At 32.4% G+C, this 115,343-nt stretch carries 89 protein-coding genes, 2 tRNA genes, 2 rRNA genes and 2 pseudogenes (2 of these 95 only partly in view); 66 read left to right on the forward strand and 29 right to left on the reverse strand.

The genetic code is table 11. The annotated features are described in order from the left end of the window. From RHP49_10060 to RHP49_10080, 5 genes are all read left to right on the forward strand, one after another. A 23S ribosomal RNA gene (locus tag RHP49_10060) occupies nucleotides 1-2,157 on the forward strand; it begins 665 nt to the left of the window's first position. A 137-nt stretch (nucleotides 2,158-2,294) separates the two neighbouring features. Next, nucleotides 2,295-2,402: ribosomal RNA gene (rrf, locus tag RHP49_10065) — 5S ribosomal RNA — on the forward strand. A gap of 271 nt (nucleotides 2,403-2,673) precedes the next feature. Beyond that, nucleotides 2,674-2,874, forward strand: a complete 201-nt coding sequence (locus RHP49_10070; GenBank protein WNH11258.1) for a hypothetical protein — start codon at nucleotides 2,674-2,676, stop codon at nucleotides 2,872-2,874. Nucleotides 2,875-3,234: 360 nt separating this feature from the next. Further along, nucleotides 3,235-3,534 (forward strand): hypothetical protein, encoded by a 300-nt coding sequence (locus RHP49_10075; protein ID WNH11259.1) that lies wholly within the window; start codon nucleotides 3,235-3,237, stop codon nucleotides 3,532-3,534. A 251-nt stretch (nucleotides 3,535-3,785) separates the two neighbouring features. Further along, complete coding sequence (locus tag RHP49_10080) at nucleotides 3,786-4,985, forward strand: hypothetical protein (protein ID WNH11260.1); 1,200 nt, start codon at nucleotides 3,786-3,788, stop codon at nucleotides 4,983-4,985. Between the two features lie 709 nt (nucleotides 4,986-5,694). On the opposite strand, the gene RHP49_10085 is transcribed toward RHP49_10080, so the two are convergent. Next, a tRNA-Phe gene (locus RHP49_10085) sits at nucleotides 5,695-5,767 on the reverse strand. A gap of 181 nt (nucleotides 5,768-5,948) precedes the next feature. Here RHP49_10085 and RHP49_10090 point away from each other — a divergent pair. The 10 genes from RHP49_10090 (at nucleotide 5,949) to RHP49_10135 (ending at nucleotide 18,474) form a co-directional block, all read left to right on the forward strand. Next, nucleotides 5,949-6,680, forward strand: a complete 732-nt coding sequence (locus RHP49_10090) for a type III pantothenate kinase (protein WNH11261.1) — start codon at nucleotides 5,949-5,951, stop codon at nucleotides 6,678-6,680. Beyond that, nucleotides 6,677-7,993 carry a hypothetical protein gene (locus tag RHP49_10095; protein WNH11262.1) on the forward strand — a complete coding sequence of 439 codons (1,317 nt, stop codon included), beginning with the start codon at nucleotides 6,677-6,679 and terminating at the stop codon, nucleotides 7,991-7,993. Before RHP49_10090 ends, RHP49_10095 begins: the two co-directional genes overlap by 4 nt. Before the next feature lie 18 nt (nucleotides 7,994-8,011). Further along, nucleotides 8,012-9,385: a hypothetical protein gene (locus RHP49_10100; GenBank protein ID WNH11263.1), complete on the forward strand. Its 1,374-nt coding sequence runs from the start codon at nucleotides 8,012-8,014 to the stop codon at nucleotides 9,383-9,385. A 6-nt stretch (nucleotides 9,386-9,391) separates the two neighbouring features. Continuing rightward, nucleotides 9,392-9,946 (forward strand): LPS export ABC transporter periplasmic protein LptC, encoded by a 555-nt coding sequence (lptC, locus tag RHP49_10105; GenBank protein WNH11264.1) that lies wholly within the window; start codon nucleotides 9,392-9,394, stop codon nucleotides 9,944-9,946. A 218-nt stretch (nucleotides 9,947-10,164) separates the two neighbouring features. Next, nucleotides 10,165-10,359 (forward strand): hypothetical protein, encoded by a 195-nt coding sequence (locus RHP49_10110; protein WNH11265.1) that lies wholly within the window; start codon nucleotides 10,165-10,167, stop codon nucleotides 10,357-10,359. Continuing rightward, nucleotides 10,360-11,649 carry a hemolysin family protein gene (locus RHP49_10115; protein WNH11266.1) on the forward strand — a complete coding sequence of 430 codons (1,290 nt, stop codon included), beginning with the start codon at nucleotides 10,360-10,362 and terminating at the stop codon, nucleotides 11,647-11,649. A gap of 157 nt (nucleotides 11,650-11,806) precedes the next feature. Further along, complete coding sequence (locus RHP49_10120; GenBank protein ID WNH11267.1) at nucleotides 11,807-13,936, forward strand: SurA N-terminal domain-containing protein; 2,130 nt, start codon at nucleotides 11,807-11,809, stop codon at nucleotides 13,934-13,936. A 230-nt stretch (nucleotides 13,937-14,166) separates the two neighbouring features. Next, on the forward strand, nucleotides 14,167-15,081 hold the full coding sequence (locus RHP49_10125; GenBank protein ID WNH11268.1) for a dihydrodipicolinate synthase family protein: 915 nt from the start codon (nucleotides 14,167-14,169) through the stop codon (nucleotides 15,079-15,081). Between the two features lie 103 nt (nucleotides 15,082-15,184). After that, nucleotides 15,185-16,663 carry a sodium:solute symporter gene (locus RHP49_10130; protein ID WNH11269.1) on the forward strand — a complete coding sequence of 493 codons (1,479 nt, stop codon included), beginning with the start codon at nucleotides 15,185-15,187 and terminating at the stop codon, nucleotides 16,661-16,663. Between the two features lie 29 nt (nucleotides 16,664-16,692). Beyond that, nucleotides 16,693-18,474: an L-fucose isomerase gene (locus RHP49_10135; protein ID WNH11270.1), complete on the forward strand. Its 1,782-nt coding sequence runs from the start codon at nucleotides 16,693-16,695 to the stop codon at nucleotides 18,472-18,474. A gap of 249 nt (nucleotides 18,475-18,723) precedes the next feature. Here the strand turns inward: RHP49_10135 and RHP49_10140 are convergent, their stop codons facing one another. Both RHP49_10140 and RHP49_10145 read right to left on the reverse strand, forming a co-directional pair. Next, nucleotides 18,724-19,638, reverse strand: a complete 915-nt coding sequence (locus tag RHP49_10140; protein WNH11271.1) for a GYDIA family GHMP kinase — start codon at nucleotides 19,636-19,638, stop codon at nucleotides 18,724-18,726. Between the two features lie 3 nt (nucleotides 19,639-19,641). After that, nucleotides 19,642-20,970, reverse strand: coding sequence for a hydroxymethylglutaryl-CoA reductase, degradative (locus RHP49_10145; protein WNH11272.1), 1,329 nt, complete (start codon nucleotides 20,968-20,970; stop codon nucleotides 19,642-19,644). Nucleotides 20,971-21,123: 153 nt separating this feature from the next. Between RHP49_10145 and RHP49_10150 the strand changes: the two genes are divergently transcribed. From RHP49_10150 to RHP49_10170, 5 genes are all read left to right on the forward strand, one after another. Then, nucleotides 21,124-23,346 (forward strand): S9 family peptidase, encoded by a 2,223-nt coding sequence (locus RHP49_10150; protein ID WNH11273.1) that lies wholly within the window; start codon nucleotides 21,124-21,126, stop codon nucleotides 23,344-23,346. A 38-nt stretch (nucleotides 23,347-23,384) separates the two neighbouring features. Next, complete coding sequence (locus RHP49_10155) at nucleotides 23,385-24,944, forward strand: peptide MFS transporter (protein WNH11274.1); 1,560 nt, start codon at nucleotides 23,385-23,387, stop codon at nucleotides 24,942-24,944. A 68-nt stretch (nucleotides 24,945-25,012) separates the two neighbouring features. Next, nucleotides 25,013-26,797 carry a peptide MFS transporter gene (locus RHP49_10160; GenBank protein WNH11275.1) on the forward strand — a complete coding sequence of 595 codons (1,785 nt, stop codon included), beginning with the start codon at nucleotides 25,013-25,015 and terminating at the stop codon, nucleotides 26,795-26,797. 169 nt (nucleotides 26,798-26,966) lie between these two features. Then, nucleotides 26,967-27,434, forward strand: coding sequence for a thioredoxin family protein (locus RHP49_10165; GenBank protein WNH11276.1), 468 nt, complete (start codon nucleotides 26,967-26,969; stop codon nucleotides 27,432-27,434). Between the two features lie 173 nt (nucleotides 27,435-27,607). Next, nucleotides 27,608-28,156 carry a thioredoxin fold domain-containing protein gene (locus RHP49_10170; protein ID WNH11277.1) on the forward strand — a complete coding sequence of 183 codons (549 nt, stop codon included), beginning with the start codon at nucleotides 27,608-27,610 and terminating at the stop codon, nucleotides 28,154-28,156. Between the two features lie 5 nt (nucleotides 28,157-28,161). Here the strand turns inward: RHP49_10170 and RHP49_10175 are convergent, their stop codons facing one another. Genes RHP49_10175 through surE form a run of 5 tightly spaced genes read right to left on the reverse strand, consistent with a single transcriptional unit; the run spans nucleotide 28,162 to nucleotide 33,008 of the window. Further along, nucleotides 28,162-30,201, reverse strand: coding sequence for a ComEC/Rec2 family competence protein (locus RHP49_10175; GenBank protein ID WNH11278.1), 2,040 nt, complete (start codon nucleotides 30,199-30,201; stop codon nucleotides 28,162-28,164). 23 nt (nucleotides 30,202-30,224) lie between these two features. Next, the gene (locus RHP49_10180) at nucleotides 30,225-30,782 is read right to left on the reverse strand and encodes a C40 family peptidase (protein ID WNH11279.1); all 558 of its coding nucleotides are present in this window, start codon (nucleotides 30,780-30,782) and stop codon (nucleotides 30,225-30,227) included. An 8-nt stretch (nucleotides 30,783-30,790) separates the two neighbouring features. After that, nucleotides 30,791-31,903 carry a lipid-A-disaccharide synthase gene (gene lpxB, locus RHP49_10185; protein WNH11280.1) on the reverse strand — a complete coding sequence of 371 codons (1,113 nt, stop codon included), beginning with the start codon at nucleotides 31,901-31,903 and terminating at the stop codon, nucleotides 30,791-30,793. Nucleotides 31,904-31,928: 25 nt separating this feature from the next. After that, a complete protein-coding gene (locus RHP49_10190; GenBank protein ID WNH11281.1) occupies nucleotides 31,929-32,210 on the reverse strand; it encodes a hypothetical protein in 282 nt (93 codons plus the stop codon). Nucleotides 32,211-32,231: 21 nt separating this feature from the next. Further along, entirely contained in the window at nucleotides 32,232-33,008 is a 777-nt protein-coding gene (gene surE / locus RHP49_10195; GenBank protein ID WNH11282.1) for a 5'/3'-nucleotidase SurE, read from the reverse strand. A gap of 168 nt (nucleotides 33,009-33,176) precedes the next feature. Here surE and RHP49_10200 point away from each other — a divergent pair, with 168 nt between their 5' ends. Together RHP49_10200 and RHP49_10205 are read left to right on the forward strand one after the other, a co-directional pair. Then, entirely contained in the window at nucleotides 33,177-35,327 is a 2,151-nt protein-coding gene (locus tag RHP49_10200; protein ID WNH11283.1) for a carboxy terminal-processing peptidase, read from the forward strand. A gap of 8 nt (nucleotides 35,328-35,335) precedes the next feature. Then, nucleotides 35,336-36,430: an ABC transporter permease gene (locus RHP49_10205; GenBank protein WNH11284.1), complete on the forward strand. Its 1,095-nt coding sequence runs from the start codon at nucleotides 35,336-35,338 to the stop codon at nucleotides 36,428-36,430. A 151-nt stretch (nucleotides 36,431-36,581) separates the two neighbouring features. Here the strand turns inward: RHP49_10205 and RHP49_10210 are convergent, their stop codons facing one another. The 5 genes from RHP49_10210 to RHP49_10230 all read right to left on the reverse strand — a co-directional run bounded on the left by RHP49_10210 (nucleotide 36,582) and on the right by RHP49_10230 (nucleotide 41,364). Beyond that, nucleotides 36,582-37,592, reverse strand: coding sequence for a hypothetical protein (locus RHP49_10210; GenBank protein ID WNH11285.1), 1,011 nt, complete (start codon nucleotides 37,590-37,592; stop codon nucleotides 36,582-36,584). Between the two features lie 566 nt (nucleotides 37,593-38,158). Continuing rightward, nucleotides 38,159-39,288 (reverse strand): IS3 family transposase gene (locus tag RHP49_10215; protein ID WNH11286.1). Its coding sequence is split into 2 segments (ribosomal slippage): nucleotides 38,159-39,027 and nucleotides 39,027-39,288, totalling 1,131 coding nucleotides; the frame shifts between segments, so codons are not numbered across the junction. Between the two features lie 60 nt (nucleotides 39,289-39,348). Beyond that, a complete protein-coding gene (locus RHP49_10220; protein ID WNH11287.1) occupies nucleotides 39,349-39,711 on the reverse strand; it encodes a hypothetical protein in 363 nt (120 codons plus the stop codon). A gap of 228 nt (nucleotides 39,712-39,939) precedes the next feature. Next, nucleotides 39,940-40,545, reverse strand: coding sequence for a ribosome biogenesis GTP-binding protein YihA/YsxC (gene yihA, locus RHP49_10225; GenBank protein WNH11288.1), 606 nt, complete (start codon nucleotides 40,543-40,545; stop codon nucleotides 39,940-39,942). Nucleotides 40,546-40,599: 54 nt separating this feature from the next. After that, the gene (locus tag RHP49_10230; protein WNH11289.1) at nucleotides 40,600-41,364 is read right to left on the reverse strand and encodes an alpha/beta hydrolase; all 765 of its coding nucleotides are present in this window, start codon (nucleotides 41,362-41,364) and stop codon (nucleotides 40,600-40,602) included. Nucleotides 41,365-41,653: 289 nt separating this feature from the next. Between RHP49_10230 and mraZ the strand changes: the two genes are divergently transcribed. The 29 genes from mraZ to RHP49_10375 all read left to right on the forward strand — a co-directional run bounded on the left by mraZ (nucleotide 41,654) and on the right by RHP49_10375 (nucleotide 77,872). Next, nucleotides 41,654-42,124, forward strand: coding sequence for a division/cell wall cluster transcriptional repressor MraZ (gene mraZ / locus RHP49_10235; GenBank protein ID WNH11290.1), 471 nt, complete (start codon nucleotides 41,654-41,656; stop codon nucleotides 42,122-42,124). Then, nucleotides 42,111-43,007: a 16S rRNA (cytosine(1402)-N(4))-methyltransferase RsmH gene (gene rsmH / locus RHP49_10240; protein ID WNH11291.1), complete on the forward strand. Its 897-nt coding sequence runs from the start codon at nucleotides 42,111-42,113 to the stop codon at nucleotides 43,005-43,007. Before mraZ ends, rsmH begins: the two co-directional genes overlap by 14 nt. A gap of 50 nt (nucleotides 43,008-43,057) precedes the next feature. After that, nucleotides 43,058-43,375, forward strand: coding sequence for an FtsL-like putative cell division protein (locus tag RHP49_10245; protein WNH11292.1), 318 nt, complete (start codon nucleotides 43,058-43,060; stop codon nucleotides 43,373-43,375). 63 nt (nucleotides 43,376-43,438) lie between these two features. Then, a complete protein-coding gene (locus tag RHP49_10250) occupies nucleotides 43,439-45,400 on the forward strand; it encodes a penicillin-binding protein (GenBank protein ID WNH14409.1) in 1,962 nt (653 codons plus the stop codon). Then, a complete protein-coding gene (locus RHP49_10255) occupies nucleotides 45,397-46,860 on the forward strand; it encodes a UDP-N-acetylmuramoyl-L-alanyl-D-glutamate--2,6-diaminopimelate ligase (GenBank protein ID WNH11293.1) in 1,464 nt (487 codons plus the stop codon). The genes RHP49_10250 and RHP49_10255 overlap by 4 nt, the downstream gene beginning before the upstream one ends. A gap of 17 nt (nucleotides 46,861-46,877) precedes the next feature. After that, nucleotides 46,878-48,119: a phospho-N-acetylmuramoyl-pentapeptide-transferase gene (gene mraY / locus RHP49_10260; GenBank protein WNH11294.1), complete on the forward strand. Its 1,242-nt coding sequence runs from the start codon at nucleotides 46,878-46,880 to the stop codon at nucleotides 48,117-48,119. A gap of 49 nt (nucleotides 48,120-48,168) precedes the next feature. Continuing rightward, nucleotides 48,169-49,551, forward strand: a complete 1,383-nt coding sequence (gene murD / locus RHP49_10265) for a UDP-N-acetylmuramoyl-L-alanine--D-glutamate ligase (GenBank protein WNH11295.1) — start codon at nucleotides 48,169-48,171, stop codon at nucleotides 49,549-49,551. Nucleotides 49,552-49,681: 130 nt separating this feature from the next. Then, entirely contained in the window at nucleotides 49,682-50,875 is a 1,194-nt protein-coding gene (locus RHP49_10270) for an FtsW/RodA/SpoVE family cell cycle protein (protein WNH11296.1), read from the forward strand. Then, nucleotides 50,875-51,978, forward strand: coding sequence for an undecaprenyldiphospho-muramoylpentapeptide beta-N-acetylglucosaminyltransferase (gene murG, locus RHP49_10275; GenBank protein ID WNH11297.1), 1,104 nt, complete (start codon nucleotides 50,875-50,877; stop codon nucleotides 51,976-51,978). Before RHP49_10270 ends, murG begins: the two co-directional genes overlap by 1 nt. After that, entirely contained in the window at nucleotides 51,975-53,327 is a 1,353-nt protein-coding gene (murC, locus tag RHP49_10280; protein ID WNH11298.1) for a UDP-N-acetylmuramate--L-alanine ligase, read from the forward strand. The genes murG and murC overlap by 4 nt, the downstream gene beginning before the upstream one ends. 16 nt (nucleotides 53,328-53,343) lie before the next feature. Then, nucleotides 53,344-54,036: a hypothetical protein gene (locus tag RHP49_10285; GenBank protein WNH11299.1), complete on the forward strand. Its 693-nt coding sequence runs from the start codon at nucleotides 53,344-53,346 to the stop codon at nucleotides 54,034-54,036. Between the two features lie 3 nt (nucleotides 54,037-54,039). Beyond that, on the forward strand, nucleotides 54,040-55,356 hold the full coding sequence (ftsA, locus tag RHP49_10290; protein ID WNH11300.1) for a cell division protein FtsA: 1,317 nt from the start codon (nucleotides 54,040-54,042) through the stop codon (nucleotides 55,354-55,356). A gap of 116 nt (nucleotides 55,357-55,472) precedes the next feature. Further along, nucleotides 55,473-57,458 (forward strand): cell division protein FtsZ, encoded by a 1,986-nt coding sequence (gene ftsZ, locus RHP49_10295; protein WNH11301.1) that lies wholly within the window; start codon nucleotides 55,473-55,475, stop codon nucleotides 57,456-57,458. A 137-nt stretch (nucleotides 57,459-57,595) separates the two neighbouring features. Next, nucleotides 57,596-58,045: a GatB/YqeY domain-containing protein gene (locus RHP49_10300; GenBank protein ID WNH11302.1), complete on the forward strand. Its 450-nt coding sequence runs from the start codon at nucleotides 57,596-57,598 to the stop codon at nucleotides 58,043-58,045. 47 nt (nucleotides 58,046-58,092) lie between these two features. Then, nucleotides 58,093-58,166: transfer RNA gene (locus RHP49_10305), tRNA-Arg, on the forward strand. A 692-nt stretch (nucleotides 58,167-58,858) separates the two neighbouring features. Next, complete coding sequence (locus RHP49_10310) at nucleotides 58,859-59,413, forward strand: RNA polymerase sigma-70 factor (GenBank protein ID WNH11303.1); 555 nt, start codon at nucleotides 58,859-58,861, stop codon at nucleotides 59,411-59,413. Nucleotides 59,414-59,571: 158 nt separating this feature from the next. Then, nucleotides 59,572-60,735 carry a FecR family protein gene (locus tag RHP49_10315; GenBank protein WNH11304.1) on the forward strand — a complete coding sequence of 388 codons (1,164 nt, stop codon included), beginning with the start codon at nucleotides 59,572-59,574 and terminating at the stop codon, nucleotides 60,733-60,735. A gap of 93 nt (nucleotides 60,736-60,828) precedes the next feature. Continuing rightward, nucleotides 60,829-64,233: a TonB-dependent receptor gene (locus tag RHP49_10320; GenBank protein WNH11305.1), complete on the forward strand. Its 3,405-nt coding sequence runs from the start codon at nucleotides 60,829-60,831 to the stop codon at nucleotides 64,231-64,233. 16 nt (nucleotides 64,234-64,249) lie between these two features. After that, the gene (locus RHP49_10325) at nucleotides 64,250-65,818 is read left to right on the forward strand and encodes a RagB/SusD family nutrient uptake outer membrane protein (GenBank protein ID WNH11306.1); all 1,569 of its coding nucleotides are present in this window, start codon (nucleotides 64,250-64,252) and stop codon (nucleotides 65,816-65,818) included. Nucleotides 65,819-66,328: 510 nt separating this feature from the next. Beyond that, the gene (locus RHP49_10330) at nucleotides 66,329-67,888 is read left to right on the forward strand and encodes an alpha-L-arabinofuranosidase C-terminal domain-containing protein (protein ID WNH11307.1); all 1,560 of its coding nucleotides are present in this window, start codon (nucleotides 66,329-66,331) and stop codon (nucleotides 67,886-67,888) included. 13 nt (nucleotides 67,889-67,901) lie between these two features. Continuing rightward, entirely contained in the window at nucleotides 67,902-69,605 is a 1,704-nt protein-coding gene (locus tag RHP49_10335) for an arabinan endo-1,5-alpha-L-arabinosidase (protein ID WNH11308.1), read from the forward strand. A gap of 84 nt (nucleotides 69,606-69,689) precedes the next feature. Continuing rightward, a complete protein-coding gene (locus tag RHP49_10340; GenBank protein WNH14410.1) occupies nucleotides 69,690-70,619 on the forward strand; it encodes a glycoside hydrolase family 43 protein in 930 nt (309 codons plus the stop codon). Nucleotides 70,620-70,624: 5 nt separating this feature from the next. Then, the gene (locus tag RHP49_10345) at nucleotides 70,625-71,611 is read left to right on the forward strand and encodes an arabinan endo-1,5-alpha-L-arabinosidase (protein ID WNH11309.1); all 987 of its coding nucleotides are present in this window, start codon (nucleotides 70,625-70,627) and stop codon (nucleotides 71,609-71,611) included. A 2-nt stretch (nucleotides 71,612-71,613) separates the two neighbouring features. Continuing rightward, nucleotides 71,614-73,572: a glycoside hydrolase family 127 protein gene (locus tag RHP49_10350; GenBank protein WNH11310.1), complete on the forward strand. Its 1,959-nt coding sequence runs from the start codon at nucleotides 71,614-71,616 to the stop codon at nucleotides 73,570-73,572. 32 nt (nucleotides 73,573-73,604) lie between these two features. Next, complete coding sequence (locus RHP49_10355; protein ID WNH11311.1) at nucleotides 73,605-74,945, forward strand: MFS transporter; 1,341 nt, start codon at nucleotides 73,605-73,607, stop codon at nucleotides 74,943-74,945. Between the two features lie 2 nt (nucleotides 74,946-74,947). Continuing rightward, nucleotides 74,948-75,895: a family 43 glycosylhydrolase gene (locus RHP49_10360; GenBank protein ID WNH11312.1), complete on the forward strand. Its 948-nt coding sequence runs from the start codon at nucleotides 74,948-74,950 to the stop codon at nucleotides 75,893-75,895. Between the two features lie 110 nt (nucleotides 75,896-76,005). Further along, entirely contained in the window at nucleotides 76,006-76,845 is an 840-nt protein-coding gene (locus RHP49_10365; GenBank protein WNH11313.1) for a zinc-dependent peptidase, read from the forward strand. A gap of 80 nt (nucleotides 76,846-76,925) precedes the next feature. Then, the gene (locus tag RHP49_10370; protein WNH11314.1) at nucleotides 76,926-77,345 is read left to right on the forward strand and encodes a CBS domain-containing protein; all 420 of its coding nucleotides are present in this window, start codon (nucleotides 76,926-76,928) and stop codon (nucleotides 77,343-77,345) included. A gap of 113 nt (nucleotides 77,346-77,458) precedes the next feature. Then, nucleotides 77,459-77,872, forward strand: coding sequence for a CBS domain-containing protein (locus tag RHP49_10375; GenBank protein ID WNH11315.1), 414 nt, complete (start codon nucleotides 77,459-77,461; stop codon nucleotides 77,870-77,872). A gap of 2 nt (nucleotides 77,873-77,874) precedes the next feature. On the opposite strand, the gene rpe is transcribed toward RHP49_10375, so the two are convergent. The 4 genes from rpe to RHP49_10395 all read right to left on the reverse strand — a co-directional run bounded on the left by rpe (nucleotide 77,875) and on the right by RHP49_10395 (nucleotide 81,243). After that, the gene (gene rpe, locus RHP49_10380) at nucleotides 77,875-78,537 is read right to left on the reverse strand and encodes a ribulose-phosphate 3-epimerase (GenBank protein WNH11316.1); all 663 of its coding nucleotides are present in this window, start codon (nucleotides 78,535-78,537) and stop codon (nucleotides 77,875-77,877) included. 196 nt (nucleotides 78,538-78,733) lie between these two features. After that, entirely contained in the window at nucleotides 78,734-79,597 is an 864-nt protein-coding gene (locus tag RHP49_10385) for a sigma-70 family RNA polymerase sigma factor (protein WNH11317.1), read from the reverse strand. 199 nt (nucleotides 79,598-79,796) lie between these two features. Next, nucleotides 79,797-80,171, reverse strand: a complete 375-nt coding sequence (locus RHP49_10390) for a hypothetical protein (protein ID WNH11318.1) — start codon at nucleotides 80,169-80,171, stop codon at nucleotides 79,797-79,799. Nucleotides 80,172-80,241: 70 nt separating this feature from the next. After that, entirely contained in the window at nucleotides 80,242-81,243 is a 1,002-nt protein-coding gene (locus tag RHP49_10395; protein WNH11319.1) for a hypothetical protein, read from the reverse strand. Between the two features lie 139 nt (nucleotides 81,244-81,382). Here RHP49_10395 and RHP49_10400 point away from each other — a divergent pair, with 139 nt between their 5' ends. The 8 genes from RHP49_10400 (at nucleotide 81,383) to bglX (ending at nucleotide 89,874) form a co-directional block, all read left to right on the forward strand. Beyond that, nucleotides 81,383-82,156, forward strand: a complete 774-nt coding sequence (locus RHP49_10400) for a hypothetical protein (protein ID WNH11320.1) — start codon at nucleotides 81,383-81,385, stop codon at nucleotides 82,154-82,156. A gap of 29 nt (nucleotides 82,157-82,185) precedes the next feature. Then, nucleotides 82,186-82,701: a hypothetical protein gene (locus RHP49_10405; GenBank protein ID WNH11321.1), complete on the forward strand. Its 516-nt coding sequence runs from the start codon at nucleotides 82,186-82,188 to the stop codon at nucleotides 82,699-82,701. A 17-nt stretch (nucleotides 82,702-82,718) separates the two neighbouring features. Next, a complete protein-coding gene (locus RHP49_10410) occupies nucleotides 82,719-83,243 on the forward strand; it encodes a hypothetical protein (protein WNH11322.1) in 525 nt (174 codons plus the stop codon). A 115-nt stretch (nucleotides 83,244-83,358) separates the two neighbouring features. Next, complete coding sequence (locus RHP49_10415; protein WNH11323.1) at nucleotides 83,359-83,652, forward strand: hypothetical protein; 294 nt, start codon at nucleotides 83,359-83,361, stop codon at nucleotides 83,650-83,652. A 404-nt stretch (nucleotides 83,653-84,056) separates the two neighbouring features. Beyond that, entirely contained in the window at nucleotides 84,057-85,073 is a 1,017-nt protein-coding gene (locus tag RHP49_10420; protein ID WNH11324.1) for a glycoside hydrolase family 5 protein, read from the forward strand. A gap of 28 nt (nucleotides 85,074-85,101) precedes the next feature. Continuing rightward, the gene (locus RHP49_10425) at nucleotides 85,102-86,196 is read left to right on the forward strand and encodes a GDSL-type esterase/lipase family protein (protein ID WNH11325.1); all 1,095 of its coding nucleotides are present in this window, start codon (nucleotides 85,102-85,104) and stop codon (nucleotides 86,194-86,196) included. After that, the gene (locus RHP49_10430) at nucleotides 86,196-87,569 is read left to right on the forward strand and encodes a sialate O-acetylesterase (protein WNH11326.1); all 1,374 of its coding nucleotides are present in this window, start codon (nucleotides 86,196-86,198) and stop codon (nucleotides 87,567-87,569) included. The genes RHP49_10425 and RHP49_10430 overlap by 1 nt, the downstream gene beginning before the upstream one ends. 16 nt (nucleotides 87,570-87,585) lie before the next feature. Beyond that, nucleotides 87,586-89,874: a beta-glucosidase BglX gene (gene bglX, locus RHP49_10435; GenBank protein ID WNH11327.1), complete on the forward strand. Its 2,289-nt coding sequence runs from the start codon at nucleotides 87,586-87,588 to the stop codon at nucleotides 89,872-89,874. A gap of 87 nt (nucleotides 89,875-89,961) precedes the next feature. On the opposite strand, the gene RHP49_10440 is transcribed toward bglX, so the two are convergent. Genes RHP49_10440 through RHP49_10465 form a run of 6 tightly spaced genes read right to left on the reverse strand, consistent with a single transcriptional unit; the run spans nucleotide 89,962 to nucleotide 97,954 of the window. Beyond that, nucleotides 89,962-91,296, reverse strand: a complete 1,335-nt coding sequence (locus RHP49_10440) for a beta-mannanase (GenBank protein WNH11328.1) — start codon at nucleotides 91,294-91,296, stop codon at nucleotides 89,962-89,964. Between the two features lie 13 nt (nucleotides 91,297-91,309). After that, entirely contained in the window at nucleotides 91,310-92,566 is a 1,257-nt protein-coding gene (locus RHP49_10445; GenBank protein WNH11329.1) for a glycosyl hydrolase, read from the reverse strand. 29 nt (nucleotides 92,567-92,595) lie between these two features. Continuing rightward, a complete protein-coding gene (locus RHP49_10450) occupies nucleotides 92,596-93,774 on the reverse strand; it encodes an AGE family epimerase/isomerase (GenBank protein ID WNH11330.1) in 1,179 nt (392 codons plus the stop codon). Nucleotides 93,775-93,776: 2 nt separating this feature from the next. Further along, the gene (locus RHP49_10455) at nucleotides 93,777-94,952 is read right to left on the reverse strand and encodes a glycosidase (protein ID WNH11331.1); all 1,176 of its coding nucleotides are present in this window, start codon (nucleotides 94,950-94,952) and stop codon (nucleotides 93,777-93,779) included. 21 nt (nucleotides 94,953-94,973) lie between these two features. Continuing rightward, nucleotides 94,974-96,812 (reverse strand): sodium:solute symporter family protein, encoded by a 1,839-nt coding sequence (locus RHP49_10460; GenBank protein ID WNH11332.1) that lies wholly within the window; start codon nucleotides 96,810-96,812, stop codon nucleotides 94,974-94,976. 14 nt (nucleotides 96,813-96,826) lie between these two features. Beyond that, nucleotides 96,827-97,954, reverse strand: coding sequence for a glycosyl hydrolase (locus RHP49_10465; protein WNH11333.1), 1,128 nt, complete (start codon nucleotides 97,952-97,954; stop codon nucleotides 96,827-96,829). A 196-nt stretch (nucleotides 97,955-98,150) separates the two neighbouring features. Between RHP49_10465 and RHP49_10470 the strand changes: the two genes are divergently transcribed. From RHP49_10470 to RHP49_10500, 7 genes and pseudogenes are all read left to right on the forward strand, one after another. Then, entirely contained in the window at nucleotides 98,151-99,041 is an 891-nt protein-coding gene (locus RHP49_10470; protein ID WNH11334.1) for an AraC family transcriptional regulator, read from the forward strand. Nucleotides 99,042-99,315: 274 nt separating this feature from the next. Next, nucleotides 99,316-102,513 carry a TonB-dependent receptor gene (locus tag RHP49_10475; GenBank protein WNH11335.1) on the forward strand — a complete coding sequence of 1,066 codons (3,198 nt, stop codon included), beginning with the start codon at nucleotides 99,316-99,318 and terminating at the stop codon, nucleotides 102,511-102,513. Nucleotides 102,514-102,525: 12 nt separating this feature from the next. Then, nucleotides 102,526-104,112, forward strand: coding sequence for a RagB/SusD family nutrient uptake outer membrane protein (locus RHP49_10480; protein WNH11336.1), 1,587 nt, complete (start codon nucleotides 102,526-102,528; stop codon nucleotides 104,110-104,112). Nucleotides 104,113-104,128: 16 nt separating this feature from the next. Further along, nucleotides 104,129-105,163 (forward strand): hypothetical protein, encoded by a 1,035-nt coding sequence (locus RHP49_10485; protein ID WNH11337.1) that lies wholly within the window; start codon nucleotides 104,129-104,131, stop codon nucleotides 105,161-105,163. A 71-nt stretch (nucleotides 105,164-105,234) separates the two neighbouring features. Continuing rightward, nucleotides 105,235-106,437, forward strand: a complete 1,203-nt coding sequence (locus RHP49_10490; protein WNH11338.1) for a glycoside hydrolase family 27 protein — start codon at nucleotides 105,235-105,237, stop codon at nucleotides 106,435-106,437. A 956-nt stretch (nucleotides 106,438-107,393) separates the two neighbouring features. Further along, nucleotides 107,394-107,537, forward strand: coding sequence for a hypothetical protein (locus tag RHP49_10495; protein WNH14411.1), 144 nt, complete (start codon nucleotides 107,394-107,396; stop codon nucleotides 107,535-107,537). A gap of 188 nt (nucleotides 107,538-107,725) precedes the next feature. Next, nucleotides 107,726-107,989 (forward strand): annotated as a pseudogene (locus tag RHP49_10500) (DUF4982 domain-containing protein). A 259-nt stretch (nucleotides 107,990-108,248) separates the two neighbouring features. Here RHP49_10500 and RHP49_10505 read toward each other — a convergent pair. The 6 genes and pseudogenes from RHP49_10505 to RHP49_10530 all read right to left on the reverse strand — a co-directional run. Next, complete coding sequence (locus tag RHP49_10505; protein WNH11339.1) at nucleotides 108,249-110,498, reverse strand: polyribonucleotide nucleotidyltransferase; 2,250 nt, start codon at nucleotides 110,496-110,498, stop codon at nucleotides 108,249-108,251. Nucleotides 110,499-110,681: 183 nt separating this feature from the next. Then, nucleotides 110,682-110,951, reverse strand: a complete 270-nt coding sequence (gene rpsO / locus RHP49_10510) for a 30S ribosomal protein S15 (protein ID WNH14412.1) — start codon at nucleotides 110,949-110,951, stop codon at nucleotides 110,682-110,684. A 154-nt stretch (nucleotides 110,952-111,105) separates the two neighbouring features. Further along, nucleotides 111,106-111,636 (reverse strand): hypothetical protein, encoded by a 531-nt coding sequence (locus tag RHP49_10515; GenBank protein WNH11340.1) that lies wholly within the window; start codon nucleotides 111,634-111,636, stop codon nucleotides 111,106-111,108. A 51-nt stretch (nucleotides 111,637-111,687) separates the two neighbouring features. Further along, a pseudogene (gene accD, locus RHP49_10520) lies at nucleotides 111,688-112,544 on the reverse strand (acetyl-CoA carboxylase, carboxyltransferase subunit beta). 280 nt (nucleotides 112,545-112,824) lie between these two features. Further along, nucleotides 112,825-113,892, reverse strand: a complete 1,068-nt coding sequence (gene fbaA, locus RHP49_10525) for a class II fructose-bisphosphate aldolase (protein WNH11341.1) — start codon at nucleotides 113,890-113,892, stop codon at nucleotides 112,825-112,827. Between the two features lie 208 nt (nucleotides 113,893-114,100). Further along, nucleotides 114,101-115,343: the 3' portion of a BamA/TamA family outer membrane protein gene (locus RHP49_10530; protein ID WNH11342.1), read on the reverse strand. The gene runs 1,307 nt beyond the window's last position; 1,243 of the gene's 2,550 nt are visible here — the last part of the coding sequence; its start codon lies beyond the right edge, outside the window — the gene reads right to left on this strand; its stop codon occupies nucleotides 114,101-114,103.

Raw genomic sequence — 115,343 nt, forward strand, 5'->3', positions numbered from 1 at the left:
TGAATAGGGCGCTTTAGTTAGTAGTGGTAGACGCGAAACCGTGTGATCTACCCATGGGCAGGTTGAAGCTGTAGTAACATACAGTGGAGGACCGAACCGGTTGACGTTGAAAAGTCTTCGGATGACCTGTGGGTAGGGGTGAAAGGCCAATCAAACTCGGAAATAGCTCGTACTCCCCGAAATGCATTTAGGTGCAGCGTTGATTTATAGTTTTATAGAGGTAGAGCTACTGATTGGATGCGGGGGCTTCACCGCCTACCAATTCCTGACAAACTCCGAATGCTATAAAATGTTAATCAGCAGTGAGGGCATGGGTGCTAAGGTCCATGTCCGAGAGGGAAAGAACCCAGACCATCAGCTAAGGTCCCAAAATATATGTTAAGTTGAACTAACGAGGTTGAACTGCTTAGACAGCTAGGATGTTGGCTTGGAAGCAGCCATTCATTTAAAGAGTGCGTAACAGCTCACTAGTCGAGCGGTTCGGCATGGATAATAATCGGGCATAAACATATTACCGAAGCTATGGGATAGAAATATCGGTAGGGGAGCATTGTAGTGTCGTCGAAGGTGTGCTGTGAGGCATGCTGGAGAAGCTACAAAAGAAAATGTAGGCATAAGTAACGATAATGCGGGCGAGAAACCCGCACACCGAAAGACTAAGGTTTCCTCAGCTATGCTAATCAGCTGAGGGTTAGTCGGGACCTAACGCGAACCCGAAAGGGGTAGTGGATGGACAACAGGTTAATATTCCTGTACCTGCTCACATTAAAAGTGACGGAGGCGAAAAGTTAGTGCGTACTGACGGAATAGTACGTTGAAGCGAGTGGTAACACCGCGATAGTACACTGAGACTTCGGTCAAGGTGATAATCTAGCAAATCGACTTCCAAGAAAAGCAAGTGAAGCAGCCCGTACCCTAAACCGACACAGGTAGTTGGGATGAGAATTCTAAGGTGCTCGAGAGATTCATGGCTAAGGAATTAGGCAAAATAGACTCGTAACTTCGGGAGAAGAGTCGCCACCCTTCGGGGTGGCCGCAGTGAAAAGGTCCAGGCGACTGTTTATCAAAAACACAGGGCTATGCTAAATTGAAAGATGATGTATATGGCCTGACACCTGCCCGGTGCTGGAAGGTTAAGTGGAGGGTTTAGCTTCGGCGAAGATCTTAAATGAAGCCCCAGTAAACGGCGGCCGTAACTATAACGGTCCTAAGGTAGCGAAATTCCTTGTCGGGTAAGTTCCGACCTGCACGAATGGTGCAACGATCTGGACACTGTCTCAGCCATGAGCTCGGTGAAATTGTAGTATCGGTGAAGATGCCGATTACCCGCTGTGGGACGAAAAGACCCCGTGCACCTTTACTATAGCTTAGTATTGGTTTTGGATAAGTAATGTGTAGGATAGGTGGGAGACTTTGAAGTGGCGTCGCTAGGCGTTGTGGAGTCATTGTTGAAATACCACCCTTTGCTTATCTAGAGTCTAACCTTCGTAGAAGGGACAGTGCTTGGTGGGTAGTTTGACTGGGGTGGTCGCCTCCAAAAGAGTAACGGAGGCTTCTAAAGGTTCCCTCAGCACGCTTGGTAACCGTGCGTAGAGTGCAATGGCATAAGGGAGCTTGACTGAGAGACCTACAAGTCGATCAGGTTGGAAACAAGAGCATAGTGATCCGGTGGTTCCGCATGGAAGGGCCATCGCTCAAAGGATAAAAGGTACGCCGGGGATAACAGGCTGATCTCCCCCAAGAGCTCATATCGACGGGGGGGTTTGGCACCTCGATGTCGGCTCGTCACATCCTGGGGCTGGAGAAGGTCCCAAGGGTTGGGCTGTTCGCCCATTAAAGTGGCACGCGAGCTGGGTTCAGAACGTCGTGAGACAGTTCGGTCTCTATCTACAGTGGGCGTTAGAAATTTGAGTGGATCTGACTCTAGTACGAGAGGACCGAGTTGGACAAACCTCTGGTGTATCTGTTGTTCCGCCAGGAGCATTGCAGAGTAGCTACGTTTGGAAGGGATAAGCGCTGAAAGCATATAAGCGCGAAACCCACCACAAGATGAGATTTCTTTAAAGGGTCGTGGAAGATTACCACGTTGATAGGCTATAGGTGTAAAGGCAGTAATGTCATAGCCGAGTAGTACTAATAACCCATAGGCTTATTGTACGCCTGTTTTTTTATAAGTTCAATATACAATTATAACAATCATGTCTCTTATTTTCAATATGTTAAGATATTTGTTCCGATTTTAATCGGGACGCTGTATGCTAAAGGATAATATCCAATAGCGAGCAGCTATAACTTAAGGTGGTTATAGCGACGGGGCTCACCTCTTACCATTCCGAACAGAGAAGTTAAGCCCGTTAGCGCCGATGGTACTGCATTTGTGGGAGAGTAGGTCGTTGCCTTTTTTAAGTCCTCAACATTTATTTGTTGAGGACTTTTTTTTGATCTATACTCTAATTATTCTTTAGTTACACTCTTTTTTTGTCTTAAACTCAAAGTATCCAAATACTTTATAGGGATCAATCCCAATTGTTGTGTTTAAGCAAATATTCTGGTTAGTCTAAAAAGGAATAACTCTAAATTTTTAATATATTAGTTGATAGTAGGACAAACAAAACAGGACAAAACAATGTTATTGTCAAAGGAGAAGGCTCAGACCTAAACAAAGTAGAGGCTTTGAAGGGCAGAGCTAAACGAAAAACCATTACACAAATAATGATGTTAAAACTCATTGAAATAGCACAGGAAGAAGGAGAACCTGAATTAGAGAAATCGTATTGGAATACATATTATTGCCAACAAAATCTTTTACTGCTGATGGCAGACTTTATGTTAAGTATTGCAAAAATAGATTTTGTACGTTGTGTTGTAGTGTAAGAAAAGCCGAAATTATTAATAAATATTATCCGGTTATGAAACAATGGAAAGAGCCATATTTTTTAACCTTAACAGTTAAATCGTGCAATGGTTATAATTTACGACGATATATTAAGAAATTTATATTTGGTTTTCAAAGAATTACATAAAAGCATAGAAAACGCTATCAAAGAGGAAAAGGTAAAAAAAACTTATGGGTGTGCGTTCATTAGAATGTAATTTTAACCCAATTAAGAAAACTTATAACTCACATTCCATATAATAACAAAAGACAAAGAAACTGCTGAAATTTTGCTTTCTGAATGGCTTAAGTTATGGATACCAAAGTTTGCTAAAAAAACTGCTCAAAATTTACAAAAGGTGAAGGATTTAGAAACAGGTTTAATTGAGATTATAAAATATGGAAGTAAAATTTTTACTGAACCCGATTTAAAAAAGAGAAGTAAAGAAACTCAAACAGCCCAAATATATGTTATAACATTAAATACTATTCTCATGCCAATGAATAGTAAACGAATTTTTGACCGTTTTGGTTTCAATTTGCCTAAACAAAAACAAATCAAACAAATACCAGCTAAATTGCTATCTAATTATAATGAATGGGAGTATGATATAGTTTCATCTGATTGGGTTAATGTCTCTACAGGTGAAAAGCTTTGACGTTATGAATTGCCTTCTTATTTAAATGCTGTTTTAAATAAGAACATTAATGATAATTTAGTATAAACTAGAATATAGAATATGAGAATAAGTTAAAAAAAATAGAAAAGGAATAATAGACCAAAATTGTGATAAATGTTTAAAAATAAACCAGCTTAATAATTAAATTAAATAATTCTATTTGCATTTAATAAACCTATCAATTTGTACTACTTTAGATAAATAATCAAAATGAAATTAAGCTGTAATAAATGAATAAATTGATTTTACACGTTGGACCAGGTAAATGTGGGTCTTCAACAATACAGAGCTTTTTCATGAGCAACAATAACCCATGTGTTGAGGATACAAAATTTATCATCTTAGAGCCAAAAGAAATAACCAAAATCAATCGACCCAATCCAACAGAAGAATCAATTGGTTATTATACAAAACTATTGAATGATAATATCAATCCAAACAAAACACTTATTTTAAGCCATGAGTATCTTTTTGACTGCCAATACTCAATCAGGAACATTTGTAGTATTTCATCAAATAAAGTTGCAGAAATATTAATTATTGGGTATACTAGAAAACAATCTGGTTATTTAGTTTCTTCCTATTCACAATGGCTGTTCAGGTTATCGGATAGGGTTAAAGAGGTCAATGATGTTATATTAAATATTGGTATAGACCCAAATTATTTCACAGGAGTTGAAAGGCATTTAATAGCCTCGATTGTGAACGATTTTTATACTGCTAGAAATCTTTCTAATGTGTTGATAATAAATTGGAACCAATATTACGGAGAAATAGAAAATCTTGTTTCTTCTTACGGTGTTAAAATTAGATGTGGTTTACTTCCAGATAAAAAGTCTACAAAAAATCTTATTCAGGATTTCTGTGACAGAACTGGACTGACAATCAAAAATGAGTTGTTGCGATCTACCAATTCAAAAGCAAATCTATCATTTAACAGCGACCTTATTGAAGCCATAAACAATGCAAAAGAGTTTAGAATGCTAACACTTCTTCCCAATGATGATAATGATTTTTTCAATAATATTTCCAACATAATGATATCTAATACCTTATCAGATGATGAGTTTATGTTTGACCTAAATAGATATATCGATTCTTATTTTTACAGTCCAAACATGGAATTATGCAAAAAATTTGATTTGAACAAAGGTTATTATGAAATATCAAAAAAATGTTCAAAGGATGAAATATTGCACATAATCAAAAATGAACAGACCAAACGGATAAAAGATAACCGTATGCTTAAAAAATATAAGGAACTGAACGGAGCAATGGCAGAGTTATTTTTTAACTATTATAAATCCCAACAAAAGGAAAATATTGTCCAAGCTAATCCCAAGAATAGTGTCAAGTCGAGTGAAAAGAACTTTGGCAATTACTATCTTGTTAGTTGGTTGAAAAATGAATTAAAGCGCATTTTTAGATAATTGTAAGCAAAGATTTTCAATATGAAATCAACTAATAAGTAGAATGAGTCTTTGATTGAGAGAGTAAATTACATATTTAGATTAACTGAAGTCCGATTTAAACTGTGATTAAATAATAGGCGAATTTAATCATGAGGTCATTATTTTTTATAAAAATAGCAGAACTGTTAACGATAATGTCAATCAAAAAAAACAAAGACTTGTAAATCATATGATTACATGGGTTTTCGCGGAGAAAGAGGATTTTAAACTTAATACCTATCCTTTATATAGCGTGTATTTTTGAAAAGGAAAACCAAATATTTTAACCCACCCCCTTTTTGAATTTATAAAGAACTCTAAATATTTTTTCACTTTTTTAACCTAACTTTTTAGTAATAACAGGTCTTTTAAAGCTTTCTTTGATTATAAGTTGTTAAAAAGATACTCACATTTATTAAAAGAGAAAAACCACAATTTTTTACATCTTTAATGTTTTAATTGGAATGAATAAATTATTTAGAGAGAGTGTCGATTTGCCTTATAAGACCTATTTAACAGGTGTTTTTATCTATAAAGTATCTAATTTAAGACATATATTCTCTTAGTTATCGATGATTATATTGTAATAATCCGTAAAGCATCTTTAAAATCGCTACTAAATTTGGCACTTATATAAAACAAAAAACTCACAACTTTCTAATTAATAGATTGTTATGAGTTTTTAAAGTGGTACCTCCAGGAATCGAACCAGGGACACAAGGATTTTCAGTCCTTTGCTCTACCAACTGAGCTAAGGTACCTCGCCAAAGCGGTTGCAAATATATATTGATTTTTGTTATTCGACAAGATAAATTTATAAAAAATGCATCTTATTTGTGTTTTTTTATTTTAAAAGTATTTATATGTTTTGAAATCAGTATAATAAGTTAAATGTGAATAATTATTATTCTTCATTTTGTAAATTTATACCTTTTAAAATTTATGAATCTAATTATAGATGTAGGGAATTCTTTTGTTAAACTAGCTGTTTATAGTAAGAACAAGTTGATATTTAAAGAGATTGTAGAAATCGATAAGATTTTAGAGTATATTATTTCTATTAAAAACAAATATAATAAACTTACAAATGCGATTATTTCATCTGTAGGAAGATTGAGAAAGGACGATATTAAAGTTATTAATCAACTTTTTGATTTATTAGTTTTAGATTCTAGAACTAAATTACCGTTTAAAAATCTTTATAAAACGCCTAATACTTTGGGTGTAGATAGAATTGCTTTGGTTTGTGCATCTGTTAATCAATATCCAAAAAATAATGTGCTTGTAATTGATGCAGGTACTTGTATAACTTACGATTTTATTAATACCAAAAATGAATACTTGGGAGGTGCAATATCTCCCGGATTAAGAATGCGTTATAAAGGATTAAATAATTTAACAGCAACTTTACCATTGTTAGATACTAAAACTCCCAATAACATTATAGGAAATTCTACCGAAGAATCTATACATTCTGGAGTAGTAAATGGTGTTTTAAAGGAAATTGATGGGGTAATTAAAGAATATGAACAAAAATATTCAGATTTAACAGTTATTTTAACAGGTGGAGACGCTAATTTCTTGTCTAAACAATTAAAAAGTAGCATATTTGCCAACTCTAATTTTCTTTTAGAGGGACTGAACTTTATTTTAAAATTTAATTCTAATTCATGATAAAAAAACTTGTAATAGTTTTTATTGCTGTTTTCGCCATTCAAAGTTATGCCCAAGAAGGTACAGCTTCACCTTATTCATTTTATGGAATAGGAAGCCTTAAGTTTAGAGGAACTGTAGAAAACAGAAGTATGGGTGGTTTAAGTATTTATATGGATAGTATTCATATGAATTTACGTAATCCAGCATCATACGCAGGAAAGAATATTGACGCCTATCCGTTTAGTGGAGAAAGCAGACCTGTTAAATTTACAGTAGGAAGTACATATTCTAGTTTAGATTTAAAAAGTAACTCAGGAACTGCCAAAGCATCATCAACAACCTTTGATTATTTAGCTTTATCTGTTCCTATGGGGAAATTTGGTTTTGGTTTTGGATTATTGCCATTTACTTCTGTTGGTTATAAATTAGAGTCTCTAAATACTTCTGGAGATATTTCAAATAGGTTTAATGGAGAAGGGGGAGTTAATAAAGCTTTTTTAGGTTTAGGGTATCAAATTATAGAAGGTTTAAATATTGGAGTAGATGCACATTATAATTTTGGAAATATTCAAAACAGCACTATAGAGTTTTTGTATGATAATGATGGGAGTCTTACTCAATATCAATCTCGTGAAAATAACAGGTCAGATTTAAGTGGATTAAATTTTAATTTAGGCTTGTCTTATAAAACCATGTTAACAGAAAAGCTTGAGTTTGTTTCTGCTTTTACATTTACACCTGAAAGTACATTAGTGTCAAAAAATGAACGATCATTTTCTACAGTAACGACATCAACTACAAATCCAGGACAAGAGTTTGAAGTTGGTCGTATTGATGTTGATTTAGAATCTTTAGGTTTACTTGAAACAGATTTAGTACTACCTTCTAAGTATTCAATAGGAGCAGGAATAGGGAAACCAAGAAAATGGTTTGCTGGTGCAGAATACACATCTCAAAAAACAAGTAATTTTTCTAATGTTTTATACAGTAGCACTACTACACAGTATGAGGACGCTACAACCTTTTCTTTAGGAGGGTTTTATATTCCACAATATAATTCATTTTCAAGTTATTTAAAACGAACTACTTATAGGGCAGGTGTGCGCTATGAAAAAACAGGTTTAAATATAAATAATGAGTCAATAAATGAGTTTGGCATATCTTTTGGTCTAGGTTTACCAGTAGGAAACGGAATATCGAATGCAAACTTAGGTTTCGAGATTGGAAAAAGAGGTACAACCAACAGTAATTTAATACAAGAGAATTTTATAAATATTCAATTAAGTTTATCTTTGAACGATAGATGGTTTCAAAAAAGAAAATTTGACTAACAGATTAAAATTATTATCATGAAGGCGAAAATTACATTATTAATATTATTATTTTTAGGAATAAACATAGGTTTTGCGCAGCAAGATGAAGAGTGTATGACTAAACTTTCCATATTCCATGAGTATGTAAAGGCTAAAAATTACGATGCTGCTTACGAACCATGGATGGCAGTTAGAAATAAATGTCCAAAGTTTAATAATGCTATATATGTTGATGGCGATAAAATTTTAAATGATAAAATTGATAAATCTACAGGAGCCGAGAAAAAAGCTTTTATAGAAGATTTATTAAAACTTTGGGAGCAAAGAGCCGAGCATTTTGCTAGTAAAACTCCAAAAGGAGAATATGCAGCTAAAGCTTGTCAATTAATGTATGATAATAAAGATGTTTTAGGGAAAACAAATGAAGAATTATATGAGTGCTTTGATGCCGCTTATAAATTAGATAAAGCAACATTTACAAACCCTAAAAGTTTGTACACTTATTTTTCTTTAATGGTAGATTTATATGATGCTGGTAAAAAAACTGCGGCAGATTTATTTAATAAATACGATGATATTGCTGAAAAAGTTGAAGATGAAGTTGAAAATTATTCAGTAAAACTTAATAAACTTATTGAAAAAGAAGAAGCAGGAACTGCTTTAACAAGTAAAGAAGGTAAGTATAAAAGGTTTTACGAAAGTTATTTAAAAGCTTACGACCAAATATCTGGTAGTATTGATGGGAAATTAGGACCTAGAGCAAATTGTGAAAATTTAATTCCTTTGTATCAAAGAGATTTTGAAGAAAACATACATGATGCTGTTTGGTTGAAACGTGCGGTTAGTAGAATGTTTAATAAAGAATGTACTGATGACCCGTTATATATTAAATTAGTAAAAGCTTATGATGAAGAAGCGCCTTCTGCAGATACGAAGTACTTTGTTGCAGGGTTGTTATTAAAAGATAATAAAGAAACTGAGGCTATTAGTTATTTTAATCAATCATTCGATTTAGAAACTGATCCTTTTAAGAAATCTAAGTTAGCTTACAGAATTGGACTGATTCTTAAAAAGAAAGGTAGATATGGTCAAGCTAAAGGATACTTTAGAAATGCTCTTAAGTTAAATCCTTCAAACGGAAGACCTCACATGGCTATAGCAGCTATGTATGCTTCAAGTGCTAATGATTGTGGTGATACAACTTTTAATAAAAGAGCCGTATATTGGTTAGCGGCAGACGAAGCTAGAAGAGCAGCACGTGTAGACCCTACTTTAAAAAGTGCAGCGGCAAAATCTGTAGCTAATTATATGGCTAAAGCACCTTCAAAAGCAGATATTTTTACGGCTGCCAATTCTGGACAAACCATTAAAATAGGATGTTGGATTAATTCTTCTGTTACAGTACCTTAATTAAGAATGAGTTTAAAACAAATATATAATATTAAAAACATAGTCACAGTAATTACTGTGACTATGTTTTTTTCATGTAATAACAGTTTAAAAAAGGTTCAACAAATGGGCGTTTCTGAAAATGAACCTGCTAGTATTGCTGAAAATATTAATATGAAGTATACAGACTCAGGACGAGTTACAAGAAATCTTTTGAGTCCTAAAATGTTGGATTTCTCAAATCGAGATTTTCCTTATTATGAGTTTCCAGAGGGTGTTACATTATATTTATTTGATAAAAATAATGATAAGACCACCATAATTTCTGATTATGCTATAACCTATAATAAAACAAACCTCATTGATTTGCAAGGAAATGTAAATATCATCACTAAAACTAATGGTACTTTATTAGCTGAACAATTATTCTTTGACCAAGATAAATCATGGGTGTTTACTAATAAGCCTGTTACCTACAAAACGAATACTGATGAAATTAACGGTAATGGTTTTGATTCTAATACAGATTTTACAAATGCAGAAGTGTTGGAAGTTACAGGTGTTATTTCCATAGACGAATAGTTAACTTATTAAAATCATTCTTCCTTTTTTAATTATCTTTGTACAAATTAAGATATAGGATAGGGTTGCTTCTTTTTGTTCAGCGTAAAGCCATATCACAATCTTAAAAAATTATAAATGTAAAGAGGTGAAACATTCATTACTATAATTTAATCATACAGATAGATAATAATATGAATGTTAGAGCTGACAATTAAAAAACAAATAGAAATAAACAGATGAAATATTCTAAGATTTTTCAATACGCATATTTAGTTTTTGCCGCATTATTTATATATGATGGCTTCTCAAAATGGGGTGATGGGACCAATAGAGCTTATGTCGCTTTTGGATTAGCAGCATTAGCTGTGTTTATGTATTTCTTTAGACAAAAATTTAGAAGAAAATATGAAAACAAAGACAATTCAAAATAAATGAGTATTTATGTACTTATTATAATTGTATCCTTAATTCTTTCGGCTTTTTTTTCAGGAATGGAGATTGCATATATATCTTCAAATAAAATTCATATTGAAATTGAAAAAAAACAAGAAGGAATACTAGCTAAAGTTTTAGCTAAGTTAACAGCAAAACCTTCTAAATTTATTACAACGATGCTTATTGGCAACAATATAGCACTTGTAATTTATGGGTTTTTTATGGGAGATTTATTGGTAGATTGGTTTCAATCACTGTTACCAACATCCTATACTTTTACAGATGCTATGTTAACAGATTTTAGTTTGCTAACACAAACTATTATATCTACAATTGTTATATTAATAACAGCAGAGTTTTTACCTAAAGTCTTTTTTCAAATTTATGCCAATTCATTAATAAAAGCTTTGGCTATTCCTGCATATGTTTTTTATGTGTTATTTACATTTGTTTCAGATTTTGTTATTTGGATTTCAGACATTATTTTAAAAACCTTTTTTAAAACTGAAGGCGATCAAATTCAACTCGCATTTACAAAATTAGAGTTAGTTAATTATATAAGTGAGCAAATGGAGTCTGTTGAAGAACATGATGACGTTGATTCCGAAATACAGATTTTTCAAAATGCGTTAGAGTTTTCAGAAGTAAAAGCACGCGAAGTGATGGTGCCTCGTACCGAAATTATCGCTGTTGAAATTACAGATTCTGTAAAATCTTTAAATGCGCTTTTTACAGAAACAGGACGTACCAAAATATTAATATATAAAGATACTATTGATGATATTTTAGGGTACGTACACTCTTTTGAGTTGTTTAAAAAAACAAAGGACATCAAGTCTATGATTATGCCTGTAGAGTTTGTTCCTGAAACGGTGCTTGTTAAAGATGTGCTTAATGTGCTAACAAAAAAGCGAAAAAGCATAGCGGTTGTTTTAGATGAATATGGTGGTACATCTGGTATTATGACGGTAGAAGATATTGTTGAAGAATTATTTGGGGAAATTGAAGATGAGCATGATACCATAGATTTAATTGAAGAGAGAATAGATGAATCTACGTTTAAATTTTCAGCACGTTTAGAAGTTGATTATCTAAATGAAGCATACAAGTTAAATCTTCCAGAAAGTGAGAATTATGAAACTTTAGGTGGTTTAGTGGTTAATCATACAGAAGAAATACCAGAGCAGAATGAGATTGTGAAAATCGATAATTTTCAATTTGAAATATTAGAAGTGTCAAACACAAAAATCGATATGCTACAACTAAAACTTTTAGAAGAAGATTAAATCTATCCAGGTTAAAATAATTAATGCAACTTTCTGCTTTTATTATTAAATAGAAAATGGTATTTTCGCGCACGATATTTTCGTCAATTTTAATTAATTGATAATCAATTTAACAAGTTAAATCCAAAAAAAGGGTTTTATAAAATTCAACAAACCAATGGCAGTTTTAAATAAAATAAGACAACGTTCACTATTTTTAATCATTGTTATAGCCTTAGCGTTATTTTCTTTTGTATTAGCAGATTTATTTAAAAACGGTGATGCGCTTACAGCAAAATCACAAAATATAGTTGCTACTATAAATGGTAAAGATATTACACGTGAAGATTTTTTACAAAAAGTAGAAGCTGCACAAAGACAAGCAGGACCTAGTGCAACTAGTACTCAAGTTATGAATAGAGTTTGGGAGCAAGAGGTTAGACAAGCAGTTATGGAAACTCAATTTGAAGAGTTGGGTATTACTGTAGAGAAAGATCAAATGCGAGACTTGTTAAAAACGGCTTTAGCAACAAATCCTCAATTTTTAAATGAAGCTGGTTTATTTGATGAAAATAAATTAAATGAATACATAGCTAATTTAAAAGAAACATCACCTGTTGGTTTTGAAGGATGGGTTAATTACGAAAAATCTATAGCAGCTAATGGTTTACAACAAAACTACTTTAACATGGTTAAAGCAGGTTTAACAGGAACATTAGCCGAAGGTGAATTAGAACATAAACTAGAAGGGAATAAAGTTGATATTAAGTTTGTACAGGTAGCATATTCTACAATAGCAGATAGTCTTGTTAAAGTTTCAAAATCTGATGTTGAAAGTTATATAAATAAAAACAAAAAGAAATACGAAGTTGATGCTTCAAGAGATATTAAGTTTGTTGAGTTTAAAGAGGCGCCAAGTGTTGAAGATGAAAATGCTATAAAAGCTCAGTTAGAAGGATTGTTAAAAGACAAAGTTGAATACAACCAAGTTTCAAAAGCAAATGAAAATATTGTAGGCTTTTTAAATACAACTGATAACGAAGGGTTTATTAATTCGAATTCAGATATTAAATTTGATAATCGCTTTGTATTCAAATCAAGTTTGCCAACAGCTTTTGCCGATAGTATTTATAATTTAAATGTAGGTGAAGTTTTTGGACCGTATAAGGATAATGGGTATTTCAAAATATCAAAAGTTATTGCTGTTAAACAAATTCCAGATTCAGCAAAAGTAAGACACATATTATTACCATTTATTGGTTCTCAAAGTGCAGGACCAGATGTAACTCAATCTGAAGCACAAGCTAAAGCGACTGCCGATAGTCTTTTAACAGTTCTTAAATCTAATCGTTCTAAGTTTCCTGATTTTGTAAAAGAATTTTCTTCAGATCAAGGAAGCGTTGAAAAAGAAGGACGTTACGATTGGCATGCTTATAATACAATGGTTCCTGAATTTAACGATTTTGAATTTGAAGGTGAAGTAGGCGATTTAGGCGTAGTTAAAACTGTTTTCGGTTTTCATATTATGGAAATTGAAGGTCAAAAAAACAAAACTAAAGCAGTACAAGTAGGAACAATAGCTAGAAGAATTGAGCCATCAGAAACTACAGTAGATAAAGTTTTTAGAGATGCTTCAAATTTTGAAATTAAAGTAGCTGATAATGACTTTGAAGAAGTTGCTAAAGAAAATAAATTTACAGTAAAACCTGTAAATGGTATAAAAGTTTTAGATGAAAACATACCAGGTGTTGGTAGTCAAAGACCAATAGTGCGTTGGGCTTTCGAAGAAGATGCTAAAATTGGAGATGTAAAACGTTTTAATGTACCTAATGGCTATGTTATTGCACAATTGGTAGCTAAGCATAAAGAAGGCTTAATGTCTGTTGAAGATGCTACGGCAAGCGTGTTGCCAGCCATAAGAAAAGAAAAGAAAGCAGAAATGATTAGAGATAGAGTTTCAGCTACAACTTTAGAGGATTTAGCGGCAGCAGAAAACACAACTGTGAGATCTGCGTCTGCAATTAATATGAAAAACCCAACTATTTCTGGAGCAGGAAGAGAACCTTTAGTTGTTGGAGCTGCTTTCGGATTAAATGAAGGGGAAACATCAAGTTTAATTGATGGTAATAATGGTGTTTATTTGATTCAAGTAACTAAAGTTACACCAGCTGTAGAGTTAGATAATTATCAAGCTGCAGCTAATAGAGTAGAGCAACAAAAAACAAATGTAGTAACATCTAAATTGTACAACGCTTTAAAAGAAGCTTCAGATATTGAAGATAATAGAGCAAAAACACAAATTCAGTAATAGATACCTTTTTTGAAATTGTAAAAATTTCAATGAAAAAAAAGCCAAACTTTTAAGTTTGGCTTTTTTTTGTCCAATATTTTTAAATAATAAACCAAAGGTCTATTTCATAACAATACTAAAGCTTTATATAATATATTTGAAATAATAGTTAACCGTTATTTTTATTAAACAAAACTGTGAATAAGAATATGAGGTTATTTTAAATATAATTTAGAATATAAAAGCAAATGGTAAATGGTATTATATCACCTATGGTAACTCCTTTGTTGTCCGACAATCTCTCTTTGGACGTTAATGGTGTTAATAGGTTAATAGAACATATAATTACAGGAGGTGTTCATGGTTTATTTATTCTTGGAACCACTGGTGAAGCCACCAGTTTAAGTTATAAAACACGTGAACAACTTATTGTTGAGAGTTGTAAAATAGTTAATAAGAGACTTCCAGTTTTTGTTGGGATTTCAGATACTTCAATAGAGGAAAGTTTAAATTTAGCATCAATAGCTCATAAAGCTGGGGCATCGGCTGTTGTAACGGCTCCTCCATTTTATTACGGTTTAGGTCAGGAAGAGTTGTTTAAATATTATTGGAGTCTTGCAGATCAACTTCCTTTACCGCTTTTCCTATATAATATGCCTTCACATACTAAAGTTAATATAGATAGAGAAACCGTAGTTCGTTTAGCGGAACATAAAAATATTATTGGCTTAAAAGATAGTTCTGCTAATACTGTATATTTTCAATCACTTTGTTATTTGCTGAAATCTAAAGATGATTTTACGCTATTGGTTGGTCCAGAAGAAATCACATCAGAAACCGTTTTGATGGGAGGAAATGGAGGTGTGAACGGAGGTTCTAATCTTTTTCCAAAACTTTATGTAGAGCTTTATAAAGCAACAATCGCTAAAGATTTTGCTCGTATAAACATACTCCAAAATTTAGTGATGGAGATTGCTACTAAGGTGTATACATTAGGGTCTTATGGTTCTAGTTATCTTAAAGGAATGAAAGGTGCTCTTGCTGCATTAGGAATTATTGAAGCTAATATAGCACCACCATTTAATACTTTTGAAGAAAAGGAGATGACAGAAGTTGTTAAAAATATTAAACGCATTGAAATAGAGATAGCAAAAGTGTTGTAATTCAATTTACAATTTAACTCTAACCAAGTTAAAACGCTTAAACTATTAAAACTCATATTTATGTAAAGCTTGCCTACACAACTAACTAATAAAATTAACATTAATGAATACCATCGATATTGTAGTCTTTTTTGTTTACATAGGAGGAATAGCGCTTTTTGGAGGGTCATTCTTTAAAAAAAATAGAACATCTTCATCATATACTGTAGGTAATAAAGATATTCCTAGTTGGGTCGTAACGATGTCTATTTTTGCTACGTTTGTAAGTAGTATAAGTTATTTAGCTCTACCTGGAAATGCTTTTCAATCTAATTGGAGTGCATTGGTTTTTAGTTTGTCGCTTCCCATAGCGACGTTAATTGCAGTTAAATACTTTGTCCCTTTATATCGAAAAATTAACAGTCCGTCAGCATATACTTTTATGGAACAACGTTTTGGTCCTTGGGCTAGAATTTATGTTTCTATTTGTTATTTGCTTACCCAATTAATGCGTATTGGTACTATTTTGTACTTACTAGCCTTAACACTTAATGCTATAGCTGGTTGGGATATTGCGACTATTATTGTGTTTACGGGGTTAATTGTAGCTGTTTATTCTATGCTTGGAGGTATTACTGCGGTACTTTGGACAGATGCTATTCAAGGCATTATTTTAATTGTAGGTGCCATAGTGTGTATTGGTTATATGCTTTTTAGCATGCCCGAAGGTCCTTCTCAAATATTTACTATTGCAGCAGACCATGATAAGTTTAGCTTAGGTAGTTTTAATTTAGATTTATCTAAGCCAACATTTTGGGTTGTTTTAGTTTACGGTGTTTTTATTAACCTTCAAAATTTCGGAATCGATCAAAATTATGTACAGCGTTATATGGTTTTAAAATCAGATAAAGAAGCTCAAAAATCAGCCTTAATTGGTGGTTTAATATATTTACCAATTTCAGCGCTGTTTCTCTTTATAGGAACTGCGCTTTATGGATATTATAATTCTGCTGAAACATTGCCTTTAGCACTTCAAGATATCAGTAAAGGCGATCGCGTATTTCCTTATTTTATTGTGAATGCCCTTCCGTCAGGAGTAACAGGTTTAATGATAGCATCTATTTTTGCTGCAGGAATGAGTACGATTTCAACAAGTTTTAATAGCTCTGCTACTGTATTTTTAACCGATTATTATAACAAGTATTTCACAAAAGATGCATCTGACAAAAAGCGAATGCAAGTACTTTATATATCTTCAATAATTATTAGTATTCTAGGTATTGGTATTGCTATTGCCATGATAAACGTTAAGAGTGCATTAGATGCTTGGTGGAAATTGTCATCTATTTTTAGTGGTGGTATGTTAGGGTTATTTCTTTTGGGAATTTTTTCAAAAACAAAAAATACTAAAGGTGCAATTACAGGAATGATTGCTGGGATACTAGTGATTCTTTGGTTAACATTTTCTGAAACCATTTTTGGTAAAGATTCGGTTGGTGCATCATTTCATACCTATTTAACTATTGTGTTCGGAACAATAGCTATCTTCCTTGTTGGCTTTTTAGTGTCTATAATAATGAAACCTAAAAATCAGTCTGTTTAATTTTAAAGATTGAATAAAATAAATTAAAAATGAATTATAAAAGTTTAATTGGACAGCTACCAAAAATAGGCATCAGACCTGTAATTGATGGTAGACTAGATGGTGTTAGAGAGTCTCTTGAAACCTCAACGATGAATATGGCAAAAATTGCCGCCGATTTCTTGTCTAAAAATTTAAGACACGCAGATGGTAGCAAAGTAGAATGTGTTATTTCAGATACGTGTATTGGAGGAGTTGCTGAAGCAGCTGCTTCTGCCGATAAATTTTCAAGAGATGGTGTTGGTGTAAGTTTAACGGTAACACCATGTTGGTGTTATGGTAGTGAAACTATAGATATGGATGCGTCAAATCCAAAAGCTATTTGGGGGTTTAATGGTACGGAGCGTCCAGGTGCTGTTTATTTAGCAGCAGCTTTAGCAGGACATAACCAAAAAGGAATTCCTGCTTTTGGTATTTATGGAAGAGATGTTCAAGATAGTGACGATACCAGTATTCCAGAAGATGTTCAAGAAAAATTATTGCTTTTCGGAAAAGCAGGATTAGCAGTTGCAACCATGAAAGGAAAGTCATATTTGTCTATGGGCTCTGTTTCTATGGGAATTGCGGGCTCGATTCTAGATCCTAATTTCTTTGAAAGCTATTTAGGTATGCGTTGTGAAAATATCGATATGTCTGAATTTATTAGAAGAATAGAACAAGAAATCTATGATAAAGAAGAATTTACAAAAGCATTAGCTTGGGCAAAAGAAAACTGTAAAGAAGGTAAAGATTATAATCCAGAAGACAGACAGAAATCAAGAGCCGAATTAGATAAAGACTGGGAGTTTGTTGTAAAAATGGCATTAATTTGTCGCGATTTAATGATAGGGAATCCTAAGTTAAAAGATATAGGATATGCTGAAGAAGCTTTAGGTAGAAACGCTATTTCTGGAGGTTTTCAAGGACAACGTCAATGGACCGATCATTTTCCTAATGGTGACTTTATGGAAGCTATTTTAACTTCATCTTTCGATTGGAATGGCATCAGGCAACCTTTTATGTTCGCCACCGAAAATGATAGTTTAAACGGTATTTCCATGTTATTTGGACATTTAATAACTGGAGCAGCACAAATATTTAGCGACGTTCGTACCTATTGGAGTCCGGAAGCTGTAAAACGTGTTACAGGACACGCTTTAACAGGTGATGCATCAAACGGATTTATTCATCTTATAAACTCAGGAGCTTCTGCTTTGGATGGTACAGGGGAGCAATCCATTGATGGTAAACCAGCTATGAAACCTTGGTGGGACATCACTGAAAGTGAAGTGGAAAAATGTTTAGAAAACACCACTTGGGGACCTGGAATGTTAGAATATTTTAGAGGCGGAGGTTTTTCATCTACCTTTAAAACAAAAGGCGGTATGCCAGTTACTATGTGTCGAATTAATATAGTCAAAGGTATTGGTCCTGTGTTGCAAATTGCCGAAGGAAAAACCATAGAACTTCCGGAAGATGTACATAATACAATAAACGAGCGGACCAATCCTACATGGCCAACCACTTGGTTTGTACCAAATTTAACGGGTAAAGGCGCTTTTAAAGATGTCTATAGTGTTATGGCAAATTGGGGGGCTAATCACGGAGCGTTCACCTACGGGCATATTGGAGCCGATTTAATTACACTAGCTTCTATGTTAAGAATTCCTGTGAATATGCATAATGTGTCTGAAGATAAAATTTTCCGGCCAAGTGCTTGGGCGTCTTTTGGTATGGATCCAGAATCGTCAGATTATAGAGCATGTGCCACTTATAAAGCCTTGTACAGTTAAAAATATATTTTAGAGTGTTACCTTTTATCCTGAACTTAGTTCAGGAACAGGTCAGGCTTTCCACTATATCTTTTGTTTTTTGTCATTCCTGAGTAGGCAGGGATCCATTAATATTGTAAACGTAAATTTTAAAAGTTCAGGGGTAATTAAAGAAAAACAAAAGGATGCCGCGTCAATCCCTAAGGCAAAAAAAGAGACTTCGATATTTTAATCAAAGTCTCTTTTTTTTAGATTAGATGTGAAATATTTTTAAAATTTAAAAACCATATCATCATAATCAACAACTGTATTGAAACCTTTATTTTTAAAGTAATTTTTAGGGTTTTCTCTAGCCGTAACTAAAACAAAATCGCCACCCCAAGCACCAAGACTTTTTATTGAACCATTAAAGTCTTTAAACAATAACTCTTTTACAGTGTCTTGTTTTATAATTTTTGAAATGAAGCTTTCATGCTGCTTTATTAAAGAATCAAAAGTCTCTATAGTTTTGCAGCTAATAATCTTTGTAGTGATATCGTTTATTTCAGAAATAACAGATTCTAAATTGGATTTATTAGCGTTGTAAGTGACAATACCGTCGCGACTATTTTGTTTTTTATTTAAGTAAACAAAATATAAGTGTTCTTTAAATATGGGATTAAAATCAACTTGTTTTATTGCTATCCTTTCTTTTTGTAATTGATAGGTAATTGGGCCGTTGTTTTGTGCGCAAGCAATATCATAACCACTACCACCAAAAGTTAGATTAAGCAATTCAAAAGCATTTACGTTTGCCCATTGTGCCACATTATTTATTAAAGTTGAAGACGTTCCTAGTCCCCAGTTTTTTGGAAATGTTAGCGATGTGGTTATTTTAAATCCGGTATTAGTATTTAAAAAATCAGGATTTAGTGTTTTGGCAGCATTTAAAATTTGAATGACTCTTTCAGATATATCATTATCAAGATTTGAAAAACCGGAAGTAATCTGCTCAATTAAAAAGGTGTCTTCAAACCAAATAGTACCAAGTTCATCTAAACTTTTCCAAATAATTTTAGGTTCATCAATGTGTTCGATATGTAATGATTGCCCTTGTTTTGTAGGAACAGCGAGCGATAAAGCACCATCAAGAACCACATATTCTCCAGTAAGTAAAAGTTTTCCGTTGCTGTAATACTTTTGCATGCGTTAATTGTTATGCTTTAATCGTAAATTTTTAATAGCGTCAACAACAGCGCTATGAGATACCGTATTTTTTTTAAAATACGCGGTTAGCGTTTCTTTTTCAATAGGTGTCGCTTCAAACTGATTTAAAATATTCATCAAATGCATTTTCATATGCCCTTCTTGAATTCCTGTGGTCGTAAGCGAGCGTAAAGCAGCAAAATTTTGAGCTAAACCAGCAACAGCAACAATTTGCATTAATTCTTTAGCGCTTGGGTGGTGCAATAATTCTAATGATAATTTTACTAACGGATGTAAGCCTGTAAGTCCGCCAACAGTACCTAATGCCAAGGGTATTTCCATCCAAAAAGTAAATATGCCATTTTCAACTTTAGCGTGCGATAAACTACTGTATTTTCCGTTTCTAGAGGCGTAGGCATGAACCCCAGCTTCTACAGCTCTAAAGTCATTACCTGTAGCTAAAACAACAGCATCAATACCATTCATAATGCCTTTATTGTGGGTTACCGCTCTATAAGGTTCAACTTCAGCAATGTTTACGGCTTGAACAAATTTATTAGCAAACTCTTCAGAAGAGATGGTTTTGTCTTCATTTAAATCCTCAACCTTGCAACTCACTTCGGCACGAACTAAACAGTCTGGAACATAATTAGAAAGAATACTCATAACTATTTGAATGTTTTTTTCTTCAGCAGAAAAAGCATCAAATACTAAAGCTTCTTTTTTAAAAGTTTTTGCAAATTCCTCTAAACAGGAATTAATAAAATTGGCACCCATAGCATCCAATGTTTCAAAAGATGCATGTAGTTGGTAATAGCCTTTTATGTCTTGTGTTTTGTCTCGTAATTCAATATCTATAATGCCACCACCACGCTTTTCCATATTTTTGGTAATGGGTGTTGCATGCTCTATTAGTTTTGGTTTTATGTAATTAAAAAAGGTTTTTAATGTTTCAACATGACCATAATACATAAAATGTACTTGTCCAATTTTTGTTGTAGATATGACTTGTGTTTTAAATCCACCTCTATTCATCCAGAATTTAGCAGCTTTACTAGCTGCTGCAACTACCGAGCTTTCTTCAATAGCCATGGGGATGGTATATAATTTATCGTTTATTAAAAAATTAGGAGCTACACCAAGCGGTAAATAGTAATTGGAAATCGTGTTTTCAATAAACTCGTCGTGTAGTTGCTGTAATATTTCGTCATCATTCCAATATTGTTTTAAAATACGTTTGGCATTATCAGTATTAGAAAAATAAGTTTCAACGATCCAATCAATTTTTTCAGATTTTGATAATTTAGAAAAACCAGCAATAGATTTACTCATAAAAAGGTAATTTACAATGCAAAGATACCACTCTTAGTATGAAAATAGAAAACGTTGTTTAAAACTCGAAGATATTTAAGTGTTAATTTAAAAGGTTTTTTGCGTGAATTTTAGTAAACTTGTCATCGTTTTACGGAATAAACATCATTTTTAATGAAATACCTAAAATTCTACTTTTATATTTGTACTTTTTTCGTTACAATTTTATCTGCACAACCTAAAGAAATATCCCTTGAAGAAATTTGGACAGGAGCTTATAGAACCGAAAGCATGGAAGTTTTACATTCCATGGCTAATGGACAACAATATTCCGTTTTAAATTTTGATAGGAAAGCAGGTTTTACATCTATAGATATTTACAGCTATAAAACGCTTGAAAAGGTTAAAACCATAGTAGATTCTAGAAATATAAAAGCGCTAAGATATTTTTCAGATTATACGTTTAGTAAGGATGAAAGTAAAGTAATTTTAGCAACTAATCAGGAATCAATTTACAGGTATTCTAAACTTGGGAATTATTATGTGTTTAATATAAAGGATAATTCTATTACATCTATTTCTGAAGACAAAATTCAAGAACCTACCTTTTCGCCAGATGGCACTAAGGTCGCTTTTGCGAAAGCAAATAATTTATATATAAAAGATTTAATTTCTGGCAAAACAACTCAAATAACCTTTGATGGTAAAAAGAATGAAATAATTAATGGTATTACCGATTGGGTTTACGAAGAAGAATTTTCTGAAAGTCAATTAACTTATAAAGAAGTCTATTCTTTTGTTCGTGCTTTTGAATGGAATACAGATAGTGATAAAATAGCGTTTATTCGTTTTGATGAAACCAATGTTCCAGAGTTTTCTATGGATATTTATGGGGAAGACCTATACCAAACGCAGCAAGTTTTTAAATACCCAAAAGCTGGAGAAGCTAACTCTGAAGTGTCTTTACATATATATAATTTGCAAAATGAAAATACTAAAGAAGTTAAATTAGATAAGGCTTATAATGATTTTTATATTCCTAGAATAAAATGGACGAAAAACCCTGATTTACTTAGTGCTCAATATTTAAATAGACACCAAAATGAATTGGATTTATGGTTTGTTAATGCCAAAACAGAAACGTCTACTTTGGTATTAGAAGAAAAGGATGATGCTTTTGTTAATGTGACTAATAATTTAACCTTTTTAAAAGACGATAGTTTTATTTGGACAAGTGATAAGGATGGTTTTAACCATATTTATCATTACGATAAAAACGGAAAACTCATAAATCAAATAACCAAAGGAAATTGGGAGGTTACGAGTTATTATGGTTATGATGAAAAGACGAATAGCGTTTTTTATCAATCAACCGAAATGGGTTCGATAAATCGTGATGTATATTCAATAAAATTAAATGGTCGAGGTAAAATAAGATTGACTAAAAGAGAAGGGACTAATGCCGCATCATTTAGTGCCGATTTTTCATATTTTATAAATATGTTTTCAAGCGCAATTACACCTCCAGAATATACGTTGAACTCTGCTAAGTCTGGCGATCTTATTAAAAGAATTAAGGATAATGAGGTATTATCTCAAAAACTTTCAGATTATAAAACTTCAAAAAAAGAATTTAGTACTATTCATGTTAATGGAGAAGACCTAAACATGTGGATGATTAAGCCATTAAATTTTAACTCATCAAAAAAGTACCCATTACTTATGTATCAGTATTCAGGTCCTGGGTCTCAAGAAGTGGCAAATCAATGGAATAGTGCAAATGATTATTGGTTTTATTATTTAGCGTCAAAAGGTTGTGTTATTGTATGTGCAGATGGTCGTGGAACACCATTTAAAGGCGCCGAGTTTCAAAAATGCATTTATGGTCAATTAGGAAAATATGCAGTTGAGGATCAAATAGCTGTTGCAAAGAAATTAAGCGAAGAACCATTTATAGATGCAAGCAGAATTGGTATTTGGGGTTGGAGCTTTGGTGGTTTTACAAGTAGTAATTGTTTATTTAAAGGGAACGATATATTTAAGATGGCTATAGCAGTGGCTCCTGTTTCTAATTGGAGATTTTATGATTCTATTTATACAGAACGATTCTTAGGGACTCCTCAAGAAAATCCTAGTGGGTATGATGATAACTCACCTATAAGTCATGTAGATAAATTAGAAGGCGATTTTCTTTTAATTCACGGGTCTGCTGATGATAACGTACATTTACAAAACACGATGCGTTTAGCTGAAGCTTTAATTCAAGCAGATAAACAATTTGATTGGGCTATATATCCCGATAAAAATCATGGTATTTATGGAGGAAATACCAGATTACATCTTTATAAAAAAATGACTAATTTCATTAACGAAAAACTTGGAGATAAAAGAGAGTAAAATTAAATGAGAAACTAAAATTAACTAACTATAAATTTATGTCAGATACAATATTAAAGCCACACCAAAGAGAATTATTTGGGCAACCAATTGGGTTGTATATTTTATTTTTAACTGAAATGTGGGAACGTTTTTCGTATTATGGGATGAGAGCGTTATTAGTTTTATATATGACAACTTCTACTCTTGGAGATGACGCTAGAGGAGCGGGTTTAGGATGGACAAGTAAAGAAGCTTTGGCTCTTTATGGTTGGTATACTATGTTGGTGTATGTTATGTCTATCCCTGGAGGTATGATTGCAGATAAATTAATAGGACAAAAAAAAGCTGTTTTATTAGGAGCTGTTGTTTTGTGTATAGGTCATGGGGTTTTAGTGTTGACTGATATATGGGCATTTTATACAGGGCTTGGATTGGTTATTTTAGGTGTAGGATTATTAAAGCCAAATATTTCAACAATGGTTGGTGGTTTGTATAAAGAAGGAGATATTAGACGAGATAAAGGCTTTAGCATTTTCTATATAGGTATTAACTTAGGTTCATTACTAGCAACTATGATTGTAGGAGGTGTGGTTGCTAAATGGGGATGGCATGCAGGTTTTGGACTTGCAGGTATTGTTATGGTTTTAGGTTTAATAAATTATATAGGAGGTCAGAAATACTTAGAGCAAGTAGGGAATTTTGTATCAAGTACAGGAAATGAAAATGAGGTGTCTTATGGAAAACTGTATTCTAAATTATTCAGTTCTCCTAAACAACTTCTGATTGCTATTATTTTATTAGTAGCTTCTATTTTTGGATGGTATAAAATGGATTGGGGGTATGGTATGCTTTTTATCTTTTTAACAGCTATTGCTGCACTTCTAATGATGATTTATAAAGAATTAGAGACTCAAGTTTATAAAGATCGTTTTATGGTATTATTATTATCATTTATTATGGTAATAATTTTTTGGGGAGCTTTTGAACAGGCAGGAGGATTAATGAATTTATATACAGATACAAAAACAAATAGAAACTTTTTCGGATTGTTTGAAATCCCTACGGTAATGTACCAAAGTTTAAATGCTGGTTTTATTATATTATTCGCGACACTAGTAGCCAGTATTTGGGCAAAAAGAAAGTTGAAAGGAAGTGAAGCCTCATCATTATTTAAAATGGCATTAGGTATAATTATTATGGGGTTTGGATTCTTATTTATGGTATTTGCTGCAATACAATTTGAAAAGTCTGGTACATCTAGTATGATATGGTTGGTACTAGCCTATTTTTTTCATACTATTGGAGAGCTTTGTATTTCTCCAGTAGCATTGTCATTTATTACCAAACTAGCTCCAGTTAAGTATGCGTCTTTAATGATGGGGGTATATTTTGCAGCTACAGGTTTAGGAAATAAAGTAGCAGGTATAGTAGGGGAATCTGCTACAGATTATGGAGAATATACTATTTTTTTAGGAATTTTAATTTTTACTATGATTATTGGAGCATTGTTTATTTTAATTTTGAAACCTTTAAAGCGCTTAACCCATAAGGCTGAAGACAATGAACGTGAGATGCATTCAGATGAAGCAGAAGGTTTCGAATTAGCAGATAATTAAATATATAACCAACCTCATGAGTTTTTAAACTTGTGAGGTTTATTTTTTACATAAACCAAAATATTTTTATGAATACAGATGTCGAGAATCTATTTAAAGAGAAAGTAATTGGCCACCCAGCAGGCTTATTTGTTATATTTTTTACTGAAATGTGGGAACGGTTTTCATTTTACGGAATGAAAATATTATTAGTGCTATTTCTAACAGCACCTTTTTTAAGTAATAATCCAGGTTGGGAATGGTCTAGAGAAAATGCTTTGGCTTTAATTGGGACGTATTCTTCATTGTTATATTTAACTCCAATAGTAGGAGGATACATAGCAGATAAGATTACAGGTTATAAATGGGCTGTTATTATAGGTTGTTTTATTATGATGCTTGGTCATGCTGCTATGGTTTTTGAAACCACATGGTCTTTATATTTAGGCTTGGCTTTGTTGGTTATTGGTACTGGTTTTTTTAAACCTAATATGACTTCTATGATTTCTGAAATGTATAAAGGGAAAGAGTCTAAGAAAGATGGAGCTTATACCATTTATTATATGGGAGTTAATGCAGGTGCGTTTTTTGGAATGATGCTTTGTGGATACTTAGCCGAAAATATAGGATGGAGTTATGGTTTTGGCTTAGCAGGGATTTTTATGCTTGGTGGTTTGGTTCAGTTTTGGTTAGCAAAAGATTTATTTGGTCATATAGGAGAGAAACCATCAAAAGTGTATGAGGTTGAGTTGCCTCAAAATATTAATGAAGAAAGTCCAAAAGAACATGATACAGCTTCAGTTAAAGATAAATTGAATCCTTTTACAACATTAGATAAAATATTAATTGTTTTATCAGCATTAGGTGGTCTTTTGTATTTGTTTAATGATCCTTTGTCAAAAATTGGAAACCTTAATCTATTACCATTTAGCCTAGGTAGTTTAGATGGCTCAAATGCCACTGTTTTAATAGCATTAGTGTTGTTTTTATTTTTAATTATTTCTAGGATGTCAAGGTATAATCCTGTAGTACGAGATAAGATAATTGCAGTTTCTATTTTTGGAATATTTACAGTGTTTTTCTTTGGTGCTTTTGAACAGTCGCTTGGATCAATGACGCTTTTTGCAAGAGATTATACAGCAAGAGCTTTAAGTGGGAATTCGGCGTTAATATTTAAAGTAATTGACACAATTCTTACCATTGTGCCTTTAGCTATTATAACATGGGTTTTGTATTTGTTATTCAAAAAAACATATTCAAAAATTCCCTATTCTAATATAGTTTTAGGAGCAACATTTGTTTTTTTATGGTTTGTAGTTTTTTATAAAATTAATAATGAATTTAGTAAAGAAACAACAGAGGTTGGTGCTTCATGGTTTGGAATTTTAAATTCATTCTTTATAATAACATTAGCACCATTATTTTCAAAATGGTGGGAAAGTAAATATAATCCAAGTGTTGCTATGAAATATGGCATTGGTCTTATTCTTTTAGGGTTAGGTTTTGGTATTTTAGTGTTTGGAACTATGGCAATTCCACAAGGCGCTAAAACGGCTTCTGTAAGTATGATATTTTTAATCTTGGCTTATTTGTTTCATACTATGGGAGAACTATGTATTTCTCCAGTTGGATTATCTTATCTGAGTAAGTTGGTTCCTGGAAGGATGATTGGTTTTATGTTTGGAATTTGGTATTTAGCTATAGCAATAGGTAATAAAGCAGCAGGTTCTATGGGAGGCATGATTGATAAAGTAACTGAACAATATTCGTTAAGTACATTTTTCTTAATATTTACTTTAGTTCCTATGGGTATAGGCGTTATTTCTATGATATTAAATCCCATCCTTAAAAAACTAATGCATGGTGTACGTTAATCGATAAAAAAGTTAAAAAACATTCAAAAAGCTCCTAATTAGGAGCTTTTTTTGTAAGTTAGGAACAGCTTTTTAGAAAATTGAACTATATAACATCCCTAACGAAATATTGATGTCTAATGGGATGATTATTTGAATGAGACAAATGACCCCAAAAAAATATAGATACATGAAACGACTAATTATAGTATTACTATTAACCGTTACAATAGCGTTAAATAGTTTCGCTCAAAAAAAATTAACCTGGCATACAGATATGGATAAAGCCTATGAGATAGCTACAAAGGAGAATAAACCACTTTTATTGTTTTTTACTGGATCAGATTGGTGTGGTTGGTGCATTAAATTGCAGAATGAAGTTTTAAAAACAGCCGATTTTGAAAAATGGGCAAAAGACAATGTGATATTAGTGGAATTAGATTTTCCTAAAAGAAAAGCATTGGATAAAAAGCTTCAAATTCAGAATCGTCAAATGCAACAGATGTTTCAGGTAAGAGGATATCCGTCAATACATTTTGCTAAACCAGAAAAAACAGTAGAAGGAAAAAAGAGTTTAAGCAAACTTGGTGATACTGGATATGTTCGTGGTGGTGCTAAAAAATGGTTGGAAGTTGCAAATAATATTGTTAATAATTAGAACCTAATCATTGTTTAGTTCATAGAGTATTGGTGTTTTTATGATATTGAATCCGATTCTTGTAAACTAACTCGCAGAGTTCTTTAATTGAAAAATGTTAAAAAAGATGCAAAAAACTCTTAATTATAAGCTTTTTTTGTAAGTTCGGAACATGTTTTGTAACTAACATATCTATGAAAAAGACAATATATATAACGCTGATAACGATTCTAACAACTGTATACGCAAAGGCTCAAGAAATTAATTGGGTAACATTAGAACAGGCTGTTGAGCTTCAGAAAAATGAGCCTAAAAAAATTATGATGGATGTTTTTACCAGTTGGTGCGGACCTTGTAAAATGCTTGATAAAAACACCTTTCACAATAAAGATGTCGCTACATATGTTAATAAACATTATTATGCAGTGAAATTTAATGCTGAAGGTAATGATGAGGTTAATTTTAAAGGGAAAAAATTCTCAAATCCAAATTACAATCCTGCTTTAGCGAACAGACGTAATTCTGCACACGAATTATCTCGTTATTTTCAAGTTCAAGCTTATCCTACCATAGTGTTTTTGGATGAAAAAGGGGAGTTAATAGCGCCAATTAAAGGATATCAATCTCCTGCGCAATTGGAGTTGTATTTAAAAATGTTTAATAAAGATGATCATAAAAAAATTACGACTCAAGAAGAATTTAGCACGTATTACAAAGCCTTTAAGTCTGAATTTAAGAGTTGAAAGTTTTAATAACTAATTATAAAAGCTCCCTTTTTACTAGTTTGGTGAAAAGGGAGTTTTCTTTTTTTGCAAATTGATTCCCAGTTTTCAATATACGATTTGTAATTACTACCATCGGCAATAATCTGTTTTGGTTCTATTGAATCAATGAGTCTGTTTAAGTTTATCTTTGGTGATTGCCTTAGTAAAACATAATCGGGAGTAAATGACTTTACGTTGTAAGTTCCTGAGCTATCAATAACTAAAAGCTTTGTTTTGTTTAATAGATAAACAGATTGAATACTGTCTTTTTTTATAGTCTTTATATGGTTTCCTATAGTGTAATCTTTAATGATTTTATTTTTGAGTTGTGTTAAACTATCAAAATCCTGTGCGATAGTTATTTTATTTTTTGTGGCATTTCCTAATAAACTATATCTGCTTTTATGAAATACAATAAATTCATTTTTAGGTTTGATATAGTTGGTAAAAATAATTGCACATTGAAAAATAACAATGCTAATTAAAAACAATTTCAAATTATAAAACCGCCATTTTTTAATGAGTCTTATTGACGTAATTATTAATACATATGATACTAATACATACAATAAACTAAAAGGAATATCTTTAAATAAAAATGATTCTTGTTTAGAAATCCAACCTACAAAATCATTCATATAGCCAATAATACTTCCGTAAAGGTTTGCTATAGACTGAGGTAATACGTTTAATACGGCTAATAAAATAACAAGGATTCCAAAACCTAAAATAATACCTAAAACAGGAATAATAACTAGGTTTGATATAAAAAATAAACTAGGTAATTGATGAAAATAATATAAACTCACTGGGATGATTCCGAACTGTGCAGAAACCGTTATAGTAAATGTATACCAATAGATATCAATTATTTTATTCTTAGGTTTCCACAAATTGTATAGTAAAGGATCTATTGCAACAATAGCAAATACTGCTAAATAGCTTAATTGGAAACCAACATCAAATAAAAACATAGGTTTAAAAAGCAAAATAATGAACATTGATATTGCTAAAGTGTTATAAATGTTGGTTGGTCTTTTTAGATTTAATGCAATAGCAACAATGCTAAACATGGTAACGGCACGAGTAACCGAAGCCGATAATCCAGCTATTAAAGCAAAACTCCATAAAAAAGTAACCAGTAAAATAGTTTTAATGAGTTTTCCGTGTTTAAAATTTTCTATAGGTTTAAAAAGAAAACTAAGAATAAGTAAAATGATACCTACATGTAAGCCTGAAACTGCCAGAATATGTATGGCACCTGCATTAGTGTAACTGCTATACACTTCCTCGTTAATATCTTGTCGTTGTCCAAGTAAAAGCGCGTTAATTATAGCAAGCTCATTAGGTTCAAAATGGTAAAGTTTTAGTTTCGTATTAATATAATCTCTTATGTTATTAGCAATCCCAAATATAGTATGTGTATGAGAACTAACTTTTAAAAGAGAAGCGTTAGAAAGGAATAACTGGTGATAAATGTATTTTTTCTCTAAGTAGTTTTTATAATCGAATTGATGTGGGTTTAAGGGGTGTATTAAATCTTTAAAATTCGATTTACAAATAAAAATAGCATCAACTTTTAGGGGTAATTGTGTCGAGTCTTTTTGGATGTTTAAAAGTAATTTCCCAGATAATTTATGGTCATCTATATTTAAAATATTAATGACATATTTGTTGTAATAACGACCTGGTTTTAAAACTTCTCTAATTCTAAATGTAATGATTTTTGAAGTGTCAGTTCCTTTTGAAAGTTGATGTGTGTAGTGATTAGAAACGTTTTTTTGATTATGAAAATGAGTTGTTAAAATACCAATAAAAATCATTAAAATAAATGCTAAAACACCAAACCAAATAGTTTTTATAAATTGATTTTTGGCTATTGAAAAGACTATAAATAGGATACCAAGAAAAGTAAAAGTAGTGTATAATATCGTGTTTAAAGTGAGGTTGTATAAATACCCGATTAAAATGCCAATGATGAGGCAGAACGTTAATTTAATAATGGTGAAATTGAGCAGTTTCATACCTGTGTAAGATAAGAAATATCTTATAATACGTGGCGGGCTTCAAAAAAAGCTTTGAGCCAATAGTCTTCATTTAACCATGAAGTTATAACCCCATTGCTAGTTGTGGCATGTATAAATTGAATATTATTGTTTTTTATGGCAATAATTAATCCCACATGGTTAATCGTATTCCTTCTATTTCCTGTTTTAAAAAATAGTAAATCCCCTGTATTAACGGCTTTTAATGGGATTTTTTTACCACGTTTAGCCATGTCTCTTGATATTCTGGGTAATAAAATATCATAAGCTCTAAAAGATTCAAAGATTAATCCAGAACAATCCATTCCAGATTTTGTGGTGCCACCCCATTTGTAACGTACACCTTCAAATTGTTTAGCGTAGTTTATTATGTTTTCAGGTCGTGTTAAAATATTGGTTTCAGCAGAATGAATATTTTTAAATTCATCTTTTGTATTTACAACATCCAGTTGTTTTGTAATTATTCTTGAAGAAGTCGTCCTTTTACTTTTATCTTGTTTTGAAGATTTGCAGCTACTAAAGCATGTTATTATAATTAATATTAAAATAATTTGCTTCATCTTAATACTTATGCTTTAATGGCGTTATAAATTAAACGAGCCGTTTTTTTGCTGGCACCTTTTCCGCCTAAGGCTTTTTCTAAATCGTAATAATCAGTAAAAAGTTTTTTACGTGTTGCAGGATTTAAAATATTTTCAAGCTCTTTTTTAAGATTTTTTTTATTGAAATCATTTTGAATAAGTTCGGTAACAACTTCTTTATCCATAACCAAATTTACTAACGAGATAAATTTAAGGGTAATAATTTGCTTTGCAATATAATATGAAATAGCACTTCCTTTATAGCAAACTACTTGAGGGACTTTAAATAAAGCAGTTTCTAAAGTTGCTGTGCCTGAGGTTACTAAAGCAGCACTAGAAACACTTAGTAAATCGTAAGTTTTATTTGCTATAAAATGTACTTGAGACGATTTGATAAAAGTTTGATAGAAACTATAATCTTGACTTGGAGCTCCAGCAATTACAAATTGATAATCTGGAAAATCATTTACCAAACTTAGCATTACCGAAAGCATTTTTTTTATTTCTTGTTTTCTACTTCCAGGTAGTAAGGCTATAATGGGTTTTTTACTTAGTTTATGTATTTTTCTAAATTCAAATTCATCAACTTGCTTTCTGTTAGATATGGCATCAATTAGTGGATGTCCAACAAATTCAACCTTATAATCGTATGTTTTGTAAAAATCTTGAACAAAGGGAAGAATGACATACATGGCATCAATATCATGCTTGATAGCTTTTACTCTACTGGCTCTAGATGCCCATACCTGTGGCGAAATATAATAATGGGTTTTATAGTTTTCTTGTTTCGCCCATTTGGCTATACGTAAATTGAAACCCGAGTTGTCTATAAAAACTACAACATCAGGGTTAAATTTTTTAATATCTTCTTTGCAAAAAGAAATGAGTTTGAAAATTTTATTGAGGTTCATAATAACTTCAATAAATCCCATAAATGCGCGCTCTTTGTAATGTTTTACTAAAGTGCCTCCAGTGGCTTGCATAAGGTCGCCTCCCCAAAATCTAATATCGGCATTTACATCTTCGTTTAGTAATGCTTTCATTAGGTTTGATCCATGTAAATCGCCTGAAGCTTCCCCAGCAAGAATGTAATATTTCATGAAATACTATTATTATTTATATTGATCAGAAAAGTTTAAATACAAATGTAAAAAGTGCTATAAAAACGGTTATTAATAATACGCCACGAGCTCTATAATCTTGTTTTTTTCTTATAAAAACAAAAAAGGCAACTAAATTTAAAACAGCACCTAAGCTAATTAATTTGCCTAAAAAGCCTTCATTGGCCGCCGCTTTAATTACAGTTGTAAAATCATCGCCTTGCCCTAATAAATTAGCTGCTATAAAAAGCCCCATAGCATTTGCTATAAGTCCAACAAACATGCCTATAAAAATTTCTTTTTTCATTTATGTTGATTTTTTTTGATACTATTTTAAATCCCAGGTATTTAAGTTTTTAATGAAGTAATGCGCTGTTAAATCAAATTGAACAGGAACTACTGAAACATAACCATTTTCTAAAGCCCATTCATCGGTATCTTCGCCACCATCTAAATTAACAAATTTTCCGGTAAGCCAATAATAATCTTTTCCTTGTGGGGTTTTGCGTTTGTCAAACTCTTCAACCCAATTCGCTTTTGCTTGTCGGCAAATTTTGATTCCTTTTATATTGTTTTCTGGGACATTAGGAATATTCACGTTTAAAACAACACCGCTAGGTAAGCCTTCTTTTAAAACGTTTTCTGTAATGGTTTTTACGTATGCTTTTGAAGCTTCAAAATTCGCATTCCATTTGTAATCAAGTAATGAAAAACCTATGGCTGGAATCCCTTCAATACCAGCTTCAATAGCAGCACTCATAGTACCAGAATAAATTACATTTATTGATGAATTTGAGCCGTGGTTTATACCTGAAACACAAAGATCTGGCTTTCTTGGGGATAATACTCTAATGGCTAATTTAACACAATCGGCAGGAGTGCCAGAGCAGCTAAACTCTTTTTGCGATGTTTTATTATTTATATTTATTTCTTCGGCATGTAAGGTGGAGTCTAGAGTAATAGCATGTCCCATACCGCTTTGTGGACTATTAGGCGCAACCACAATAACGTCTCCTATAGATTTCATGATATCTATAAGTGTCCTAATACCTGGCGCATTTATACCGTCATCATTAGTAACTAAAATAAGGGGTCTTTCTGTCATTTGTAATCTTAATAGGTGTCGCTAAAATACGTAATTTCCTTAGGAAACTGCTTATTTCTTTAGTTTAACAAAAAATTAGTAGCAATTGCCTTTATTGGCATGGTTTTTTCTTTATTTTAGTGCAAATAATGTTGGGCTTTAATTTTGTGGGCCATGAAAAATTAATTTATGAAAAGAATTATGAAGAGAAATTATAAAATATTATCACTCTTATTGTTGTTAGCGTTTGCATCGTGTAGTTTCACGTCTAAAACGTTTAGCAATCCAGATAAAGATAAGTTGTTAATACAAGTTATTACGTTTGTTTTAGAGCAAGGGCATTTTGATCCGGTAGCTATTGATGATGATTTTTCAGCTGAGTTATTTGATGATTATGTGAAAGTCTTAGATCCAGTTAAACGTTATTTTTATGAATCGGATATTAAGGATTTTGAAAAATTCAAATTAAATATTGACGACCAAATAAAAGCTACAGATATTACATTTTTTAATGTAACTAACGAAAGATTGCTTAAACGTATTGAAGAGGCTAAAGAAATTTATAAAGAAGTATTATCTAAACCTTTTGATTATAATGTAGAGGAATCCTATGAAACCGATTATGATAAAATAGGTTATGTAAAAAACAAAAATGAAATGAAAGATCGTTGGAGAAAACTACTTAAGTTTTCGACACTTTCTAATTATGATGATCTCTATACAGAAGAAAAGCAGCTTAAAGAAAAAGAGGCATCATACGTAATGAAAACTGATGCAGAAATTGAAAAGGAAGCACGAGAATCAACTTTAAAATCACTGAATATATTATTTAATGATTACATAGATGATAAAGAGCGTGAAGATTATTTTGCAGAATATGTAAATACTATTGTTGAAGAATTCGATCCGCATACGTACTATTTAGCACCTAGAAACAAGGAGGATTTCGATCAGCGTATGTCTGGTAAGCTAGAAGGTATTGGAGCTCGACTTCAAAAAAGAATGGACTACATTAAAATTGTAGAACTAATATCTGGTGGGCCAGCATGGAGAAGTAATGAGCTTCAAGTTGAAGATATTATTTTAAAGGCGAAACAGGAAGATGAAGAATATCCAGTAGATCTTGTTGGAATGCGAATTAGTGATGCTATCAAATATATCAAGGGACCAAAAGGTACTAAGGTAACTTTAACCATAAAGAGAGTAGATGGTTCTATTGAAGATGTAACCATTACAAGAGATGTTGTTGAGTTAGTTGAAACTTATGCAAAAGCATCGGTAGTTACTAAAGGCAATAAAAAGTTTGGTGTTATTAATTTACCTGCATTTTATGTAGACTTTAAAGATTATAAAAATGTTAATGCTGCTAAAGATGTTAAAAAGGAAATAGAGCGATTAAAAGCTGATGGAATGGAAGGCTTGGTGCTAGATTTACGTAATAATGGTGGTGGTTCTTTACCGGCAGTTGTTGAAATGGCTGGGTTGTTTATAGAAGACGGACCTATAGTGCAAGTACGTTCTACTGGTGAAGCAAAAGATGTATTGAGAGATAGAGATAAATCGATTACTTGGGATGGACCATTAGTTATTTTAGTTAATGAGATATCAGCTTCTGCTTCAGAAATTATGTCTGCAGCCATGCAAGATTATAAAAGAGCCGTTATTATTGGTAGTAAACAAACTTATGGAAAAGGAACCGTTCAAAATGTGGTAAACCTTAATAATATGCTAAGAAATAATACAAGTGGAGACTTAGGGGCATTGGCAGTAACAACTCAAAAATATTATAGAATCAATGGTGGTTCTGTACAGTTAGAAGGTGTTAAGAGTGATGTTGAAGTACCTGGTAGATTTAGTTTTATTAATGTAGGTGAAAAAGATAAAGACAACCCATTACCTTGGGATGAAATTGATGCAGCCGATTATACGCCTTGGGAAAGTTATTTCGATTATAGTACCACTATTTCTAAAAGTAAGGAACGCATGAGTAGCAATGGGCAATTAAAGCTTATTGAAGAAAATGCTAAATGGGTAAAAAGTAAAATAGATGAAACGCTTTATTCTTTAAACTATAATGCATATAAAGCGCAGTTAGAACAAAATGATGAAGAGTCAAAACAATTTGATGGCATATCAGATTATAAAACGAATTTAACGTTTGATTCTACTACTTATGAAAAATCGCTTTTTGAAACGGATACTACCGATTTAAAAGAAAAGCGCGAACGTTGGCACAAGAATTTAAGTCAAGATGTATATGTAGAAGAAGCTTTAAATGTGTTAGAAGATTTAAAAACCTCTTTCCCTGTTAAAAATATGGCGTCTGCTGTAAAAAATTAAGCTGGTAGATGAGTCATAAATCAAACTCACTAAAACAATTAGCGCTCCAAAAGTTTAAAAAAAACTTCTGGGGCGTTTTTAGTTTCTATTTCATTGTGTTTGTCGGGTTGGTTTCTGTGTTTGCTTATGTGTTTGCTCCAGATAATTCGCAATACGCTAATCAGATGCATTTGGCTATTCATTCGCAAAGACCCGGTTTTACAGTTACCATGCTTACGTTACCATCACAATTAGAAATTGAGCAAAGTGCTTTTGATAAATTGTTCTTTGGAAAAAAAAATACAGATACCGAAATTCCTATTTCAGAATATGCAATTAATAATAACACATTAACTTATACTGAATATGCTGCTGATGGTTTAAAAGGGGTTGAGAAAACAGTAAAGCTAAATAGCTTTCCCAATAAAAATATAGCGCATTATATAAAAGAAAAAACCTTTCTTTTTGGTACAGACAAATACGGACGCGATTTATTAAGTCGCGTTTTAGTTGGTGCTAGAATATCTTTTTTTATAGGCTTTGTAGCTGTGTTTATTTCCTTAATTATAGGTGTTTTTATGGGAAGTGTCGCTGGCTATTTTGGTGGTAAAGTAGATGCTGTTATCATGTGGATTATTAATGTTACTTGGTCAATTCCAACCTTGTTATTGGTTATTGCAATAACGTTGGCTTTAGGTAAAGGGTTTTGGCAAGTGTTTATTGCGGTTGGACTTACTATGTGGGTTGAGGTGGCTAGAGTTGTTCGCGGACAAATAATTAGCACCAAAGAAATGCAATATGTTACTGCGGCTAGAGCATTGGGTTTTAACGATTTTAGAATTATTACAAAACACATATTACCTAATATTATGGCGCCTGTTATTGTTATATCGGCAGCCAATTTTGCAGCAGCTATTTTAATTGAAAGCGGACTTAGTTTTTTAGGTATTGGTGCGCAGCCACCTATGGCAAGTTGGGGTGCTATGATTAAAGATCATTACAATTATATTATTTTAGGAAAACCGTATTTAGCTATTATACCAGGACTTTGTATTATGAGTTTAGTTATGGCTTTTATGCTTATAGGTAATGCGCTGCGAGATGCTTTGGATGTGAAGAATTAGTAGATGTTAGTTTACAACTGTATTGTCTATGAATAGTGACGTGTTTTAAGCGCCTAATTTAGCAAATAAAACCGAATAGAAAATCCGCCGATGATTTTCGTGAGTAGGTGAGAACCAGCCATTAAGTATATACAGTTTAAGGCAATGTTTTTTATTCTCCAAAGTAGTAATTTCTCCCATTTTTAACCTCTATTAAAACAGCTCCTTTAGGTGCTAAAACCCTAGAACACCATCCTGAAACTTTTTGTCTATTACAGCCTACAGCATTTGCAATTTCAACAGCAGACATATTATCTTCAATTTTCAACATGGCAATTAGTCCCAAAATCTTCACTTCAACTTCGGCAAAATTACCATCAGTTATTTCAAATTCTTGATGAATAATCTCTTCTAACTTCTCATCATCATCAAAGCATCTTTTTACTTTAGCTTTTGAAACTTCATCTTCCTGATATATCCTATCACATGTTGGACATTTATAACTTCTTAGCTGTTCATTTGAAAAGTATCCATCAAAATCAGAGAGTATATCGTCGTAAATAAATCTAATTCCAGTATACTGGTCTTTCGATTCAGCATATTTTATATTTAAATCTGAGCAGATATCGTAATCAATTGAATAGAGGTTATAGTTCCCGCCATATTTAGAAGACCTGCCTTCTTCTAAAAGATGTACAAGGAAATTCTCTTTGAAAACATTCAAATAATGATTCCTTTTTGGGTCTATTAATAAATGACTAGCAGGCCTATCAGGATGCTTTTCTTTTTCTTTAATTGCTTTTCCAATTAGTGCACTCCAGATATCATTGTAAAAACCTGGTATTAGTTTTCTCCTTACTGCTCCTTCATATTGTTTGAAATATGTTTTTCTCGCAGCTCTAATGCCGTAATTTATTTCTGAAAGTCCTATTTGGTTATTTCCTAATTCAGCCTGTTTCCATGCGTTTTGTAAGATTAAACCAATAGTTCGTGTAACTCCAATAGATTCACGAGCAATTCTTGCAATAATTTCATCTTTATTTGCCTTTAAAATATTTTCGAATTTTAGACCAACATTATATGCTGAAAACCTTTTCTCTACTAGTTCGCTGATTAATTCTTCAAATTTATTAAGTGCAGGACTTAGGCCGCCTAGCCTTTCAACATGTTCATTTAAATCCAAAGGGATATGAAAAATATCTCTACCAACAATTATATTGTTGCCAAAATCATATCTGTCTGTAATTACTCCAATTTTTATAAATAAGTTTGTTTTAGAACCAAGAAGACTTTTTATTAATCCTGATAAGTGGTTTTGAGAATCTTTATTTAAATCAGAGTATTCATCAAGAAAAAGATAAACATAATCGATTTTGGCTTTTTTGATAATGTCTTTGATTTTATTTAAAAATTCTTGAATATTTAATCCTTTTGTTTGGTTGTAACTTCTTGTTTCTTCAATACTTTTTTGGTCTGAAATTTGACCAGATAAACCAATTTTTTCTGGTGAGACTTCAAATCCTAGACTATCATTTTGTTGATTAGTTTTCGTGTCTGTAGCAGAAACATTCTTTGATTTAGAAACTGTTACTCCTTCTATTAATAATTTTTCAATAGCATCTAAATCGTCTAATGCAGGGTTTTCTTTTTTAAATACTAATAAGAATTTTTCATCTAAAACTGCCTCAATTTGCCTTTTTAAAGAATCAATAAGTTGTCGTACTGTAGGCTTCCCCTATTTAGAACTGTTTAATTTTCCAAAACTTCTATAAAGTTATCCTTTTTAAGTTTAATATTATTAGCCTTGTTGGAATTAAGTTTTGCATATTTTATTGGTGATATTTTTCCTAAGCTATCATGTGGCCTGTGATGATTATAATCTTTCATCCATATTTGTGTTTGTTCTCTGACTTGGTCTATGTTCTCAAAGATATATTTATTAAGAACCCCTCTTCGATAAGATCCATTGAATCGTTCTATAAAAGCATTTTGAGTAGGCTTACCTGGTTGTATGTACTTAAATTCAATATTATGCATGGTACTCCATCCATATGTAATCTTAGCTATAAATTCAGGACCATTATCCATTCTTATTTTTTTTGGTTTGCCTTTTCGATTTATCAAATGATTGAGCACCCATACAATGCGGTTGCTCGTTAATGAAAAGTCTATTTCTATGCGCAATGCCTCCCTATTATAATCATCAATGATATTAAAGGCTCTAAATCGTCTTTTATTCTCCAACACGTCGGTTACAAAATCCATGCTCCATGTGTGATTTTGTTCTACAGGTATTTCTAAGGGTTCGAGTATTCTTGCTGGTAAGCGTTTCTTGACTTTTCGCCTTAAAGGAAGACCTAATGCTTTATAAACACGATAGACACGTTTATGATTCCACAATTCACCTTCTTCACGCAAACGACCATAAGCTTTCCAAAACCCCTCTTCAGGTCGTTGGACAGCCTTTTCTTGTAAAGCTTTTTCAATCTCAGAATCATCTTTGGCTAAAGGTTGGTAATAATAAACACTTTTACTCATATTCAAAACACGGCACGCCCTACTGATGCCGTAACGAGCAAGTTCTTTACTTATACTGCGTTTAAGGCAGGGCTTCAAAACTTTTTTTCAATGATCTCTTTGGCCATTTGATGGTCTAATGCTAAAGTGGCATACATCTGTTTTAGTTTACGGTTTTCGTCTTCCAGCTCCTTGATCCGTTTTAACTCTTTGCCATTCATGCCAGCATATCGTTCTCGCCATTTATAAAATGCAGAGGAACTAACGCCATGTTCTCGCGTAATCTGTTCAACACTCTTGCCTGTGTCAAACTCCTTTAAAATCTTTGCTATCTGTTGCGGACTAAATTTACTTTTTCTCATAATACTGTTTAAAATTAATAATTATTTTACACTTTTAAACAGTTCGGTTTTTGGGGGAGCTTACAGAACGAAGTGAATTTCCAAAAGCGAAAGATTGTTTTTCTCGAAAAGGTCATTGCAATTGCTTAGGTCAATATATAGTGGAAGAATTTTATTGCTATAAAAATATTCTGAATTTTTCCCTTTTTGTAGAGTCTTTAGACATTCAAAATAACCTTTCATTAAAGCAGTAGTTTTACCTGTTCCTCGTCTACCTGATATGAAATTATCTTGTTTTTGAAGTATACTTGATGTCGTATTAAAAGGGTCAACATAATAACCGCTCAATTGACTCAAATCTTTTATTCTGTCGATTGACAAATAATCAGCTCGTAAAATTGAATCAAAAGCGTCCTTTATTTTGATTTTAGTTCTATTTTCCATTGTTTTTTCTAATGTAGCCTAACGACTTCATGTGAAATCGTTTTAATACTTCGACATTGCTCAGTACAGGTTAATTATAATTAATGCGAAACGAAGTTAGCTAAAATTTCTGACAAAGTCAGGTTGGTGGATTAAGAAATTCTAAAAGAATTTTTAGAATATTTTGTGTAGCTGTTTTAGTTTTTTTTACTGATAAAGGTAATTGGTGTAAAGAAGAAATAAGAAAGCTTAACTTAAATTCATATTGTCATTCAACGAATCAATGTAGTTTAAAACGTCGTCTTTACCAATATCATTAGATGATGAGGTAATAAAGTAATTTGGCATGTCTTCCCAGGTTTCTAGAAGTACGTTTTTGTAGGCTTCAACATGGTTGTCTATAGCTTGTGGTCTCAGTTTATCGGCTTTAGTGAAAATAATAGAAAACGGTATGCCATTTTCGCCTAACCATTGCATGAATTCTAAATCTATGGGCTGTGGAGTGTGTCTAATATCAACTAAAACAAAAGCGGTTACAAGTTGTTCACGCAGACCAAAATATTGGGTGATGAATTTTTGAAATACTTTTTTTGAGCTTTTAGAAACACGAGCGTAGCCGTAGCCAGGTAAATCTACTAAGTGCCAGTTCTTATTAATTAAAAAATGATTTATAAGTTGCGTTTTTCCTGGTCTGCCCGATGTTTTTGCTAAACTTTTTCGGCTGGTTAGCATATTTATTAATGAGGATTTGCCAACGTTACTTCTGCCAATAAATGCATATTCTGGTAACATGCTTTTTGGGCATTTAGTAACATCAGAGTTACTCATAACAAATTCAGCCGACTTAATTTTCATGTGTATACATCTGTTATTTCCGAGAAATCGGGAATATTATTAATTGAACTCTATTTAAAGGTTGCGTTCCTGTAACCAAGTATCAAGTATTTTGTTAAACTGATCTGGGTGTTCCATCATAGCAGCGTGCCCACATTTATCAACCCAATACAAATCAGAATTTGGTAAAAGTTCATTAAACTCTATAGCAACTTCAGGAGGTGTTACATTGTCGTTTTTGCCCCAAATAATACAGGTTGGTGTGTGCATATTTGGTAAGTCTTTAGACATGTTATGTCGTATAGCGCTTTTTGCTATAGCCAAAGTTTTTATAAGCTTGTTTCTGTCATTTACAGTATCGTAAACTTCATCTACAATTTCTTTTGTAGCAATTTCCGGATTATAAAAAACATCTTGAGCTTTCTTTTTTATAACTTCATAGTCACTACGTTTGGTGTATCCACCACCCATAGCACTTTCGTAAAGTCCAGAGCTTCCGGTAATTATAAGAGCTTTTACTTTTTCGGGATATTGTTTTGTATGATATAAACCTATGTGTCCACCAAGTGAGTTTCCTAGTAAAATAACTTCGTCAAAACCTTTAAATTGAATAAAGTCATGGAGGTATTTTGCGAAACTTTTTACGTTGGTTTTTAGTAAAGACATGGTGTAAATAGGAAGCTCGGGTATTATAACTTTATATCCTTTTTTGCTAAAAAAATCAGAAACGCCATTAAAGTTACTCAACCCACCCATTAGTCCATGTAATACAATAATTGGAGTGCCTTCACCTGTTTCAATATAACTGAAATCTTTTTCTTTTTTTAAACGATGCGCCATTAATTAGTCATTGCGTTAAAAACAAATATAGGTAAATCATTCATATTTCAATGATTTAAATTGTTCTGCAAAAATAAAAGTTTTTATTCAAGATGTTAACAATACATCTGTTTTTTAATCTTTTTCTGTAATAGGTTGAATGTGAGTGGTAGTGGTGATTTTTTGATAAGAAATCTATAATAGAACACATTTAATCGAAAATTTATTAACAAAGTGGTGTAAAGTGGTAAAATGTGGTAAAATTTTCAATATATTTGAATCTTAAAGATTAAAACATTATTCAATCGCTTTGAGCTTATTAACAGGAACATATGAATGTAAAGTAGATGCCAAAGGCCGGCTAATGATGCCTGCTGCGATAAAAAAGCAGTTGGCTTCTGTATTGCAAGACGGTTTTGTGTTGCGTCGTTCGGTGTTTCAAAAATGCTTGGAGTTATATCCTATGAATGAATGGCAAATGTTGATGCAGAAGATGAATAAGTTGAATAAGTTTAATAAAAAAAACAACGATTTTATTCGTCGTTTTAATGCGGGGGCAAAAATGATTGAGGTTGATGTTAATGGGCGTTTATTGGTGCCTAAAGACTTAACAGTTTTTGCTAATATTTCAAAAAATATAGTAGTTGCCTCTGCTATAAATATTATTGAAATCTGGGATAAAGATTTGTATGAGCAAGCTATAGACGATGCGTCTTTAGATTTTGCAGATTTAGCTGAAGAAGTAATGGGACAAGATGATGATGACTATGGAATATCATAACCCTGTATTGTTAACGGAGACTGTTGATGGTTTAAATATCAAAGAAGATGGTGTTTATGTGGATGTTACTTTTGGTGGTGGCGGACATAGTAGGGAAATATTAAGAAGGCTTGGTGAGCACGGACGGTTATTTGCTTTCGATCAAGATTTAGATGCTCTTGAAAATGCAATTGATGATTCTCGATTTACATTAATAAATGAAAATTTTAGATATGTAAAACGGTTCTTAAGATTTCATGGTGTAAAACAAGTTGATGGTGTTTTAGCAGATTTTGGAGTGTCTTCGCATCAATTTGATGTTGCAGAGCGTGGGTTTTCTACACGTTTTGAAGCAGATTTAGATATGAGAATGAATCAGAAGAGCGCATTGTCTGCATTTCATGTGGTTAATGAGTATGAAGAAGAGCAGTTAAAAGATGTGTTTTTGCAATATGGTGAATTAAGAGCGGCACCAGCAATGGCAAAATTAATTGTGGAACACAGAAAAACAGAACCTATAATTACAAGTGAGCAGTTAAAGGCGGTGTTGAAAAAGTTTTTGCCACCACGACATGAGAACAAGGTGTTGGCTCAAATATATCAGGCTATTAGAATTGAGGTGAATCAGGAGATTGAAGTTTTAAAAGAGTTTTTAATGCAGGTTCCTGAGATTTTGGTTAAAGGAGGTCGCTTGAGTTTTATCTCTTATCATTCACTTGAAGATAGATTAGTAAAGCGTTTTATAAGAAACGGAATGTTTGAAGGGGAGCCAGAGCGTGATATGTATGGAAATTTTGAAGTGCCACTTAAAAAGGTGAATGGTTTAATTGTACCGAGTAAAGAAGAAATAAAAATAAATAGTAGAGCTAGAAGTGCAAAACTGAGAATAGCAGAAAAACTGTAAAATGATAAAACGCTTCCCTTTGGGAAGATGTCGCAAAACGACAGATGGGAATGAAAAAAAATATCTACAATATATTAAAAGGAACTTTTTTAATAAGTGATGATTCTTTTAAGAGTTGGCGATTCATTCTGTTTCTTTCTGGGTTAGCTATTGTTATGATTGCTAGTTCGCATAGTGCAGATAAAAAAGTATATGAAATTGTAAGACTGACAAATGAAGTTAAAGAAATGCGATCGGCATTTGTAGATGGTCGTTCTAAACTGATGAGGCTCAAAATGGAGTCGTCTGTTATCGCTAAAATGAAAGCTAAAGGATTGTCTCCCTCGGTAATTCCAGCAAAAAAAATAAAAGTTAAATCTCAAAAATAAAGCAGAACCTTGGCAGTAAACGAAAGAGGCATATTAAACCGGTTGTATTTTATCGCAGGATGTATGTTCATCTTTGGGATTGCTGTCTTGTTTAAATTGTTTAGTATTCAGTTTTTACAAGGAGATAAGTATAGAGATTTAGTAGAAAAGCGTGATGTTAAAAATGTAACTATTCCTGCTAATAGAGGTAATGTGTATGCAGATGATGGTAGCTTATTAGCAACTTCTATTCCTAAATATAATATTGCTATAGATGCAGTTGTACCTCCTACAAATAAGTTTGAAGAATTTATAAGGCCTTTATGTGATTCGTTGTCTAATTATTCAGGTAAATCTTCTAGGTATTATGAAAAGGCTATTAGAAAAGCACGCATCAATAAAAATCAATATTTATTATTAGCAAAGGATATTAATTATACAGATTATATGCGATTCAGGAATTTTCCGCTTTTAAAATTAGGGGCAATTCCAGGAGGGCTTATTGTAAATCAGAAAACGAAACGTGAGTTTCCAATGGGTGAGATTGCTCAGAGGTCTATTGGTTATGAACGATTTGATGATGATGGTAATGTAACAAGAGCAGGTATTGATGGTGCTTTTGGAGAAAAGTATTTAAGAGGCACTAATGGTAAGCGATTAAAACAAAAAATAGGAAAAAATAAATGGAAACCATTAACAGATTATAATCAAGTAGAGCCAAAAGATGGTTATGATGTGTATACAACGATTGATGTTAATATTCAGGATATAGCGCATCATTCATTACTTGGTCAGTTAGAGTATTATGAGGCAGAACATGGTTGTGTGGTGGTTATGGATGTGAAAACGGGCGAGATAAAAGCTATTTCTAATTTGGCGATAACGAAGGATGGTAGTTATTACGAAAAACGAAATTATGCAGTTTACGAGTCGCATGAACCTGGTTCTACGTTTAAAGTCATGGCGATGATGGCAGCTTTAGAGGATAAAGTTATAGATACGTCTACAGTTATAGATACTAAAAATGGGATTAAAAGATTTTATGGGCGAACCATTAGTGACTCGCATCATGGAGGTTATGGTAAGATTTCTGCTGCTAGAGCTTTAGAGGTGTCTTCTAATATTGGTTTGGCTAGTATTATAGATGATAATTATTCAAAGCAACCTAAAAAGTTTATAAACCATCTGAAACGCTGGAAGTTAAATGATTCTTTAGATATTCCAATAATGGGTGAGGGTATTCCAGATATTCCAGAGCCAGGAGCGTCAAATTGGAGTAAAAATGCATTACCATCAATGGCTTATGGGTATAATCTTAGAATTACGCCATTACAAACTTTGGCGTTTTATAATGCTATTGCTAATAATGGTGAATTAATAAAGCCACGATTTATAAAAGCGGTTAAGTCTTTTGATAAGAATATTAAGGTGTTTAATAAGGAAGTGTTAATTGATAAAATATGTTCAGATAAGACTTTATCTGAAATTCAAGATATACTTAAGAATATAATAATTAGAGGAACTGGTAAACGTATGTATTCGGAAACGTTTTCTATGGCAGGTAAGACTGGAACAGCTAGAACAGACTATGCGAATTTTGAAGAGTGGAAAAAAGATAAGAAATACATCTCATCTTTTGCAGGCTATTTCCCAGCTGATAATCCGAAGTACTCATGTATTGTGGTTATTCATAAGCCTAGTACGAAAAAAGGATATTATGGTGCAGATGTAACAGGGCCTGTGTTTAAAAGAATTGCTCAAAAAATATTTACCGATACACCTGTGGTTGACGAAGTTGAGTCTCTTGATGTTAAGATGGAGTTGGTTGAAAATGATTACGGTCAGTTTTATGAAACATCTAAAACGTATAAAACAATTATGCCGAATGTGGTAGGGATGCCAGCAATGGATGCTTTAGCGCTTCTAGAAAATATGGAAGTAAAAGTTAAGGTGAAACTTAATGGGAATGGTGTTATAAAAGAGCAGTCAGTTAGTAAAAGTGAGAAATTAAAAAATAATCAAACAGTTGTTTTAGAAGCTTCATGAAAGAGTTAAAAGACATATTATATAAAGTAACATTAAACACCGTAGTAGGTAATACTAGATTGGGTGTTGGTGCTATATGTTTTGATTCTAGAAGCGTTAAAAAAGGCGATGTTTTTGTGGCTATTAGCGGTAGTATTGTAGATGGTCATAAGTATATTAATTTGGCTATTAAAAATGGTGCTATTGCAGTTGTTTGTGAGGTTATGCCAGAAAAAATAGTGGATGGTATTACTTATGTTGAAGTAGATAATTCTAGTAAAGCACTAGCAATTATGGCTTCTAATTTTTACGGCGTGCCATCAGAAAATTTAAAGCTTGTAGGAGTAACAGGAACTAACGGAAAAACAACAGTTGCAAGTTTGTTGTTTCAGTTGTTTAAAAAAGCAGGTTTTAAAGTGGGGTTATTGTCTACCGTTAAAATAATGGTTGATAATAAAACATACAAAGCAACACATACAACACCAGATTCATTAACTATAAATAAGTATTTAAAGGAAATGAATGATGAGGGTGTTGAGTTTTGTTTTATGGAAGTAAGTTCGCATGGTATTCATCAAAATAGAACGGAAGGTTTGCATTTTGAAGGTGGCATATTTACCAATCTATCTCATGATCATTTAGATTATCATAAAACCTTTGCCGAGTATAGAGATGTAAAGAAGTTGTTTTTTGATTCCTTGCCTTCAAAGGCATTTGCATTAGTCAATGTTGATGATAAAAACGGTTTGGTCATGCTACAAAATACTAAAGCGAAAAAATACACTTATGCTTTAAAAAGTTATGCCGATTATAAAGCACAGATATTAGAAAATCAATTTGGAGGCTTATTGTTAAAGGTTAATGATAACGAAGTTTGGACACGATTGGTAGGTAATTTTAATGCTTATAATGTCTTAGCAATTTATGCTGCTGCAGAATTGTTAGGGCTTGAGAAGGTAGAAGTACTTCGGTTAATTAGTGATTTAGAAAGTGTTAGTGGGCGTTTTCAGTACATCGTTTCAAATGAAAAAATAACAGCTATAGTTGATTATGCACATACTCCTGATGCGCTTAAAAATGTATTAGAAACCATTAATAGTATTCGAACAAAAAACGAAGAACTTATAACGGTAGTAGGTTGCGGTGGCGATAGAGATAAAAAAAAGCGACCAAAAATGGCACATATAGCTTCGGCTTTAAGTTCTAAAGTCATTTTTACAAGTGATAATCCGCGAAGTGAAAAACCAGAAGCTATTTTAAGTGATATGGAACAAGGGGTAGAGCCTCAAAATTTCAAAAAAACACTAACTATAGTAGATAGAAAACAAGCTATAAAAGCAGCATGTCAAATGGCGCAACCAAATGATATTATTTTGATAGCAGGTAAAGGTCATGAAACCTATCAAGAAATTAATGGTGAACGATTTGATTTTGATGATTATAAAATAGTACAAGAACTTTTAAAACAATTACAGAAGTAATAATAAAATAATAAATAATGCTGTATTACCTATTTGATTATTTAGAAAAGCAATTTCAATTTCCAGGAGCATCACTTTTTGGTTTTATAACCTTTAGAGCTGCTTTTGCTATGATTTTATCATTGCTTATATCTACTATTTATGGTAAACGCATTATTCGTTTTCTTCAGAAAAAACAAATGGGTGAAACCATTAGAGATTTAGGTTTAGAAGGGCAAAAAGAAAAAGCAGGGACACCAACTATGGGTGGTCTCATAATTATTTTAGCAACGTTAATCCCTGTAATGCTATTTGCTAGGTTAGAAAATGTATACATCATTCTTCTTATAGTTACGACCCTTTGGATGGGAACTATAGGTTTTGTTGATGATTATTTAAAAAAGTTTAAAAATGATAAAGAAGGCTTAAAAGGGCGTTTTAAGGTTTTAGGGCAAGTGGGGTTAGGTATTATCGTAGGAGCGACCTTGTTTTTTCATCCAGACGTTACAATGAAAGAAAAGTTACCTCTTAATGAGCAACAAATTCTTTTAGCTGAAAACCCTAATATTTCACCTTCAAAATTATTTCAAGACGAAATTAAATCAACTAAAACAACGATTCCTTTTGTTAAGAATAACGAATTTGATTATGCAGATTTGATTACTTGGATTAATCCAGAATGGGCTAAGTATGCTTGGGTAGTTTTTATTTTGGCTTCTATTTTTATCATTACAGCAGTATCAAATGGGGCGAATCTCACGGATGGTATTGATGGACTTGCGGCGGGTACATCTGCTATAATTGTACTCACTTTAGGGATTTTTGCTTTTGTATCTGGACGTACCGATTTTTCAGATTACCTCAATATAATGTATGTTCCAAGTATTGGAGAAATTACAATATATATAGCTGCTTTTGTGGGAGCGCTTATTGGTTTTTTATGGTATAATACCTATCCAGCTCAAGTGTTTATGGGAGATACAGGTAGTTTAACTATTGGTGGTATTATAGCGGTTATTGCTATTGCAGTAAGGAAAGAGTGGTTAATTCCTGTATTGTGTGGTGTTTTTTTAGCAGAAAATTTATCAGTGGTTATGCAGGTAAGTTGGTTTAAGTATACCAAGAAAAAGTTTGGTGAGGGACGACGTATTTTTAAAATGTCGCCATTACATCACCATTATCAGAAATTAGGATATCACGAAAGTAAAATTGTTACACGTTTTTGGATTGTTGGCATATTGCTAGCAATTCTTTCAATAGTAACATTGAAAATAAGATAAAAGCCCATCTCTTAATCTCTTCCCAAGGGGAAGAGAAACGATTGTGAATATGGAAAATGAATTAAAAAATGGAGAAAGTTTGAAGCCCTCCTTTGGAGGATTTGGGAGGCTTATTGTATTAGGAGGTGGAGAAAGTGGCGTTGGTGCAGCGCTTTTAGGAAAAGAAAAAGGCTATGAGGTTTTTGTTTCCGATAAGGGAAAAATAAAAGAGAAGTACAAAGAAGTTCTTATACATAATGAGATTGAATGGGAAGATGAAAAGCATACAGAAGAAAAAATTCTGAATGCAGACATTGTAATGAAAAGTCCTGGTATTCCTGATAAAGTGCCATTGGTAAAACAAATTCGTGAGAAAGGAATACAAGTAGTTTCAGAAATTGAGTTTGCTGCAAAATTTACAGATGCAATTATTGTTGGGGTTACAGGAAGTAATGGAAAAACTACTACAGCTACACTAGCGCATCATATTCTAAAACAAGAATTAAAAGTGGGTTTAGCGGGAAATATAGGAGACAGTTTTGCGAAACAGGTTTTAGAAGAAGATTTTGAAAATTTTGTGCTAGAAATAAGTAGTTTTCAATTAGATGATATTGTCGATTTTAAACCTAAAATCGCTGTTATTACAAACATTACACCCGATCATTTAGATCGATATGATTATAAGTTTGAAAATTATATCGCTTCAAAATTTAGGATTGCTATGAATCAAACATCAGATGATTATTTGATTTATGATGCTGATGATGATGTAATCGTAAATCATTTAAAAAATAACCCAGTTCAATCTACATTATTGCCGTTTTCATTAGAAAAAACTATTGAGAATGGTGCGTATTTAGATCAAGAAAATATTAAAATAACAATTAACAACAATCAGATAATTATGCCAACAAGAAACTTAACTTTAGAAGGTAAGCACAATATTAAAAATGCAATGGCAGCTACAACTGTGGCGCATTTGTTAAAAATTAGAAAACAAACTATTAGAGAAAGTTTAGAGAATTTTCAAGGTGTTGAGCATCGTTTAGAGCAAGTGCTTAAAATTAATAAAGTTCAGTATATAAATGATTCAAAGGCAACCAATGTGAATGCGACCTATTATGCTTTAGAAAGTATGGATGCGCCTACTGTTTGGATTGTTGGAGGTGTAGATAAAGGTAATGATTATCAGGAGTTGTTTCAGTTTGTAAACGAAAAAGTAAAAGCAATTATTTGCTTGGGCGTTGATAATGAAAAGTTGATGAACACTTTTGGTGCTATGGTTGATGTTATTGTTGAAACTCAGTTTATGAGTGAGGCCGTAAAAATTGCTTATAAAGTTGCTGAAAGTGGAGATAATGTATTGTTGTCGCCTGCATGTGCAAGTTTTGATTTGTTTGAAAATTATGAAGATAGAGGACGTCAATTTAAAAATGCAGTAAGAAATTTGTAGTGTTTTGCCATTCCTGATCAGGCAGGATCTATAATAATTAACTAAGAGCAAATTTTTCCTTTTGGAAATCGAAGATTCAGTGAATCAAAAAAAATAGAATAATAATAAAGAGTTAAATGTCCGTAGGACAATGGAAAACATATTTAAAAACATAAAAGGAGATCGGTTAATTTGGGCAATTGTAGCCTTGTTGGCAATATTGTCTTTTCTTCCTGTTTATAGTGCTGCAAGTGATTTGGCATATAGTAAATATGATGGCAATACATTTATCGCATTTGTGAAGCATTTTATGCATTTGTTTTTAGGTTTTGCTATTATGTATGGGGTTCATAAAATTCCTTATAGATATTTTAAAGGCTTGTCTTTAGTTATGATACCTGTAGTTTTAGTGCTTTTGGTTATTACAATGTTACAAGGAACGGTAATGGGTGGTGCGAGTGCAAGCCGATGGATTAAAATTCCGATTGTGGGGATGTCTTTTCAAACATCAACTTTAGCATTTGTTGTTTTAATGGTTTATGTAGCGCGATATATGTCTAAAATAAAAGATCAAACCATTACGTTTAAAGCGTCTATTTTGCCGCTTTGGTTACCTGTTTTTATGGTGCTTGGATTGATTTTGCCTTCTAATTTTTCAACAGCTGCTATTATGTTTTTAATGGTGATGATATTGGTTTTTCTTGGAGGTTACCCTATACGGTATTTGGGTGTGATTTTGGGAATAGGTTTGGTTGCTTTAGTCTTTTTTGTAATGGTTGCTAAATTAACAACAGGTCCGTTACATGTTAAAGTAACGACTTGGGAAAATAGAATTAAGAATTTTTCAAATAATGAAGATACCCAAGCCGATTATCAAATAGAGAAGGCAAAAGTGGCTATTGCATCAGGGCAAATATGGGGTGTTGGTCCAGGAAAAAGCGTTCAGAAACATGCGTTACCGCAGTCGTCATCCGATTTCATTTTCGCAATTATTATTGAAGAATATGGTTTGTTAGGAGGTTTAGCAATTATGATTTTGTACATGTGGTTGTTGTTTAGAATTGTAATTGTCTCACAAAAATCTGATACCATTTTTGGTAAACTATTAGTGTTGGGTGTGGGTTTGCCTATAGTGTTTCAAGCATTAATAAATATGGCTGTTGCGGTAGAGTTATTTCCTGTAACAGGGCAAACATTACCACTAATTAGTAGTGGTGGTACTTCTATTTGGATGACCTGTCTTGCAATAGGAATCATATTAAGTGTAAGTGCAAAAAGAGAAGAGATTAAAGAACAAGAAATAAATGAAGATAATCCGTTAGAGATTTTATCTGAAGCGATATAATGAGTCAAAAATATAAAATCATATTATCTGGAGGTGGAACAGGAGGACATATTTATCCTGCGATTGCTATTGCGAATGAATTGAAATCTCGTTTTCCTGATGCTCAATTTTTATTTGTTGGAGCAAAGGATAGAATGGAAATGGAAAAAGTGCCACAAGCAGGGTATGAAATAAAAGGGTTGTGGATTACAGGAATTCAACGCCAGCTAACTGCTAAAAATTTAATGTTTCCTTTTAAATTGATAAGTAGCTTATGGAACGCTCGAAAAATAGTTAATTCGTTTAAACCAGATGTTGCTATTGGTACAGGTGGTTTTGCAAGTGGGCCATTGTTGTATGTGGCTGCTTCTAAAAAGATTCCGAGTTTGATTCAGGAGCAAAATTCATATCCAGGAATTACAAACAAATTATTGGCTAAAAAAGCTAAGAAAATATGTGTGGCTTATGATGGTTTAGAACGATTTTTTCCAAAGGATAAAATTATAAAAACAGGAAACCCTGTACGTCAAGGTTTGTTAGATATAAAAGAGAAAACCGTTGAGGCTAAAGATTTTTTCAATTTAAAACATGGAAAGTATACGCTTTTAGTTTTAGGTGGAAGTTTAGGAGCAAGACGTATAAACGAATTGATTGAAAAAGAATTGGATTTTTTAGATATGCAAAACATCCAAATAATATGGCAGTGTGGTAAATTATATTATCAGCAATATAAAATTTACAACAATACAAAGAACGTACAAGTTTATGAGTTTTTAAATAATATGGATTTTGCTTATGCTGCTGCAGATATTGTTATATCTAGGGCTGGAGCAAGTTCTGTTTCAGAGTTGTGTATTGTAGGGAAGCCAGTTGTTTTTGTACCGTCACCTAATGTTGCTGAAGATCATCAAACTAAAAATGCCATGGCTATTGTAAATACTAATGCAGCCATGTTAATTAAAGAAGAAGATTTAGATGCCGATTTTGAAAATAAATTTTCGCAATTAGTAGCCTCACCTGAAAAACAAAAAGAGTTGGGTGATAATATAAAAAAGTTAGCATTAGTTAATGCTACAAAACAAATAGCAGATGAAGTTGAGAAGCTTCTGAAAAATAATAAATGAGTTTAGAACATATAAATAGTGTGTATTTTATTGGTATTGGCGGTATAGGCATGAGTGCCTTAGCGCGATATTTTAATGCAAATAAAAAGCAGGTTGCTGGCTACGATAAAACACAAACAGAGATTACTGAAGGTTTAGTGTCTTTAGGTATTGATATTCATTTTGAAGATGCTATTGAAAATATTGAATCTGGTTTCTTGAATACTGAAAGTACTTTGGTGGTTTATACGCCAGCGGTTCCAAAAAACCATGTAGAATTAAACTATTTTCTTGATAATGGTTATCAAGTTTTAAAGCGATCTGAGGTTTTAGGGTTGATTACTGAGCATACATTTTGTTTAGCGGTAGCAGGAACGCATGGAAAAACTACGACTACTAGTATTCTTGGTCATTTAATGTATGAATGTAATGTGCCGTTAACTGCTTTTTTAGGAGGAATTAGTGAAAACTATGACTCTAATTTAATATTAAATGGTACAGAGGTGTCTGTGGTAGAAGCTGATGAGTTTGATCGTTCTTTTTTAAGATTATCGCCAAATATGGCGTGCATTACCTCTATGGATGCCGATCATCTAGATATTTATGGTGAAGCAGATGCTTTAAATGAATCTTTTAAGGATTTTTCAGAAAGAATAAAGCCAAGTGGAAAACTGTTTGTTAAAAACGGATTGCCATTAAAGGGTATAACTTATGGTATAGAAGATGATTCAGATTATACCGTTCAAAATATAAAAATAGAAAATGGGACTTATGTTTTTGATGTTAAAACACCAAAAACGATATTAGAAAATTTACAATTTAACCTACCTGGTAGACATAATTTGTCGAATGCTTTAATAGCCTTGGCGATGGCTGTAGAATATGGTTGTCCTCACCAGCAGCTCGTCAAGGCTTTAGCATCTTATAAAGGTGTGAAACGACGATTTACTTATCATATAAAAACAGATAATCTTGTTTTTATAGACGATTATGCACATCACCCCGAAGAAATTAATGCGGTACATCAGGCAGTACGGGAGATGTATCCAAATAAAAAGGTGTTGGCTGTTTTTCAGCCTCATTTATATAGTAGAACACGAGATTTTATAGACGATTTTGCTAAAAGTTTATCTCAGTTTGATGAATTGATATTGCTGGATATTTATCCTGCAAGAGAATTGCCTATTGAAGGTGTTACATCAGCGTGGTTATTAGGTAAAATTGATAATGAAAATAAGCAGTTGGTTAGTAAAAAACATTTGTTAGAGCAGGTTCGTAAAAGTGATGCTCAAATTATACTAACTATTGGTGCTGGTGATATAGGAGAACAAGTGAAATATATTAAAAAAGCATTTACTATTGCGAGTTAATTGGGGTAACATAAAGATGATTGTTTTGTTAGGCTTAGTGAGTTTTTTATTCGCTTTTGCTTCAGGTAGAAATATGAATAGAAAAGTAACAGATCCTAATGTCAAATTTATTGGTGAAGACAACCTTTTTATAACAAATGAAACTGTTAGTAAATTGTTAATACAAAATTATGGGGCAGTTAAAAACGTGCGTAAAGAAGCTTTAGATTTGAATAAGTTAGAAAATGCCCTCAAATCTAATCCAATGATAAAAACTGCAGAAGTGTATGTTGCTGTTAATGGCTTGCTTAAAGCCAAAATAGAGCAAAAGACACCTATTGCACGAGTTAGTACAAATGCGTCATATTATATTGATGACGAAGGTTTTTATATGCCTTTGTCAACCAATTATTCTGCTAGAGTACCACTAGTTACTGGTTATGTTGAAAAAAATAATTTAAAAAACGTCTATACAGTTGCAAGTAAAATTAATGGGGATGACTTTTTAAAGATGAATGTTATTGAGATTCATCAGAGTTTTAATAATAAGATTTCTTTAAAATTACGACAATGTAAATTTTTAGTGCAGTTAGGGGATGTAAATCTTTTAGATAAGAAAATTAATAATTTAAAAGCGTTTTATCAAAAAAAACAAAAAGAGAAAGCGCTTAATAATTATAGTAAAGTCAATTTACAATTTGACAACCAAGTAATATGTACCAAAACATAAACCATGGAGCATAATATAGCAGTAGGATTAGACATAGGAACCACAAAGATTGTGGCTATGATTGGTCGTAAAAATGAATACGGCAAACTCGAAATTATAGGCATTGGTAAGTCTAAAAGTTTAGGCGTGCATCGTGGTGTAGTAAACAATATTACACAAACTATTCAGTCAATACAACAAGCAGTACAAGAAGCCGAAGCTGCAGCAGCAACACAAATAGAAGGTGTAACCGTTGGTATTGCTGGACAACATATTCGTAGTTTACAGCATAGTGATTATATAACGCGATCAAATTCTGAAACTGTTATAGACGATGACGATATAGATAGGTTGATTAATCAAGTACATAAATTAGTAATGCTTCCTGGAGAAGAAATTATTCATGTACTACCACAAGAATATAAAATTGATGGACAAGCCGAAATAAAGGAACCTATAGGAATGTATGGTGGTCGTTTAGAAGCTAATTTTCATGTAGTAGTTGGTCAAGTGTCTTCAATTAGAAATATTGGACGTTGTGTGCAAAGTGCAGGTTTAAACCTTGAAGGCATAACACTAGAACCTTTAGCCTCAGCAAATGCCGTATTAAGTCAGGAAGAAAAAGAAGCAGGTGTCGCATTAATTGATATAGGAGGCGGAACCACAGATTTAGCTATTTTTAGAGATGGTATCATTCGGCATACGGCTGTAATTCCTTTTGGAGGAAATGTGATTACTGAAGATATAAAAGAAGGCTGTTCTATTATTGAAAAGCAAGCCGAATTACTTAAAATAAAATTTGGTTCTGCATGGCCTGGAGAAAATAAGGATAATGAGATTGTTTCAATACCAGGTTTACGAGGTAGAGAACCTAAAGAAATTACGCTTAAAAACCTTTCGAAAATTATACATGCACGTGTTGTAGAAATTGTAGAACAAGTTTATGTTGAAATTAAAAACTACGGACACGAAGAACAAAAGAAAAAACTAATAGCAGGAATTGTTTTAACAGGTGGTGGTAGCCAATTAAAACATTTAAAACAATTAGTAGAATATATAACAGGAATGGATACCAGAATTGGTTATCCAAACGAGCATTTAGCTGGAGATAGTGATGAAGATGTAACAAGCCCATTATATGCAACAGCAGTAGGTTTGGTTTTAGATGGCTTAAAGCGGCAAGAAAGAAAAAAGATAGAACAGCAGGAAGAAGAGCAAGTTAAAAATGAAGATGAAGTATCTGTACAAGATGAAATTAAAGAAAAACCAATTAAGGAAAGACGCTCATTCCTTGATAAGTTAACAGAGCGCGTTAAAGATTTTTTAGATAACGCAGAATAGAAACGAGCATAATAAAAAATGTCTATTGGACAATTTTTAGTGAAGTTGCCAAGTGACAAAAAGGAGATCCATTGAATAAAAAAAATATAGAGTAAAACCCCAGTAAAACAGAATTTATGAGCAGCAAAAAAGAATTCGAAAGCATCGCATTTGATTTACCCAAAAATCAATCAAATGTTATTAAAGTTATTGGTGTTGGAGGTGGTGGTAGTAATGCCATTAACCACATGTTCCAACAAGGCATTAAAGGCGTTGATTTTTACGTTTGTAATACAGATGCACAAGCACTTCAAAACAGTGGCGTTCCAAACAAAATTCAATTAGGTCTTAATTTGACTGAAGGATTAGGAGCTGGTGCAAATCCTGATATTGGAGAGCAATCTGCCGTTGAGAGTTTTGATGACATTTCACAAATGTTAGATACAAATACTAAAATGGTTTTCATTACTGCAGGAATGGGTGGCGGTACTGGTACAGGTGCGGCGCCAATTATTGCTAAAATGGCTAAAGATTTAGATATTTTAACGGTTGGAATTGTAACAATGCCATTTCAGTTCGAAGGAAAAATGCGTATTGAGCAATCTCAGAAAGGGATTGAAAAATTAAGAAATGTTGTAGATTCTTTAATCGTAATAAATAATAATAAACTCCGTGAGGTTTACGGAAATCTAGGCTTTAAAGCGGGATTCTCTAAAGCAGACGAAGTATTATCTACTGCTGCTCGTGGTATAGCCGAAGTTATTACACATCATTACACGCAAAATATTGATTTACGTGATGCTAAAACGGTTTTAAGTAATAGTGGTACTGCTATAATGGGGTCTGCATTGGCATCAGGACAAAATCGTGCGCAAGATGCTATTCGTAAAGCTTTAGATTCACCATTATTAAATGATAATAAGATTACCGGAGCTAAAAATGTATTGCTGCTAATTGTTTCTGGTTCTCATGAAATTACTATTGATGAAATTGGTGAAATAAATGATCATATTCAAAGTGAAGCAGGTCATGGCGCTAATATTATTATGGGTGTTGGTGAAGATGAAACCTTAGAAGAATCGATAGCGGTAACCATTATTGCAACAGGATTTAATATTGAACAACAAGATGAAATTTCTAATACAGAAACTAAAAAAGTAATCCATTCATTAAGTGAAGACCATGATTTAGTTGCTCAAAAGGGCGAACCTGTTATTATTGCTCCAGTTATAGAATTAGAAAAGAAAGAAGAGCCACCTGTTGTAAGACATACTTTAGATTTAGAAGTTGAGGAAGAAATTCCAGTTAAGAAAGTAATAGAGCCTAAAAAAGTTTCAAATGAGGTTTTTAAAGATATAAACTTAATTCCTACATCAGAAATCATTAAAAATATAGATGTGGTTTATGAAGAAGTTACAGCTAGCGTAAAACAGGATGAAGATTTTATTATTAAGCCAGTAACTAGAATGTCTGATGATGTTGAAGATATAAAAGATGTTGAAATTATTTCAGATTGTATAGAAGAAGAACAACAAATTACCTTAACATTCGATTTACCACTTTCTTCTAAAAAAGAAGAAATTAATGAGGAAGAAGATAAAATATCATATAAGTTAACAGATGATGATGTTAAAAAAATTCCAGTAAATGATTATGTTGAATTAATTACAGTTAATGAGACTAATGAAGAAGGTGATGTGCGTTATGTTCTTGATGATTATGCGGAAGTAGAATCGTCTTTAAATAAAAAACAAGCATCAGCTAAGGATCTTTTAGAAGAGGTTGAGGAGGATATTGTTTTTGAAAAGAAAACCATTCAAAAAGAAGCCGTTGATGATGCAGTAAATGAGGAGGTTGACCCTATGAATAGTCCAATTTCTGATTTACTTAAAGAACGAGCAGAAGAACGCAGACGTAAGATGAAAGATTTTAATTATAAATTCAATAATGCAAAAATTGATGATATAGAGAAAGTCCCAGCGTATAAAAGACAAGGAGTAAACCTAGAAGATGCTAAACATTCATCAGAAACAGATTTATCTAGAACAAGCATTGGGCTTGATGATAACGATGATATAAAATTAAGAAGCAATAATTCGTTTTTACATGATAATGTAGATTAAAAATATTACTAGACTTACTTATTATTTATAAACCCGAAAAGTTTACCTCAGCTTTTCGGGTTTATTTTTAATTATTTTGTCTTTCCTGCGAAGGCAGAAATCTATTTTTTATATTTGCATTCAAATTGAATAAAGTAATGAGTTTACAACAAGATATAATGTCGGCGCTTAAAGAAGCGATGAAATCTAAAAACCAAACAGCATTAACAGCTTTACGTGCTGTCAAGTCAGCAATTTTACTAGCACAAACAGAAAGTGGAGCTAAAGAAGAATTGACAGAGGATCAAGAACTTAAAATACTTCAAAAACAAGTTAAGCAACGTAAAGATAGTGCCGCTATATATTTAGAGCAAGGGCGCGAAGATTTAGCAGCCCCAGAATTAGCAGAAGCAGATGTTATAAGTCAGTTTTTGCCAGAAGCTTTAAGTGAAGAAGAGATTGAAAAAGTAGTCGTGGCAACAATTGAAAAGGTTGGAGCAGAAGGCATGAGAGATATGGGGAAAGTTATGGGAATTGTTAGTCAGGAATTAGCAGGACAAGCCGATGGAAAAACCATTTCTAATATTGTTAGGCAAAAGTTAGCTTAAAAATTTAAAAACACATAAAAAGATTCCCGTCTGTACGGGAATGAAATGGCTGCGTAGTTCAACTGGATAGAATATCAGATTTCGGCTCTGAGGGTTGGGGGTTCGAATCCCTTCGCGGTCACTAAAACAGATTCAATTTATTTCATTACCCCTCAGTTTCCAAGGAACTGAGGGGTTTTCTTTTCAGTTGGATTTGTTAATTTTCGTTTAAAATCCCATTTTTTGGGATTAGGTGAAGAATGTTTTAGATAAAATAATAGGAGATAGGAGCTTACATGTTTTAAGGGTTTAGTAGTAAGGTTTCTTAAGAGTTACAATTGTACTTATCTAAAATGGAGTGAAATTATTGGATACTATCCTAAAAATTTTATAAGTTCAAAGTCAGGTTAGTGAAGTTTGTAAGGTGCTTGTTTTTAGTATTTTGTAAACATTTTTTTTGTTTACAACCAATTTGAAATCATCACTTTCTTTTTAAATTTTATTCTGTCAAACCTTTATAAACGTAATAAGCCACAATAATTTTGAAGTCTAAAGAGGTTTATTTAACAATCCCAATATTAAAATCGATATTCCTTTACATATTCAAAACCTCTTATTGTTAATAATATTTTTTATAAAAAATCAAAAATTAAACATTTAAGTATAGCTAATGTTTTGTTTAAGTTGTTAATTTGAGTTAATTATGTGAAATATAAAATGCTTGTTAATTATAATTAAACTAATAAATTTAAAAGTTATTTCCTATTACATGGGGGAATCTTACTGAAAAAGGTTAAATTATAAAAGCAAATTTTTGAATAAAATTCAACAACTTTGAATATTAATAGCGAAACACATCAACTTACAATAAAAGGATACAAAAAACTGTTTGATTCTTTGTATCCTTTATTGTGTTTATTTGCTAATAAATATATATATGATATGGAAATATCAAAAGATTTAGTTCAAGATGTTTTTATAAAAATATGGGAAGACAAGATTGTTTTTAAAAATGAAAACAATATAAAATCTTATCTCTACACATCGGTTAAAAATAAATCTTTAGATTATTTAAAAAGCAAGCATTATAAGTCAACAGATAATTTTTCAGTCAATCAAATAGAGCAATTGGAAAACGAATCTTATTTTTTAAGAGAAGTTGTTGTTATAGAAGCCTCAAGTATTATAGAGAAAGCAATAAATACGTTGCCAAATAAATGTGCAAAAATAATTAGGTTAAGTATTAAAGATTTTAAAAACTCCGAAATAGCCGAAGAATTAAATATCTCAATAAATACTGTTAAAGCACAAAAAAAAATTGCCTACAAAAGACTAAAACCACTTTTAAAGGATTACTTTGTTTTAATTGCCTTAGTCTTTTTCGATTAAATCGAATCTACATTCAGGTATTTATATTGTTTTAAGTGTTTGAAAAACACTTGACAACATATTTTTATTATTTTTTTAACTTTTTTTTAACCCTATGCTAACTTTTTGTCGTCTTAGGGTTAAATAAGTATATATTTTAGATAAATAACCATATATAGATGTCTATTTTAAGTAAAATCTTAACACTGTCTAAACAAATAGCAGCTTCGTTATTAAAAGATCATAAGCCTATAGATTTATATAAATCTGAAATCTTCAATGAAGAGAATAAAGATTACATTATAAAGAATCTTACTGATGAAAATATAATAAGAGAGCGCCTTGAGCAGTCAAATCAAATTGATAAAAAAGCAGATTGGAAAACTGTTAAAAGTAAAATTGATGCACCAGTTAGAAAATTGTTTTGGCGTTATGCTGCGGTGGCTAGTGTTATAGGAATAATAACTGCCACTTATTTTTTTAAAGATGGTTTATTAAATAACTCTAATAACGATAGCTCTGTAATTGTAAATACAATTAAAATAGGAACCGATAAAGCAATACTTACTTTAGATGATGGTTCGCAAATAGCTTTAGAAAAAGGAACATCATTTCAAACAAAAAATGCGAATAGTAATGGCGAGCAAATTGTATATGGTGAAACTAATTCTGAAGAAAAATCAAAAATTGTATACAACTATTTAACTATTCCTAGAGGAGGTCAGTTTTTTATAATGTTGGCAGATGGAACGCAGATATGGTTAAACTCGGAATCTCAATTAAAATATCCTGTAAGTTTTGTTGAAGGTGAAACTAGAGAAGTGGAGTTAGTTTATGGAGAAGCGTATTTTGATGTATCTCCAAGTAGTGAACATAATGGAGCCGACTTCAAAGTCATTAATAATAAACAAGAAGTAAAAGTTTTAGGTACAGAGTTTAATGTTAAAGCTTATAGTGATGAAACTAACATTTACACCACTTTAGTTGAAGGTAAAGTCGCTATTAGTTTTGAAGATAAAAAGCAAGACTTGTTGCCAAATCAACAATCAAACATAAACATTTTGAACAATGCTTTAACGGTTAAAACAGTAGAAGTGTATAACGAAATTTCATGGAAAGATGGCGTTTTTAGCTTTGAAGAAAAAACTCTTAAGGAAATCATGAAAGTTTTAACACGTTGGTATGATGTTGATATCGTATTCAAAAATTCAGCTATTGAAAACGAAGAGTTTATTGGCGTTTTAGGAAAGGATCAAAATATAGAAGAAATACTAATTAATATTAAAAATTTCGGAATTATAAAAGATTATGAAATTGATGATACTAAAATAGTATTAGAATAAAAAAAGGGAGCGAAGTTTTGACATTTTCCGGTATCTAACTTCACCCCTCTAACTAAGTATTAATTAAATGTTTAACTAACACAAAACAAATTTATGAAAATTAAACTAATCAATGCGCGTTTTCTATTTAGAAAGCGGCTACTAACCATGATTATGAAAACGTTTATCTTCTTATTATGTACAACCGTTTTTAGTTTATCAGCAGATGATACTTTTTCTCAAGAAAAAGTAATAATTGATCAAAATCAATTAGTTACCGTTGATGCGGTATTTAAAATTATTAAAGAACAAACTAACTACCGCTTTATTTATCCTAAAAATTTGTTTAAGGATACTCCGAAAATTCAATTGATTAAAGGAGAAATTAAAATTGAAAAATTATTAGACCAAAGTCTTTTGGCTAGTAATTTGAATTTTGAGTTGTCTAAAAACAATACCATTGTAATTTCAGAACAAGATACCACTCAAACAATAGAGATTCAACAAGGAATTCTAATATCAGGTAGTATTGTTGATAGTTCTGGAATACCTCTGCCTGGGGCAAATATTCTTGAAAAAGGAACCTCTAACGGTACTCAATCTGATTTTGATGGTAATTATTCTTTAAAAGTTACTGATGAGAATTCAGTTTTAGTAGTATCTTATATAGGGTATACAACCCGAGAAATCGAACTTAATGGAGAAACAACAATTAATATTACTTTACGAGAAAATGCATCAGCTCTAGATGAAGTAGTTGTAGTAGGATATGGTACGCAACGAAAATCAGACTTAACTGGCTCGGTTAGTGTTGTAGATGTTGATGAAGCTAAAAAAATAGTTACAAATGATGTGGCAAAAATGCTTCAAGGTCAAGTGCCAGGGGTTACAGTACAATCATCTGGGGAACCAGGAGGGTTTGTAAATATTAAAATTAGAGGTATTTCATCATTTACCAACAATAATCCGCTTTTTGTTGTAGATGGTATGATAGTAGATGATCCTTACGATTTTGCAACAGGTGATATTGAATCCATGCAAGTTCTAAAAGATGCTTCTGCCTCTGCAATTTATGGTGTTCGTGGAGCTAACGGCGTGATTATAATTACTACTAAAAAAGGAAAAGCAGGTAAAGTTTCTATAAATTACAGAAGCTCATTTGGCTTTCAATCTGTTGGGAAAACTATTTCTGTAACTGATAGAGTTGGTTATCAAAAAATTACTAATGCCGCTTACGTTAATTCAGGACAGGTTATCTTACCCGGAAATGATCTTAATAGTCCAGAGTTTATATCTAATGTTGATACTGATTGGCAAGATGCCGCTTATAAAACTGGAACTTTAGAAAATCATTCTATATCATTCGCTGGTGGTGCAGAAACTCTTAACTACAATTTAAATGTTGATTATTTTAAAAACAGTAGTTATATGGATGTTCCTCAGGATTATGAGCGTTATTCAACAACTTTAAATTTAGGGGGTCAAAAGGGAAAATTTACTTACGGCTCTAAATTAGGGTATACAAATTCTAATAAAGGAAATTTTAATGAGTATAATACTGGTGAATCATCTGTTATTTATTTATTACAAGCTATTCCTACAATGCCAGTATATGATGAAAATAGATTAGGTGGTTATGGAGGTTCAGATAATGCCATACAAAGAGCCATTACATTAAATGTAATTGGTTACAACAATTTATTAGAAAACACTAATAAAAGAAATAGATTTATAGGAAACATTTGGGGCGAGTTAGAAATATTAAAAGGCTTAAAATATAAATTAAGAGTAAGTGCCGATGTACTAGATTTCCATGATAGATTATATGTTCCACCAAGTGATTTAGGCTGGTATTATATTACTACAAATGAAGAAGCTTCACTAGATGTAACCAGCGGAAATAGAACCAGAACCATTATGGATAATCTATTAACCTATAATTTAGAAATTAATAAACATAAGTTTGATGTTTTAGCTGGTTCTGTACAAGAAAAAACAACTAACTATAGACATTATTCCAGAGGTGTAGGTTTTGATGATAATGCTATTAGTCAATTAACCTACGCTTACGATTCAAGAGCTGAAGAATCCGAAAGTACAATTACAGGAAAATCTTTATTGAGCAGACTTAATTATAGTTTTGATGATAGATACTTAATTACGGCTAACTACAGACAGGATAAAACATCGCTTTTTGATGAGATAAATAATACGGGTGATTATTTTTCATTTTCTGGAGCATGGAAGGTTCATAATGAGAATTTTATAAATTTACCAGATTGGCTAAACACTTTAAAACTTAGAGCTGGTTATGGTACTTTAGGTAATAATACTGTAGGGCCTTATGCTTATACAGCTACGGTTAATCCTTTTGCTAATTATGTTTTTGGAAATGAGTTAGCTCCAGGAACAACAGTTGTTTCAGCAAAAGATCCAGGTTTAAAATGGGAGGATACCGAAACATTTAATACTGCTATAGAAATTGGAATGTTTAATAATAAACTACAATTTTCGGCCGAATATTACAGAAAAACATCGTCTGACATTTTAGCAAATGTACCACTTCCACTTTCATCTGGTACTATTGATAACTGGGTTGTTGCTGTTGTAAAAAACGCCGCAGATATTCAAAACACCGGATTTGAATTCGCATTATCTTACAACAACAGTGATAATAAATTTAAATATAATATCTCAGCTAACTTAGGGACTTTGAAAAATGAAGTATTAAAAATTGGAGAGAATGATATTCCCATTCCTGGTGTAAATTCTAGAACGGAAGTTGGTCGGTCTATTGGTGAATTGTATGCTTACGAAACCGATGGGTTGTTTAATAGTCCTGAAGAGGTTGCTGCACATGCCAGTCAATCAGGAGCGCAACCTGGTGATGTTCGATTTGTTGATCAGCTTACAGTGGATACTCCAAGTATTGATATCGATGGAGATGGATTTCCAGATATTGGAGATGGGATTCCAGATGCAACAGATGGTTTAATTACAGATGAAGACAGAACATTTCAAGGCACAACAATACCTAAAATAAGTTATGGTTTAAATTTTAGCGCAAGCTATAAAGATTTTGATTTCTCAATGTTTTGGCAAGGAAATGCAGGAAATAAAATATATAACGGTACATATAATGCATTAATGATAGGTGGTTTGTTAAATCATCATACAGATATGTTAAACTACTGGACTCCAACAAATACGAATACGAATGTGCCGCGTCCAGATCAAATAGAAACTAATGCGAATGCAAGAGGTTCAGATAGATTTATTGAAAGTGGCGATTATATTAAATTACAAAGTTTACAATTAGGATACAATGTGCCTATGGGAAATGTTAAAGTTATAGAAAAATTAAGAGTTTATTTATCTGGTCAGAATTTGCTAACTCTTAGTGGATATAAAGGGTATGACCCGGATTTTCTTAATGATGGATTATTCTCAAGAGGTTTTGAATTTGGATCTTTTCCAAATCCAAGAACATTTTCTTTTGGCGTTGATGTAAAGTTCTAATATTAAAAAAATTATCATGAAAAATATAAAAAAATATAATTATATAGGGATATTCTCTTTGTTACTAGTTACTTTATTTAGTTGTGTAGCAGATGATGAACTCGTTCAAGTCGATCCTAATTTAAATACAGAAGCGTCGTTTTGGAAAACTGATGCGGATTTTCTAAAAGGAACAAATGCGATATACGGAAGCATGCATATAGATGGTACATATATGCGTAGTACGCCTTTACTACTAGATCTAAAAGATGATGCCACAAGAAGTAATAGTCCCTGGCCTCCTATGGCTAATGTTGGTCGTTTTAACACCAGTTTAGCAGATGATGCGATTTATGGTTGGGCTTATAGAGACTTTTATCAGGGAATATATAGAGCGAATCAAGTTTTTGAATATATTGAAGGTGTTGAATTTGAAGATGCAGGACTTAAAAATAGAATCCTTGGTCAAGCACATTTTTTAAGAGGGCTTTATTTATTTCATTTAGTTAATTTCTTTAAGAATGTACCTGTTCCACTAGATAACTCTACGTTAATCCATGAACAAAAAACTGAAGAAGAAGGCTGGAAACAAATAATTATAGATATGAAAGCTGCAACTGATTTGTTGCCAATTTCATATAGCAATGTTTCAGGATTAGATGCCGGACAAATAGGTAGAGCAACAAAAGGAGCTGCTTTAGCTTATTTAGGAAAAGCTTATTTATTTACTAAAGATTTTCCTAACGCAAGAGATGCTTTTAAAAAAGTTATTGGTTTAAATTATTCATTAGTTTCTAATTACAGAGATAATTTCACAGATAAAAATGAAAATAATTCAGAATCTATTTTTGAAGTTCAATTTAGTAGAGAAGCTGGAGGTGTTGATTTAAGCTTTGGTTCTAATCCAACATCTGGATGGGGGCAAACATCCGCAAGAGCCATTACTTATGGTCCACGTGATTTTGGATTTACTGATGTACAGCCTACATTTGCTTTATATAATGATTTTCTAATTGAGAAAACCGTTAACGATGAAATTGATCCAAGGTTAGATGCTACCATGTTCTATAATAAACCAGGAGGCGTGATGCTTTATGGTCAAGATTTTGCAACATTTTATGCTTCAAACGCTAATGATTTAAATGATTTGTTCTGTAGAAAATACCAAAATTCAGATGGAGGTCAGGTTAATGAGTATGATTGGCGTTCAGGTATTAACGAGCGTATTATGCGTTATGCAGACGTTCTGTTAATGTACGCAGAAGCATTAAATGAGACAGGAACTACTTCTGAAGCATATACTTATATTCAAGAAGTAAGAGATCGTGTTAATTTGCCAGATTTAGCGGTAACTAAACCAAATATGACAAAAGAACAAATGAGAGATCAAATCGCTCATGAAAGATTTTTAGAGTTTGCGCTTGAAGGTCACCGCTTTGATGATATTAGAAGATGGGGGTGGTTACAAGATTCTGCAAAACTAGCTTGGTTAAAATCAAGAGATGCAGAATTTGAAACGTACTCTAATGGAAGAGAATATTTTCCAATACCTCAATCAGAAATGGACAATAATCCATTAGTTAATGATCAAAATGATGGGTATTAGTTTAATTTTTTAATTTTAAATATTTGAGTTAGTTTTTTTCATATGGCAGGTCTAATAAGCTTGCCATATGATTTATATAATCTATTAAAACACCTTAAAAAGTATAAAATAACTATATATTCAAGATTCAGAAACTATAAAGAAATATTGACTACGAAAATATTAAGAGTGCTTATTATTTTATTAATAGCCTCTTTTAAATATCTAAGGCAAGACAATCAAACAAGTCAATGCAACAAACTAGTTTTTGACTCTACAAGCTCTTATGTTCAACATGCTGTTGCTCAAGGTTGTTCAATTCCAGATGTATGGTGAAGTATAACTTAACTGTTGCAGAAATATCTTGTAATAAAATAAATGACCTTTAATTGATTAAAAAAAGTAAACCAAATAAACATATTGAAGATATTAATACTTTAATTAAAATTTTTTAAGTATTTTGCAAGTGTGTATTAAACACTTATTCTAATTAAATTCACACTAATTAATAAATTAAATAGACAAATGATTATGTTCAAATTCTACAAACCTATTTTGAGATTTCTTATAATAATATTATTATCAACACTAAGTGTTCATTCTCAAAACAACAATACTTCAATATCAATTACAGTTGATGAAAATGCACCAATTATTAGCAAACATATTTACGGGCATTTTGCTGAACATTTAGGACGCTGTATTTATGATGGTTTTTTTGTTGGAGACACTTCTAAAATAGCGAACACAAATGGTGTTCGTAACGATATTGTTGAAGCTTTAAAAGCTTTAAAGATTCCAAATTTAAGATGGCCAGGTGGATGTTTTGCAGATACATACCATTGGAAAGATGGAATTGGACCTCAGGAAAACAGACCAACAATTGTAAACCAATGGTGGGGAGGCGTTACAGAAGATAATAGTTTTGGTACACACGACTTTTTAAATATGTGTGAATTATTGGAAACAGAGCCATATTTATCTGGAAATGTTGGTAGTGGTACAGTTCAGGAATTAGCAGACTGGGTTCAATATACCAATTTTGATGGAGTGAGTCCAATGAGTGATTTACGTATAAAAAACGGTAGAAAAGAGCCTTGGAAAGTTAAATACTGGGGCATTGGAAATGAGGCCTGGGGTTGTGGAGGAAATATGACAGCAGAATATTATGCTAATGAATATAGAAAGTATGCAACATTTATTTCTGATTGGACTAATTCTGGTGGATTAATGCGTATTGCATCTGGAGCAAGCAGTGAAGATTATAATTGGACGGAGACCTTAATGAAAAACATTCCTAATAGAATGCTTGGGGGTGTTGCTTTGCATCATTATTCTGTAATAAATTGGAATAAAAAAGGATCAGCAGTTACTTTTACTGAAGATCAATATTTTGCTACAATGAGTGAAGCATTAAAAATGGAAGAGCTTGTTACAAAACATGCTGCTATTATGGATAAATACGATCCTAAGAGAAAAGTTGATTTAGTAGTTGATGAATGGGGAGGTTGGTATGAAGTAGAAGAAGGAACCAATCCAGGGTTTTTATATCAACAAAATACTATGAGAGATGCTGTTTTAGCTGGAGCAACTCTAAATATTTTTAATAATCATGCAGATAGAGTTCGTATGGCCAATTTAGCGCAATGTGTAAATGTGTTACAAGCAGTAATACTTACAGATAAAGCTAAAATGATTTTAACACCAACATATCATATTATGCATATGTACAATGTGCATCAAGATGCTAAACTAATACCAATAACATTTGAATCTCCTTTATATCAATTTAAAGAAAAATCGCTTCCTGCATTATCAGTTTCAGCTTCAAAAGATAGTAATGGATTGGTTCATATTTCTATGGTAAATGTAGATTCAACAAAAGAAAATAAAATAGAAATAAACATAAGTGATTTAGGAATTAAAAATGCATCGGCAACAATTCTTAGTTCAAAAAAATTGCAAGATTATAATTCCTTTGATAATCCAAATAAAATTACACCTAAAAAGTTTGAAGATTTTAAACTTAAAAAAGGTGTTCTAACTATAACTATTCCTCCTTTTTCTGTTATTATGTTAGAAGGGAAATAAAAAATTGTTAGCTATGAAGAAAAAAGATAAAATATTGAGATTAAAATGGGTTGGTCTATTTTTTGCAATAGCAATTATGGTTTCGAGTTGTTCTAAAGATGATGAAATTGAACAACCAAAAGCTGGAACTGTATTAAATAAAGATTGTTCAGGAACCACTCAAATCATTCAATATGCAGATGGAAAAGGTGGCTATACTACCAGTAGTGTTGAGAACTCTGTTGATTGCGGATATGTACCGCCAATAGTAGAGACTTTTAACGGACCAACCTATTCTGATAATTATTCTTCAATAGCTTCATGGAGCTTTCGTTCGCAATGGAATCTAGCCAATGTTCATGATCCAACCGTTGTAAAAGACGGTGAGTATTATTACATGTATCAAACTGATGCTTCTTACGGTAATGCACATGACGGATATGGGCATTTTCATCATAGAAGATCGAAAGATTTAGTGAGCTGGGAATATAGAGGTAGCACCATGACATCTGCTCCAGCATGGGTAAAAGATACCCTTAATAGTATGAGAGCAAAAATGAATCCTGTTTTGCCTCCAATAGAAAACCTAAACTATGGCTACTGGGCACCTTGTGTTAGAAAAGTGGGCGATAAATACAGAATGTACTACAGTATTGTTGTCATAAATCCTATTGTAGGAACAGATCCTAATACCTCTTGGACTGAAAAGGCGTTTACTGGGTTAATGGAAACAGACGATTTAGCGACAAATAATTGGACAGATAAAGGCATGGTGGTTGCTTCGGTAGCAGATGGTCTTGAAACCTATACAAGAACCAGTGAAAATGATTGGAGCGGTTATTTTAAATATAATGCTATTGATCCGTCATTTATAGAAACCCCTGAAGGTGAACAGTATTTAATTTATGGGTCTTGGCATTCTGGTATTGCAGCGGTAAAGCTAAATCCAGATACAGGTAAACCAGATAAGTTAGAAACTTTAGAAGATTATGGTGTTACTATTGCTAAACGTGGTAACAGCCGATGGCAAGCATCAGAAGGACCAGAAATAATTTATAATCCAGATACAGATTATTATTATTTATTTTTAGCTTATGATGAATTGTCTGTTGCCTACAATACAAGAGTTGCTCGTTCTAAAAATATTACTGGTCCATATTTAGGAATCAACGGAGCAAATGTCTCAGCAGGCTCAGATTGTTTTCCAATGGTTACGCATCCTTATAAATTTAATAACCATACAGGTTGGGTAGGCTTTTCTCATTGTGCTGTATTTCAAAATACAGATACAAAAGCATGGTTTTATGCTTCGCAAGCAAGATTACCAGAAAATGTTCCAGGTATAAATGCCTCTAATGCTATTATGATGGGACATGTACGTGAAATTCAATGGACAGAAGACGGTTGGCCTGTTATAGCACCCGAACGATATGCAGGTGTGCCTGATACGGAAATTACAGAGGCTTCTTTTTATGGAACATGGGAGCATATTGATATGCAGTATCAATATAAGACGCTTCAAAATTCCAAAACTATTTATTTAACTGCTGATAAAAAAATAACTGGAGGAATAACGGGGTCTTGGTCTTATGATAGCTCAAACAAAACATTAACGGTTAACGGAGTTAAATGTAAAGTGAAAGATGCTTGGGATTGGGAGGTTTCTCCAAGAAAAGTGACTATTACATATTCGGGACTTACAGCAGGAGGACTGCCTGTTTGGGGGAAGAAAATTTAACTGAAATAATTAACATTACCAATAAAAACTATACTAAGAATGAGACTCAAATATTTATGTTTAGGAGGACTTTTAGCCTTGGCTATGTCTTGTAAATCGACTAAAACTTCAGAAGCTATTAAAGCGGTAGCAAAATTTAATAACCCGATAATTACTGATAAATATACAGCAGATGCAGCTGCTATAGTACACGACGATAAGGTATACATATATGCGGGTCATGATCAGGCACCAAATGATGTAAATGCTTATAGAATGCATGAGTGGTTGGTATACTCGTCTTCAGATATGGTGCATTGGGAAGCACACCCTGTGCCTCTAAAACCAACCGATTTTAATTGGGCTTCAGGAAGTGCTTGGGCATCTCAGGTTATAGAACGTAACGGGAAATTTTATTGGTATGTAACCGTAGAACATGGAAGTATTCATGGGAAAGCCATTGGGGTAGCAGTTTCCGATAGTCCTACAGGACCTTTTAAAGATGCAATCGGTAAAGCATTAATTACAAATGATATGACGACCCAAACAAAAATAAGCTGGGATGATATCGATCCCACCGTCTGGGTTGATGATGATGGTCAAGCTTACTTATTTTGGGGAAATACAGTTTGCAAATACGCCAAATTAAAAGATAATATGATTGAACTCGATGGTCCAATTATGACAGTAGATTTACTAAACTTCACCGAAGCACCATGGATTCATAAAAAAGGAGATTGGTATTATTTATCATATGCTTATCAATTTCCAGAAAAAATAGCATATGCTATGAGTAAATCTGTTACAGGTCCTTGGGAATTTAAAGGTATTTTAAATGAAGTTGCAGGAAACAGCAATACAAACCATCAGGCAATTATTGAGTTTAAAGGTAAAGATTATTTCATCTATCATAATGGAAATATTCCAACACATGGCGGTAGTTTTAGGCGTTCGGTTTGTGTTGATAGGCTTTTTTATAACAAAGATGGCACCATGAAACGAGTAGTCATGACATCAGAAGGAATTCAAAAATAAATTTCATGAAAATAGTTAGACATTATATATCATTATTACTTTTTTTTACAATAATGGTTTCTTGCGCACAAACTGATAAACCAATTACACATGATCCTGTAGTTGCAAAACAAGGAGATACCTATTATTTATTTTGTACAGGACCAGGAATTACAAGTTTTACATCAAAAGATTTAAAAACTTGGAAGCGAGCTGATCCTGTTTTTTCTGAACAACCAAAATGGGCTAAAACAATAGCTCCAGGTTTTAATGGTCATATTTGGGCACCAGATATTACTTTTTATAAGGGAACTTACTATTTGTATTATTCCGTATCGGCTTTTGGCAAAAATACATCTGCAATTGGATTAGTAATCAATAAGACTTTAAATCCTAAAGACGAGAATTATAAATGGGAAGATCAAGGTGTAGTAATTCAATCTGTCCCGAACAGAGATTTATGGAATGCGATTGATCCCAATTTAATTTTTGATGAAAACGGAACCCCTTGGTTAGCATTTGGTTCGTTTTGGAGTGGATTAAAAATGGTAAAATTAAAATCCAACTTAAAAGAAGTTGCAAACCCTGAAGAATGGCATGCCATTTCGAAAAGAGATAGGGATCCTGATTTAGAAGATTCAGAACCTGGGAATGCTGCTTTAGAAGGCCCATTCATTTTTAAAAAAGGAGATTATTATTATCAATTTTTGTCTTGGGATTATTGTTGTCGAGGTGAAAACAGCACCTATAAATTGGTTGTAGGTCGCTCAAAATTAGTAACTGGACCTTACGTAGATAAAGATGGAAAATATTTGAATGAAGGTGGCGGTTCTTTAGTGATTGAAGGTAATAAAAACTGGTATGGTGTTGGTCATAATAGTGTATTTACTTTCGATGGTAAAGATTATACGTTTATGCATGGTTATGACGCTAATGATAATGGAATACCAAAATTAATTGTCAAAGAAATTAAATGGGCTGAAGGTTGGCCAATTGTAGAACCAATGGATTAATTATGAAATTAACAAAATATACTATAGCTGTAATTACTGTTCTAGCACTATTCAATTGTAAATCAGATAAAAACAATATTTCAGAATTAGAAGAACCAAAAGCAGGGTATCAGATTGAACCAGTAGATATTCAGCATGTAAAAATAACCGATGATTTCTGGTTACCAATAATAAAAAGGGTTCAAGAAAAAACTATTGAATATGCGATTGCAAAATGTGAAGAAGAAGGTCGTTTAGACAATTTCTTAATTGCAGGAGGAGAAAAGGAAGGCACTGTTAAAGGAGCTATGCCTTTTGACGATACCGATGTTTACAAAATAATTGAAGGGGCATCAAATTCATTAATTAGTGCTCCAAATGCAGCATTAGAAACCGTTTTAGATTCGCTGGTTAGTATTATAAAAGTAGGGCAAGAACCTGATGGCTATTTAACGACTTGGCGAACCATAAATCCTGCAAAACCACCTGCAACTTGGGTCGAGGTTAAAGAAGGAAAACGTTGGGAAGCCTTATTTATGAGTCACGAATTGTATAACGCAGGGCATTTATACGAAGCTGCTGCTGTACATTATAAAGCGACAGGAAAACGCAATTTTTTAGACATTGCTTTAAAAAATGCCGATTTAATGGTAAATACATTTGGTGATGGGGAACATAAAATTTCTGCTGTTCCAGGTCATCAAATTATAGAAACAGGTTTAATTAAGTTATTTCAAATTACAGGAAAAGAAGACTACATAAACTTAGCAAAATACTTTTTAGATAATCGCGGAAATCCTCATAATCACAAGTTGTTCGGTCCTTATTCTCAAGACCATATTTCAGTAGTTCAGCAAGACGAAGTTGTTGGACACGCTGTGAGAGCAGTTTATATGTATGCGGCAATGACAGATATTGCAGCCATAAAAAAGGATAGTTTATACGCTTCTGCAGTAGATAAATTGTGGAACAATATGGTGAGTAAAAAAATGTATGTTACTGGAGGCATTGGTGCTAAGCATGATGGAGAAGCTTTTGGTGAAAATTATGAGCTACCAAATTTAACGGCATATAACGAAACATGTGCAGCAATTGGCGATGTATATTGGAATCACAGATTGCATAATCTTAAGGGTGATGTTAAATATTTTGATGTAATAGAACGCACACTATACAACGGATTAATTTCTGGATTATCTTTGGACGGCACTAATTTTTTCTATCCAAATGCATTAGAATCTGATGGTGTTTACAAATCCAATCGTGGGTCGTGTACACGTCAATCTTGGTTTGATTGTTCATGTTGTCCAACTAATGTTATTCGTTTTGTGCCTTCAATTCCTGGTTTAATATATTCAAAAGCAAATAAAACGGTGTACGTTAATTTATATGCATCAAGTCACGCAGATATCGATTTAAACGGACAGAAAGTAAAAGTATCTCAAGAAACTGCTTATCCATGGAACGGAAAAGTTAATATGACGGTTGAATCGAATTCAGACATCACGGTAAAATTTCGTGTTCCTGGTTGGAGCAGAAATGAAGTTTTACCAAGCGATTTATATGCTTATGTGAATACTTCACAAGTGCAACCAACACTTACTATTAATGATGGGAAAGTAGAGGCTTCTTTAAAAGATGGTTATTTTGAAGTCACAAGAAAATGGAAAGCTGATGATAAAATTGAACTTAATTTCCCTATGGAAGTAAGAACAATTAAAGCTAATGACAAGGTTATAGAAGATAAAGAGAAACTAGCTTTAGAATATGGTCCATTGGTTTATGCTGTTGAAGAAATTGATAACCCAAAATTTGATGCTATTACAGTATCAACTTCAGATGAATTTACAGTTCAAAAGGAATCCATTTTAGAAGGTGTAAATACACTAACCAATGATAAATTAAAAGCTATTCCTTACTACGCTTGGTCAAACAGAGGTGTAGGTAAAATGAAGGTTTGGCTACCAATAACAACTAACTAATCACCAATCTCAGAACTGGGAATTTATAAAATATGAAATCTAACAATCAAAAGTTAAGCATACTAGAAAAAATTGGATATGGTTCAGGTGATGCAGCAGTAAATGTTGTTATCTCTTCCATGTTTCTTATCATTACCTTTTTTTATACAGATGTCTATGGTTTAAAAGCGACAGACATGGCATTAATGTTTCTTTTAGTAAGGTTTATTGATGCCATAACCGATCCGCTTATGGGATTGATAACCGATAAGTTTACCACAAAATGGGGGCGTTATAGACCTTATTTTCTCTATTTATCTGTCCCTTTTGGTATTTCGGTATTCTTAACATTTACAACGCCAGATTTCGATTATACAGGTAAATTAATTTATGCTTACATTACATATATTTTTGTAACCATTATGTTTACTTCGGTTACAATTCCTTATATATCTCTAATTGGTGTATTAACAAGTGACCCTAAAGAACGCTTATCGGCAAATGGTTATAGATTGTTTTTTGCAAAAGTAGCAGCCTTTTTAGTGTCTATTGTAGTGCCAATTTTAGCAGAAAAACTTGGTAAGAATGACTTAGCAAGAGGCTATCAATTAGCCATGGGAATAATGGCATTAATGGGGACACTTTTGTTTTTATTTAGCTTTTTTACAACTAAAGAGCGTGTAGAACATGTTGTAGATAAAACACCTTTGTTAGAGCAATTTAAATTATTGATTAAAAATGGACAATGGACCTTGTTATTTGGTGTATGCTTTACAGGAACTGTTGGTTATGTAATTCGTGGTTCTGTAGCAATTTTCTATGCTAAATATTTCCTTGGAGGTGATGCAAGCGTACAATCTACTTTTATGGGAACAGGAGTAGCAGCAGCAATTTTAGCAATGCCAGTTTCAACTTTTATTACGCAACGCTATTGTAAAGTTAAGTTATTTAAATATACACAATTGGCTGTTGGAGTTATTAGTTTAGTCATGTTTTTTGTAATTAAACCAGGCGATATGTTATTAGCTTACATACTATATTTTATTCTATCCTTTGTGGTCGATTTGCATGCGCCAGTTTTCTGGTCGGCAATTGCAGAAGCAGTAGATTATGGTCACGCAGAATCAGGGAAGCGTGTCTCAGGACTCTCTTTTGGCGGGATTTCTTTTGCACAAAAATTTGGAATGGGAATAGCAGGAGCAGCAGTTGGTTATTTGCTTGATTTTTTTGGATACATTCCAGATGGTGTACAAAGTGAAACAGCATTGGTTGGTATTGCACTAATGTTAACCATTATTCCTGGTGTATTTCATGTTATTATGGGATTACTCATGTTTCGTTACAAAATTACTGATGACTATTACGAAACAATTAAAAAGAAACTTAACATATAAATATGGACACAACTAGAACAAACAACCCAATAGTTGAGCAACGTGCTGATCCGTTTGTCTATAAACATACCGATGGATATTACTATTTTACAGCATCAGTACCAAGTTATGATTGCATAGAGCTTAGAAGAGCTAAAAGCATAAATGAATTACAAGATGCTGAAACTTTTAATGTTTGGTACAAGCACGAAACGGGACCAATGAGTCAGCATATTTGGGCACCAGAAATTCATTATTTAGATGGAAAGTGGTATGTTTATTTTGCAGCGAGTGAAGTTGATGATATTTGGAAATTAAGACCCTATGTAATAGAATGTACTGGTCAAAACCCTCTAAAAGACGAATGGGTTGAATTAGGACAAATGCAAGCCGCTGATGGTGATCAAAAATCATTTATAGATTTTTCATTAGACGGAACAGTATTCGAAAATAAAGGAAAAAGATATTTTTGTTGGGCAGAAAAAACTGGCGGACAATTTGCTGCGTCCAATTTGTATTTAGCCGAAATGGAATCGCCAATAAAACTTAAAACAGCTCAGTTTATGCTAACTACACCAGATTACGATTGGGAGCGTGTAGATTTCTGGGTAAATGAAGGACCAGCAGTTATAAAGAATAATGGTGAAATTTATATCACATTTTCTGCAAGTGCTACAGGAGCATGTTATTGCATGGGAATGATGGAAGCAGATGAGGATTCTGATTTATTAAACAGAAACTCATGGAAAAAATCAAGACACCCTGTACTTGAAACGGATTATGATAAGAAAATTTATGGTCCAGGACATAACAGTTTTACTGTAGCTGAAGATGGAGCACCTTTAAGTGTCTATCATGCTAGATCTTATGAAAAAATTGTTGGAGACCCATTGTATGACCCAAACAGACATGCGAGAGTTATGGAAGTGAAATTTGATAAGGTTGGAAGGCCCATATTTGAATTTTATTAATCATCTATTAAATGAAACAATTAATTTTAGAAATAAGTATTTTGTAATAAAGCATTCCATAATATTATACGTTCTTGTACTTTTGAAATTAAATAGGCGTTTATAGTTTTATGTTATATATTTTAATTGTTAATGCTAGCAAAATATTGCTAGGTATTTTGTTAGTCGTATTAGCATGTATTCTTATATACTATACTTTTAGATTAATAGAAATGGGCTATGTTTTAAAGTATAAAAAACCATTATACAATCATTTTTATCTCTATTTACGAAAGCTGAATGATAAACAAAAACGAGTTTTACAGCACCAATTTTCATTTTATAAAAAACTTAGCATCAAAGAAAAAAAATATTTTGAGCATCGGGTTGTATCTTTTATACAAGACAAAGATTTTATTAGTAGAGAAGGTGCTATAATTACAGAAGAACAACAAGTTTTAATATCGGCAACTGCTGTTATGCTAACCTTTGGGTTTAGAGATTTTTATATTGGTCTTATTTCAAAAATTGTAATCTATCCTGAGGCTTTTTATTCTCAAACAAATGATGCCTATCATAAAGGAGAATTTAATCCGAAGCTTAAGGCACTTGTACTCTCATGGAAAGATTTTCAAGAAGGTTATAGAATTAATAATGATAATTTAAACCTAGGAATTCATGAATTTACGCATGCTATTCATTTAAACAGTATTAAAGAACGTGATGTTAGCTCAATTATTTTTAAAGATTCTTTTAAAGAATTATCGATACTATTAAATTCTAAGGATGGGTTAAAAGAAAGATTAACTAAATCTGAATATTTTAGAGGTTATGCCTATACCAACCAATTTGAGTTTTTAGCAGTTGTTATAGAAAACTTCATAGAAACACCTCAAGATTTTAGATCTGAGTTTCCTCTTATTTATAGTAAAATTAAACAAATGCTTAATTTTAGTTTTGGTGGATATTAAAATGCAATATGACTTTTATCATACTTTTTTGAGGTTTAGTTTTATAATTTTAGAGTTAATAAAACTAAATTGTATAAGTCATGATAAAGAAAGCACCAGTTTCAATGATAATGACTGAGCCAGTTATTACTTTAAATACAAATGATAATTTAGAAAAAGCTGAATTTCTTTTTAAGCATAATCATATTAGACATATTCCTGTTGTTTCTGATGATGCTGTTGTTGGGATGCTAAGTTATACAGATTTATTGCGATTAAGTTTTGGAGATGTTACTAATAATTCAGATGATTCTACAGATGTATTAGTTTATAATATGTTTACAATAGACCAAGTAATGAAAAAACAAATAATAACGGTATCTAGATCTAACTCCATTAAAGATGTCGCAAAAATACTGGCTGTAGAAGAATTTCATGCTTTACCCGTAGTTGATAGAAATAAATTAGTGGGTATAGTAACGACTACCGATCTTATAAAATATTTATTACTACAATTTTAAATTTTTTCAAATTCATGTAATGAATTTAGTTAACTGCTTTAAGCTGATATTTGTCATATGTTTATGGCTTGTGGTTAATTAGTTTTGTGTTGAACCTAATAAGTTAATATAATATGAATAAGCAAATTCCAGTGTCTACTATAATGAGTAAAAATATTATAGCACTTACTAGAACAGATAATTTAGAAAGAGCTGAAATGCTTTTTAATAAATATAGAATTAAGCACATTCCTGTTGTAAGTAGAGATGTTGTAATAGGTATGTTAAGCTATTCTGATTTGTTGAAAATAAGTTTGGCAGATGCAGCTCAAGACGATTATAATGTAAATGCTGTGGTTTATAATGCATTTACTATTGAGCAAGTAATGACTAAAGATGTGGAAACCATTGATAGTCAAACAACGATAACTCAGGCCACACAAATTTTAGCAAATAGAGGATTCCATGCATTACCAGTTGTAGATAATGGTATTTTAACAGGAATTGTAACGACTACAGATTTATTACAGTATTATTTAAAACAGTAGTATTAAGAATTAGCAAGTGCTTTTAATTCTTTAATAGTTTCAGTTTGATTATTGCTTTTAAATACATGGCTACCAGCTACAAAAACGTCAGCTCCTGCATCAACTAATTGTTTAATATTTTTGTTAGTAACACCACCATCAATTTCTATGCGCGTATTTAAACCTTGCTCATTTGCCATTTTTCGTAGTTTCTGGATTCTATTATAGGTAATATCCTCAAACTTTTGACCACCAAAACCAGGGTTTATAGACATAAGTAAAACCATGTAGCATTTAGGTAAAATATCTTCTAAAACAGAAATAGGTGTTGTTAAGTTTAGTACAACGCCTGCTTTACAACCTGCATCTTCAATTTGTGTAAGTGTTCTATGTAAATGAACTGTAGATTCGTAATGAACCGTAATAATATCGGCTCCAACTTTAGCAAACTCTTCAATGTAGCGTTCTGGCTTTTCAATCATTAAATGTACATCCAAAGGTTTGGTTGCGTATTTTTTTATGGCTTGAATTACTGGCATTCCGTAAGATATGTTTGGAACAAAGTGACCATCCATAACATCTATATGAAACCAATCAGCATCACTTTTGTTAACCATTTCAATGTCTCGTTGTAAGTTTCCAAAATCGGCGGCTAGTAAAGAGGGAGCTATTAGTTTAGAATTCATTATAAAGTTGTTCTTATGTTTTTGCAAATATAGAAAAGTCTTTTGAAAGTCCCTTTCCTTTGGAGAGGGATTTAGGGTGAGGATAAAAAATGAACCCACGGTAATCAGCCGTGGGTTCTTTCATCAATCAAAAAACGAACAGTTATGTGTAACTGTTTGTTATTGTTATTTAGTCGTAATTCTTAGTAAAAAATTACTATCCTAAATATGTTTTTAATATTTTACTTCTAGACGTATGTTTTAGTCTTCTAATAGCTTTTTCTTTAATTTGTCTTACACGCTCACGTGTTAAATCGAATGTTTCACCAATTTCTTCTAAGGTCATTGGGTGTTGGTTTCCTAAACCAAAGTATAACCGAATAACATCTGCTTCACGAGGCGTTAAAGTTTCTAAAGCACGTTCAATTTCAGTACGTAAAGATTCATGTAATAACTCTCTATCTGGATTCGGTGATTCACCACTATTAAGTACATCATATAAGTTTGAATCTTCACCCTCAACTAAAGGCGCATCCATACTTACGTGACGACCAGAATTTTTCATAGATTCCTTAACGTCATTAATGGTCATGTCCAATTCTTTTGCAATTTCTTCAGCAGAAGGTGGACGCTCATGACTTTGCTCTAAAAAAGCAAATGTTTTATTAATCTTGTTAATAGAACCAATTTTGTTTAAAGGTAAACGAACAATACGAGATTGTTCAGCTAAAGCTTGAAGAATCGATTGACGAATCCACCAAACAGCATACGATATAAATTTAAAACCACGAGTTTCATCAAAGCGTTGAGCTGCTTTAATTAAACCTAAGTTTCCTTCATTAATTAAATCTGGTAATGTAAGTCCTTGATTCTGGTATTGTTTTGCAACCGATACAACGAAACGTAAATTAGCTTTTGTTAATTTTTCTAAAGCAATTTGATCTCCTGCTTTTATACGTTGAGCTAATTCTACTTCTTCATCGGCAGTAATTAAATCTACTTTACCAATTTCTTGTAAATATTTATCTAACGATGCGGTTTCTCTATTGGTAACCTGCTTCGTAATTTTAAGTTGTCTCATCTAATGTTATCCTGTAATTTATAATGTGAATTATTGTGCATTCAATGGTTATACGTATTTATGTCAAATAATGTTACAAAAATTTTCGAATCATTTCTGTTTTTCTGCTTTTTAGACACAGAAATCATATAGAAGTCACGTTATTCGAAAGGAATATGGAATTCATATATGATGCGGAAAACGAAATTTCAGCAAAATTTTAAATTTTAATTAATTGTTTATTGGTTAAATTGATGGCTTCAAGCATATCTTGTGTGAATTTGTAATGCCCATGTGCTGTTATTAATCTAAAACGTGAGGATTTTAAATTACTAAGTGTGTTAAGAAATAACCATTTAGATTTTAATAGTTTAGGCTTTTCAGATTTTAAACTGATATCGAAATAATATTTTCTGCCATCTTTTATAGCGACAACATCTGGTGTAATGGATATGTCACTACCTGCTTTGGCGTAAGATTTAGGGGTTTCATAACCATCAATATCTGCTTTTATGTTTTCAAAACCATGGTTTTCTAAATAAGTAATAGAGTCCTCTAAAATGCCTGAATATTTTGCTTTGTCTTCTTGAATCATAACTTATAATATAATGAAAATGAGGTGAAAAGCAAATTTTTAACAAGGTTTAACGTTTACTAAATTTTATTTATTCAAAATCAAAAGCATCATTGTCTATTATAATCCGTTCACGTAATCTAATAATTTTTTGGTGCATTCTATTAAAAAATAGTGAACGGTCTTTTTCACCAGCATTAACTAATAATTTAGATATACTCATTTGCTTTTCAAAAAACTCAAACATGAGTTCACAAGTAGGTTGATGTTCAATTTTAAAATAACTAATTACAGTAAAAGGTGTGAAAAATACTTTTTTATATGGGGTTTTAACCATAATAGTATTACTCATGGTATGTATATCATTGATGTATAAATTATAAATGGCTTTATTTTTAGAACCAACTAAAGATTGTTGAATGGCTTGTTTTTCAACAAGACGGATTAAATCTTCAATATCATTGCATATTAATAAGGCAAGTTTTTTAGAAAGAGAACCAGATTCAAAATAATATAATACTTGTTGCAAAGTTCCATTAATTGTTGTGTTATTCCAGATTTCAGTAATGTTTATGTCTTTGTAAACCTGACCTAAGTTAAAAGCGCTTTCAAGTAATGATTCTGGGGTGTCTTTGATGAAATCATCAAAAGTAATTTTGTTTCTTGTCATTTCCTGATCTACATCCTTTAACCAAACATAGATTTTATAACGAGATAAAAATGAATCTTTAAGTGTATGAAATATTGGGATATCTTTTGCCGAATAAATTATAGAAGCATTTTTAAGTTTTGTTAATGGAAAAACACTATTGAAAGATTGTTTTAACCACATTTCTAAGCCTTCTTTATTGTGTATAGGTGGCGATAAATCTGCAAGTATGGTGGTTTGACTCCCAACTTCAAATAACTTATTTAATGAAATTTTATAGTGTTTAGCGAGTTTTACACTCTCATCTAATGATAGATTTGTTTTTAAATTAATTCTTCTGTAAGCTGCATCATAGCCTATATCTAAAACACTTGCTATTTCATCAACAAAAGAGGTGTTGTCTTTTGATTTAGCCTTTAAAAATTGAATAAATTGCTCTTGCATTTTTTTAAAAATTACAAGTAGGAATCTGGAAGATTTTGTGAAAATTAAGAAAAATAAATTATTTTTTAATCATTTTAAGCAAATGATTATCAATTAATGCAAAGTAATTTTGTTGTGTAACCACTTAATAATCATGGCAATGAAAACTCTATCACGATTAATACTTTTCTTTTCTATTGTTATATTCGTTTCTTGCGGCCCTACAAGAGTATATACAACAGGATCTTATGGTTCTTTAAAATCATATACTGAAAAACAACATTATATAGATAAGAAAACAACTGAGACTTACATTTCTGGTGATTTGAGTTTTGGAAAACATCCGCAAGAAGCAGCAACATTTAATGATAAAAAAACAATTGCCGCAATGAATGTTCATAGAAATACAACAGGAAGGCATTATAATTTTTATTATGGATTAGGTACTGCTTTTGGTACTTATGAATTTACTGAAGGATATCAAGGTCTTATTGAAAATGGAGAAAAGAGTACGTTTTTTACAGTGAATTTAAAATCGGGAATAAATTACACATATACACGTCCAAAAGTAGATTGGCGATTTATAGGTTTAGAGTTGGCTTATCTTAATGAGTCTGGAGTTTATCAAGATAAACTAACTAAATTAAGTTTAGTTGATGATGACGATTTATATGTTGCAAACCAAAAATCTATGTTCACTTATCAATTTTATTCAGAATACGTTTTTAAACTGTCTAATAGAGCAGCTTTTACTTTCGGTTTTTATGCTGGTGACTTGATTTACTTTAAGGATGCTGATATGTATGATGGTACAACGGGTTTTAATGGTTTTACTTTTGGGTTGAGGTTAAACAAATATACTTTTAGTGCCATTTTTGAAACGGCACAAGGTGACATTAAATCTACTAAAATAGGGCTTACCTATAAACTATAAATTAACTAATTATAATAATTTATAATATCATGAAGTCTCTAAAAAAAGAAATCAGAATTATGATTTTACTTACGGCTTTAATAACTAGCATTAGTGTTAATGCCCAGAGCGAAACAATAAAGTACAATATATACTTAAGGGTGTATAATTTGGAAGGAAAGAAAATAAGTAAAGGGGCACTTGTTTTTATTAACGACTCGCTTATAGAGTTAAAAAACAGTATCAAACAATCACGGGTAAGTTTTAATGATATTGGTTTTATAAGAACAAAAAAATCTGCGAGTAACAATGTTGTAATTGGTGCTGTATCTGGAGCTACTTTAGGTGCTGTGGTGGGAGTGTCAACAGCAGATCCTGACGATTGGATTTTTTCATATACAAAAGGAGAAGGGGCACTTGTTTTGGGAGGTATAGGAGCTTTGGGTGGCAGCGCTATTGGAGGAATAACGTCTCTTTTTAAAAAATCGAAAACTTATATTATTAATGGAGATGTTGAGAAATGGAGAATATTTAAAGAGAAGATAGTAAAAAGTAGATTTTATTAATATTAATGTCAAGAGTTATGAAAACAATAAAAAGACTATTGCAAAATGAAATCTTAATTTGGTGGTTCTTACCAATGTTATTATTTACATCTTGCTCGGGTTATGTTCCTGATTTTAGTGGTTTTGGAGATACAAGTGTTGGTGGCTTTGGTTTTGAGGAATGTGTACCTATAGCTTGTGAAATAGAAGATGTTACTAATTCTGGAACATGGTTTATTTCTTCATTTATTCATTTGAATATTGATGAAACCAAAAACTTTGAAGCTTACCATTTTATAATTAATTGGTTATTTATTTCAGCATTTAATCCAAAAGTAGAGCATGATAATTTTTTAGGAAACTGGAATATTGATTGGGAGCGAGGTAAGGAAGAATATTTTTTGGATGATTTATACGTCATAATAACTTTTAATTTTGATAATGAATTTAAGGACCTCAATGGTGTTTGGGATTTTAGTTCTTACTCAGAAAATAAAATTGAACTTTATTTAGTAAACAAGGAAACAGGTGATATAGATTATTTAACATTTAATAAGATATAATTAAGAAACGCATTATTTTATTTTTTATAATCATAATATTTATTTCTTGTACTCCTGAAGTACAAGAAAAAACAGATGGTTTAAAAATTTCTACACCGAGTTGAATACAAGGTACTTGGACTATAAAAGACGAAAAAATAGGGAAACGAGGTCTGAGGTTTACCAATTATGCTTTTTTATAATTGATGAAAACGGAAACGAAACCAATGCAATGTCAACTTATTTGATTTTAATTGGTCTGGATTATGATGTCAAGGTTGAAGAATATAATGGAACAAATACGTATGTCATTAAAGTGTATTCTAACTCAGGTACATGGTATAGCTTTACTAAGATTTCAAATCAAGAAATAAGTAGGGATGATGCATCATCACTTGGTAAAGCTGAAATTTATGTAAAAAGTAATTGAATTTATAAAACTGAAGATTATGAAAACACAAAATACATTAATCAAATTATTAATTGACATGTTTGTTTTTATTGCAGTTTGCTCAAGTAATATTTAGGCTTCCCCTGTTTAGAACTGTTTAAATTTTCTTTGGACTCTTTATAAATTGTTTTATGAAACTCCAACAATTTTCTAAAATCAAAAGATTATCCCCAATTTATATAATATCGTATCATTAATTGACTATTTTTTTTAAGTTATTAATGCTTACTTTTCATAATTTTCCACCTTATATATTAACAATTTCGAATAATGGAATGAGTTTTTGTATCTAGTATTTAAAAACAATATTATTTTGCAGTAAAAGAAATAGTTTCCTGCATATCATAAATTACATTTCATATAAAACGAATTATAACTTAGGTATGAATAAATTTAATAAAAAGTTATTAGTACTCTTGTGTGTATTCTTTTCTTCTTCGGCATTTAGCTTCTCACAAAATAAATTAGATCGAATATCTGTAAATGGAAGCAATTTTGTCATTGAAGATGGAAAGATAATTATTTTTAGAGGTCTAAATACTAGCGATCCTGATAAATTAGAAATACAAGGACATTGGGACAAATCATATTTTAAAGAAATTAAAAAATGGGGTGCCAATATTGTTCGTTTTCCAGTGCACCCAACAGCTTGGGCAAAGCGAGGGAAGGGAAATTATCTTAAGCTGCTAGATGAGGGTATAAAATGGGCTACTGAACTCGATTTATACGTCATTATAGATTGGCACAGTATTGGTAATTTACAAACAGAAATGTATCAGGACGATATGTATGACACCACTTTAAAACAAACCTATGACTTCTGGAGAACGATTGCTGTAAAATACGGAAAAAATACAACGGTGGCTTTTTATGAGTTATTTAACGAACCAACTACATATCACAATACTTTAGGTACAGCTACTTGGGAAGCATGGAAGAAAATAAATGAAGAAATAATAACTATTGTAAGAGCCAATGGAGGCGAAGGTATTCCCTTGGTTGCAGGGTTTAATTGGGCTTATGATTTAACACCTGTTATTGAAAACCCAATTGATGCAGAAGGGATTGCTTATGTGAGTCATCCTTATCCAGAAAAAAGAGAGAAGCCTTGGGAAAATCAATGGACAGCAGATTGGGGATTTGTTAAAGAGAAATACCCTTTAATACTTACCGAAATCGGATTTTGTGGACCTGAAGATATAGGCGCTCACCATCCTGTTATAAGTGATGAATCTTATGGAGATGCCATTACCAACTATGCTGATGAAAAAGAAATTTCTTATGTTATTTGGGTTTTCGATCCGCAGTGGGCTCCAAGATTGTTTGAGGATTGGGATTATACGCCTTCAAGACATGGAAAGTACTTTAAGAAAAAACTTCAAAGTTATAAATACAATTAATAAGCCTTTTTAAATTAAATATAGCAAAATGAACATCCATTTTATACCAATACTCATACTTTCATTATTATTTAATTTTAATGAAACAATGCCAAAAAAGTATCGTGCGGACAATAAAAATTTTCATTATAATGGAAGGTATGAGCTTATTGAAAATGGAGCTGCTTTAACATCACCTGGTGCAAATGTGTCCATTAATTTCTCTGGTGACTACTGTGAAGTGTATTTAAAAGCAGAAAGAGTTCCTTACAATTACGTTGCCTTTGAGTTGGATGGAGAATATTTAGGTAGAAAAAAAATTAGCGGTGATAATATAGCATCTTATATTATAGAAGTCACGTCAAAAGAAAAGAGGCATACTTTGAAAATTATTAAAGAATCTGAAGCAAGCAACGGATTCGTGCTATTTAATAGCATTAAGGTGGAAGAGGTTTTAAGTAGTAATAAAAAACCAAAGCATTTTATTGAGTTTATTGGAGATTCTATTACCTGCGGAGCGGTTGCTGATGACAGTGTAACACCCTGTGGTGAAGGAGAGTATTTTGACCACGAAAACGTATATTTTTCTTATGGCGCTGATGTAGCGAGAGCGTTAGATTCAGATTTTATGCTAAGTTCTGTATCTGGTATAGGAATGTATAGAAATTGGAACGATGAAAATATTGAAGAGCCTATTATGCCACAGGTTTATGAAAATTTATATCTTGATACTAACAATTCAAAAAAGTATAATTTTGAAAAAAAACCAGACCTCGTTAGTATCTGTTTAGGAACAAATGATTTATCAAATGGTGATGGCATAAAGCCTCGATTACCATTTAATGAAGAAACGTACGTAACCAATTATATAAATTTTGTAAAAAAGGTTTATAGTCATTATCCCAACACACAAATTGTTTTACTAAATAGTCCTATGGTAGTTGGAGAAAACAATACCCTATTGGTTTCATGCTTAAAGGACGTTCAGTCTTATTTTGCTGAAAACCATGAGAAATCCATTTTGTTATTTGAGTTTGATAAAGCATATGTAAATGGATGCTCATGGCACCCTAGTGTTGAAGAGCATAAGCAAATAGCCGAAAAACTAACACCTTTTTTTAAAAATATTTTACACAATAAATAATGAAATTTTTAAAAGTTATATGCCTTCTGCTAGTTGCAAACATATCATTTGCTAATGTGATATTACCTTCTGTTTTTTCAGATCACATGGTACTGCAACAAAATGATGAAGTAAAATTTTGGGGCTGGGCAAATCCTAATGAAGAGGTGGATATATCTCCATCTTGGACAAGTGAAAATTACAAAACAAAAGCAACTAATCAAGCGTATTGGGAGCTCACTATAAAGACCCCGAAATTTGGTGGGCCGTATACAATTTCTATAAAAGGCTATAATGAAGTTGTTTTAAAGGATGTTTTAATAGGAGAAGTTTGGCTTTGCTCTGGACAATCTAACATGGAAATGTCTGCAAGTTGGGGAATTGATAACAGTGAAGAAGAAATAGCGAAAGCTAATTATGATAACGTCCGTTTTTTTACCAGTCCTAAAATGGCTGCAAATTCAGAACAAAATAACATCATTTCTAGTTGGGAAATCTGTACTTCTGAAAGTATGAAATACGCAAGTGCAGCTGCTTATTTTTTTGCAAAAAGATTGCAAGAAACCATGAAAGATGTTCCCGTAGGATTAATGGTTTCGGCTTGGGGAGGAACTCCTATTGAAATTTGGACACCAGAAAATATTATTAAAAAAGATACCGCTTTACTCACAGCTGCTAACAAGTTAACACCTGTTTCTTATGGACCTATAAAACCTGGGAAAGCTTTTAATACCATGATCAATCCTTTAGTAGGCTATAAAATAGCTGGAGCTTTATGGTATCAAGGTGAATCTAATGTGGGTTCTGATGTTTATGATAAAAATTTAGAAGCATTAATTGCCTCTTGGAGAAATTTATGGGGATATAACTTTCCTTTTTATTTTGTACAAATTGCTCCGTACAATTATGGTGAGAATCATTTTGGAGGGGTCATTATTAGAGATGCACAACGCAAGGCTGATAACCAGATTAAGAATTCAGGAATGGTGGTGATTAGTGATGTTTCTCCAATTGATGATATTCATCCTAAAGATAAAAAAGCTGTAGGATTTAGATTAGCCAATTTAGCTTTAAAAAATCACTATCATTTAATTGATGATTTGGTGGAAAGTCCAAGTGTTTCAGAACTTAATTTTGATAAAAATAAAGCCGTTGTTTCTTTCAATTATGCTGAAGGTCTTTATTCCAAAGATAAAAAAGGATTGTTTGAGGTGGCAGGAGAAGATAAATTGTTTTATCCTGCAACAAGTAAGTTGAAAGATGACACTATTATTGTTTCATCAAAAAAAGTAAATGATATTAAATATCTAAGGTTTGCCTGGGGGAATAATACACAATCCAATCTGTTTAATAAAGCAAACTTACCTGCATCTAGTTTTACTACAGAAAATTAACAAGCCAACTAATATTATGGATTTACAAAAGTTGAATATCATTTTATCATTAACTCTTATGCCTTTTATAGCATGTCAAGCTCAAAAAACATTTCAAATGAAAAACAAAAACACCTTTGAACAAAAAATTAAAGTTCTTTTAAAACAAATGACCATTGAAGAAAAAGTAGGTCAAATGAATCAATACAATGGGTTTTGGGATGTTACAGGACCTGCTCCAGAAGGAGGGAGTGCCGAGAAAAAATATGAGCATTTAAGAAAAGGTTGGGTGGGCTCAATGTTAACAGTAAGAGGTGTCGAGCAAGTAAGAGCTGTTCAAAAAATAGCTGTTGAAGAAACACGATTAGGTATTCCGTTAATCATTGGTTTTGATGTAATTCACGGGTATAAAACGTTAAGTCCAATTCCTTTAGCTGAAGCTGCAAGTTGGGATTTAAATGCGATTAAAAAATCTGCTGAAACGGCTGCTGCAGAAGCTTCAGCATCTGGAATTAACTGGACATTTGGGCCTATGGTGGATATTTCTAGAGATGCTCGTTGGGGGCGTTCCATGGAAGGGGCTGGTGAAGATCCATTTTTAGGAAGTAAAATAGCAGTGGCAAGAGTACAAGGTTTTCAAGGAGATGATTTGTCATCACCTACCACCATTGCTGCTTGTGCCAAGCATTTTGCTGCTTATGGATTTTCGGAATCGGGAAAAGAATACAATACGGTTGATATAGGAACTTCAACCTTACATAATATTGTTTTGCCTCCTTTTAAAGCAGCAGTAGATGCGGGGGTTCGAACTTTAATGAATTCTTTTAATGAGTTAAATGGTGTTCCTGCTACTGGAAACGTTTATTTACAAAGAGATATTTTAAAAGGAAAATGGGGATTCAATGGTTTTGTAATTTCTGATTGGGCTTCTTTGAATGAAATGATTACATGGGGACACGCAAAAAACAAAAGAGAAGCAGCAAGGCTCGCTGCGCTAGCGGGTTCTGATATGGACATGGAAGGATATGTTTATATTGAGGAATTAGCTCAGTTGGTAAAAGATGGCGTGATTCAAGAGGCTATTTTAGATGATGCGGTTAGTAGAATTTTAAGAGTGAAATTTGAATTAGGTCTCTTTGATGATCCATATAAATATTGTGACGAAAAAAGAGAAAAGGAAACCGTAGGAAGCAAAAAAGCACATGAAGCGGTGTTGGACATGGCTAAAAAATCTATAGTGCTTTTAAAAAATCAAAATAAGATACTTCCATTAAAAAAAGAAGGTCAAAAAATAGCTTTGATTGGTGCCTTGGCTAGTGATAAAAATAGTCCTTTAGGGAGTTGGAGAATTGCTGCTGAAAATAACACAGCAGTATCGGTTTTGGAGGGGATGCAACAATACAAAGGAAATGAATTGTTGTTTGAAAAAGGATCAGAGTTTTTTATTGGAGATTCTAATTTTTTACAAGAGGTGAAAATTAATACTTCCAATAAATCAGGGGTTAAAGAAGCGGTTGCAACTGCCAAAAAAGCAGATGTGGTTGTGATGGTTTTAGGAGAAAACGGTTTTCAGTCTGGAGAGGGGCGTAGTAGGACAGAGTTAGATTTACCAGCAATACAGCAAGAGTTATTAGAAGAGGTTTATAAAGTAAATCCTAATATTGTTTTGGTGCTAAACAGCGGTAGGCCTTTGTCTATCAATTGGGCAGATAAACACATTCCTGCTATTGTAGAAGCTTGGCATTTGGGTACGGAAACAGGAAATGCTGTGGCTCAAGTGTTATACGGAGACTACAATCCAAGTGGAAAACTACCCATGACGTTTCCAAGAAATGTAGGACAAGTACCTATTTATTACAATTATAAAAATACAGGTAGACCAACCAATAAAGATAATAATGTTTTTTGGTCTCATTATTCAGATGTAGAAAAAACACCATTATATCCTTTTGGGCATGGATTAAGCTACACAACTTTTGAATACAGTGATGTAATACTAAACGGAACTTCTTTTAAAATAGGAGATGATGTTGATGTTTCTGTGACTTTAAAAAATACAGGGAAAGTAACAGGAAAAGAAGTGGTGCAATTGTATATTAGAGATTTATATGCAAGCGTTACCCGACCTGTTAAAGAATTAAAAGGATTTGAATTGGTTAAATTAAAAGCTGGTGAATCAAAAACAATTCATTTCACCTTAAACAAAGAAACCTTAGGGTTCTACGATAATGATGGAACATATGTTGTAGAACCAGGAGATTTTAAAGTATTTATTGGTGGAAGCTCTATAACAACTCTTGAAACAGACTTTAAATTAGTAGATTAGCGAGTAAACCTCACATGGTTAAAAAAAGAGGCTTTAGCTCTACAAATTTTGTAGAGCTTTTTTAGTTTTTAAAAATAATCATTAAGATTATTTATTCAGGTTATTTAGTGTTTCATTTGCCTGTTTAATGATTTGTAAAGTTGAAACATCCGAAGCAAATACCGAGTTTAATCCTTGAGGTTCTTGTGGAGGATCGGCAGTAAAATCATCGCCATGTTGCCATTTTCCGTTGTTATTTTTAGGATTGGTTTTAGCAAACCCTGCAAATCCCCAGAAATTTGCCCCAGCAAGCACGCCTTGATTTTTATAGCTCTCTATAACTTTGTTAAAAACAGATTTATAATAATTGTCCCTGTTTTCAACTGAAGCTTTTGGCGATAAGCTTTCTTTTTCACGAGGAAATCCAAATTCAGACATCACAAGAGGCTTATTGAACTCTTTAGCTACCTCCATATGTTCATCGATGTCTTGGTATGTTTTTTCTATGGATTCTTCTGTTGATTGTGCTTCATTATTAATATCATACCAACTCCAGTTTTTTGGCCAAATATGCAGCGTTAAGTAATCAATATTTTTATTAGCATGTAGTCTTTTATACATGTCTATGTCTTCTAAAAACCCATGTTTTCCTTCTGTTCCAGTGGATGTTAAATGATTGGTATCTAATGTTTTAATTAAATTAACCGTTTCATTTAACCAACTTGCAAACGATTTTTCATGTTCAGGTGTCATTAATACACGAGGCTCATTGGCAACTTGCCAAGACATCACCGTATTATCTTCAGTGTATTTTATTCCTGAATATTTATTTGTTCTTCCAATAATAAATCTCAAATGATTGTAATAGGCTTCTTTACAGGGTTTGCAACTATGAAACTGCTTAGTATAGTTCATATACTCATCCCAAGTATATTGTTCCAAAAAGGGGTTTGGTACTTCGCCGTAACCATTCCATTTTAGGTATTCAGACATCCCTCCAGACCATATCCAGTTATTGTTTAAATACAAAACAGCATACATATTCCGCTTTCGCATTTCCGCCATTAAAAAATCCAATCCATCAAGAAGGTTTTTATTGTATTTCCCTTGTTCATATTGTAATGCCGGATATACTTTAGAATCTCCACCATCTCCTTCTGCTCCAACTAAAATGCGTAGGTTGTCAATACCTAGGTCTTTCATAAGATCCAATTCTTTAATTAACCGATCTCTATCACCTATATTTTTAGCTGCTATTAATGGGCCGTACCAATAATTTGCACCAACAAAATAATAGGGTTTTCCTTCTTTAATAAACTGGGAATCCTTTACTGTGATTTGTTTAATATCTACCATCCTTACGGATTTTCTGTATTTAGCACTTTTACATGCTGAAAAAAGTACTATTGTTAAAACAAGTAAAAAAGGTTTATTGATTTTCATTATAATTTTAGATTTAGTTTGGTAATGCATACATGTTAGGTAACTTATTTTGTAACACCGATTTTGGTTTGTTAGCAAAGGCGATAAAATCGGCAGTATCTGGTAACCCTGGAGCTGGTGTGCAATAAGTGTCTTTTGAGTTATACCAAAACATCATATAACCAATTTCAGTATTATTTACTGTTATGGCATTATATAAGTTTGTTGAATAAAAGTTTGGAATAGGACTGTTTGAGCCAGGCGTTACAAAATATCCCGTTTCAGTTAATGCTGCTATTTTAACCTTTTCTATCGCTAAATGTGAAATAATTTGAAGTTTGTTGTTAGCATTGTCAACCCCTGTCTGTCCTTGATTATTTAAATCACCGTAGTTGTCCATTCCTATAATATCTACATAGTTATCGCCTGGATACCTTTCTAAATATTCAGAAGCTGAAATAAAACTATTATCTGGGGAAAAAGCAAAAAGGATATTGTTTACATTTAAAGTGTCTCTTAAATAGTCAACCGTAAATTGCCAAAGCGCAATAAATTGTTGGGGCGTACAGTAGGAAGCCCCCCACCAAAACCAGTCGCCATCAAATTCATGGAATGGTCTGAATATAAATGGCACTAATTTTCCATCAGCACCTACCATTCTTTTGGCAACCTCAGCAACTTTTTCAATTTTTTGTTTGTAATACTCATGGTTTTCACCTTTTGGTAAAATACTTTTAAAGGCATTGTTTTTTTGAAAATCTGTCATTTCAGAAGTATAAAAACTAACACCCTCATAAGGCTCTCTTAAATGCCAACTAAAGGCGTTTACCATGCCTTTGTTATAGGCTTCAACGGCATCTGCTTTAATACGTTGTTCTTGTTGATAGAACCAATTTGTTGGTGTGCCATCGTTAAGATCGTCTGTTATAAACAAAAAATCTGACCCTAATAATCCGGGGTCACTCCCAGTGGTTTTCTTAATGTCTGAATCTCCTATGGCATCATTATATAAATTATGAAAAGCATTATGCTGTCCTACTATAAAGTTCGATTTGGATAATATTTTAAGATTATAAAACAGAGCGGCTGTTTCTGTTGTAGCGTTTGGATTTACCATGTATAATCGAGTATCTTCTGGCTGTAAAACAAAAGCATTCTCTGGAGTTGAAGGATCTATAATTTCAGGTTCTTCAGGAAATTCATCTTTAGAACATCCTATTGCTAAAAATGCTAAAAGAAGCCATATAAAAACAGGGAGCTTAACTAATATAAATTTATATAAATTATTCATAATTCCCTATGCCTAATTGCTAGTTTAAGTTACTTGTTTAAAAGAATACACGCCCTAGATGTGTGGTAGGGTGCTTTCCACATACTTACTTTATCTTCTTGCGTGTAAACAGTTCCATTTTTATCAACTCTAAAAAACCATTCTCCGTGCTCATGATCTAAGAGGTGATTTTTAATATAATCCCATATTTTAAGAGAAGCTGTTATATATTGATCATTAGTTTCTAAACTATGAGCATATTTCAAGCCAATAAGAGCTTCTACTTGTGGCCACCAATGCTTATCTGTATCTATATGGTTTGTGTTTCTGTTTTTTTCATTTAGAACAGCACCTGTTTCATCTATGGCTTCTTGTAAAAAAGTATTAGCTACTTTTAATGCTATTTCATTCGCTTTGGATAATAAAAAATCATTATTCAAGGTTTTAGCTGCTTCAATAACCAACCATGCTGTTTCAATATCATGACCAAAAGACACGGTGTCGCTTAATAAATGCCACGTATCATCAAAGAATAAATCGTAATGATTTTTATTATTCAAGAATTTTTCAAAAAATAAATCAACAAGTGTTTTTAAAGAGCTTCTTAATTGATTGTTATCATGAATTTTAAGTAAGGTTGTATAGGCTTCTAAAACATGTAAATGTGTATTCATGGTTTTAGAAGCATTCATGTCTTTATCACTTAATCGCATATCTTCTATCGGACTCCAATCTTCATGGAAAGCCTCAAAATAGCCGCTATTCAAATCATCTTTGGCATGTTCTTCAATCAGTTCAAATAGTTCTATAGCCCAATTTTTAGCAGCTTCATTTTTAGTAAATAGGTAATATTCAGATAAAGCATAAATGGTAAACGCTTGGGCGTAAATTTGCTTTCGTTTATTTAAAGGATTGCCTTTATAATCAAGTTCCCAAAAAACTCCTTGGTGCATTACATCATTAAAAAAAGTCTTCAAATATTTAAATGCTCTATCACAAATAATACGATATTCATCGGTTTTTAAATGATTAGAAGCGGCCGAAAACGACCAAAGAATCCGTGTATTTAAAATAATACCCTTAGGCGCTTCTGAAACTACGTTATTATAATGATCTATTTTGCCTACAAAACCACCGTGTTCTTGGTCTAATGTGTTATTCGTCCAATAACTTAATATGTTTTTTAATTCAGAATTAAGTTCAGATTTAAGTTGGTCGTAGGTATCCATGATTAATACAAACCTTTATTTTTTTCTATTAGATTTAAAATAGTTTCTACAGAACCTGCAGATGTAAATTTATCTTCGGGCGTATTCATACAATAATCAATTAATTTTTCTATAGTTGATGTAGCCACATGCATTCTGGTGTCGCAAGATGCATAATAAATATATACAGTACCGTCATCGTCCGCTATCCAACCATTTGAAAATAATACGTTAGATACGTCCCCTATGCGTTCTTCATTTTCGGGAGCCATAAAATATCCCGCTGGATGGTGAATCACTTTTGAAATATCATTCAAATCCGTCATAAACATATATAACGTATAGCGTAATCCAGCAGCCGTATTTCTTACACCATGGGCTAGGTGCAACCAACCTTTATCGGTTTTAATGGGTGCAGGTCCTAAGCCATTTTTAAGTTCATAAATAGTGTGATATACTTTATTATTGATTATTCTTTCGTCTTTAACGACAGGATTCATCATGTCGTCAATATATCCTAATCCGATGCCACCACCTTTTCCAACATCAATAAATCCTTGTTGGGGTCTTGTATAAACCGCGTATTTACCATTAATAAATTCTGGGTGAAGCACCACATTGCGTTGTTGTCCTGTGTTTGAAATTAAATCTGGTAGTCGTTCCCAATTAATCAAATCTTTTGTTCTTACTATACCAGCATTTGCAATAGCGCTACTTGTATCTTCTGGTGGCACATTTGGATCTTTACGTTCGGTGCAGAAAACACCGTAAATCCAACCATCTTCATGTTCTATTAGCCGCATGTCGTAAACATTAGTGTCCGGATTTCCTTCAATTTGAGGAATTACACACGGTTTTTCCCAAAATTCAAAGTTATCAATACCATTAGGACTTTCGGCCATTGAAAAAAACGATTTTCTATCGATACCTTCCGTACGAAGGCATAAAACATATTTACCGTGCCACTTTATAGCACCTGAATTCATGACCGCATTAAATCCTATTCTTTCTAAAACATTGGGGTTTGTTTTAGGATTTAAATCATATCTCCAATGGATTGGAATGTGCTCAGCGGTTACAATCGGGTTTTTATATCTATTATAAATGCCATTTGATTTAGAAATAGGCTCATTTATTTTACTAATTAATTTTTGATAAGCCTCCTTCACATCTTCTATATGGTTTGTTATCTTGTACAATGTATTATTATTTAAAAGTTATTAATTTAATTTTTCTTCTAGTGTGTTCCACCAATATTTTTTCAACAGGAATAGGCAAACAACTAAAACTGCTAAGGAAATATATAGAGGTGTGTTTTGTCTAAATATGAGATACATAGGACTAATTACTAAAGCTGTTTGTGCAATAATGCCAATAACAACATTGAACATATCTCTTCCAAAATCTGAATTCTTTTTAAAACTTGGATCTTCAGCTTTTAATTTTCCATAAATAGGTGACCAAAAACCCCAAGGTTTAACATTTTTATAAAAGGTCTTTAAAACAGCTTCCTCGGTTGGAGGCGCTGAATAAGTCCCTAAAATGGAACCAATAAGTGACACTACCAGTAAAACAGGAAATAGATATAAGCCTAAAACATCTGGAAATAACTCAGGCACAATAGCAGCTGCCAATAGTCCTGATGCCATTCCCCAAAAGAATCCTTCACCATTAAAGCGCCACCAGTGCCATTTTAAAATATTGGCACAGACATAACTACCATATAAAACAGAAACAATCCACTGTAATACAGAATTTACATCTTTAGCAAATAAACCTATTATAATGCTTATAAATACCACAATAATACCAGTTGCATAATTCATGTTTTTTATTTGAGTTGCACTCGCCTGTGGATTTTTATATTTTAAATAAATATCATTTACTAAATAAGCTTGTGCGGCATTTAAAGTTCCAGCAAAAGTTGACATAAATGCAGCAATTAAGCCAGCCAATAAAAGTCCTAATAAGCCAATTGGAACAAATTCTCTTATTGCGGTAGGTAGGATTAATTCAAAGTCAATGTCTCCAGAGACTGTTAATAAATCTAATCTTTCATAATAAACTAAGGCTAAAGCAGCAAACCCAGCAATCATTAAATAGCGAATAGGCATTAAGATTACAGAGACAAATCCACTCATTTTTGATGCTTCAGATGCTGATTTTGTGGAGAGTATTTTTTGCATATCGTAAGTAGGTGCAGGACCAGCAACACTAACTAAAACACCTTTAAAAACCATCATCATAAAGAAAATAGTAAATAAATTAAAACCATCTTCTTTAATTTTTTGATTAACTTCTGGGATAATAGAACTCCAATCCATATTTAATTGCCAATCGAAAAACGGACTTAACCAACCTTCTGGGACAATAAGCGTGTTTTCACCAATGGCAACAAATCCTAAATAACCAATTACCAATGCGGCAATAGTCATAATAGCAAATTGAACAACGTCTGCCCAAACAATGCCAGACATACCGCCAAGAAGTGAATAAAATACTGCAAAAAGTGTAAAAATGATGCCGTAAAAATGAGGAACAAACTCGGGTGTTACCGAAAAAGGAATGTAGTTGCTTACCACCTCCCAAGGAATAAAGATCTCTATAAATTTGCCTAAGCCTATAAACCCATAAGCTAAATAACCTAAACACATAATTAAAGCAAAAACCACAACAATTATATGCGACAGCTTAGCGCCTTTTTTATATCCAAATCGAGTGCCTATCCATTCTGCCCCTGTCGTAGCATTAGAACGTCTTAGCCATTTTGATAAGTAAACCATTAAAAATATCTGATTAAAAACTGGCCATAACCAAGGAATCCAAGCGCTTTTTATGCCATAAACAAACATGATGGTAACGAGCCAAATGGTACCCGAAATATCAAACATTCCAGACGCATTAGAAAGACCAAGTAAATACCAAGGAATCGATTTCCCTCCTAATAAATAATCATCTTTACTGCGTTGAGCTCTTTTTCTAAGGACTAAACCTATGACAATAATGGTGACTAAATAAGCGGCTATGATTAATATATCTGCGGTGTGAAGTAATTTCATAAAATAAACTTAGTTTATAATTTTAGTCTATTAATGTCTTTTAAAAATAATGCTTTTGGTTCTTTTGCGAAGATTTTAAAATCTGCTTCACTTTTATGACCTTTGTTCGGCATGTACTGCTCGCCTTCATTGCCATTCCTCCAAAATAGAATCCAAGAAATTCCAGAATTTTCAATGTTTGGATATAACACCTTAGTAAACCAATTTTGGTCTGGGACTAATTCTTGAATAAACCAATTTACCCCTGCAGATTTATTGACCCCCGTTTCAGTAAGTGCATATAGCTTACTTTTTTCGGTTGCTATGTTTTTTACAATTTTTAGATCATTTGCAATAGCGTTTGAGAATTCAACAGAATTCTGAAAATCATAGATATCGATACCTAAAATATCTACAAAAGTATCTCCAGGATAATAATCCATGTAATTATCGTTCGGATTTAATTTATTGGGAGCATATACATATATTAAATTATGAACATGATACTTATCCCTTAGTGAATAAATCGTATTTCGCCATAATTGCAGATACTCCAAGGAATTACAATTAGGGTTTCCCCACCAAAACCAGTCACCATTCATTTCATGATGAGGTCTAAATATTATGGGTATAGCTTTTCCTTTATATCTAATAGATTTTAGGAAAACTGCTACCTTGCTTAACCATGACTCGTATTTTTTTACAAGCTTGCCGTCTCCTATAATCTCTTGTACTGCAGTAGTTCTATCCCAAGAATCACCATTGGTTTTTGGATTATCGGCATGCCAACTTACCGTTATTATACCTCCTTTACTATAAGCATCAATCATTAATGCTCTCATGGTATCAAAAGGAACACCATCAAGATTATTGGTTTTCCCTTTTTCTATGCCTCCTATATCAAATCCATAAACGGCAGGAAAATCATCTAGTATATCATTCACATCACTTTTAATCATGTTTGGAAAATCTGATTGCTTCCAACCAATTCCATATGCAGTGGCATCTTGGTGACCAATAGCAAATCCTTCTTTTGAAAGATAGAATAACTTTTTGTGAAGAATTTTAACTTGTTTTGACGCTTTCGTATCAACCAATTGTGGTTTTTTATAAACCGTATTGTAAAAAGGTTTACAGGAATTGAAAATAGCAATAAATCCCATTATTAAAATTTTAATTAAACACTTTTTAAAATTATATGTTTTGTAAGTTCTATGCATTAATTGACTATTTTTTGATAATTTTATGCCAAAATAAATATATAATATATAATTTTGGTGTCGCTATTTTATGAAATTCAAAATTAACAATTATATAAAGTACATCTATAATATTATTTTATCAATATGATAAAATATAATGACACCTAAAATGGATATTTTAAAGAAAGTACACAGAGAAATTACACCTTTATCTCCTGAAGATAGTTTTTTAGTTTTCGACAGAGTTAAGGAAGAGTTTGATTTTCCCATACATTTCCATCCTGAATATGAACTAAATTTCATTAGCAATGGCAAGGGGGTTAATAGAGTTGTTGGCGATAGTATTGAGGAGATTGACAATATAGAACTGGTTTTGGTGGGGCCAAATTTGTACCATGGCTGGCTAACCCATAATTGTAAAAGCAGAGAAATACGTGAAATCACTATTCAATTTCATGGTGATTTGTTCAATGATGAGTTTTTGTCTAGAAAGATAATGAAACCAATTAAAGACATGTTTGACAGATCTATACACGGCATTTTATTTTCGAAAAAAGTGAGTGCCGAGATATTTGAACGAATTGCTCAAGTGTCTAAATTAGATAGTATGGACTACTTTTTAGAATTGATTTCTATACTATATGATCTAGCCAATTCAAGAAATCAAAGACTTCTTTCTAGTTATACTACAAATCGAGATAGTTTTGAAAATAGTGATAAAATCAAAAGGATTTATGAATATGTTCAAGAAAATTATGATAAAAAAATAACACTTGCTGAAGCTTCAGAATTGGTAAATATGAGCCAAGTATCTTTTAATCGGTTTATGAAAAAAAGAACGGGCAAAACTTTTGTTGATTATGTTAATGATGTTAGAATTGGCTATGCTGCCATAAGAATAATTGAAAAGGATGTAAGTATATCTGAAATCGCATTTAACTGTGGGTTTAATAATATAGCCAATTTTAATAGGGTATTTAAAAAGTCTAAAAAATGTACTCCAAGCCAATATAAAAATGACTTTTCTGGTATTAAAAGAATACTATAGTCTATTTAAATTACATACCATAATTATTTCTAGATACCCTTTTTTAAAAGGGTATTTGTTTATTTATCAATTATTTTTTAACCAAATTTGATTAAAAAAGTTAAACGAGTATGTCTTTGTCGAATAAATTTTATTAGTAAATGACAAAATAATATTAACGTTAACTTAACATTTAATTTAATTTTGAAATTAATAATAAACCAAGTGATTAATTATATATATCGTAAAATAGTTAGTCCTAAAATTAACAATTAATACTACTAAACTAAAAGACATGCGAAAAACAATTTTTAAAAATATGCATGGTGGTGTAAATCATTACTTACCACTGTTATTATTTTTTCTAGTAGCTCAAATTACTTTAGCTCAAATTCAAGTTAAAGGAATTGTAAGCGACTCTAATGGAATAACCCTTCCTGGGGTAAGTATCCTTGAAAAAGGTACCAGCAATGGAACAGTGACCGATTTTGATGGTAACTATACTATTTCAGCAAATACTAATGGAACTTTGATTTTTAGCTTTTTGGGGTTTGAAACTCAAGAAATTAAGGTTGTTGGAAAATCGGCTATCAATGTGACTTTAATTGAAAAACTTGAAGGTTTAGATGAGGTTGTTGTAATAGGTTACGGAACTCAAAAAAGAAGTGATGTTAATAGTTCTATTTCATCTGTAAATTCTGAAGATTTAAAAGATTTAAAGCAAATATCATTAGACCAAATGTTACAAGGAAAAGCAGCTGGTGTTAGTGTTACTAGTAATTCAGGTGCGCCTGGGGGAGCGGCGTCTATTAGAATTAGAGGAACAACGTCGTTAACAGGAACCAATGAACCTTTATATATTATTGATGGGGTTCCTATTTCGGGTGATGCTACAGGAAAATCTACAAGTGGTCAACCGCTAGTTGGTAAAGATGGTTTTTCTTCTACTGGAGGTAATGGGAATAATGCAGTTAGCCCGCTATCTATGATTAATCCTAATGATATTGAGTCTGTTGATATTCTAAAAGATGCTTCGGCAACTGCTATTTATGGATCTAGAGGTGCTAATGGAGTTATTATAATTACTACAAAATCTGGTAAAAAAGGAACGGGTAAAATTGCATATGAAGGTTATACATCCATTGTAAGTAATTATAAAAATCTTAATGTAATGAATTTGCAGCAGTTTGCTAAAAACAAAACTGAACTTGCAAAACTATTCGGATTTCAAACACGTAACGAGTTTTCTCATCCAGAATTATTAGGCTTAGGTACCGATTGGCAAGATGAAGTTTATAGAACTGCTCTAGCTAAGAACCATCAATTGTCTTTTTCAGGATCAAATGAAGGAACAAATTATTATCTATCAACAAGTTTTTTAGACCAGCAAGGAACTATTATTAATTCAGGCCTTAAACGATATACGGTTAGGTTAAATGTAGATTCTAAAGTTAAAAATTGGCTAAAAGTTGGCGCCAATTTAACTGCAGGTATAACCAACGAAAAGGTTACTGTTAATCAAAGCTTTACAGGTTTAATTAGTAATACTTTACTTCAATCTCCAGATATTCCAGTAAGAAATGCCGATGGTTCTTTTGCTGGACCACCAAGCTCAGATCAAAGTGTTACATATTATAACCCAGTTGCTGAAGCACTAACAAGAGATAATAAATTAGTTCGAAAAAACTTTTTAGGAAATGTATATGCTGAATTTTCTATTATTGAAGGATTAAAATATCGTGTTGAAATTTCGGCAAATACCGAGTTTTCAAAGAATGAAGATTTTAGACCATCCTATAAATGGGGGTCTCAAGAAAACATTACGGCAGATTTAGATACTAGAAACCAAAACTGGTATTCAACAAACATAAAAAACTTGTTAACCTATAATAAATCGATAGATAAGCATAGTTTTACTGTTTTGTTAGGTCAAGAAGCTAATGATAGTCATTGGGAAGGAGTTGTTACCTCTTCAAATGGTTTTAAAACTAACGAAAATCATACTATAAATTTAGCAGATGTAGATAATAATACGGTAACAGGTTATAAGGGAGGTGCATCTATTTCTTCATATTTTTCTCGTTTAATTTATAGTTTTGATAATAAATACAGCTTAACTGCTTCTATACGATCAGATACTTCTTCTAAATTTGATCCTACTACAGGTAATCAAACAGGGATTTTTAAAGCTATATCAGGTTCATGGAAATTATCTAATGAATCATTTATGGAAGGCACTAAAGATTATATTGACAATATTAAGTTTAGACTTGGATATGGAGAAACAGGTAATCAGCAAATAGAGAATAATCGTTATACAGCCTTGTTGAATACACAAAATTCTGGTTTAGGAAGTGGGTTTTTGGTTTCAAATTCTCCAAACCCTGATTTAACTTGGGAATCTTTAAATCAAACAAACGCGGGTATAGATTTCACCCTTTTTGATTCAAAGTTATCTTTTAGTTTTGATGTCTATGATAAGACTTCTGAAGGTTTCTTATTTCAAGTACCACTACCTGATTATTTAACAGGAGGCGGTAGTCAATATGGAGGGATTTCTGCTCCTTATTCAAACCTTGGAGTTATGCAGAATAAAGGTTATGAATTAACTTTAGGATATAATTTGAGTGCCGAAAATTTTAGTTGGAATACTTCTTTGAACTTCTCACATTACTCTAACAAATTAAAAGAAATACAAGATGGACTTGTTTTAACACAACAAGTAAATACTAATGGTTATCAGCCAGTTGTGGTTACAAATACCATTGTTGGTGAACCAATAGGCATGTTTTATGGGTATGTTGCTGAAGGGCTTTTTAACGATTTAAACGCGCTTAATAGTGCGCCTCTTCAATTTGGTCAACCAGTAGGTACTGCTGCAGGTGAAACTTATTTAGGTGATGTAAAATACAAGGATATTAGTGGTCCTGAAGGTGTTCCAGATGGTGTAATTGATGCTTCTGATAAAACACTTATTGGTAGTCCGCATCCAGATTTCACCTTTGGTTTTACTAATAACTTTAAGTATAAGAATTTTGATTTGTCATTGTTCTTGCAAGGCTCTTATGGTAATGATGTTATGAATTTAACAAGAAGAGCAGGTACAAAAAATGCTTCTTTATATGAAAATCAACTAGAGGAGGCAATGAACTATTGGACACCAACAAATACAAATACAGATGTGCCAAGACCAATTGCCGATACTGCTAATAGTAATTTGTTAATTTCCAGTCGTTATCTTGAAGATGGTTCTTACTTAAGAGTGCAAAACCTAACCTTAGGCTATTCTTTACCGCAAGATGTTTTAGAAAAATTTAAGATGTCTAGATTACGAATTTATGGTTCTGCCCAAAACCTATATACTTTTACTAAGTATTCTGGTTACGATCCTGAAATTGGTTCCTTTAATCAAAGTCCCCTTTTGTCAGGTATAGATAATGGAAGATACCCATCTCCAAGAACTTTTTCAATAGGTGTAAACGTAGAATTTTAAAAAAAAATGAAAATGAAAAATTTATTTAACATATATAAATTGCTTAGTGTGGCAATATTATTTCTGGTTTTTGTTTCATGTTCTGATGACTTTACAGATAGACCTCCAGAAGATTCAATAAGTTTAGATGCTTATTATAATACCAATGATCAAGTGGTTTCTGCAACAAACGGAATGTACAGTAGAACTTGGTTTCAGTTATGCAACAAGTTTTTCTGGGTACTAGAAATTGGTTCTGGAAATATGTATTCTGGTTCTCCTGATGTTGCAGGATTAAGAACATTCTCTTTAAACGGAAGTGATCCTGAACTAGCAAATGGTTGGGCCTCGCTTTGGGCTAATGTAGCGCAAGCAAATGCGCTCATTAATTTCTTAGAATCACGTGTTGGTCCAGATGTAGATCAAGATGTAATAGATAATGCTATTGGTGAAGCTTATTTTATGAGAGCTACAGCTTACTTTTATTTAGTACGTATGTGGGGACCTGTTCCTATTATTGAGAATAATTTAGATTACTCGAATGATCCATATATAAACACAAACCCTGTGTCAGACATTTATACATTTATCGTAAATGATTATAAAGATGCTGCAGGCAAATTGAAAAGTAAAGTTAGAAGCACAAACTATGGAGAAAATGGTAGAGTTTCTAAAGGATCTGCTAAAGCGATGCTAGCTAAAGTGTATTTATATCAAAAAGATTATCAGAATGCAAAAACAATTGCAGAGGAAGTTATTAATAGTCATGAGTTTAAGTTGTTAGGCGGTAGCGAGTTGCCTTCTATGTCTTTTGGAGATTTATTCTTGTACAAAAACAACAATAATGAAGAGTCTATTTTTGCCATTCAATGGAAAGGTGATGGAAATTATGGTTCTGCAAATAACAGTAATACGCAATTTGGAATAAGCTCTAATACCGTTTCTACATCAAATGCTTCCTATGGAGGCGTTATGGGGCCTTCGCAAGACATATTTACCTTATATGATGCAGTTGATTTAAGAAAACATGAAACCATTATGGTTCCTGGCGATACTTACCCAAATATGAATACCTCAAATGGTGTAGGGTTTACAGTGCCTGATGAAGATAATGCACAAGCCTCAGGTGGAGGTATTAAAAAATACTGTATAGGTAGAGTTTCTGAAGCAACTGGTCCCGCCGATGCATGGGCCATGATGGATAACAACCAATATATTATGAGATATGCAGAATTACTTCTTATTCATGCTGAAGCTGTTCTGGCAGGAGGTGCAAGTACTTCTGACGCCGCAGCGTTAAGCTCGTTTAATGCTGTTAGAAACAGAGCGGGTTTACCAAGTAAGACGTCAATCACGTTTGATGATATTTTTAAGGAAAGACGATTAGAATTATGCTTTGAAGGTGATTATTGGTTTGACCTTGGAAGAATTGATAAATCTGATGCCATTGATATTATATCTGCTCAAAATAGAGGAGATAAATATGGAGTACAAAACTATACCCCAACTTATTCTGCTACAGACCATGCCGCTAATGATTTTTATATAGATTATCCTGATAATGATGTAGCAAAAAACCCAAAGTTATTAGAAGATCCTGTTCCTTATACTTTTAATTAACATTAATATAATGATTATGAAAAATTTAAAAATAAAAAACATATTGGCCTTTTTTATAATGGCGTCAATAGTTGTCAGTTCTCTATCATCTTGTTCAACCGATGACAATGATAGTGCGTCTTTTGTATCTCCCGTTATTAATTCAGTAAGCAAAGCAGAAGAAGGAGATTTAACGCCTACAAATGTTGGTTATGCTAATAATATGTATGTTATTAAGGGGGCAGGTTTTACATCTATTGAAAAAATATATTTTAATGATACCGATACCTATTTTAATCCAACATTAGTTACCGATACTGCTATTTTTGTAAATATTGACCAAAATACACCTTATGAAAATGCATCAAGTGAATTAAAAATTGTTACTGCAGGAGGTACCGTTATATATCCATTTGTTATTGCTCCACCAGGACCTCAAATGTTAAGAGGTTTTAATCCGGTAAATGCAGCTGATGGTGATGAAATCACCATCTATGGAAATTTCTTTTTAGACCCTGTTGTAACATTTGGGTCAATTCAAGCTGAAGTAGTTTCTAATACATTAACAGAAATTGTAGTTAAAGCTCCAGCAGGATCAAATCATCAATATATAACTGTTACAACTATTTCTGGTTCAGTAGCCTCTACCTATGCCGTCGGAACAGCAATTTATGATGATGATTGGTATAATGGATGGACTGTTGAAGCTTGGAACAACCAAGTTTATGAAACCAATGATGATGCTGCACAAGGTAGAACCTATTTTAAGAAAAATATGGGGGGTTGGGACAATGTTCAAGGAAATTGGGGTTGGGACGATCAAATAGCAGATTATGCTGGTATTAGAATGTCTTTAAAAGGCCCTGAAGGCTCTAAAATAAAATTAGTTTTCAATGGAAACTGGAGTGATGACACAGCACCTATTATTACGCTTACATCAGAATGGAAAGAGTATTATTTTACATGGGCTGATTTGCTTAATGCTGGTCATGTTCAAAATATATCATTTCAAGAATTTACTGGTAACGGTGGGGAATATTATTTTGATAATTTTGGTTTTATTTTAAAATAGAATAATTAGTTTTTATTTAGTCAGCTTTAGAGCCCTATATACTTTTTTAGGGCTCTTTTTAATTTATTTCCATGAAAAAAATAACACAAATACTAGTATTACTAATAGCTGTATTTAGCAATGCGCAAAAATTTGAAAATTTAGCTCAAACACCACCTCAAGGTTGGAACAGCTGGAATACCTTTGGTACAGACATCAACGAAACTCTGGTAAAAGGAATTGCCGATAAATTTATTGAATTAGGCCTTAAGGATGCTGGATACCAATACATTGTTTTAGATGATGGCTGGATGGCTAAAGAACGTGATGGAAATGGCAATCTGGTTGCCGACCCTGAAAAATTTCCTAACGGAATGAAACATTTGGCGGATTATATCCATTCTAAAGGCTTAAAATTCGGACTCTATAATTGTGCTGGAGCCACTACTTGTGCGGGTTACCCAGGAAGCCGTGGGCATGAGTATCAAGATGCTCAGACCTATGCTTCATGGGATATTGATTACCTTAAATACGATTGGTGCGATACAGGTAAAATCAATGCAGAAAGTGCTTATACCACTATGCGCGATGCTCTATATAAAGCAGGACGACCTGTGGTTTTTAGTATTTGTGAATGGGGTGATAATGAACCCTGGAAATGGGCAAAAGATGTTGGACATTTATGGCGTGTCACAGGAGATATTATTAATTGCTGGGATTGCGAAGTTGGTCATGGTTCATGGTCTTCTTCAGGAGTTTGGAAAATTATCAATATGAGAAAAGAAATCCGGAAATCAGCTGGTCCCGGTCACTGGAACGACTTCGATATGATGGAAGTTGGTAATGGTATGACAAATGCAGAGGATAGAAGTCATTTTGCTATGTGGAGCATGTTAGCTTCTCCATTAATAATGGGGAATGATTTAAGAACGGCTTCTAAAGAAACTATTAAAACGCTTTCTAATAAAGAAGTCATTAATGTGAATCAAGATAAATTGGGAATTCAAGGATTTCGTTTTACTAATGAAAACAATATGGAAATATGGATAAAACCTCTTGACAACAACCAATGGGCTTTGACGTTTGTAAACATGAGTAACCATCCTTTAGATTTTGTTTTTGATTGGAAAAATCATGACATTGGAGATGATGTCAACGGACGTTATGTAGATATGATAAAGAATACCTTTCAAATTAGAGATTTATTTAATCATAAAAATTTAGGGGATACTTCAACCAATTTAAAAGCAAGAATAGAACCTCATGATGTTTTGATGGTTACTTTGAATAAATAAAGGACATCAATAATGTTCAAAAAATCATAAGATATAAGGGGATGAAAAATATTTATTTGCTTTTTTTATAACCTTAAGTGGTTCTTGCAACACAGAACAAGAACAATATAAAACCTATATAAATCTTGATGGCGAATGGCAATTTGTTCTTGATGTATAAATAGAAAAAAATAGTACAACAATAACTTAAATGAGGTTGTTGAATTACCTGAAACTACAAATACTGATAAAAAAAAGCATTCACAATAAAGACACTACCACCATGCACCTTAATAGTGTCTATAAATAAGAAGGTGTTGCATGGTATGAAAAAATTGGTTGTCCCCAAAAGCTTTAACAATAAACATGTTCAGCTTTTTTAGAAGGCACAAAACATCAAAAATATGGATAGACATTAGTTATTTTGGAGAATTTTAACGGCTTCAATCTTTTCAAATAATTCAAATGATCTATTTATCACCTTTACGGAACTATCAAATTAACTGGAATTATTTATGAAATCTATTTCTCGTAATCGATTTTTTTTCTTTTTAGTGTTTTTAATATCTTTTTGTATTTCGGCACAAAAGTAAACCGAAAGAGATCTGATTTTAATTGATAAAGATTGGCGTTTTTCGTTTGGTCATTTATATAATACTAAAAAAGATTTTAATCTGCAACAGGCTATTTTTTCTATTTAGCCAAATCAGATTTGGACATGGTTCAGCAACTCAGGGATTTGATGATAGATCGTAGCGAAAATGAGATCTTCCTCACGATTGGACTGTAGAGCAATCGTTTAGTGAAAAAGCCAGTTTTAGTCATGGGTTTAAAACTGCTGGGAAAAATTTTCCTGAAAAAAGCATAGGTTGGTACCGAAAAAAAACAATATTCCAGAATCAGATAAAGGATGAATTATTTCTTTAAAATTCGATCGAGTTTTTAGAAATTCAAAAGTATTTTTTAACGGATATTTTATCGGAAATAAAGAAAGTGGTTATAATGGTTTTGAATATGATGTTACCGCGTATGTGAACTATAGTGGTGAAAATACAATTGTTGTGTGTGTTAATGCTTCGATGGAAGAAGGCTGGAAATTTTATGCAGCCGTCCATATTTAGCAGGAATATTTTTTTGGATAGGATTTGATTATCGCGGAGAACCAACGCCTTACGGTTGTCCACCTGTAATTTCTTATTTTGGGATGATGGATGTTTGCGGTTTCCCGAAAAACAATGTGTTTTATTTGAAATCCTGGTGGGGAAATGAACCTGTTTTACACATTATGCCACATTGGAACTGGAGTGGAATGGAAGGCAAGGAAATCGATGTTAAGGTCTATTCAAATTGCGATGAAGTAGAATTTTTCCTGAACAAAAAAAGCTTAGGCAAAAAGAAAATGAAGTAATACGAACATTTAGAATGGAAGGTAAAATATATACCAGGAACTCTTGAGGTGATTGGTTATAAAAATGGCAAAAAATACTTTCTGAAATTCAGAAAACAACTAAAAATACTGAGAATATTAAGCTTTCTATTGATAAAGAAAACCAAACGAACAGCAATGTTGTAGTGGTAACCGTTGAGCCAACAGATAACCGTCCTGAATAAAGGCTACATACTAATTTTTAAGCCTCAATGCTTGGTATAGTTTATGTTTATTTAAACGGTGTGTTTTATATAAAATGTTTTGTGTGTTTTACTCCATTTAACATTTTCAATGGCCTTAATGTATTCTTTAATTTCAAATCATAATTTGCGCGTAAATACACATAAAAAAGCCTGTTTCAAATTTTGAAACAGGCTTTAATAAATTATAGATTTAAAAGAATTTAATCTCTCTTGTCTTCTCTAGGTTTTCTATCATCACGACGGTTATCGCGTCCGCGATTATCTCTACCTCTGTTGTCGCGTCCACCACGATCATTGTTTTCTCTAGGTGGTCTTGCTACATAACCTTCTGGTTTTGGTAAAATAGCTTTTCGAGATACTTTTTCTTTACGAGTTCTTGGGTCTACACCAAAGTACTTCACATCAAAAACATCACCCATATTTACAACGTCTGTTACATTTTCAGTACGTTCCCAAGCCAATTCACTTACATGTAATAAAACTTCGTTACCTGGAGCATCAATATATTCTACTACAGCACCAAAATCAAGCATTTTAATAACCTTTACTTGGTAAACATTACCAACAGTTGGTTTAAATAATAATGAGTCTATTTTTGCTTGAACAGCATCAATACCTTCATTACCAACACCTAATATTTCAACAATACCTTCTTCAGTAACAGGATCTTCGTTAATAACAATAGTTGTATTGGTTTCTTTTTGTAATTCTTGGATTACTTTTCCACCAGGACCAATTAATGCACCAATAAATTCGTTAGGAATTCTTCTGGTAATCATTTTTGGAGAATGTTCTTTAACATCTGTATTAGGAGCAGCAATTGTATCTGTTAATTTACCTAAAATGTGTATACGTCCATCGCGTGCTTGTTTTAGCGCATTGACAAGAATTTCATAAGATAATCCTTTTACTTTAATGTCCATTTGGCAAGCAGTAATACCATCGGCAGTACCAGTTACTTTAAAGTCCATATCTCCTAAGTGATCTTCATCACCTAAAATATCAGATAATACAGCGTATTTTCCAGAATTAACATCTGTAATTAGTCCCATAGCAATACCCGAAACAGGTTTCTTTAATTGAACCCCAGCATCCATAAGCGCCATTGTACCAGAACAAACAGTTGCCATAGAAGACGAGCCATTAGATTCTAATACTTCTGAAACTACACGAACAGTATAAGGACAATCTTCAGGAACCATACCTTTTAAAGCTCGTTGCGCTAAGTTACCGTGTCCAACTTCTCTACGAGATGTTCCACGTATAGGTCTTGCTTCACCTGTTGAAAAAGGAGGGAAGTTATAGTGTAAATAGAAGCGTTCTTCACCTTCAAAAGATGGCATGTCTATTTGGTTAGCTTCTCTACTTGTTCCTAAAGTAACCGTTGCTAAGGCTTGAGTTTCTCCACGTGTAAAGATAGCTGAACCATGAGTTGATGGTAAATAATCAACCTCACACCAAATTGGTCTAATCTCGTCAGTCTTACGACCATCTAAACGTAAACCTTCGTTTAATGTTAAATCTCTAACCGCTGTTTTTTCAGCTTTACTATAATATTTAGAAATTAATCCACCAATATCTGCTAATTCTTCTTCAGAAAACGTCGCTTTTATCGCTTCTTTAATTTCAGCAAATGCAGCACTTCTTTCATGTTTAGCAGAACCTGCTTTTGCTACAGCATATACTTTGTCGTATGCCATATCATGAATTTTTTGAGCTAGCTCTTCATCTTCTCTTTCTGGCTCGTATTCACGTACTTCTTTTTTGCCAAAAGCCTCAGCTAAAGCTACTTGAGCAGCACATTGTACTTTAATAGCTTCGTGAGCAAATTTGATTGCCTCAGTCATTTCTTCTTCAGAAATCTCATCCATTTCACCTTCAACCATCATAACAGAATCGGCAGAAGCACCAATCATCATATCGATGTCAGATTCTAATAATTGAGCTCTAGTTGGATTGATAACGAATTCACCATTTACACGGCCAACTCTAGCTTCAGAAATTGGACATTCAAAAGGAAAATCAGATAATTGAATAGCCGCTGATGCAGCTAAACCTGCCATAGCATCTGGCATAACCTCATCATCATGAGACATTAACTGAATCATCACCTGAGTTTCTGAATGATAATCTTTTGGGAATAACGGACGTAAAACACGGTCTACTAAACGCATTGTTAAAACTTCGCCATCACTTGGTCTAGCTTCTCTTTTAAAGAAACCTCCAGGATAACGTCCTGCTGCAGCAAATTTTTCTCTGTAATCTACCGTTAACGGTAAAAAATCAACATCTGCTTGTTTGTAATTGGAAACAACTGTACATAGTAACATACATTTTCCAGATTGCACCACAACGCTACCATGCGCTTGTTTTGCTAATTTTCCAGTTTCGATAGAAATTTCTCTACCGTCACCAAGGTCTATAACCTCTCTAAAAACTTTTGGAATCATAAATTTTTTAATTCTAATTAAACAATGGTCGTTGTGTTGTTGTGTGTAGTTGTTGTGTGTGACCAATGAAAAACTATGTATCCTGAACTTGTATCAGGATCTGCTTATTCATAATTTTCGAATGTTATACTCTTTCGATTGAGTTATATTTAAACAAAAAAGAGGCTTTACAGCCTCTTTTTATTATTTTCTTAATCCTAATTCTTTTACTATGGCACGATATCTTAAGACATCTTTCTTCGTTAAGTAATCTAGTAAGCTTCTTCTTTTACCTACTAATTTTACTAACGAACGCTCAGTATTATAATCTTTACGATTGTTTTTTAAGTGCTCTGTTAAGTGATTAATTCTTTGCGTAAATAACGCAATTTGTCCTTCAGCAGAACCGGTATCGTTTTTTCCTTTACCGTGTTTTGCAAACATTTCTTCTTTTGCTTCTTTTGATAAATACATGCTAATATTATTGTAAATGATTGTTATGTACACGAAAGCCTTTCTTTCGAGCGGCAAATATAGTAAATTTTAGTGATTTGCAAGTGTTATAAACTAAAAAAACACCTGCCAAGTTTTTAAAACTGAACAGGTGTTTTTTTAGTTTTGAAAAAAATTAAATGACATCAATTGTAAATGTAGAATCTAATTCAATTATAACATCGAAAGTTACAGGTGTTGCACTTAGTGTTCCCGATATTGTAATTGTAACAGACGTATTGTTTTTTAAATACGTTGCAATACTTTTTAATTGGTTAGTATCATCAATGCTGTATATCGTATTGTTGTCGTCTGATTGTTTAAGGTTAACATCGTTAACTGCAATAGAAATTTCGCCTATATTAAATGATGCATTTGTAATAGCTGCGTTTTCTGCACCAGTAAAATTAGAGATTTCATACGTTAACGTGTTGATCGTTATATTCTGAATTAAATCTAAATTTTTCTTAATTTCTTCATTTGTAGAAATATCTATTGTAGTAGATTCTGATAACGATGATGAACTACCGCCATTATTATCTGGAATGGCTATTTCAATTGTGGTATTAAAATCTTTAGTGATATCAAATTCAGTTAATTTGTCAAGTTCACTACAATTAAAAACAGTTAAAATTAGTAGCAATACAATGTTGGTTTTTAGACTCATAAGGTAAGATTTGGGTAGCTAAAAAATTGATAAAAACTCTTTTGTCGTTTTTTATGCTCTTAGGGGTTGATTTAATATTAAATCAAGATATTGATTCACCTTATTTTTTAAGTTTTTACGCAATGTAATAAAGTCTAAAAAACCATGTTCTAGTAAGAATTCGGAAGTTTGAAAGCCTTCTGGTAATTCTTTACCAGTTGTATCTCTAACAATCCTTGGACCAGCAAAGCCAATTAAAGCTCCTGGTTCACTAATGTTAATATCTCCTAACATAGCAAATGATGCTGTTGTTCCTCCTGTAGTTGGATCTGTGCATAATGAAATGTATGGTATGCTAGCATCTGCTAATTGTGCTAATTTAACCGATGTTTTAGCTAATTGCATTAATGATAAAGCCGCTTCCATCATACGAGCTCCTCCAGATTTTGATATAATCATTAAAGGGATGTTATTTTTTAAAGAGTAATCTGCTGCTCTGGCTATTTTTTCTCCAACAACACTTCCCATAGAACCACCAATAAAGGCAAAATCCATACAAGCTACTACTAAATCTTTTCCTTTAGATTTTCCAACAGCACATCTAACCGCATCTTTTAAATTGGTTTTTTCTTGAGCTGCTTTTAAACGTTCAGGGTATTTTTTTGTGTCAACAAACTTTAAAGAGTCTTTAGATTCAAGATTGGCATCTAGTTCTTTAAATTTATTATCGTCGAAAAGTATTTCAAAATATTCTTTACTACCTATTCTAACATGGTAACCGTCTTCTGGACTTACATAAAAGTTTTTTTCTAATTCTTCTGCATCAACAATTTTACCAGTTGGAGATTTATACCACAATCCTTTTGGGGTATCTTTTTTTCCTGAGTGGTAGTTGTAATTCCTTTTGTTTTTCTTTTAAACCAAGACATATTAATTTACCTTTTTTAGTTTACGACGTTATTTGTTTATTATAACAACGCTATTTGGATTAAGGATTGCTGCGTAATTTTTTGCTTTTACAAGCATGAAAACGGCAGAAAGCCTGACTACAAAATTAAGTCTTTTTTTAGTTTTGTGGTAACGCCCTTGTGTTTTTATTGAAGTGGGGTGTTTTTTTTAATTGTAATAATCTTGTTTTTAGTGCTTTATATAAACGATAAAGGCTCTGTTTTCTCAGAGCCTTTAATTGTTTTTTGTAATAAAACCTTTCTATAAAGTATTTACATTGTTTAAATCTTCAAATGCCTTTTTTAAACGCTCTACAAAAGTAACTTCTCCTGCACGTAACCATACACGTGGGTCGTAATATTTTTTGTTTGGTACATCGGCTCCTTCAGGGTTTCCTATTTGTCCTTTTAAATAATCGGCCTTTTCTCCCATGTAATCACGAATACCACTCATGAAGGCATATTGTAAATCGGTATCAATATTCATTTTTATAACACCATAGCTAATACCTTCTCTAATTTCTTCAACTGTAGAACCAGATCCGCCGTGGAATACAAAATCAATATGGTTTTCTTCAACACCATACTTTTTTGTAATATATTCTTGAGAATTTTTTAAGATTTTTGGTGTTAACTTTACATTTCCTGGTTTGTAAACACCGTGAACATTTCCAAAAGCTGCTGCAATAGTGAATTGGTCACTTACTTTGCTTAATTCTTCGTATGCGTAAGCTACTTCTTCTGGTTGTGTGTATAATTTAGAATCATCAACATCTGTATTATCAACACCGTCTTCTTCACCACCAGTTATACCTAATTCAATTTCTAAAGTCATGCCCATTTTAGACATACGTTCTAAATAGGTTTTACATATTTCTATATTTTCTTCAATAGGTTCTTCTGATAGGTCAATCATGTGCGAGCTGAAAAGTGATTTTCCAGTTTCAGCAAAATGTTTTTCACTTGCATCTAATAACCCATCTATCCAAGGTAATAATTTTTTAGCACAGTGGTCTGTATGTAAAATTACTGGAACACCATAAGATTCAGATAATGTGTGTACATGTTTTGCACCTGCTATAGCACCTGCAATAGCTGCTTTTTGCCCTTCATTACTTAGTCCTTTTCCAGCGTTAAATTGAGCACCTCCATTAGAAAATTGAATAATTACTGGTGCATTTAAATCTCTAGCGGTTTCTAAAACACCATTAATAGTATCCGATCCTATGACGTTAACAGCTGGTAATGCATAATTATTTGCTTTTGCATGGTTGAAAATAGCTTGTACTTCTTTTCCGGTAGCAACTCCTGGTTTTATATTGTGTCCCATTTTTCTATATAAATTAATTAGTATTTTGTAGTTTTCAAAAGTAATGATTTTTTAAATAAAGAGTTGTGGTTTTGTGACTTGAAAAGAATAAAAAGATACTAAAACGTTATAGTTATTTATGTTTTGAATATGATTTTTGGTTTAAAAAAGAGAAGTGTTAAAGAGCTCATTTTTATTAATGAAGGGAATTACCGTAGAAATTTTTATTTTAAAATGGATAGTTGATACCGATATTATAAACTGCATTATTAAAATTATAATCGTTAAACCATCTATTTTGGTCTCTATAAGAAGGATCGTAAGTTTTAAATCCTATATCAAACCTGAAAACAAAAAAGCTAAAATCATAACGTAATCCTATGCCAGAACCTATAGCAATATCTTTTAATGAGCTGAAATTTGAAAATGTCGCATTTTCGTCGTCTACATCATCTAATACGTTCCAGATATTACCAGCATCAATAAAAATGGCACCATTTAGATTTCCAAACATATTGAAGCGTTGCTCAATACTTAGGGCTAACTTTAAATTAGCTTCGTTAAATTCGTTTGTAGTTTCAGAGCTTCCTGGTCCTAAATTATAAGCAGACCAGGCTCTATTATCATTAGGGCCTCCTGCAAAAAAACTTTTTGAAAATGGTATGCTTGTTGAATTTCCGTAAGGAATAGCAACACCTAAAAAGCTTCTCATAGCTAACACATTTTTGTTGCCCAAATCCCAGTGTTTTATGTAATCTAATTCTGTTTTTATATACTGAGAAAATGCTACATTTAAAAGTTCAAAACGATTGTTGCTATTTTTTTTAACACCTAGAAGTTTTGATGCGTTTGCCAATAAATTCCCAGCAGATTCTAATTTAAAACGAAAGATTGAAAAATTTTGATCAAATATATTTGTTCTTTCATCTTTTGTGAAGCTAAAGCTAGATGATAGAATTAGGTTGTTTTCAGTAAGTCGGTTTTTACGCTCGTTTATACTGTTTACGGTTTTTAATTGAAGATCAGAGACTTCATTAGGAGTTGTATCACCTAATACATAATCTATAAAAGCATTTGCTTCATTTACAGGATTATCGGTATTAGGAAGGTTTAAAGTAGCATCAGATGCTATGTAGCTAACATCTTGTGCTATTTGGTTTAAAGAATTAAATGAGTTTTGATAAACTCCAAAATAGTTTTCAACATTAAGATTTCTAACATATTGTACATTGAGTACATCTAACTTATTTGTTTTTTTAGAGTTTGGAAGCCAATTATAATTAAAGTTACCACTAAAAGTTTGTTTATCTAACCCTATATTAGTTTGACTCGTAGTAGATAAACTAATTCTGGTAGATGGTAACATGTATTTTGGTATGATATTTTCGGTGTAAAATGGAGAAAATAATCGCGGAATTGTTAGTTTTAAATTGGCTCCAATTTCATTGATGTCAAAAAACGGGTCGTTTAGG

The organism is Flavobacteriaceae bacterium HL-DH10 (genome assembly GCA_031826515.1).
Classification (GTDB): domain Bacteria; phylum Bacteroidota; class Bacteroidia; order Flavobacteriales; family Flavobacteriaceae; genus Thalassobellus; species Thalassobellus suaedae.

What these genes read in the sequence shown, in the direction of transcription:
- rpe (WNH11316.1), bottom strand. Translation starts at nt 78,537, where the DNA reads ATGAATTCTAAACTAATAGCTCCCTCTTTACTAGCCGCCGATTTTGGA.
- RHP49_10370 (WNH11314.1), top strand. Translation starts at nt 76,926, where the DNA reads ATGATAAAGAAAGCACCAGTTTCAATGATAATGACTGAGCCAGTTATT.
- RHP49_10120 (WNH11267.1), top strand. Translation starts at nt 11,807, where the DNA reads ATGGCAGTTTTAAATAAAATAAGACAACGTTCACTATTTTTAATCATT.
- rpsO (WNH14412.1), bottom strand. Translation starts at nt 110,951, where the DNA reads ATGTATTTATCAAAAGAAGCAAAAGAAGAAATGTTTGCAAAACACGGT.
- RHP49_10255 (WNH11293.1), top strand. Translation starts at nt 45,397, where the DNA reads ATGAAAGAGTTAAAAGACATATTATATAAAGTAACATTAAACACCGTA.
- RHP49_10145 (WNH11272.1), bottom strand. Translation starts at nt 20,970, where the DNA reads ATGAGTAAATCTATTGCTGGTTTTTCTAAATTATCAAAATCTGAAAAA.
- RHP49_10355 (WNH11311.1), top strand. Translation starts at nt 73,605, where the DNA reads ATGAAATCTAACAATCAAAAGTTAAGCATACTAGAAAAAATTGGATAT.
- RHP49_10445 (WNH11329.1), bottom strand. Translation starts at nt 92,566, where the DNA reads ATGAATAATTTATATAAATTTATATTAGTTAAGCTCCCTGTTTTTATA.
- fbaA (WNH11341.1), bottom strand. Translation starts at nt 113,892, where the DNA reads ATGGGACACAATATAAAACCAGGAGTTGCTACCGGAAAAGAAGTACAA.
- RHP49_10465 (WNH11333.1), bottom strand. Translation starts at nt 97,954, where the DNA reads ATGGGATTTATTGCTATTTTCAATTCCTGTAAACCTTTTTACAATACG.
- RHP49_10150 (WNH11273.1), top strand. Translation starts at nt 21,124, where the DNA reads ATGAAATACCTAAAATTCTACTTTTATATTTGTACTTTTTTCGTTACA.
- RHP49_10165 (WNH11276.1), top strand. Translation starts at nt 26,967, where the DNA reads ATGAAACGACTAATTATAGTATTACTATTAACCGTTACAATAGCGTTA.
- murG (WNH11297.1), top strand. Translation starts at nt 50,875, where the DNA reads ATGAGTCAAAAATATAAAATCATATTATCTGGAGGTGGAACAGGAGGA.
- RHP49_10460 (WNH11332.1), bottom strand. Translation starts at nt 96,812, where the DNA reads ATGAAATTACTTCACACCGCAGATATATTAATCATAGCCGCTTATTTA.
- RHP49_10395 (WNH11319.1), bottom strand. Translation starts at nt 81,243, where the DNA reads ATGCAAGAGCAATTTATTCAATTTTTAAAGGCTAAATCAAAAGACAAC.
- ftsA (WNH11300.1), top strand. Translation starts at nt 54,040, where the DNA reads ATGGAGCATAATATAGCAGTAGGATTAGACATAGGAACCACAAAGATT.
- RHP49_10440 (WNH11328.1), bottom strand. Translation starts at nt 91,296, where the DNA reads ATGAAAATCAATAAACCTTTTTTACTTGTTTTAACAATAGTACTTTTT.
- RHP49_10155 (WNH11274.1), top strand. Translation starts at nt 23,385, where the DNA reads ATGTCAGATACAATATTAAAGCCACACCAAAGAGAATTATTTGGGCAA.
- RHP49_10475 (WNH11335.1), top strand. Translation starts at nt 99,316, where the DNA reads ATGCGAAAAACAATTTTTAAAAATATGCATGGTGGTGTAAATCATTAC.
- RHP49_10390 (WNH11318.1), bottom strand. Translation starts at nt 80,171, where the DNA reads ATGATTCAAGAAGACAAAGCAAAATATTCAGGCATTTTAGAGGACTCT.
- RHP49_10285 (WNH11299.1), top strand. Translation starts at nt 53,344, where the DNA reads ATGATTGTTTTGTTAGGCTTAGTGAGTTTTTTATTCGCTTTTGCTTCA.
- bglX (WNH11327.1), top strand. Translation starts at nt 87,586, where the DNA reads ATGGATTTACAAAAGTTGAATATCATTTTATCATTAACTCTTATGCCT.
- RHP49_10425 (WNH11325.1), top strand. Translation starts at nt 85,102, where the DNA reads ATGAACATCCATTTTATACCAATACTCATACTTTCATTATTATTTAAT.
- RHP49_10410 (WNH11322.1), top strand. Translation starts at nt 82,719, where the DNA reads ATGAAAACAATAAAAAGACTATTGCAAAATGAAATCTTAATTTGGTGG.
- RHP49_10095 (WNH11262.1), top strand. Translation starts at nt 6,677, where the DNA reads ATGATAAAAAAACTTGTAATAGTTTTTATTGCTGTTTTCGCCATTCAA.
- RHP49_10170 (WNH11277.1), top strand. Translation starts at nt 27,608, where the DNA reads ATGAAAAAGACAATATATATAACGCTGATAACGATTCTAACAACTGTA.
- RHP49_10490 (WNH11338.1), top strand. Translation starts at nt 105,235, where the DNA reads ATGAAAAAAATAACACAAATACTAGTATTACTAATAGCTGTATTTAGC.
- surE (WNH11282.1), bottom strand. Translation starts at nt 33,008, where the DNA reads ATGACAGAAAGACCCCTTATTTTAGTTACTAATGATGACGGTATAAAT.
- RHP49_10220 (WNH11287.1), bottom strand. Translation starts at nt 39,711, where the DNA reads ATGGAAAATAGAACTAAAATCAAAATAAAGGACGCTTTTGATTCAATT.
- RHP49_10375 (WNH11315.1), top strand. Translation starts at nt 77,459, where the DNA reads ATGAATAAGCAAATTCCAGTGTCTACTATAATGAGTAAAAATATTATA.
- murD (WNH11295.1), top strand. Translation starts at nt 48,169, where the DNA reads ATGGAAAATGAATTAAAAAATGGAGAAAGTTTGAAGCCCTCCTTTGGA.
- lptC (WNH11264.1), top strand. Translation starts at nt 9,392, where the DNA reads ATGAGTTTAAAACAAATATATAATATTAAAAACATAGTCACAGTAATT.
- RHP49_10470 (WNH11334.1), top strand. Translation starts at nt 98,151, where the DNA reads ATGACACCTAAAATGGATATTTTAAAGAAAGTACACAGAGAAATTACA.
- yihA (WNH11288.1), bottom strand. Translation starts at nt 40,545, where the DNA reads ATGAAAATTAAGTCGGCTGAATTTGTTATGAGTAACTCTGATGTTACT.
- RHP49_10130 (WNH11269.1), top strand. Translation starts at nt 15,185, where the DNA reads ATGAATACCATCGATATTGTAGTCTTTTTTGTTTACATAGGAGGAATA.
- RHP49_10325 (WNH11306.1), top strand. Translation starts at nt 64,250, where the DNA reads ATGAAAAATATAAAAAAATATAATTATATAGGGATATTCTCTTTGTTA.
- RHP49_10100 (WNH11263.1), top strand. Translation starts at nt 8,012, where the DNA reads ATGAAGGCGAAAATTACATTATTAATATTATTATTTTTAGGAATAAAC.
- RHP49_10420 (WNH11324.1), top strand. Translation starts at nt 84,057, where the DNA reads ATGAATAAATTTAATAAAAAGTTATTAGTACTCTTGTGTGTATTCTTT.
- RHP49_10250 (WNH14409.1), top strand. Translation starts at nt 43,439, where the DNA reads ATGTTCATCTTTGGGATTGCTGTCTTGTTTAAATTGTTTAGTATTCAG.
- RHP49_10315 (WNH11304.1), top strand. Translation starts at nt 59,572, where the DNA reads ATGTCTATTTTAAGTAAAATCTTAACACTGTCTAAACAAATAGCAGCT.
- RHP49_10245 (WNH11292.1), top strand. Translation starts at nt 43,058, where the DNA reads ATGAAAAAAAATATCTACAATATATTAAAAGGAACTTTTTTAATAAGT.
- RHP49_10180 (WNH11279.1), bottom strand. Translation starts at nt 30,782, where the DNA reads ATGAAGCAAATTATTTTAATATTAATTATAATAACATGCTTTAGTAGC.
- RHP49_10335 (WNH11308.1), top strand. Translation starts at nt 67,902, where the DNA reads ATGAAGAAAAAAGATAAAATATTGAGATTAAAATGGGTTGGTCTATTT.
- RHP49_10360 (WNH11312.1), top strand. Translation starts at nt 74,948, where the DNA reads ATGGACACAACTAGAACAAACAACCCAATAGTTGAGCAACGTGCTGAT.
- RHP49_10110 (WNH11265.1), top strand. Translation starts at nt 10,165, where the DNA reads ATGAAATATTCTAAGATTTTTCAATACGCATATTTAGTTTTTGCCGCA.
- RHP49_10405 (WNH11321.1), top strand. Translation starts at nt 82,186, where the DNA reads ATGAAGTCTCTAAAAAAAGAAATCAGAATTATGATTTTACTTACGGCT.
- RHP49_10140 (WNH11271.1), bottom strand. Translation starts at nt 19,638, where the DNA reads ATGCAAAAGTATTACAGCAACGGAAAACTTTTACTTACTGGAGAATAT.
- RHP49_10160 (WNH11275.1), top strand. Translation starts at nt 25,013, where the DNA reads ATGAATACAGATGTCGAGAATCTATTTAAAGAGAAAGTAATTGGCCAC.
- RHP49_10515 (WNH11340.1), bottom strand. Translation starts at nt 111,636, where the DNA reads ATGAGTCTAAAAACCAACATTGTATTGCTACTAATTTTAACTGTTTTT.
- RHP49_10320 (WNH11305.1), top strand. Translation starts at nt 60,829, where the DNA reads ATGAAAATTAAACTAATCAATGCGCGTTTTCTATTTAGAAAGCGGCTA.
- RHP49_10200 (WNH11283.1), top strand. Translation starts at nt 33,177, where the DNA reads ATGAAAAGAATTATGAAGAGAAATTATAAAATATTATCACTCTTATTG.
- mraY (WNH11294.1), top strand. Translation starts at nt 46,878, where the DNA reads ATGCTGTATTACCTATTTGATTATTTAGAAAAGCAATTTCAATTTCCA.
- rsmH (WNH11291.1), top strand. Translation starts at nt 42,111, where the DNA reads ATGGAATATCATAACCCTGTATTGTTAACGGAGACTGTTGATGGTTTA.
- RHP49_10205 (WNH11284.1), top strand. Translation starts at nt 35,336, where the DNA reads ATGAGTCATAAATCAAACTCACTAAAACAATTAGCGCTCCAAAAGTTT.
- RHP49_10125 (WNH11268.1), top strand. Translation starts at nt 14,167, where the DNA reads ATGGTAAATGGTATTATATCACCTATGGTAACTCCTTTGTTGTCCGAC.
- RHP49_10480 (WNH11336.1), top strand. Translation starts at nt 102,526, where the DNA reads ATGAAAAATTTATTTAACATATATAAATTGCTTAGTGTGGCAATATTA.
- RHP49_10345 (WNH11309.1), top strand. Translation starts at nt 70,625, where the DNA reads ATGAAAATAGTTAGACATTATATATCATTATTACTTTTTTTTACAATA.
- ftsZ (WNH11301.1), top strand. Translation starts at nt 55,473, where the DNA reads ATGAGCAGCAAAAAAGAATTCGAAAGCATCGCATTTGATTTACCCAAA.
- RHP49_10330 (WNH11307.1), top strand. Translation starts at nt 66,329, where the DNA reads ATGTTCAAATTCTACAAACCTATTTTGAGATTTCTTATAATAATATTA.
- RHP49_10450 (WNH11330.1), bottom strand. Translation starts at nt 93,774, where the DNA reads ATGGATACCTACGACCAACTTAAATCTGAACTTAATTCTGAATTAAAA.
- RHP49_10505 (WNH11339.1), bottom strand. Translation starts at nt 110,498, where the DNA reads ATGATTCCAAAAGTTTTTAGAGAGGTTATAGACCTTGGTGACGGTAGA.
- RHP49_10175 (WNH11278.1), bottom strand. Translation starts at nt 30,201, where the DNA reads ATGAAACTGCTCAATTTCACCATTATTAAATTAACGTTCTGCCTCATC.
- RHP49_10090 (WNH11261.1), top strand. Translation starts at nt 5,949, where the DNA reads ATGAATCTAATTATAGATGTAGGGAATTCTTTTGTTAAACTAGCTGTT.
- RHP49_10135 (WNH11270.1), top strand. Translation starts at nt 16,693, where the DNA reads ATGAATTATAAAAGTTTAATTGGACAGCTACCAAAAATAGGCATCAGA.
- RHP49_10430 (WNH11326.1), top strand. Translation starts at nt 86,196, where the DNA reads ATGAAATTTTTAAAAGTTATATGCCTTCTGCTAGTTGCAAACATATCA.
- RHP49_10350 (WNH11310.1), top strand. Translation starts at nt 71,614, where the DNA reads ATGAAATTAACAAAATATACTATAGCTGTAATTACTGTTCTAGCACTA.
- RHP49_10400 (WNH11320.1), top strand. Translation starts at nt 81,383, where the DNA reads ATGAAAACTCTATCACGATTAATACTTTTCTTTTCTATTGTTATATTC.
- RHP49_10340 (WNH14410.1), top strand. Translation starts at nt 69,690, where the DNA reads ATGTCTTGTAAATCGACTAAAACTTCAGAAGCTATTAAAGCGGTAGCA.
- murC (WNH11298.1), top strand. Translation starts at nt 51,975, where the DNA reads ATGAGTTTAGAACATATAAATAGTGTGTATTTTATTGGTATTGGCGGT.
- RHP49_10270 (WNH11296.1), top strand. Translation starts at nt 49,682, where the DNA reads ATGGAAAACATATTTAAAAACATAAAAGGAGATCGGTTAATTTGGGCA.
- RHP49_10485 (WNH11337.1), top strand. Translation starts at nt 104,129, where the DNA reads ATGAAAAATTTAAAAATAAAAAACATATTGGCCTTTTTTATAATGGCG.
- RHP49_10300 (WNH11302.1), top strand. Translation starts at nt 57,596, where the DNA reads ATGAGTTTACAACAAGATATAATGTCGGCGCTTAAAGAAGCGATGAAA.
- RHP49_10080 (WNH11260.1), top strand. Translation starts at nt 3,786, where the DNA reads ATGAATAAATTGATTTTACACGTTGGACCAGGTAAATGTGGGTCTTCA.
- RHP49_10230 (WNH11289.1), bottom strand. Translation starts at nt 41,364, where the DNA reads ATGGCGCATCGTTTAAAAAAAGAAAAAGATTTCAGTTATATTGAAACA.
- RHP49_10115 (WNH11266.1), top strand. Translation starts at nt 10,360, where the DNA reads ATGAGTATTTATGTACTTATTATAATTGTATCCTTAATTCTTTCGGCT.
- RHP49_10365 (WNH11313.1), top strand. Translation starts at nt 76,006, where the DNA reads ATGTTATATATTTTAATTGTTAATGCTAGCAAAATATTGCTAGGTATT.
- lpxB (WNH11280.1), bottom strand. Translation starts at nt 31,903, where the DNA reads ATGAAATATTACATTCTTGCTGGGGAAGCTTCAGGCGATTTACATGGA.
- RHP49_10190 (WNH11281.1), bottom strand. Translation starts at nt 32,210, where the DNA reads ATGAAAAAAGAAATTTTTATAGGCATGTTTGTTGGACTTATAGCAAAT.
- RHP49_10385 (WNH11317.1), bottom strand. Translation starts at nt 79,597, where the DNA reads ATGAGACAACTTAAAATTACGAAGCAGGTTACCAATAGAGAAACCGCA.